At 45.7% G+C, this 115,343-nt stretch carries 110 protein-coding genes and 1 pseudogene (2 of these 111 running past the window's edge); 62 read left to right on the top strand and 49 right to left on the bottom strand.

The window, feature by feature from the left end; all coding sequences use genetic code 11:
• Together MTR11_RS16705 and MTR11_RS16700 are read right to left on the bottom strand one after the other, a co-directional pair.
• Positions 1-238: the 5' portion of a PTS sugar transporter subunit IIB gene (locus tag MTR11_RS16705; protein ID WP_104970272.1), read on the bottom strand. The gene continues 50 nt to the left of window position 1, outside the view; 238 of the gene's 288 nt are visible here — the first part of the coding sequence; its start codon is at positions 236-238; its stop codon lies beyond the left edge, outside the window.
• Positions 239-305: 67 nt separating this feature from the next.
• Positions 306-749, bottom strand: a complete 444-nt coding sequence (locus MTR11_RS16700) for a PTS sugar transporter subunit IIA (protein WP_005463973.1) — start codon at positions 747-749, stop codon at positions 306-308.
• 249 nt (positions 750-998) lie between these two features.
• Between MTR11_RS16700 and MTR11_RS16695 the strand changes: the two genes are divergently transcribed.
• On the top strand, positions 999-2,027 hold the full coding sequence (locus MTR11_RS16695) for a LacI family DNA-binding transcriptional regulator (RefSeq protein WP_025501411.1): 1,029 nt from the start codon (positions 999-1,001) through the stop codon (positions 2,025-2,027).
• Between the two features lie 76 nt (positions 2,028-2,103).
• Here MTR11_RS16695 and phnX read toward each other — a convergent pair whose 3' ends face one another.
• From phnX to phnW, 3 genes are all read right to left on the bottom strand, one after another.
• Positions 2,104-2,919, bottom strand: a complete 816-nt coding sequence (gene phnX, locus MTR11_RS16690; RefSeq protein WP_047007994.1) for a phosphonoacetaldehyde hydrolase — start codon at positions 2,917-2,919, stop codon at positions 2,104-2,106.
• Positions 2,920-3,008: 89 nt separating this feature from the next.
• Positions 3,009-4,388 (bottom strand): aspartate aminotransferase family protein, encoded by a 1,380-nt coding sequence (locus MTR11_RS16685; protein ID WP_243328078.1) that lies wholly within the window; start codon positions 4,386-4,388, stop codon positions 3,009-3,011.
• 26 nt (positions 4,389-4,414) lie between these two features.
• Positions 4,415-5,518: a 2-aminoethylphosphonate--pyruvate transaminase gene (gene phnW, locus MTR11_RS16680; RefSeq protein ID WP_033006696.1), complete on the bottom strand. Its 1,104-nt coding sequence runs from the start codon at positions 5,516-5,518 to the stop codon at positions 4,415-4,417.
• A 266-nt stretch (positions 5,519-5,784) separates the two neighbouring features.
• Here phnW and MTR11_RS16675 point away from each other — a divergent pair, with 266 nt between their 5' ends.
• The 5 genes from MTR11_RS16675 (at position 5,785) to MTR11_RS16655 (ending at position 11,648) form a co-directional block, all read left to right on the top strand.
• Complete coding sequence (locus MTR11_RS16675; RefSeq protein ID WP_005384363.1) at positions 5,785-6,795, top strand: putative 2-aminoethylphosphonate ABC transporter substrate-binding protein; 1,011 nt, start codon at positions 5,785-5,787, stop codon at positions 6,793-6,795.
• A 324-nt stretch (positions 6,796-7,119) separates the two neighbouring features.
• On the top strand, positions 7,120-8,226 hold the full coding sequence (locus MTR11_RS16670) for a putative 2-aminoethylphosphonate ABC transporter ATP-binding protein (RefSeq protein ID WP_005395343.1): 1,107 nt from the start codon (positions 7,120-7,122) through the stop codon (positions 8,224-8,226).
• A gap of 8 nt (positions 8,227-8,234) precedes the next feature.
• Positions 8,235-9,959 (top strand): putative 2-aminoethylphosphonate ABC transporter permease subunit, encoded by a 1,725-nt coding sequence (locus tag MTR11_RS16665; protein WP_243328077.1) that lies wholly within the window; start codon positions 8,235-8,237, stop codon positions 9,957-9,959.
• A 9-nt stretch (positions 9,960-9,968) separates the two neighbouring features.
• On the top strand, positions 9,969-10,673 hold the full coding sequence (gene phnR / locus MTR11_RS16660) for a phosphonate utilization transcriptional regulator PhnR (RefSeq protein ID WP_243328076.1): 705 nt from the start codon (positions 9,969-9,971) through the stop codon (positions 10,671-10,673).
• A gap of 66 nt (positions 10,674-10,739) precedes the next feature.
• Positions 10,740-11,648 carry an EamA family transporter gene (locus MTR11_RS16655; RefSeq protein WP_243328075.1) on the top strand — a complete coding sequence of 303 codons (909 nt, stop codon included), beginning with the start codon at positions 10,740-10,742 and terminating at the stop codon, positions 11,646-11,648.
• 47 nt (positions 11,649-11,695) lie between these two features.
• Here MTR11_RS16655 and MTR11_RS16650 read toward each other — a convergent pair whose 3' ends face one another.
• Both MTR11_RS16650 and MTR11_RS16645 read right to left on the bottom strand, forming a co-directional pair.
• Positions 11,696-12,247, bottom strand: coding sequence for an outer membrane beta-barrel protein (locus tag MTR11_RS16650; protein WP_243328074.1), 552 nt, complete (start codon positions 12,245-12,247; stop codon positions 11,696-11,698).
• 52 nt (positions 12,248-12,299) lie between these two features.
• On the bottom strand, positions 12,300-13,208 hold the full coding sequence (locus tag MTR11_RS16645) for a VirK/YbjX family protein (protein WP_243328073.1): 909 nt from the start codon (positions 13,206-13,208) through the stop codon (positions 12,300-12,302).
• A gap of 424 nt (positions 13,209-13,632) precedes the next feature.
• Here MTR11_RS16645 and MTR11_RS16640 point away from each other — a divergent pair, with 424 nt between their 5' ends.
• From MTR11_RS16640 to MTR11_RS16615, 6 genes are all read left to right on the top strand, one after another.
• Positions 13,633-13,992, top strand: a complete 360-nt coding sequence (locus MTR11_RS16640; RefSeq protein WP_005395335.1) for a DUF3316 domain-containing protein — start codon at positions 13,633-13,635, stop codon at positions 13,990-13,992.
• 216 nt (positions 13,993-14,208) lie between these two features.
• Positions 14,209-15,609: an FAD-dependent oxidoreductase gene (locus MTR11_RS16635; protein ID WP_243328072.1), complete on the top strand. Its 1,401-nt coding sequence runs from the start codon at positions 14,209-14,211 to the stop codon at positions 15,607-15,609.
• 113 nt (positions 15,610-15,722) lie between these two features.
• The gene (locus tag MTR11_RS16630) at positions 15,723-16,847 is read left to right on the top strand and encodes a M14-type cytosolic carboxypeptidase (RefSeq protein WP_243328071.1); all 1,125 of its coding nucleotides are present in this window, start codon (positions 15,723-15,725) and stop codon (positions 16,845-16,847) included.
• A gap of 457 nt (positions 16,848-17,304) precedes the next feature.
• The gene (locus MTR11_RS16625; protein ID WP_005395330.1) at positions 17,305-18,285 is read left to right on the top strand and encodes an OmpA family protein; all 981 of its coding nucleotides are present in this window, start codon (positions 17,305-17,307) and stop codon (positions 18,283-18,285) included.
• A 136-nt stretch (positions 18,286-18,421) separates the two neighbouring features.
• Positions 18,422-19,291 carry a LysR substrate-binding domain-containing protein gene (locus MTR11_RS16620; RefSeq protein WP_047008003.1) on the top strand — a complete coding sequence of 290 codons (870 nt, stop codon included), beginning with the start codon at positions 18,422-18,424 and terminating at the stop codon, positions 19,289-19,291.
• Positions 19,292-19,452: 161 nt separating this feature from the next.
• The gene (locus MTR11_RS16615; RefSeq protein ID WP_047008004.1) at positions 19,453-20,226 is read left to right on the top strand and encodes a phosphotransferase enzyme family protein; all 774 of its coding nucleotides are present in this window, start codon (positions 19,453-19,455) and stop codon (positions 20,224-20,226) included.
• Here MTR11_RS16615 and MTR11_RS16610 read toward each other — a convergent pair.
• Positions 20,223-21,098 carry a LysR family transcriptional regulator gene (locus MTR11_RS16610; protein WP_047008005.1) on the bottom strand — a complete coding sequence of 292 codons (876 nt, stop codon included), beginning with the start codon at positions 21,096-21,098 and terminating at the stop codon, positions 20,223-20,225. The two genes, MTR11_RS16615 and MTR11_RS16610, sit on opposite strands and share 4 nt — an antisense overlap.
• A 256-nt stretch (positions 21,099-21,354) precedes the next feature.
• Between MTR11_RS16610 and MTR11_RS16605 the strand changes: the two genes are divergently transcribed.
• Positions 21,355-21,591 (top strand): hypothetical protein, encoded by a 237-nt coding sequence (locus MTR11_RS16605; RefSeq protein WP_005395322.1) that lies wholly within the window; start codon positions 21,355-21,357, stop codon positions 21,589-21,591.
• A 77-nt stretch (positions 21,592-21,668) separates the two neighbouring features.
• On the opposite strand, the gene MTR11_RS16600 is transcribed toward MTR11_RS16605, so the two are convergent.
• Together MTR11_RS16600 and MTR11_RS16595 are read right to left on the bottom strand one after the other, a co-directional pair.
• Positions 21,669-23,165, bottom strand: a complete 1,497-nt coding sequence (locus MTR11_RS16600) for a peptide MFS transporter (protein WP_243328070.1) — start codon at positions 23,163-23,165, stop codon at positions 21,669-21,671.
• Positions 23,166-23,497: 332 nt separating this feature from the next.
• Positions 23,498-24,868, bottom strand: coding sequence for an L-serine ammonia-lyase (locus MTR11_RS16595; RefSeq protein WP_005395319.1), 1,371 nt, complete (start codon positions 24,866-24,868; stop codon positions 23,498-23,500).
• Between the two features lie 131 nt (positions 24,869-24,999).
• Between MTR11_RS16595 and MTR11_RS16590 the strand changes: the two genes are divergently transcribed.
• Positions 25,000-25,842, top strand: coding sequence for a YdcF family protein (locus MTR11_RS16590; protein WP_243328069.1), 843 nt, complete (start codon positions 25,000-25,002; stop codon positions 25,840-25,842).
• Here the strand turns inward: MTR11_RS16590 and MTR11_RS16585 are convergent.
• A complete protein-coding gene (locus MTR11_RS16585; protein WP_048624711.1) occupies positions 25,832-26,488 on the bottom strand; it encodes a hypothetical protein in 657 nt (218 codons plus the stop codon). The two genes, MTR11_RS16590 and MTR11_RS16585, sit on opposite strands and share 11 nt — an antisense overlap.
• Positions 26,489-26,737: 249 nt before the next feature.
• Positions 26,738-27,004 (bottom strand): DUF333 domain-containing protein, encoded by a 267-nt coding sequence (locus MTR11_RS16580; RefSeq protein ID WP_005395313.1) that lies wholly within the window; start codon positions 27,002-27,004, stop codon positions 26,738-26,740.
• A gap of 278 nt (positions 27,005-27,282) precedes the next feature.
• On the opposite strand from MTR11_RS16580, the gene MTR11_RS16575 reads away from it, so the two are divergent.
• Positions 27,283-27,801, top strand: a complete 519-nt coding sequence (locus MTR11_RS16575; protein WP_005395311.1) for an NUDIX hydrolase — start codon at positions 27,283-27,285, stop codon at positions 27,799-27,801.
• A 436-nt stretch (positions 27,802-28,237) separates the two neighbouring features.
• Here the strand turns inward: MTR11_RS16575 and MTR11_RS16570 are convergent, their stop codons facing one another.
• The 4 genes from MTR11_RS16570 to flgA all read right to left on the bottom strand — a co-directional run bounded on the left by MTR11_RS16570 (position 28,238) and on the right by flgA (position 30,639).
• A complete protein-coding gene (locus MTR11_RS16570) occupies positions 28,238-28,987 on the bottom strand; it encodes a lytic transglycosylase domain-containing protein (protein WP_203342709.1) in 750 nt (249 codons plus the stop codon).
• On the bottom strand, positions 28,968-29,405 hold the full coding sequence (gene flgN, locus MTR11_RS16565; protein WP_006741304.1) for a flagellar export chaperone FlgN: 438 nt from the start codon (positions 29,403-29,405) through the stop codon (positions 28,968-28,970). Before flgN ends, MTR11_RS16570 begins: the two co-directional genes overlap by 20 nt.
• Before the next feature lie 20 nt (positions 29,406-29,425).
• Entirely contained in the window at positions 29,426-29,707 is a 282-nt protein-coding gene (gene flgM / locus MTR11_RS16560) for a flagellar biosynthesis anti-sigma factor FlgM (RefSeq protein ID WP_167427239.1), read from the bottom strand.
• Between the two features lie 134 nt (positions 29,708-29,841).
• Positions 29,842-30,639, bottom strand: coding sequence for a flagellar basal body P-ring formation chaperone FlgA (gene flgA, locus MTR11_RS16555; RefSeq protein WP_006741306.1), 798 nt, complete (start codon positions 30,637-30,639; stop codon positions 29,842-29,844).
• Positions 30,640-30,716: 77 nt separating this feature from the next.
• On the opposite strand from flgA, the gene flgB reads away from it, so the two are divergent.
• From flgB to MTR11_RS16495, 12 genes are read left to right on the top strand one after another with little or no spacing between them, the layout of a single operon-like run.
• Positions 30,717-31,079, top strand: coding sequence for a flagellar basal body rod protein FlgB (gene flgB / locus MTR11_RS16550; protein ID WP_005395306.1), 363 nt, complete (start codon positions 30,717-30,719; stop codon positions 31,077-31,079).
• Between the two features lie 2 nt (positions 31,080-31,081).
• Entirely contained in the window at positions 31,082-31,516 is a 435-nt protein-coding gene (gene flgC / locus MTR11_RS16545) for a flagellar basal body rod protein FlgC (protein WP_005395305.1), read from the top strand.
• On the top strand, positions 31,516-32,199 hold the full coding sequence (gene flgD, locus MTR11_RS16540) for a flagellar hook assembly protein FlgD (protein WP_005395303.1): 684 nt from the start codon (positions 31,516-31,518) through the stop codon (positions 32,197-32,199). The genes flgC and flgD overlap by 1 nt, the downstream gene beginning before the upstream one ends.
• Before the next feature lie 27 nt (positions 32,200-32,226).
• Entirely contained in the window at positions 32,227-33,423 is a 1,197-nt protein-coding gene (gene flgE, locus MTR11_RS16535; protein ID WP_046873843.1) for a flagellar hook protein FlgE, read from the top strand.
• A 12-nt stretch (positions 33,424-33,435) separates the two neighbouring features.
• Positions 33,436-34,167: a flagellar basal-body rod protein FlgF gene (gene flgF, locus MTR11_RS16530; RefSeq protein WP_006741308.1), complete on the top strand. Its 732-nt coding sequence runs from the start codon at positions 33,436-33,438 to the stop codon at positions 34,165-34,167.
• A gap of 27 nt (positions 34,168-34,194) precedes the next feature.
• Positions 34,195-34,980: a flagellar basal-body rod protein FlgG gene (gene flgG, locus MTR11_RS16525; protein WP_005395297.1), complete on the top strand. Its 786-nt coding sequence runs from the start codon at positions 34,195-34,197 to the stop codon at positions 34,978-34,980.
• A 32-nt stretch (positions 34,981-35,012) separates the two neighbouring features.
• On the top strand, positions 35,013-35,684 hold the full coding sequence (flgH, locus tag MTR11_RS16520) for a flagellar basal body L-ring protein FlgH (protein WP_005395295.1): 672 nt from the start codon (positions 35,013-35,015) through the stop codon (positions 35,682-35,684).
• Positions 35,684-36,805 carry a flagellar basal body P-ring protein FlgI gene (locus MTR11_RS16515; protein ID WP_031780462.1) on the top strand — a complete coding sequence of 374 codons (1,122 nt, stop codon included), beginning with the start codon at positions 35,684-35,686 and terminating at the stop codon, positions 36,803-36,805. Before flgH ends, MTR11_RS16515 begins: the two co-directional genes overlap by 1 nt.
• A 10-nt stretch (positions 36,806-36,815) precedes the next feature.
• Entirely contained in the window at positions 36,816-37,364 is a 549-nt protein-coding gene (locus MTR11_RS16510; RefSeq protein WP_005395292.1) for a rod-binding protein, read from the top strand.
• Positions 37,365-38,738 carry a flagellar hook-associated protein FlgK gene (gene flgK / locus MTR11_RS16505; protein ID WP_005395291.1) on the top strand — a complete coding sequence of 458 codons (1,374 nt, stop codon included), beginning with the start codon at positions 37,365-37,367 and terminating at the stop codon, positions 38,736-38,738. It begins immediately after the preceding gene.
• Positions 38,739-38,749: 11 nt separating this feature from the next.
• Positions 38,750-39,649: a flagellar hook-associated protein FlgL gene (gene flgL, locus MTR11_RS16500; RefSeq protein ID WP_005395290.1), complete on the top strand. Its 900-nt coding sequence runs from the start codon at positions 38,750-38,752 to the stop codon at positions 39,647-39,649.
• A gap of 17 nt (positions 39,650-39,666) precedes the next feature.
• The gene (locus MTR11_RS16495; RefSeq protein ID WP_012842382.1) at positions 39,667-40,707 is read left to right on the top strand and encodes a hypothetical protein; all 1,041 of its coding nucleotides are present in this window, start codon (positions 39,667-39,669) and stop codon (positions 40,705-40,707) included.
• An 88-nt stretch (positions 40,708-40,795) separates the two neighbouring features.
• Here MTR11_RS16495 and MTR11_RS16490 read toward each other — a convergent pair whose 3' ends face one another.
• The gene (locus MTR11_RS16490; protein WP_413777599.1) at positions 40,796-43,426 is read right to left on the bottom strand and encodes a DUF2339 domain-containing protein; all 2,631 of its coding nucleotides are present in this window, start codon (positions 43,424-43,426) and stop codon (positions 40,796-40,798) included.
• A gap of 448 nt (positions 43,427-43,874) precedes the next feature.
• Between MTR11_RS16490 and MTR11_RS16485 the strand changes: the two genes are divergently transcribed.
• The 4 genes from MTR11_RS16485 (at position 43,875) to MTR11_RS16470 (ending at position 48,068) form a co-directional block, all read left to right on the top strand.
• Positions 43,875-45,674 (top strand): cation:proton antiporter, encoded by a 1,800-nt coding sequence (locus MTR11_RS16485; RefSeq protein ID WP_243328067.1) that lies wholly within the window; start codon positions 43,875-43,877, stop codon positions 45,672-45,674.
• Between the two features lie 239 nt (positions 45,675-45,913).
• A complete protein-coding gene (gene fni, locus MTR11_RS16480; RefSeq protein ID WP_006741316.1) occupies positions 45,914-46,933 on the top strand; it encodes a type 2 isopentenyl-diphosphate Delta-isomerase in 1,020 nt (339 codons plus the stop codon).
• Positions 46,934-47,125: 192 nt separating this feature from the next.
• Entirely contained in the window at positions 47,126-47,389 is a 264-nt protein-coding gene (locus MTR11_RS16475) for a DUF3012 domain-containing protein (protein WP_005395285.1), read from the top strand.
• A 280-nt stretch (positions 47,390-47,669) separates the two neighbouring features.
• Positions 47,670-48,068 carry a GFA family protein gene (locus MTR11_RS16470; RefSeq protein WP_005395284.1) on the top strand — a complete coding sequence of 133 codons (399 nt, stop codon included), beginning with the start codon at positions 47,670-47,672 and terminating at the stop codon, positions 48,066-48,068.
• Between the two features lie 96 nt (positions 48,069-48,164).
• Here MTR11_RS16470 and MTR11_RS16465 read toward each other — a convergent pair whose 3' ends face one another.
• Entirely contained in the window at positions 48,165-48,515 is a 351-nt protein-coding gene (locus MTR11_RS16465; protein WP_182034404.1) for a rhodanese-like domain-containing protein, read from the bottom strand.
• A gap of 270 nt (positions 48,516-48,785) precedes the next feature.
• Here MTR11_RS16465 and MTR11_RS16460 point away from each other — a divergent pair, with 270 nt between their 5' ends.
• The 6 genes and pseudogenes from MTR11_RS16460 to MTR11_RS16435 all read left to right on the top strand — a co-directional run bounded on the left by MTR11_RS16460 (position 48,786) and on the right by MTR11_RS16435 (position 53,045).
• A complete protein-coding gene (locus MTR11_RS16460) occupies positions 48,786-49,076 on the top strand; it encodes a co-chaperone GroES (RefSeq protein WP_005373989.1) in 291 nt (96 codons plus the stop codon).
• A 33-nt stretch (positions 49,077-49,109) separates the two neighbouring features.
• Positions 49,110-50,708, top strand: a complete 1,599-nt coding sequence (gene groL, locus MTR11_RS16455; RefSeq protein WP_005395280.1) for a chaperonin GroEL — start codon at positions 49,110-49,112, stop codon at positions 50,706-50,708.
• Positions 50,709-50,813: 105 nt separating this feature from the next.
• On the top strand, positions 50,814-51,023 hold the full coding sequence (locus MTR11_RS16450) for a hypothetical protein (protein WP_005395278.1): 210 nt from the start codon (positions 50,814-50,816) through the stop codon (positions 51,021-51,023).
• Positions 51,024-51,177: 154 nt separating this feature from the next.
• Positions 51,178-52,149: a leukocidin/hemolysin toxin family protein gene (locus MTR11_RS16445; RefSeq protein WP_243328066.1), complete on the top strand. Its 972-nt coding sequence runs from the start codon at positions 51,178-51,180 to the stop codon at positions 52,147-52,149.
• 135 nt (positions 52,150-52,284) lie between these two features.
• Positions 52,285-52,614: pseudogene (locus MTR11_RS16440) on the top strand (LysR family transcriptional regulator); the annotation flags it as partial.
• A gap of 59 nt (positions 52,615-52,673) precedes the next feature.
• Entirely contained in the window at positions 52,674-53,045 is a 372-nt protein-coding gene (locus MTR11_RS16435; RefSeq protein WP_139060793.1) for a VOC family protein, read from the top strand.
• A 101-nt stretch (positions 53,046-53,146) separates the two neighbouring features.
• Here the strand turns inward: MTR11_RS16435 and MTR11_RS16430 are convergent, their stop codons facing one another.
• Positions 53,147-53,368, bottom strand: coding sequence for a hypothetical protein (locus MTR11_RS16430; protein WP_185090669.1), 222 nt, complete (start codon positions 53,366-53,368; stop codon positions 53,147-53,149).
• A 123-nt stretch (positions 53,369-53,491) separates the two neighbouring features.
• Here MTR11_RS16430 and MTR11_RS16425 point away from each other — a divergent pair, with 123 nt between their 5' ends.
• Positions 53,492-54,019, top strand: a complete 528-nt coding sequence (locus MTR11_RS16425; RefSeq protein ID WP_047008018.1) for a TetR/AcrR family transcriptional regulator — start codon at positions 53,492-53,494, stop codon at positions 54,017-54,019.
• 44 nt (positions 54,020-54,063) lie between these two features.
• Here MTR11_RS16425 and MTR11_RS16420 read toward each other — a convergent pair whose 3' ends face one another.
• A complete protein-coding gene (locus tag MTR11_RS16420) occupies positions 54,064-55,014 on the bottom strand; it encodes a helix-turn-helix domain-containing protein (protein ID WP_243328065.1) in 951 nt (316 codons plus the stop codon).
• A 184-nt stretch (positions 55,015-55,198) separates the two neighbouring features.
• Here MTR11_RS16420 and MTR11_RS16415 point away from each other — a divergent pair, with 184 nt between their 5' ends.
• From MTR11_RS16415 to MTR11_RS16400, 4 genes are all read left to right on the top strand, one after another.
• On the top strand, positions 55,199-56,611 hold the full coding sequence (locus MTR11_RS16415) for an ethanolamine ammonia-lyase subunit EutB (RefSeq protein WP_139060796.1): 1,413 nt from the start codon (positions 55,199-55,201) through the stop codon (positions 56,609-56,611).
• The gene (gene eutC, locus MTR11_RS16410; protein ID WP_243328064.1) at positions 56,604-57,488 is read left to right on the top strand and encodes an ethanolamine ammonia-lyase subunit EutC; all 885 of its coding nucleotides are present in this window, start codon (positions 56,604-56,606) and stop codon (positions 57,486-57,488) included. The genes MTR11_RS16415 and eutC overlap by 8 nt, the downstream gene beginning before the upstream one ends.
• A gap of 11 nt (positions 57,489-57,499) precedes the next feature.
• Entirely contained in the window at positions 57,500-58,903 is a 1,404-nt protein-coding gene (gene eat, locus MTR11_RS16405) for an ethanolamine permease (protein ID WP_006741326.1), read from the top strand.
• Positions 58,904-59,090: 187 nt separating this feature from the next.
• A complete protein-coding gene (locus tag MTR11_RS16400; RefSeq protein ID WP_243328063.1) occupies positions 59,091-60,161 on the top strand; it encodes an NAD(P)H-dependent flavin oxidoreductase in 1,071 nt (356 codons plus the stop codon).
• 31 nt (positions 60,162-60,192) lie between these two features.
• Here the strand turns inward: MTR11_RS16400 and MTR11_RS16395 are convergent, their stop codons facing one another.
• The 8 genes from MTR11_RS16395 to MTR11_RS16360 form a co-directional block, all read right to left on the bottom strand.
• Positions 60,193-62,673: a GH92 family glycosyl hydrolase gene (locus tag MTR11_RS16395; protein ID WP_243328062.1), complete on the bottom strand. Its 2,481-nt coding sequence runs from the start codon at positions 62,671-62,673 to the stop codon at positions 60,193-60,195.
• Between the two features lie 89 nt (positions 62,674-62,762).
• A complete protein-coding gene (locus tag MTR11_RS16390) occupies positions 62,763-65,219 on the bottom strand; it encodes a GH92 family glycosyl hydrolase (RefSeq protein WP_243328061.1) in 2,457 nt (818 codons plus the stop codon).
• A gap of 71 nt (positions 65,220-65,290) precedes the next feature.
• The gene (locus MTR11_RS16385; protein WP_243328060.1) at positions 65,291-67,996 is read right to left on the bottom strand and encodes a GH92 family glycosyl hydrolase; all 2,706 of its coding nucleotides are present in this window, start codon (positions 67,994-67,996) and stop codon (positions 65,291-65,293) included.
• 47 nt (positions 67,997-68,043) lie between these two features.
• Positions 68,044-70,464: a GH92 family glycosyl hydrolase gene (locus MTR11_RS16380; RefSeq protein WP_243328059.1), complete on the bottom strand. Its 2,421-nt coding sequence runs from the start codon at positions 70,462-70,464 to the stop codon at positions 68,044-68,046.
• 120 nt (positions 70,465-70,584) lie between these two features.
• On the bottom strand, positions 70,585-73,416 hold the full coding sequence (locus MTR11_RS16375; RefSeq protein WP_243328058.1) for a GH92 family glycosyl hydrolase: 2,832 nt from the start codon (positions 73,414-73,416) through the stop codon (positions 70,585-70,587).
• A gap of 120 nt (positions 73,417-73,536) precedes the next feature.
• On the bottom strand, positions 73,537-74,937 hold the full coding sequence (locus tag MTR11_RS16370; RefSeq protein WP_243328057.1) for a fructose-specific PTS transporter subunit EIIC: 1,401 nt from the start codon (positions 74,935-74,937) through the stop codon (positions 73,537-73,539).
• Between the two features lie 11 nt (positions 74,938-74,948).
• Positions 74,949-75,389: a PTS sugar transporter subunit IIA gene (locus MTR11_RS16365; RefSeq protein ID WP_005436338.1), complete on the bottom strand. Its 441-nt coding sequence runs from the start codon at positions 75,387-75,389 to the stop codon at positions 74,949-74,951.
• 451 nt (positions 75,390-75,840) lie between these two features.
• Entirely contained in the window at positions 75,841-76,320 is a 480-nt protein-coding gene (locus MTR11_RS16360; protein ID WP_243328056.1) for a peptide-methionine (S)-S-oxide reductase, read from the bottom strand.
• 193 nt (positions 76,321-76,513) lie between these two features.
• Between MTR11_RS16360 and MTR11_RS16355 the strand changes: the two genes are divergently transcribed.
• Complete coding sequence (locus MTR11_RS16355) at positions 76,514-76,903, top strand: VOC family protein (RefSeq protein WP_005429448.1); 390 nt, start codon at positions 76,514-76,516, stop codon at positions 76,901-76,903.
• 91 nt (positions 76,904-76,994) lie between these two features.
• Positions 76,995-77,735 carry a DNA-binding transcriptional regulator YciT gene (locus MTR11_RS16350; RefSeq protein ID WP_053808097.1) on the top strand — a complete coding sequence of 247 codons (741 nt, stop codon included), beginning with the start codon at positions 76,995-76,997 and terminating at the stop codon, positions 77,733-77,735.
• 3 nt (positions 77,736-77,738) lie between these two features.
• On the opposite strand, the gene MTR11_RS16345 is transcribed toward MTR11_RS16350, so the two are convergent.
• From MTR11_RS16345 to MTR11_RS16335, 3 genes are read right to left on the bottom strand one after another with little or no spacing between them, the layout of a single operon-like run.
• On the bottom strand, positions 77,739-78,095 hold the full coding sequence (locus MTR11_RS16345) for a VOC family protein (RefSeq protein ID WP_048624733.1): 357 nt from the start codon (positions 78,093-78,095) through the stop codon (positions 77,739-77,741).
• Positions 78,096-78,124: 29 nt separating this feature from the next.
• Positions 78,125-78,778: an isochorismatase family protein gene (locus tag MTR11_RS16340; RefSeq protein WP_243328055.1), complete on the bottom strand. Its 654-nt coding sequence runs from the start codon at positions 78,776-78,778 to the stop codon at positions 78,125-78,127.
• A 32-nt stretch (positions 78,779-78,810) separates the two neighbouring features.
• Positions 78,811-79,536: an NUDIX domain-containing protein gene (locus tag MTR11_RS16335; protein ID WP_005373953.1), complete on the bottom strand. Its 726-nt coding sequence runs from the start codon at positions 79,534-79,536 to the stop codon at positions 78,811-78,813.
• A 299-nt stretch (positions 79,537-79,835) separates the two neighbouring features.
• Here MTR11_RS16335 and pncB point away from each other — a divergent pair, with 299 nt between their 5' ends.
• From pncB to MTR11_RS16315, 4 genes are all read left to right on the top strand, one after another.
• The gene (pncB, locus tag MTR11_RS16330) at positions 79,836-81,146 is read left to right on the top strand and encodes a nicotinate phosphoribosyltransferase (protein WP_150917086.1); all 1,311 of its coding nucleotides are present in this window, start codon (positions 79,836-79,838) and stop codon (positions 81,144-81,146) included.
• Between the two features lie 334 nt (positions 81,147-81,480).
• A complete protein-coding gene (locus tag MTR11_RS16325) occupies positions 81,481-81,840 on the top strand; it encodes a hypothetical protein (protein WP_006741341.1) in 360 nt (119 codons plus the stop codon).
• A 214-nt stretch (positions 81,841-82,054) separates the two neighbouring features.
• Positions 82,055-82,573, top strand: a complete 519-nt coding sequence (locus tag MTR11_RS16320; RefSeq protein ID WP_005392659.1) for a glycine zipper 2TM domain-containing protein — start codon at positions 82,055-82,057, stop codon at positions 82,571-82,573.
• A 170-nt stretch (positions 82,574-82,743) separates the two neighbouring features.
• The gene (locus MTR11_RS16315) at positions 82,744-83,523 is read left to right on the top strand and encodes a methyltransferase domain-containing protein (RefSeq protein ID WP_114323442.1); all 780 of its coding nucleotides are present in this window, start codon (positions 82,744-82,746) and stop codon (positions 83,521-83,523) included.
• A 62-nt stretch (positions 83,524-83,585) separates the two neighbouring features.
• Here MTR11_RS16315 and MTR11_RS16310 read toward each other — a convergent pair whose 3' ends face one another.
• The gene (locus MTR11_RS16310; RefSeq protein ID WP_005392661.1) at positions 83,586-84,482 is read right to left on the bottom strand and encodes a DMT family transporter; all 897 of its coding nucleotides are present in this window, start codon (positions 84,480-84,482) and stop codon (positions 83,586-83,588) included.
• A gap of 94 nt (positions 84,483-84,576) precedes the next feature.
• On the opposite strand from MTR11_RS16310, the gene MTR11_RS16305 reads away from it, so the two are divergent.
• The 3 genes from MTR11_RS16305 to MTR11_RS16295 all read left to right on the top strand — a co-directional run bounded on the left by MTR11_RS16305 (position 84,577) and on the right by MTR11_RS16295 (position 88,083).
• Positions 84,577-85,461, top strand: coding sequence for a LysR family transcriptional regulator (locus MTR11_RS16305; RefSeq protein WP_005392662.1), 885 nt, complete (start codon positions 84,577-84,579; stop codon positions 85,459-85,461).
• 180 nt (positions 85,462-85,641) lie between these two features.
• Positions 85,642-86,256 (top strand): outer membrane beta-barrel protein, encoded by a 615-nt coding sequence (locus MTR11_RS16300; RefSeq protein WP_005373936.1) that lies wholly within the window; start codon positions 85,642-85,644, stop codon positions 86,254-86,256.
• Positions 86,257-86,415: 159 nt separating this feature from the next.
• Complete coding sequence (locus tag MTR11_RS16295) at positions 86,416-88,083, top strand: ABC transporter substrate-binding protein (protein ID WP_243328054.1); 1,668 nt, start codon at positions 86,416-86,418, stop codon at positions 88,081-88,083.
• A 75-nt stretch (positions 88,084-88,158) separates the two neighbouring features.
• Here MTR11_RS16295 and ompV read toward each other — a convergent pair whose 3' ends face one another.
• From ompV to MTR11_RS16275, 4 genes are all read right to left on the bottom strand, one after another.
• The gene (gene ompV / locus MTR11_RS16290) at positions 88,159-88,935 is read right to left on the bottom strand and encodes an outer membrane protein OmpV (RefSeq protein WP_005392665.1); all 777 of its coding nucleotides are present in this window, start codon (positions 88,933-88,935) and stop codon (positions 88,159-88,161) included.
• A 218-nt stretch (positions 88,936-89,153) separates the two neighbouring features.
• Positions 89,154-89,690, bottom strand: a complete 537-nt coding sequence (locus MTR11_RS16285) for a copper resistance protein NlpE (RefSeq protein WP_046873821.1) — start codon at positions 89,688-89,690, stop codon at positions 89,154-89,156.
• Between the two features lie 256 nt (positions 89,691-89,946).
• On the bottom strand, positions 89,947-91,176 hold the full coding sequence (locus tag MTR11_RS16280) for a quaternary amine ABC transporter ATP-binding protein (RefSeq protein WP_243328053.1): 1,230 nt from the start codon (positions 91,174-91,176) through the stop codon (positions 89,947-89,949).
• Complete coding sequence (locus MTR11_RS16275; RefSeq protein WP_046873819.1) at positions 91,169-92,068, bottom strand: ABC transporter permease; 900 nt, start codon at positions 92,066-92,068, stop codon at positions 91,169-91,171. Before MTR11_RS16275 ends, MTR11_RS16280 begins: the two co-directional genes overlap by 8 nt.
• A 502-nt stretch (positions 92,069-92,570) precedes the next feature.
• On the opposite strand from MTR11_RS16275, the gene MTR11_RS16270 reads away from it, so the two are divergent.
• From MTR11_RS16270 to nqrM, 3 genes are read left to right on the top strand one after another with little or no spacing between them, the layout of a single operon-like run.
• Complete coding sequence (locus MTR11_RS16270; protein ID WP_243328123.1) at positions 92,571-92,861, top strand: DUF134 domain-containing protein; 291 nt, start codon at positions 92,571-92,573, stop codon at positions 92,859-92,861.
• Entirely contained in the window at positions 92,858-93,373 is a 516-nt protein-coding gene (locus MTR11_RS16265; protein WP_048624742.1) for a NifB/NifX family molybdenum-iron cluster-binding protein, read from the top strand. The genes MTR11_RS16270 and MTR11_RS16265 overlap by 4 nt, the downstream gene beginning before the upstream one ends.
• Before the next feature lies 1 nt (position 93,374).
• Positions 93,375-93,584, top strand: a complete 210-nt coding sequence (gene nqrM, locus MTR11_RS16260; protein WP_005392671.1) for a (Na+)-NQR maturation NqrM — start codon at positions 93,375-93,377, stop codon at positions 93,582-93,584.
• Here the strand turns inward: nqrM and MTR11_RS16255 are convergent.
• A complete protein-coding gene (locus MTR11_RS16255) occupies positions 93,562-94,356 on the bottom strand; it encodes a phosphotransferase (RefSeq protein WP_243328052.1) in 795 nt (264 codons plus the stop codon). The two genes, nqrM and MTR11_RS16255, sit on opposite strands and share 23 nt — an antisense overlap.
• Positions 94,357-94,566: 210 nt before the next feature.
• Between MTR11_RS16255 and MTR11_RS16250 the strand changes: the two genes are divergently transcribed.
• Entirely contained in the window at positions 94,567-94,761 is a 195-nt protein-coding gene (locus MTR11_RS16250; protein ID WP_005392673.1) for a hypothetical protein, read from the top strand.
• A 71-nt stretch (positions 94,762-94,832) separates the two neighbouring features.
• Here the strand turns inward: MTR11_RS16250 and fusA are convergent, their stop codons facing one another.
• The 5 genes from fusA to MTR11_RS16225 form a co-directional block, all read right to left on the bottom strand.
• A complete protein-coding gene (gene fusA / locus MTR11_RS16245; protein WP_006741352.1) occupies positions 94,833-96,857 on the bottom strand; it encodes an elongation factor G in 2,025 nt (674 codons plus the stop codon).
• 293 nt (positions 96,858-97,150) lie between these two features.
• Positions 97,151-98,143: an N-acetyl-D-Glu racemase DgcA gene (dgcA, locus tag MTR11_RS16240; RefSeq protein ID WP_243328051.1), complete on the bottom strand. Its 993-nt coding sequence runs from the start codon at positions 98,141-98,143 to the stop codon at positions 97,151-97,153.
• Positions 98,144-98,193: 50 nt separating this feature from the next.
• Positions 98,194-99,198 carry an N-acetyltransferase DgcN gene (dgcN, locus tag MTR11_RS16235; protein WP_243328122.1) on the bottom strand — a complete coding sequence of 335 codons (1,005 nt, stop codon included), beginning with the start codon at positions 99,196-99,198 and terminating at the stop codon, positions 98,194-98,196.
• Positions 99,199-99,299: 101 nt separating this feature from the next.
• The gene (locus MTR11_RS16230; RefSeq protein WP_243328050.1) at positions 99,300-100,181 is read right to left on the bottom strand and encodes a LysR family transcriptional regulator; all 882 of its coding nucleotides are present in this window, start codon (positions 100,179-100,181) and stop codon (positions 99,300-99,302) included.
• A 140-nt stretch (positions 100,182-100,321) separates the two neighbouring features.
• Positions 100,322-101,530, bottom strand: coding sequence for an MFS transporter (locus MTR11_RS16225; protein WP_243328049.1), 1,209 nt, complete (start codon positions 101,528-101,530; stop codon positions 100,322-100,324).
• 201 nt (positions 101,531-101,731) lie between these two features.
• On the opposite strand from MTR11_RS16225, the gene soxR reads away from it, so the two are divergent.
• Positions 101,732-102,163, top strand: a complete 432-nt coding sequence (gene soxR / locus MTR11_RS16220) for a redox-sensitive transcriptional activator SoxR (RefSeq protein ID WP_005392679.1) — start codon at positions 101,732-101,734, stop codon at positions 102,161-102,163.
• 9 nt (positions 102,164-102,172) lie between these two features.
• Here soxR and MTR11_RS16215 read toward each other — a convergent pair whose 3' ends face one another.
• Both MTR11_RS16215 and MTR11_RS16210 read right to left on the bottom strand, forming a co-directional pair.
• Positions 102,173-102,568, bottom strand: coding sequence for a DUF2391 family protein (locus MTR11_RS16215; protein WP_031780282.1), 396 nt, complete (start codon positions 102,566-102,568; stop codon positions 102,173-102,175).
• A 13-nt stretch (positions 102,569-102,581) separates the two neighbouring features.
• Positions 102,582-103,427, bottom strand: coding sequence for a tetratricopeptide repeat protein (locus MTR11_RS16210; RefSeq protein ID WP_005392681.1), 846 nt, complete (start codon positions 103,425-103,427; stop codon positions 102,582-102,584).
• Positions 103,428-103,627: 200 nt separating this feature from the next.
• Here MTR11_RS16210 and MTR11_RS16205 point away from each other — a divergent pair, with 200 nt between their 5' ends.
• Positions 103,628-104,098, top strand: coding sequence for an ASCH domain-containing protein (locus MTR11_RS16205; protein WP_243328048.1), 471 nt, complete (start codon positions 103,628-103,630; stop codon positions 104,096-104,098).
• A 50-nt stretch (positions 104,099-104,148) separates the two neighbouring features.
• Here the strand turns inward: MTR11_RS16205 and MTR11_RS16200 are convergent, their stop codons facing one another.
• Positions 104,149-104,736, bottom strand: coding sequence for a class I SAM-dependent methyltransferase (locus tag MTR11_RS16200; protein WP_065646372.1), 588 nt, complete (start codon positions 104,734-104,736; stop codon positions 104,149-104,151).
• Positions 104,737-104,825: 89 nt separating this feature from the next.
• Positions 104,826-106,343, bottom strand: a complete 1,518-nt coding sequence (locus MTR11_RS16195) for a phospholipase D family protein (RefSeq protein WP_243328047.1) — start codon at positions 106,341-106,343, stop codon at positions 104,826-104,828.
• A gap of 518 nt (positions 106,344-106,861) precedes the next feature.
• Between MTR11_RS16195 and MTR11_RS16190 the strand changes: the two genes are divergently transcribed.
• The 5 genes from MTR11_RS16190 (at position 106,862) to MTR11_RS16170 (ending at position 113,018) form a co-directional block, all read left to right on the top strand.
• A complete protein-coding gene (locus MTR11_RS16190; RefSeq protein WP_243328046.1) occupies positions 106,862-108,019 on the top strand; it encodes an efflux RND transporter periplasmic adaptor subunit in 1,158 nt (385 codons plus the stop codon).
• A gap of 13 nt (positions 108,020-108,032) precedes the next feature.
• Positions 108,033-111,185: an efflux RND transporter permease subunit gene (locus MTR11_RS16185; protein ID WP_243328045.1), complete on the top strand. Its 3,153-nt coding sequence runs from the start codon at positions 108,033-108,035 to the stop codon at positions 111,183-111,185.
• A gap of 342 nt (positions 111,186-111,527) precedes the next feature.
• Positions 111,528-111,794, top strand: a complete 267-nt coding sequence (locus tag MTR11_RS16180; protein WP_226420376.1) for a hypothetical protein — start codon at positions 111,528-111,530, stop codon at positions 111,792-111,794.
• Positions 111,795-112,183: 389 nt separating this feature from the next.
• A complete protein-coding gene (locus MTR11_RS16175) occupies positions 112,184-112,453 on the top strand; it encodes an Mg-dependent DNase (RefSeq protein ID WP_243328044.1) in 270 nt (89 codons plus the stop codon).
• Positions 112,454-112,607: 154 nt separating this feature from the next.
• The gene (locus tag MTR11_RS16170) at positions 112,608-113,018 is read left to right on the top strand and encodes a hypothetical protein (protein ID WP_243328043.1); all 411 of its coding nucleotides are present in this window, start codon (positions 112,608-112,610) and stop codon (positions 113,016-113,018) included.
• A gap of 533 nt (positions 113,019-113,551) precedes the next feature.
• Here MTR11_RS16170 and MTR11_RS16165 read toward each other — a convergent pair.
• The 3 genes in view from MTR11_RS16165 to MTR11_RS16155 are tightly spaced (at most 2 nt apart) and all read right to left on the bottom strand, a layout consistent with a single transcriptional unit that may run on beyond the window.
• Positions 113,552-114,211 carry an HAD family hydrolase gene (locus tag MTR11_RS16165; RefSeq protein ID WP_243328042.1) on the bottom strand — a complete coding sequence of 220 codons (660 nt, stop codon included), beginning with the start codon at positions 114,209-114,211 and terminating at the stop codon, positions 113,552-113,554.
• A 2-nt stretch (positions 114,212-114,213) separates the two neighbouring features.
• Entirely contained in the window at positions 114,214-115,233 is a 1,020-nt protein-coding gene (locus MTR11_RS16160; protein WP_243328041.1) for an ABC transporter ATP-binding protein, read from the bottom strand.
• Positions 115,230-115,343, bottom strand: the 3' end of a protein-coding gene (locus MTR11_RS16155) for an ABC transporter permease (protein ID WP_074189833.1). The gene runs 675 nt beyond the window's last position; 114 of the gene's 789 nt are visible here — the last part of the coding sequence; its start codon lies beyond the right edge, outside the window; the stop codon is at positions 115,230-115,232. Before MTR11_RS16155 ends, MTR11_RS16160 begins: the two co-directional genes overlap by 4 nt.

The following is a 115,343-nucleotide window of genomic DNA, read 5'->3' as shown; positions in this document are numbered from 1 at the left end:
CGACTTTGTCGACCATGTTATCAAGCGCTACGATACGTTGTTCAACGCCAAGTGCTTCCAACTGTTCTGCAATATCTTTTGTGGCGATGAAAATGTCGCAACTTGTGCCTTTTGCTGAGCCAAGATCGATGTGATCCACAGCGGCATCGACGTTCAATTCTTTTACGATGCTTTTGATGCTCATTTCCATCATTAGGCTAGTACCAAGACCGTGACCGCAAACAACCATAATTTTCATAATTCAGACCTTTTCTTTTTTATAGGGGGTATACCCATTTGTGAATGGGGTATGTCAGGAGTAAAACTTAGTATTTGTCGATGATCGCAAGAACATCTTCTTTGCTTTGAGCGTTGCAGATGGCCTCTACATGCTCTTCATTCATAAACAATTCCGCCAGTTTCGAAATCGCATCAACGTGGCTATTACTGTCCGTTGCCGCTAGCGTGACCAGCATTTTTACTGGGTCATTTTCTTCAGAGTTAAAGTTGACGCCGTTTTGGATCACCGTGATCGCCAATGACAAGCGGTTAACGCCATCTTCAGGGCGAGCGTGTGGCATCGCCATGCCCGGACCTACCACGTAGTAAGGACCAAGCTCTTCGTGCGAGCGGTAAATTGCCTCAACGTAACTTGGTTCTATCGCGCCATTTTCAATCAAAGCTTCACAAGATTTGCTGATCGCATCTTTCCAGTCGGTTGCGTCAGAATGGATGCGAATGACATCAGAGGTAATCAGTTCACGTAGCATTGGAATGTTTCCGATTTGTTGTTTTGTTGCTGCGTACTTTATCGATCAATTTGCCAGAAAAACCTGAGAGTGATCACAAATGGTAGCGCTATCTGATAGCGCTACCATTAATTGTGATAGCGCTATCATTTTTATCAGGCATCGAAGTTTCATGTGCTGGTGTTCGAGTTCTAATGCGCTAATATCAAAACCATTAAAGCGCTGTGATAAGATGTCGCAGCTGAAATTAGAGAACATTAAATAAAAACAATGAGCGAACCTCGCAAACGAAGAAGTACCGGCAATGTCACTTTGGCTGATGTCGCCAAACAAGCAGGCGTAGGCACTATGACGGTGTCGCGAGCATTACGAACGCCAGAGCTGGTATCCGATAAGCTGAGAGAAAAAATTCAACAAGTGGTTGATGAGCTCGGCTATATCCCGAACAAAGCCGCAGGGGCACTCGCATCTGCAGAAAGTTATTCCATCGCTCTAATCATTCCGTCACTGTTTGAAAAGGCATGCGCGCATTTCTTACCAAGCTTCCAACAGGCGTTAAACAAAGCGGGTTATCAATTATTACTGGGTTACAGCGACTACTCGATTGAGCAAGAAGAAAAGTTGCTTTCGACTTTTTTAGAGAGCCGTCCTGCGGGCGTGGTACTGTTTGGAAGTGAGCATAGTCAGCGAACGCATCAACTGTTAGAGGCATCAAATACGCCAGTGTTAGAGATTACCGAACTGAGCTCAAAGGCCAGTTATCTCAACATTGGCGTGGATCACTTCGAAGTGGGTAAGGCCTGTACCAGACACCTGATTGAACAAGGTTTTAAGAACGTTGGTTTTATTGGGGCGCGCGGGAATCACTCAACGTTGCAACGGCAGTTACACGGTTGGCAAAGTGCGATGATTGAAAACTATCTCACCCCAGATCATTTTCTAACGACTCATGAAGCGCCATCTTCACAATTGGGTGCGGAAGGATTGGCGAAGTTATTGCTGCGCGATTCAAGCTTGAATGCTTTGGTGTGTAGCCATGAGGAGATAGCAATTGGTGCGCTCTTTGAGTGCCATCGCCGCGTGCTCAAAGTCCCGACCGACATTGCCATTATTTGCCTTGAAGGCTCTTCTATGGGGGAGCATGCTTACCCAAGTTTGACATCGGCAGAATTTGATTACGAGCGCATGGGCACCAAGGCGGCAGAAAAACTGTTGCATGCCATCAAAGGTGAGCCAGAAGAAAGACCAACCAGTATGGGCTTTAAGCTAAAGCGTCGAGCAAGTACTGCGATTAACTGACACTTCCTCTTTCCATAAATGTAAAAAGCCTCTCAATATGGAGAGGCTTTTTACATTCTGGATTCGCGAGCGAAAACTACGGACGTTCGCCCGCGGCTAGGCGTTGTTCGATATCTACGATCACCTCTGGCAGATCGGAGATGGTGTCGATTAAGTAGTGAGGTGCACTCTTGATAAACTTCGCGCGTGCTTTTTCACGAGCTTTCTCTAAGGTTGCTTCGTCTGCAGCTTGGTATTCTTCAAATGTCAGACCCGCTTCGTTACCAGAAAGCAGCAGACCTACCGTCCACATGCCCGCATTGTGACCTTCAAAGATGCCTGGTGCTGAGTCGTCCACTTTGACGCATGCTTTAACGTCGGTTACACCAAGCTCAATCACGTTTTTCAGTGCCATAAACGGCGCAGGGCGACCACCTTGTGGCAGATCGTCTGTCGCGACAACGTAATCTGGTTGGTAGCCGTAATCCGCTGCAACTGGAATCAGTACATCCATTACTTCGCGAGGGTAACCCGAACAAGAACCGATCTTGATGCCTTTGTCTTTCAGACCGTTTACCACTTCAACTGCGTTGAGGATTGGTTCTGCGTGGTCAGCCACTTTTGCTTTTTGCAGAGGCATAAATGCCGCATAGATAGCGTCGATGTCTTCGCTGGTCATTGAGCGCCCAAACTTCTCGTTCCAACGCTTATCAACCGCAGGAATGCGACCCACAGCTTGAATGTGGTCCCACTTACCAAGCCCCATTGGTTCACGCGCCTCTTCAAGGTCGATATCGAAATCAAAGCCTTGCTTGAACGCTTCCACAAAGATGCTGGTTGGCGCGAAAGAGCCGAAATCGACGATAGTGCCAGCCCAGTCAAAGATCACTGCTTGAATTGGTGAGTTGCTCATGTTCAATCCTTTTTCTTGCTTGCTAGAGCGCTTGCCTACACGTTGGAATCGCGCTCTGGATAAATTGGTTTTGTTGAGGTCTATTGACCCTAAAAGTAGTTAAAGTCTTTACACACTTTGGCGATGGCTTCTTCGAAGATCGCCAACGCTTCTGTCAGTTGTTTGCGAGTGATGATTAGCGGTGGGCTGAGTTGAATCACGTTACCTTGCGATACCTTGAAGCTCATACCGTTATTTAGGCATTGGTACAGCACAGCTTCCGCTTCGTCATACGCGCGTGTTTTGCTTTCGTGGTCAGTGACCAGTTCAATGCCCCATAACATGCCGATGCCGCGCACATCGCCAATCACTGGGTATTTGGCTTTCATCTCTAGCAGCTTTTCACGCATGAACTGGCTGTCGGCTTTGGCTTTATCTAGCAAGCCGTCTTGCTCAATAGCTTCCATGGTTGCCAGTGCCGCAGCACAACCGACAGGGCTTTTCTCATGAGTGTAATGACCCATTGAGATTTGCTCGGCGGTGTTGTATTTGTCTTTGGTTACCATGGCTGCGATAGGCACTAAGCCACCACCCAAACCTTTACCGATGCAGAGCATATCTGGCTCGATGTCGTAGGCTTGGTAGGTAAACCATTCACCGCTGCGACCCATGCCGTTAGGGATGTCGTCGATGATCAGCATGACATTGTGCTTGTCACAGATTTCACGAATGCGGTTCCAGTAGGCTTTGCTCGGCACTTGTACGTCGGTATTGCGAACCGCTTCTGCGATAAACGCGCCCACTCCACCTTCTTTCTCAATCACGTATTCAAGGTAATCGGCGTAATGCACATCACTGCCGTCCGCGACAGGAAAAGCGCCACGGTAAGACACCGCTGGTGGAATGCGCTCAACACCTGCCATTAATGGTCCCATGCCTTGACGGAAACACGCTTCACCACCCACTGAGATGGCATCTAGCGATGCGCCGTGGAAGGAATCCCACAGCGACACCACCTTGTAGTTACCCGTGATATGGCGCGCTAGTTTAAGTGCCATGCCTACCGCTGATGTGCCGCCCGGAGCAAAAAGCACGCGATTCAATTCGCCGCCACAGATTTGCGTGAGTTTTTCGGCACATTCAATCGCGGTCTCGTTGGTAAAACGACGTGGTGAAAACGGCAGTTTGGCAATTTGCTCTTGCACACGGTTAATCACATGCGGATGACCGTAGCCCAGCTGATGGACGTTATTGCCATGGAAGTCCATGTACTTTTTGCCCGTGGCATCTTGGATGTAGATGCCTTCTGCTGCTTCTAAGGTATCTAAGCAAGGCGTCGACATAGCTTGATGAAGAAAGACCTCCGAATCGCGCTTCAATAATGCTTGCGTGCGTTCGTCGTCCATCGACGCATTCCAAGCTTGGCGCGCCGGTGTCGTGTTGACATCACCTTCGCTGCGGAAATGGGTCGGTTTGATGTTCTGAGTCATAACGCTCTCTTAATCAGAAGGCTGCTTTACGCAACTTGCCAATACATTGCTTTTTCAATCGCACCGATTAAGCGCTCGATATCTGCTGGGTAAACTTCACCAATGTTGCCGATACGGAAGCAATCTGCGTTCGATACCTTACCCGGATAAATCACAAAACCTTGCTCTTTCAAACGTGTGTAGAACGCTTTGAACTGGTAATCACTGTGCGTTGGAGAGTAGAAAGAAGTGATGATTGGCGAGTGAAGATCATCACTTAGTAGTGGCTCGAAACCTAGAGAACGCATACCTGCAACCAGTGTTTTCTGGTTAGTTTGGTAACGGTTATGACGCGCTTCAATGCCGCCTTCTTGTTCGAGTTCTAACAATGCTTGGTAGAAAGCGCGAACCGTGTGCGTAGGGGACGTGAAACGCCATTTGCCGTGGTTCACTTCCATGCAGTGCCACTGGTCGTAAAGATCAAGGCTCAAAGAACGTGCCTGACCTTGGCACTTTTCGAGCTCAGTTTGTTTCGCAATCACAAAGCCAAAGCCCGGCACGCCTTGGATACATTTGTTTGCAGAGCTGATCATAAAATCGATGCCTAGCTCTGCGATATCGATAGGAATGCCACCAAAGCTCGACATGGCATCGAGAATCACCACTTTACCGTGTGCTTTTGCCGCAGAAGCAAATGCCTCAATTGGGTTAAGCATGCCAGTGGTTGTCTCACAGTGAACAATTGCCACGTGTGTGATTGTAGGATCCGATGCCAATGCAGTTTCCACCTCGTTCAAGTGTGGCTGTGATGTTTCGCCTGGGGAAACTACATGGCATGGAATATTTAGATAATCAGCGATCTGAGCGATACGCGCACCGTAAGCACCGTTGTCGACAACCAACAATTTTCCATCTTTGCCAATGGCACTGCCAATCGTCGCTTCTACTGATGCGGTGCCGCTACCTTGCATTAGTACGCTGGTGTAGCCGTCTTGCTCCGTCGCCAGTTTTACAAGCTTAGTGCGGATCACTTCTACAATGTCTTTGTTGTATTCATCATCCCAAGTACACCAGTCTTTTAGCATGGCTTCACGTACTGTTTCAGAAGTAGATAGAGGACCTGGAGTCAGTAGTAGGTATTCGTTTTTCATCTCGATTTCCATCAGAATAGGCTAATTGGTCTACACCAAATTTCGAGTTAACTCTAGCGAGGAAGAAAAGGGCAGTAAATAGGCGAATGTCCAATTTCATAAAACTTTAATATCCAGAAAATTGCGGATCAATTGAACGATTATTCATCGCAAATTTTCGTAAAACTGCCATTTAATGGTCATGATTTCGTCACAAAGGCTCAGTAGGGTGTATATCGTCAACTGGTACAGACCAAATGAAAACTTGGCCAAATTAACTGGAGAAAATGATGAAAAACCGTTTGATGAAAGGATCGCTGGCTGCACTTGTCTCTCTGCTAGCTACGAATGCAATGGCAGCACAGGAAGTCACGGTTTACACCGCTTTCGAAACTGACATTCTTGCTAAATACAAGTCTGCGTTTGAGAAAGACAACCCAGATATCAAGATTAAGTGGGTTCGTGATTCAACCGGTATCATGACGGCGAAATTGCTGGCAGAAAAGAATAACCCTCAAGCAGAAGTGGTTTGGGGTCTGGCTGGCTCGTCAATGGCACTGCTTAAAGATGAAGGTCTTCTTAAGCCTTACACACCAAAAGGTTTGGAAGAGCTGCACGCGAACCTAAACGACCCTCAATCAAACCAAGCTTGGTTCGGTAACGATGCGTTCTTTAACGCAGTTTGTTTTAACGAAGCGGTAGCGAAACAACTTAATCTGCCTAAACCAACGTCTTGGGAAGACCTAACAAAGCCGGTTTACAAAGGTCACATAGCAATGCCTAACCCAGCTTCTTCAGGCACTGGCTACATGCAAGTTTCTGCTTGGCTACAAAACATGGGTGAAGATCAGGCATGGAACTACATGCGTGACTTAGACAAGAACATTGCACACTACACGCACTCGGGCTCTAAACCATGTGTTCAAGCGGGCATGGGTGAAGTGGCTATCGGTATTTCGATGGCAAGCCGCGGCGCGAAGCTGAAAACACAAGGCGCGCCACTAGCGGTGATCACACCAAAAGGCATCGGTTGGGAATCAGAAGCCGTTGGTCTAGTAAAAGAGTCGGATGCAGCGAAACGTGTTGTCGACTGGTCAATCTCTAAAGCGGCAAACGAGCTTTACGTAGAAATGTACCCAGTGGTTGCACATAAAGAAGTGAAAGCTACTGTGTCTAACTTCCCTAATGTTCAAGAGAACATGGCGAAGATGGACTTTGCGCAAATGGGCAGCAAGCGTGCAGAGATTCTAGCGGCTTGGTCTGAGAAGTTTGACGCGAAATCAGAGCCAAAATCTTAATTGAATTTGCTTTGAGTTGAATACTGAAATCCACCTCGGTTGAGGTGGATTTTTTGTTTTCTCTGTTATGTCAGAGTTTGCTGCAAGTAGATTCCTAGTCTCACCTAGGTTCGCTGGAATGACGGACTTAAAAAGTTGGGAGCTTCTATCCGTATTCACAACGTCATTCCCGAGAGCGACGGAGGAGTGAGTCGGGAATCTCTAATTACCACTTAAACAAACCTCATCGCCCTTCATCTATTTGTCATCTTCTGGCTATAAATTTGTCATTGGAACGTAACACTCCAAAACTAAAGTTGGTATATACCATTTGGAGCGTGTGTTATGTCAACTAACCAACATTACCTAAATATTGAAAATGTAGTGAAGCAATTCGGACAGTTCACTGCATTAAAGAAAATCTCGCTAGCGATTGAAAAGGGCGAGTTCGTTTGTTTTCTTGGCCCTTCTGGCTGCGGTAAAACCACTCTATTACGTGCTATTGCAGGTTTAGACTTGCCAACGTCTGGTGCGATTTTTCAAAACGGTCAAGAGACCACATTCCTGCCACCAGAGAAGCGCGATTTCGGCATCGTATTCCAATCTTACGCGCTGTTTCCGAACCTTACCGTGCAAGAGAACATTGCGGTGGGTTTGAAGAACCAAGGCATGTCGACCAAAGAAGCGTTAGAGAAGGTGGATTACTGGCTAGAAACCATTGGTCTTCCAACCTCTGGCGAGAAATTCCCTAACCAACTTTCTGGTGGTCAACAACAACGTGTTGCTTTGGCTCGTGCATTAGCTTTGTCTCCGGGTCTACTGCTGCTTGATGAGCCATTATCGGCGCTGGATGCAAAAGTGCGTGTTCACTTACGTGACGAGATTTGTAAGCTACAACGTAAGCTTGGCATCACCACCATCATGGTTACGCACGATCAGGATGAAGCGTTGTCGATGGCGGATCGTATCGTGGTAATGAACCATGGTGTGATTGAGCAAGTCGGCACACCTCAAGAGATCTACCAGCAGCCAGCAACGCGCTTTGTTGCAGAGTTTGTCGGCAGCATGAACTTTATTGAAACCTCAGTCGCAACCGACTCCCAAGTACGAATTGCAGAAACCTTGATGCCAGCGCCAAGCTTGACCAATCGTAAGATTCAACGTGGTGACCGCTTTGACCTTGCGGTGCGTCCTGAAAGCATCAAGTTCGTTGAAAACTACAACAACTCTTTACCTGTGCGAGTTACGGCTACCGAGTTTTTGGGGGCGTTTTTCCGCATTGATTGCGTATTGCAAAACGACAGCTCAACGAAAACCATCGTAGTGGATGTGCCTGTGGAAACGGTTCAAAAACTCAATATCAAGGCGGGCGATGTACGTTACATCCAGTTTGCTGAAGAAGGGCTGCATGGTTACGCCGTGCCCTCGGTTGATAAAGCGCTAGCAGCGTAGGTGTAAACATGGATGCGAAGACAATGACGATGAATAGCCTGACCACACAAGACAAAGCAAAATCCCTACTCGGACGTGTCAGCCGCGATAACCTAGTGTTGTTTGGTTTGCTCGCTGGTTTGTCGACCATGATGGTGCTGTTCATTTTAATGCCGCTTTGGGCAATGTTGACCAAGAGTGTGCAAAATGCCAATGGCGAATTTGTCGGATTGGCAAACTTTGCGACGTACTTTTCCTCTTCAAGCTTGTGGGTGTCGGTGGGAAACACCTTCACTTTGGGCGTGATTGTGACCTCAGTAGTGGGTGTGCTTGCGTTTGGCTATGCCTACGCGCTGACGCGTTCATGCATGCCGTTTAAAGGTTTGTTCCAAATCCTAGGTACTGCGCCGATTCTCGCGCCTTCGTTGTTGCCGGCGATCAGTTTGATCTTCCTTTTCGGTAATCAAGGCATTGCTAAAGAGATGCTGTTAGGAAACTCGATTTACGGCGTGATTGGTATCTCGATGGGTTTGATTTTCTGGACCTTCCCTCATGCATTGATGATTTTGACCACTTCGCTGCGCACTTCAGATGCCCGCTTGTATGAAGCAGCCCGCGCACTCAAAACCTCACCCATCAAAACCTTCTTTATGGTGACGTTACCTGCGGCGAAATACGGTTTGATCAGTACGCTTATTGTCGTCTTTACGCTGGTTATCACGGACTTTGGTGTGCCGAAAGTGATTGGTGGCAGCTACAACGTTCTGGCGACTGACATCTTCAAGCAAGTCGTGGGACAGCAAAACTTTGCCATGGGGGCGGTGACCAGCATTATGCTGCTATTCCCTGCGGTAATGGCGTTCGGTGCAGACCGCTGGGTTCAGAAAAAACAAAAGAGCTTATTCGACGCACGTTCAGTGCCTTATCAGCCAGAGCCTAACAAAGCGCGCGACAGCATTTGTTTGGTTTACTGCAGCATCATTTCTATCGCAGTGCTGGCAGTGCTTGGTATGGCGGTGTATGGCTCGTTAGTGACGTTCTGGCCTTGGAACAAAGCACTGACGCTAAACAACTACAACTTTGCTGAAATGAGCACTTACGGTTGGAGTCCATTCTTCAACTCGTTAACGCTGGCAGGTTGGACGGCAGTTATTGGTACAGCCATCATCTTTGTCGGTGCTTACTGCATTGAGAAAGGGCGTGCGTTCGGTCCAATTCGCCAGGTGATGCAAATGCTTAGCGTGGTGCCAATGGCGGTTCCGGGTATGGTGCTTGGCTTGGGTTACATCTTTTACTTCAATGATGCGAACAATCCTCTGAATGTGCTTTATGGCACCATGGCATTCTTGGTGATTAACACGGTAGTGCATTACTACACCGTGGGGCACATGACTGCACTGACAGCGCTAAAGCAGTTGCCATCGGAGATTGAAGCCACAGCAGCATCGGTGAAGCTTCCTCAATACAAGTTGTTCTTTAAAGTGACATTACCTGTGTGTTTACCTGCGATTTCGGACATTGCGACTTACTTGTTTGTTAATGCATTGACCACCACTTCTGCGGTAGTATTCCTTTACTCAACCGATACGATTCCGGCTTCGGTCTCGATTCTGAATATGGACGATGCCGGTCAAACCGGCGCTGCAGCGGCAATGGCTGTCATGATCATGATTGCTGCTGCAATTGCGAAGATTGTTCAGATGACTTTGGGTAAATTGTTAGAGAATCGCACACAAGCTTGGCGCAAAAGATAAGGACACTTCGTGCAATACGTAAAAATTAAAGATTCGATTGTTGAACAGATTGAAGCGGGCATGCTATCGCCGCGTCAAAAACTGCCAGCAGAGCGTAAGTTGGCGGAATCGTTCGATACTACACGCGTCACTTTGCGTGAAGCTTTATCACTGCTCGAAGCAGAAGGTCGAATCTATCGCGAAGACCGCCGAGGTTGGTTTATCTCACCTGAGCCATTGCGTTACGACCCAACCCAAACGTTGAACTTCCCAAACATGGCAAAAGCGCAAAATCGCGTGCCAAAAACAGAAGTGATAGCCGCAAAAGGCTCCTTGGCTAATAAATTGGCCGCTCGTTTGTTGGACTTGCAACCTTTCTCGGACGTGTATCGAGTCGACCGTGTGCGATACCTTGAAGATAGACCTGTGGTGTTCGTAACAAACTACATTCGCCCAGAGCTGTTTCCGAACCTGCTGGATTATGATTTATCAAACTCGTTAACCGACATTTATCGTGAACACTACGGTGTGACGTATCAAAAAATTCGTTACCGAATTTCGACTAGTACTTTGTTGGGTGAGGTGGCACAGGCATTGCGCGCGACGTCTGGTACGCCTGCAATGGTGGTTGAACGTATCAACTACAACCAACATGGCGAGTTGATTGACTGTGACATCGAATACTGGCGACACGATGCCATCAGCATTGAATCTCTGGCGGAACTCAATCGTTAAGTGGATTTTCTCATTATGTAAGGCTCCATCTAGGGGCCTTTATTTTATTCAGACAGGAACGTTGAAATGGATTTGTTGGCGATTGGTCTCGTCGTTTTTTCTGCTGTTCTCCATGCGGGCTGGAATATCCTTGGTAAAAGCAACTCTGGTTCTGGACTTGCGTTTACGATGGCGGCAAGTTTATCTGCTTGCCTTCTGCTCACGCCTTATCTTATTTGGTATCTCTTTAACATTGGCTGGGCGACGTTGCCCAACGTGTTTTGGGGAATGCTGTTTATCAGTGGTTTATCTCAAATCGTCTATTTGATTGGTTTGATCGTGGCCTACAAGCACGCTGATGTGGGAGTGATTTATCCGATTGCGAGAGCACTCCCTGTAATGATGGTGGGCGCACTCACCGTCGCCTTAGGTTATGAGTTGAATGCTCAGCAGTGGTTGGGTTTCCTGCTTATTACTTTAGGTTGTGTCCTAGTTCCAGTGACCAGTTTTCGTCAAATTACTCTTGGGGAGTACCTGAATGTTGGTGTGTTTTGGGCCTTGATTGCGGCGTTTGGCACGACGGGTTACTCCGTTGTGGACAAGCAAGCACTGAATCTGCTAACTCAACAAACATCGACCATTCTTAACGACCACTATAGCGCGATTTTTTATCTAGGCGTGCAGTTTTGGGTTATGGGAGTACCGGTTTTATTGTGGTGTATTGTTTCGGGGAGTCAGCAAGAACTACAAACCGCTTGGATGATTCGCAAAAGTGCGAGCATGGCTGGCATCATGATGGCATCCACCTACGGCTTGGTGCTGTTTGCGATGACTATGACTGATAACGTCAGCCTTGTTGTGGCTTTGCGACAAATCAGCATTGTATTTGGTTTATTAATGGGCGTGTGGTTGTTGGCTGAAAAATGGTATTTCACGCGAGGCGTCGGGGTGCTGTTGATCCTGAGCGGAATCATTATGTCATTGAGCTCTGCTTGAGGTATAAGGCACCGATGTCGATTCGGTGCCTTGGCACAGCTAAATTTTTAAAATCGCAATTGTGCACCAAACATCACACCGCCAGAATCAAAATCGCTATTCTTGGCGTAGTTGTACTCTAAGTTCAAACCAAAGTGTTTATAGGCCCAAGCGACACCAGCGGCGGCCTCGCCTCCAAGGCTGGACTCATCATATTCTTTGCTCTGACCATTATTTTTAAATGTATAACTTAACGTGTAGTAAGTGACACCGCCTTTCCCGTAAAGCTCAAAGCCAGCTCCCAGAGGGTAACTTGCGTAACCGCTGAGTCGAGGTCCGCCATAACTGACATCGGTGATTTCTGTTAAGGGACTGATAAGTACGGAGCCAATGCCGTTAAATGCGCCCTTATAGCCGGCTTCCATACCAAAGTTGTGATCGAACATGTAACGGTAATATACATCACCAAGGAACATGTCACCTTCATCATGGCTATTGTTCACATCGTAACTAACATTACCGTAGCCTAAATTTGCTCCAACAACATGTTGGGTTGGTTGTGCATGAGCCGTTAAGGAAAGTGCGGACAGTAAGCATGCAACGGCGTACTTGTAAGACATAAAAACTCCGAATCATAAAATGAAAAAACAAAACGTCATGTGCTGCGTTGGGTTAACGTAGCCTTGTTATGAACTCCGCTTTGGTATTGTCTAACCATTCGTAACGACGTCGATACATCGAACGCTTAGAACGCGACATGCCTTCGATATCACGACGCGGGGCATTCACATCGAGTGAGTAGAAATGACGGTTGTATTCGGTGCCGCCCAACTCTTGCCAGAGTGCATCGTAATCCGTTTTGATTCGTCCTTTACTGTAGCGTCGTGCAGCATAAGTATGGGATTGTGTTTTTACCGCTAGAATCGTATTCACTTCCCAAATTTGCGCGAGTAAAGTGAGCAAACTCACCATCAAGCTTTTTGGTCTTTGCCCGTAAAGCTTACGAGTTAACTTTTTAATTTTCGCGTTGTTCTCTTCACTGCTGCGTGGCCCTTGCAAGCCGCCAATCATAATGCTACGTCCAGATTCTATGTGGCCGAGAGTAAATGAGAGCGTATAGAAGTTGCCATCCTCCGCGCTGTGTAGCACTAGGCTCATGTCGCCTTCTTTTTGGTAACGCGCTTCGTACACCAATCGCACAGAGTACAATGTCTCGTCGATTTCAAATGATGTTAATGTTAAGCCAGTTGAATCGGTATAGATCTCTTCAATGGTCTGTTTAGAAAACAGCTCTGAAATGGTTTTGTAGTGATCAACCACTAGGTTTGAACGATCGAACGCTGAGTTATTTTTGATGATGTAGGGACGAAACGGTTTTTCTAAAAATCGGTGCGTACGTGCACAAAGCATCTCTAGCAATGACGATTCAATATTATCTGACAGGTGCTTAAACGCTCGTTTGTAGTAAAGTGCGCGCAACATGAACTTAGCTCTGTAGGTCCAAATTGGCTTATAGACATCAGCATAATCATCTGAGTAAATTGATTTGCTATGGTAAAAAATGGATTTGTTCGCGGTCATTTTCACTCCAGATTAACGTGTGCTCAACAGCCACAATTAAGAACCGACGGACGAGCAGCGAAGAACCCGAAAAAGGGGGAAATGCAAAGCACTACTAAAAGGGGAGGTTTTGCTGTGCCCGACGTTTATATAAGGTTTTGAACACTGTTCTTTTGTTGGGATTCTAAGAGAAAATTGACCTTAGGTATTGTATGGGTTGGTAAGGAAATGTCAGTTTGGAAGCCACTTTGAACGTTGTGATTACGAGGTGGAAAAATGCTCGTGTTGGCAGAGTATGATGCCGTGTTGCTAAGTTAAAGTGAAATGAGTTGAACAAGAATTGAACGTTATTTGAAATTATTTTGACGTGTTTCTGGTCTTTATACGTACCTTATAAATATCGAGCCAATTTAGGTCCGATATAAAGGTAAGTAAGGAGAGGTTTATGAAACGCTTAATGACTTTAGCAAGTATGATTGCTCTGACTGCTGCACCTTCTGTTGTTTTTGCTGGTGGCTATCAGTGGACAAACGATACCGAAACGATCCATGGTGATGTTATGGATAGCAAACAAGCGGCTTATGAAATGGGTCGTGACATGATTCAGAACTATCAAAGCAAATCACCAGGCCAGCTTCGTGACGAGTTTACAAGCCTTACAGAGTATGTTGATCGCCAGTCGTTTTCTATCACTGACTCAAAAGTCATGGTGAATGAGTTCTTGCAAAGTGACGGGCAAGTTGTATACCAGCCTATTCTCAATGTTCAATACGAGTACCGCATGCGTGAAACCGGTAAATACTAACCAGTAAGACGGTCTCGATTTTCCGATAATTTATATCCTTGCTGTTTGTTTTGGGGAGCGCTGCTCCCCATTTTTGTATTCATTGATAGCGGAAACTTCCACTCTCTCAGCGCAACATTTGCTATCGCTCAGCGTTAGATATTCTTGCTCGTTGATTGTGCTCATCGTTTGTAAAGTGTTTACAGAAACGATTCAACGCACTAACAAGGATATCCGATGACACATAGTTCATACTGGTTCAAACAGGCCATTGAAGCTGAACAGCCAGAAACGCCGCAACCATTACATCAAAATATTGATACCGATGTTGCTATTGTCGGTGGTGGCTACACCGGACTTTGGACAGCGATTATGATTAAGCAGCAATCTCCTGAAAAACAGGTGGTTGTTATCGAAAAGGGGTTGTGTGGCAGTGGGGCATCTGGCGCGAATGGCGGCTGTATGCTGACATGGTCGACAAAGTTTCCGACGTTGAAACGGTTATTCGGTGAAGAACATGCTGTTTGGTTGGTAAAAGAGTCGGAACAAGCGGTGTTGGAGATTGACGACTTTTGTCAGCAATACAATATCGATGCGCAATTATCTTTAAAAGGGGTTTATTACACCGCAACCAATCAGGCTCAGAAAGGTGGAATGCAGCCAGTTGTCGACGAGTTACAACGGCTAGATGTGAACAGTTGGCGTCGTTGCTCGGTGAAGGAACTGCGTGCCAATGCGGGTTCACCTCGCCATGTTGAAGGCTATCACTCTCCGGTTGCTGCTAACGTACAACCCGCCTTACTCGCGCGAGGGTTAAGCCGTGTTGCTATTGATCTGGGTGTAGAAGTTTATGAGAACACGCCAATGACGCGTCTAGATTATGGAAAACCTGCCACCGTCTGTACACCTAAAGGAAACATTCAAGCACAGCAGGTGGTGCTGGCATTGAACGCATGGATGGTTGAGCAATTTAAGCAGTTCAAAAACAGTATTGTTGTGGTGTCTTCGGATATGGTTATTACCAAACCGCTTGGTGATACTTTGTCTCAATCTGGTTGGCAAGCGGGTTCGAGTGTCTTGGACTCACGCATCTTCGTACATTATTACCGAGATACGCCAGATGGCCGTTTGATGCTAGGTAAAGGCGGTAATCAGTTCTCTTTCAACAACCAAGTTGATGCGATGTTTAACAAGCCGACGCGTTATCAAACGCTACTAAAAAAATCATTCGACAACCTTTTTCCTCGCTTAAAAGGGACTGAATTTGAGTACTCTTGGACTGGCGGTTCGGATCGTTCCGCAACTGGGTTTCCTTTTTTTGGCCAATTGGATGAGCAAAGTAATGTCTTTTACGGGTTTGGTTATTCAGGTAACGGCGTTGCCCAAACTCGAATGGGTGGAAAGATTTTATCGTCGTTGGTGTTAGGGCTAGATAACGAATGGACGCGAAGTGGTTTAGCACAAGGACCGCTTGGGTATTTTCCACCAGAACCAATACGTTGGCTGGGAGCAATGATGGTACGAAATGCTGTTCGCCGAAAAGAGGAAGCGGAAGACAATGAGAAACATCCGTTTGTTTGGGATAAATGGCTAGCGAAACTCGCAGGACCAGCAGGCAAAGCGGATAAGCTCGACTAAACTGAAGACTTTAGCCACAAACGAGACAGTTTGCAGTGAAAGTCATTGGGGGGCGATGTAGCCTTGTGTTAGCCTCTGTCTTTCAAGCTCAGATTTAAAAGGTGAGTAATATAATGAAAGTATTCAGCAACTTCGATAGCGGCAGCATTCACGTAGTGAAAGCGGACGACAAAAATGACATCCAACTTAAAATCCCTAATGACAATATGTCGGAATTCTACCAGTGGTTCCATTTCCGTCTAGAAACCGAAGCCGAGCAGTCGCACACGATCAAACTGCTTGATTTGGCTAAGTCGGCTTATCCAGAAGGGTGGCAAGGTTACGATGTCGCGGCGTCTTACGACCGTGAAGAATGGTTCCGTATACCAGCAGAGTTCGATGGCGACACGCTGACTTTCACTGTTATCCCTGAGCGTAGCTCAATTTACTTCGCGTACTTTGCGCCTTACACATACGATCGTCATTTAGATTTGTTACACATGGCACAAAGCGCGCACCACTGCCAACTAGAAACACTAGGCCACACATTAGACGGCAATGACATGAGCTTGCTAACGTTTGGTGAGCCAGAAGAAGGCAAAAAGAAAATCTGGATGATTGCACGCCAACATCCGGGTGAAACCATGGCTGAATGGTTCATGGAAGGCATGATCCAACGTCTACTGGACGAAAATGACACGGTTGCGCGTGCATTACTGGAAAAAGCAGTGCTTTACGTGGTACCAAACATGAACCCAGACGGTGGTATTCGCGGCCACTTGCGTACGAACGCGGTAGGCGTGAACTTGAACCGTGAATGGCAAACTCCGTCTATGGAGAAAAGTCCAGAAGTCTACCTTGTGCGTCAACGTATGCTGGAAACGGGTGTTGACATGTTTTTAGATATCCATGGTGATGAAGCAATTCCTTACAACTTCGTCGCTGGCTCAGAAGGTATTCCTTCTTACGATGAAAATCTTGCCGCTTTAGAGGCATCATTTAAGCAAGCGTTACTGACTATTACACCTGAGTTCCAAGATGAGATTGGTTATGATAAAGATGAGCCGGGTAAAGCGAATTTGACGGTAGGCTCAAACTGGGTCGCGGAGCAGTTCAAATGCCTGTCGTACACGATCGAGATGCCATTTAAAGACAACAACAATCACCCAGATCCGCTTTATGGTTGGTCACCAGAACGCAGTGTATTATTTGGGCAAGATGTCTTAGCTGCAACGCTTACCGTGGCGGATAAAATCTAGTTCGATAAGTTCACGTCTGTTCATTATTTCGAAAACAGCTCATTTTAAATGAGCTGTTTTTTTATGCCTTCGATATCCATTCTCTCCTGTAAAAATTTGTTGCCATTCACAGGCTTAAATGTCGATTCTTAAATTTGAGAAAATGGGTTTTTATGGTGATTTGCGTCACAGAAAACTGGATATTTTGTGATATTCTCCGCAACGAATTGACTATGGCTAAACCAACGCAACGAGACTTTATTTTTCGGTTGGGTATGCGGATGAAGCTCATGAATAGATGGTCTTGAGGTTATCTTTCTCCGTTTTACGTCATTGGCGTTTGAATATCATTTTTTGATTCTTTCCTACGCTATTTAGCTATTTCTGTTCGAAGAAAAGAGAAAGTTACGGCTTCATATTTTACGGCAGTATGCTGCCTCGATGTGTTGCTTTGTGTACAAGAAAAAGGAAAAGAATAATGAAAAAAATCGCTATAGCAGTGGCTACTGTACTTGCTGGTGGTGTGATCTCAAACGTTGCACTTGCTGACACTTACATGGGCGGTAAAGTAGGTTACAACTCTCTAAATGATGCGTGTTACCTAAACGAACCTTGTGACGACGACAGTTTTGCAGCATCTATGCACCTGGGCTACAGCTTCAACGAGTACGTTGCAGCAGAGTACGGTGTTGATTACCTTGGTGACTTCACTGCAAACTTCAAAAAGCCGGGCCTAAACACCGTTGACGGTGATCTTTGGGCGTTGACTCTTGCTCCTAAATTCAACCTACCGCTAACGGATTCTTGGAATCTATTCGCGAAAGTTGGTGCTGCATACATGATGGCGGGTGACGAAAAAGATTTCGTACCAACAGGCTCTCTAGGTGCTGAGTACAAAATCAACTACAACTGGAGCCTACGTGCTGAATACCAACGTTACCAAGATATGTCTGATGACGTGATTGAAGATATGGATTCAGATTTCTTCGGTATTGGTTTTAACTACAAGTTCGGCTCTGAGCCAGTAGTTCAAGAAGAAGTGGTTGAGGAAGTAGTAGAAACACGCCCTGCAACACGTATTGTTGAGCATGTTTACCCTGCTCAAACAACAGCGACAGTACAATTCGACCTAGAAAGTGCAGAAGTGAAAGATGCATCGACCCTTTCTGGTACCGTTGATCTGATGAACACTTACCCACAAGCTCAAGTTGAGATCACGGGTTACAGTGATACGACGGGTTCTGCTGCGTACAACCAGCAACTTACAGAAAAACGCGCTAAAGCCGTTGCTGACGAGTTCCAAGCAAAAGGTATTGCGGCTGAGCGTATGACAGTGAAAGGCATGGGTGAAGCTAACCCAGTAGCAAGCAACGAAACACGTCAAGGTCGTCAAATGAACCGTCGTGTTGAAGTAGTTGTCCCTGCGTTTGAATACCAAACCACTGAGAAAGCAGAATAATTCCTGCTTAAGAGACAGTTGCAAAAGCCAGCGTGTATCACGCTGGCTTTTTTGATCCCGCTTAACAAACTCAGCACTTTCATCAATTTGTCATCACCAGTTCATACCATGGCTACTGAGTATTTGGGAGAGTGTTATGCAAAGTTTACCGCCGCTTAATTTGCTCCGAGCGTTTGAAGCCACGGCGCGATTACAGAGCTTCACTAAAGCCGCAGAGGAGCTAAATGTGACCCGTGCGGCCGTCAGTCAGCAGGTGAAATCGCTAGAACTGCAGTTAAATGCAACATTATTCGAGCGCAAGGGTACGCACCTTACGCTGACCAGCTCAGCAAAAGAATACTGGCCGGTGGTTAACCATGTGCTTCAAACCTTATCAACCTCGACCCATCATTTATTTACTCGCCCACAGAACAAGCAAATTACCTTACATGTCGCCCACAGTTTTTGCTCGCAATGGCTAATGCCAAGGCTGGCCGATTTTCAGCGTCAATTTCCAGATGTTTCCTTTAAGATCTCGACAACCGCGAATACGGTTCCAAACGCCAGTGCGATAGCAGATATAGAAATTATTAACGGAGATGGCGATTGGCAAGAACAACAAGCTATTCAGCTTACCCAAGAAAACTGGATCGTTGTAGCAAGCCCCGGCTTTATTCAGTTAAATCCGATTGATGACCTCACGAAGTTGTCTCAAACACCTAAAATTTGCACCGGGGGTTATCATGAATCTTGGCAGGTATGGTTTGCGTACCAAGGTTATCAAGGCAAGGTGAGCAAAGTGATAGCCGAATTTGAACATTCATTGCTTGCTATTGAAGCTGCAACCAATCAACTTGGTGTCTTGCTGGTGAGAGACTTTCTTGTTGAGGATGAGTTGCAACAAGGGATATTAGTACAAATCGGAGATTGGCGTATGCCCAGCTCCGGCGCACACTATATGATGGTTAGAGCATCAGAAAAGTCACACGTAAACACCTTTGCCCAATGGTTAATACAAAGCCTTTGATGTTTTACGGTCTATTTTTACAGCGGTACTTATTCTTGCGATTTACCTAACAAAATGCGCGGTTTCTTATAGGGTCAGTCAACCTTCTCTAAAAGCTTTGAGTGTATGATGATCTAACTTTACGTTATCTGATGCGCGCTTAATCCACACAGGATACTGTTATGGAAACAATGCAAGGCGGTAGAGAAAATGCCATCTATCGAAAAGGGAATTTGATATCTCGTCCTGCCAGTTATTGGACGATGACTATCCATCAGCTACTTACCTATCTTCATTCACGAGGCTTTACGGCATGCCCTAAAGCGGTTGGTATTGAAAAAGGAAAAGAGTGGGTTAGCTATGTCGAAGGAGAGACTTACAACTATCCATTGATTGGCAACATTGCTTCTGTTTCCGCGCTCCAATCTGCGGCAAAAATGTTACGCGATATGCACGATGCATCTGAGGGTTTCCTTAAGCAATATCAAAATGAAACGCTGCACTGGATGCTGCCACCACGAACACCACAAGAGGTTATTTGTCATGGTGATTTCATGCCATATAACGTGGCACTCCGTGGAGAGTTTGTCGTTGGTGTGTTTGATTTTGATACTGCGCATCCGGCGCCAAGAGTTTGGGACGTCGCTTTTTCGGTCTATGGTTGGGCACCATTTAAAACCGATGAGCACGATAAAATGGGCTGTTTGGAGCAACAAATTCAGCGCGCAAAACTTTTCTGTGACGCTTATGGCTGTTCGAGATTGGAACGGGAAGAGCTGGTGGAGGTGATGACACATCGACTCTCCGCGTTAGTTAATTATATGAGAGGGGTCGCCGCTCAAGGTGATGATAGGTTTCAAGCGAACCTAGAAGATTACCATCATACCGCTTACCTCAACGATATCGAGTACCTAAGAAAACATAGACAAGTCATCACCCTAGGACTTTTAGGTTAGGGCTGGGTGATATCTTTAATGACATTGAATAACCACTGGTTTATCGGGGCTTGCTGTTGTGAGCGACGACAGCTCATCACGTAGCGAACATCAAGCTCTAACCCGCCAGGAAGCGCGATACTTCGGCAGCCCTTAGGCACATGTCCACTCATGGTTATACCAAAATGATCCGTTTGTAGGAGCACTTTTTGAATCATCGCAGGGTGTTCAATTTCTACCTTAGGTGTGGTTCTGAACCCCATATGGTTGAGCCTTTCCAACAACGGGTATCGGTAGTCGTTCCATCCCGGCGTTTTGAAAAGTAAAAAGGGGTAGTTTTCTAGTTCTTGGAAATGTTGAGCGGGATGCTCATCTCGAACAAAAAATACGGCTTTTCCTCGACCTAGTTCGTTTTGAATAATTGACTGCGGAAGATCCTCATCAAAATAATGAATCGCAATAGCGTTTTCACCCTCAGTTAATCGCTTTTTCGCGTCGCTCCCCCAACGTAAACAAGAGAACTTTGCTTTTGGGGCGTGTTTTAGTAATTCTAAGTAAAACTTGTCACCAAAGTAATCCCAAAACAATGTGTTCGCATAAATAGTGATCGAGCCGTCAAAATGAGCGGGTGAAAAACTCTGTGGTTTGATGGAATCAATACTGGTGAGGATTTGTTCAAAATGTGGCATGTTCGCTTCGACAAAAGCGGTCGGTTCAAAGCCATTTTTAGTCTGAATGAACAAAGGATCATCGAGCTGCGCTTTCATTTTTGTCAGGTTTTTGCTGATTGATCCGGATGTCTTTCCGAGTGAATCTGCCACCAATCGGACGCTACGTAACTCATACATCCGTTTTAGTACCAATACGTTTTGAATGTCCAGATTAATGCTCATACATCGTCTCATTTATCTTCTGCCGAGAAATCATATTTCTGAATTTCTGAATAAAAGACAACGTTCGGTCAATTTAAGCATGCTGTCGTATCTTATGGTTTATTGAAGGCGACGGTGGACAGCAAATAGGCTTGGTCATATCAATTTAGTGGTTTGGGTTTCCATTTGGTAAATGATGACTTTCCTCGTATGAACATGTTTCTGTTGTTACAGTTTTTTCATCGAAAGAAAGTAAGAACAAAAACAGAGGTGACGTATGAAAAAATTAATCGCACTTGGTTTGATGGTTTGCTCAACAAACATAGCATTAGCTGGCGATGGGTCATACACGGGCACGATTGATATGACGATGGCTACGAAAAATCAGGTCGACGTCGAGCGCGCAGATTCTCAACTGACGCTGAAAGGTCGAAATGAAACGGCTTATGGCGGGGTAATCATCCAAACGGATGCTGCTACACAAAAAATTGAACTTCGTGGTCGACGTGATTAATCGAACATGTTGTTGTTAAGAAAATGCCGCGAATATCGCGGCATTTTTTATATTTTGAGATAGGTAAATCATCAAACTCAGCTTTGAACTTCAACCCCAGCTTCGATCTCGACTGGTTGCGCTTGAGTATCGCTTTCTTTCGCCGCATCAAGCATCTTGCGAATAATGAGTGACGCTGCCATTGCGATAGCGACCATCACGACAGCAAGGACAGTGAGTAATTGGAAATAATCACCATATACGTTTTGTACAATGTCTTGTGTGATGGTCTGTCCTTTCTCTAACGCGATAGAGGTTGAAAATGCAGCACCAATAATACCGCTCAATGCGATTGCCACAGAAAATAGGCTAACAGAGAAGTTTTCGATGTGCTTCGGCGCGACGGAAAGAATAAACGCTACGACCATCGAACCCACGATGACTTCTGCAATCGCCTGGAAGAAGTGAATAGCGAGAAAGATTTCTGGCATGATCACGACATCTTCACCCACGGTAGTCACGGCAAACGTCAAGATACCAAACGCTATCGCGGTCAGTACAAATGCCAAGGCGATTTTTGTCGCGGTAGAGAGGTAGATATCGCGCTTTTCCAACAACCCAAAAAAGCCAGCTACGATAGGACCACCAACCATACACCAAAGCGGGTTCATTGCCATTGCTGCTTCTGGTTCGAGCGGAATAAAACCAAATAGAGAGCCTTTTAATGTGTTGATAGCAACCATGTTCATCGAGGTCATCATTTGTCCGTAGTAAACAAAGAAACAGGTTGTCAGCAAGGTCACAATTAAGATGGTCCCCATCTTCAAAGACTCAGCTTTGCTTGCTTTAAGCATCAGAGATATGAAGTATGCGATCGCCGCCCCTCCGATGGCGTATACGATATTTTGGCCAATATCCATGTTTGAAAACATGAAAAATACCAACGCGATCATTGCCAATGAAATCAATGCAAAAAGTACCCAGTTTTTTAAACTTACGGTTTTTTGATCAATCTCAGAGGCTACGCCAACAAGATCTTTGCGGAATACCAATAGCATGATCAATGCCGCTGCTGCCATAACAGCAGAGATGGTAAAACCGCCATTAAAGCCGATCACAAGGACAATCATTGGGAACAAATATTGACCTAAAAAGGCGCCAACATTATTCACTGAATAATTGATTGGGTATCCTTTTTCAAAATCTTCTTGTGATTTGAACGTTCGTTTATAGAGGCTAGGGTAAGAGGGTGACATCAGGCCGCGGCCATAACTGGCGAGCGCAATACCACACATTGAAAGTGGAACGTTAGAAGCAGAAGCCCCCAACACGAGTAATACGTAACCGGATGCAAAAGCGAAATATGCGATAGAAAGTGAGCGATAAGCGCCTAAAAACTTATCTGCAATAAAGCCGCCCGCGATCGCGAAAAGTGGCCCGATCGCCGAAAAAGCACCAACGATCATCATCGTATCGGCTTCGTTGTAATTTAGATCCTCTAGAAAAAATCGAGTTAGACTTACTAATACACCGTAAAATGATAAGCCAAACATCATTTGGCAGAACATCATGGATTTATTGAGTTTATTCCACATAATTTTGTACTCACATTAGCGGAGAAAGGTAGGTATTGTTATTTCTATTAAATAGTAATGAAACGAAAGATTGAGTATTGAAATAATTGTCGCATAACGTGGAAATGCTGCACTATATTTTCTAATGCTTAGGTGGCTAAATGCTAATGTGTTGTTCTAGATCAATTTGAATAAAGCAGTGCTTAATTCTATTTTTGTTTAATTTTATTGTATTTGTTACTGATTGGAGCTAATGGGGTTTTATAGGATTACGGCAAATAAAAAGAGGTCTTGCGAGAAAGGAAATTGCTGACGAAGTGCATCGCCAGCAATGATATAGCGGGCTTATTTGATTATTCGCATGGCGGTGCCATATGAATGACGGCCAAGCCACCTAAGGAAGTTTCACGGTATTTTTTGTTCATATCTTTACCAGTTTGATACATGGTTTCGATAACTTTATCTAATGAAATAAGGCATTTGCTCGTGCGCTTTAATGCCATACGTGAGGCATTAATGGCTTTCATTGCGCCCATGGCATTTCTTTCAATGCAAGGCACTTGAACCAAGCCGCCGATCGGGTCACAAGTCATTCCTAATGAATGCTCCATCGCAATTTCCGCAGCAATACAAATCTGCTCGTTACTGCCGCCTCTGAGTGCCGTTAAACCAGCGGCTGCCATGGATGAAGAAACCCCGACCTCTCCCTGACAACCCACTTCGGCGCCGGAAATTGACGCGTTAGTTTTGTATAAGATGCCGATAGCGCCAGCGACTGCAAGAAAGTCTTTCAGCTGTTTAATATCAAGCTCTTTGATGAAGCGATGGTAGTACATCAATACCGCCGGAATAACCCCTGCGGCGCCATTAGTTGGAGAAGTAACGACTTGTCCTCCAGCTGCATTTTCTTCGCTAACCGCAAAGGCAAAGAGGTTAATCCAATCCATGATCTCCATTGGATCATTCTCAACTGCAGCGTTAGCTTCGAGCTTCTTCAAAAGATTTGGTGCACGACGAGTGACATTGAGACCACCTTCTAAAATCCCTTCCGTATCGAAACCACGTTGCATGCAGAGCGACATCACTTTCCAAATTTGTTCTGCTCTTTGGCTAATTTCTTCATCTGAGCGGAATGCCAGTTCGTTTTGTAGAATCATGCCTCCCAAACTAAAACCGTTAGTCTCGGCTTTTTCCAGCATCTCATCCGCTGATGTGAAAGGAAATGGTACCGCGACTTCATCTTGTTGCGTGCCGTTTTCTAGTTCGTCAGCGGTGGCGATGAACCCACCTCCGATGGAATAATAAATTTCAAACGCCACTTGGTCTCCCGCAGCGTCTAGTGCGGTAATCGTCATTCCGTTTTCATGCAGGGGAAGGTTGTCACTATGAAAGACGATGTCATGGTCGTAGCTAAACTCAATCTGGTGCGTACCAGCGAGCAGCAGCGTGTTGTTGTCTATAGTATTTTGTAGCGCACTTTTAGCGCTACTCATTTTAATGGTATCGGGTTTATTTCCCATTAAACCAAGGACAGTGGCTCGGTCTGTGTGGTGCCCTCTACCAGTGAGCGATAATGAGCCATAAAGGTCCACTTGCACCCGATGCACTTTCGCCATAGAGTCGCTAACTAGTTGAGTGAAATGGAATCCGGCAAGCATAGGACCATTAGTGTGGGAGCTAGAAGGCCCGACACCAATCTTAAATATATCGAAAATCGACAGCATAATTGACTTCCTTTAGCAGTGAACCTTTATAAAGGTCTCTAGAACAGTGTTGTTAACTAGATGTTAAAGCCTGTAGGCCGGGAGTGAAAGAAGATTTTTGTAACACTGCCAACTAAGCGCGAGATTTTGAAATGAAGTTAGACAATGTGGTCATCGTTTTAGGTAAACGCCTCGTCAATAGCAGATTGACCGTTGAGGGGGTAACAAGAGTCGAAGCCTTATCTAATGCGATTGCGTCATTGCCGACAGAGCGAACGGCGATTATTTTTTGTGGTGGATTAACGCAAGGTCAACGCATTTCTGAAGCAGATGCAATGTACAGTTATTTTAAATCTCTAAATGCGGTCGCTGTGCATCCGTTCCCTGAACATCAAGTACTTTTAGAAAATCGCTCTTTGAATACGTTTCAGAACATGCGTTACGCTTCTCGCATTTTGTGTGATAGTGGTTTGTTCCAGTTATGGTCAGCGCGCCCGGTTGAGGTCACCTTGTTGTCGAATGACTACCACCTTGAGCGAATCATAGAAATCCAAACCTTGATGGATGAGCAGGGATTATTACGAGTACTAAAATCTGAGTGCGCCTCCATGGGCGTTACTCTCAACTTACCCTTGGATATCAACAAACATATCAGCGTACCATACCCACATAAAGGGCCTGTGGCGGCGGCATTTTTATTACTGGATGAACTCACGACTTACCGAGTTTATTTAGAAGGGGTCAAGCTGGGAGCATTTTTACGAGACTTATCGGTTGTCCGAAAGAAGCCGCTTATGATCGCGAGACATGCCATTCAGCAATTACTCGCTTTACCACTCGATAAAGATAGTTTGCAACAGATTGAAGACATGAAAAAGGCCATCGAAATGACGGCCTTGGATGAATCTGTAGGAGCTGCGGAACAAGCGTTAAGGATCGTTCATCCGATATTAACTGCATTGAACCGCCGCTTGGATCCTGAGTCTATTCATTAAGTTCGCGTTTTGTGCGGACTGCGCTCAATGCGATCAAACAGTAGCAAAGGAGTTCCATGCCTTCTTCCGAAATATTTTTAACATCACGGATGTAGTTCTCGTCCATCACTTGTTGCCAAAAACTGCCCATGCCATATAAGCGAGAGAAGACCAACAATAGCATCACGGCACCAATTAACAGTTTCATGTGGGGCACCGTTAAGATGGTCGCCATTTCGTTCATGGTACCTTTACCACCTTGGTAAGCTTTGGCGCAAGCCAGTGCGGTTACAGCGAGCGCAGGGAAAACCCAAGAACCATGACGAATCATGTCTGTCCAATAGTCTGTTTCACGAATAATGAGCACCGCGAAAAAGCCGGCAATCAAAATGGCCGCATGCTTTAGCTGAGGCTGTTGTTTAGATAGGCTGAAAAATGACCATGACGCAATCGCGAGCATCACAAGCTGGAGTGTTTCTGTTATGGAAAGCTCACCAAGGCTTGAACCCAACACGACATAATCAAGGCGAAGACTGAGGTTAACGAGAATACTGATAGCGACAATCATCAATGCACTTAAACTCGATTTATAAATGATGCGCTTTGACTCTTCAGTAACAACGTTGCTTGGGGCTGACTCGGCTTCTTTTACTATTTGTGTTTTCATCTTGCTCACCTGTTCCAGAAAATGTGGAAGAAATGTGAATTAGTGTGATCTGTGTTTGGGATTTTATTGTCCAAGTGGAAAGTTATGTCAGAGGAATGTCAAGAATAGAACACTGTTCGATATAGTATCGATGTGCGGTAAAGTCAGAGTTATGTAAAAATGAAGTGAGAAAGTTTTGATAAATCAAATAAAAAAGGAGCCTAAAGGCTCCTAAGTGATAGAGGGAATCTGACGTGTCGACAAAAAAATTTAGTAGTCGCCACTCTCACTTTCTTTATGATTGTCGCGATAGTATTCCCATTGCTCGACACGGTTATCGTCAGACAGCACGCAGTAAGTCACACGTTCGCCATTTTCCGAAACGGTATCCAACTCACCACCTTGCTGAACACAGTAAACGGCTGCAGGATTTGCGACGGAGGTATACTCAGTCGAGCGAGTGGCACCTTCGTAAGTTGAACAACCAGCCAGTACCAACGTTGCAGCCATAGCCATCATTAAATTTGTCTTTTTCATTCTTTATCTCCGCATGGGGTGGGCGAGTATTGTATTGATTATAGGCAACTTTCAGAGATTATTGTCTTATCGATGTTAAAAGTAAGAGGGACGTATAAGAATTTAGATATTCTCATCTTTTACTGGTTATCACGTCACACTTCTATTTGTTGCGGATTGTTACGAAGGTTAGAACCGTTGCGTTCAAACCAATGTCTTGAACGCATTTGGACCGACAACGATGATTTAAAGCGTGAAGTTCGGTAATATGCGCGCAAAACATGACAGTGGTATTTTCGATGAGACACTTAAAATCGACCGTTCATCCGGACATTGAGCACTTGGACGACAAAATTATTTTCCAGCGCAATGCGGCACGCGCCATCGTACTAGATGGTGAAGATGTGTTGTTGCTCTATACAGAGCGTTACCATGACTACACTTTGCCTGGTGGTGGTATTGATGATGGTGAAGATGTGATTGCTGGACTAGTTCGTGAACTAGAAGAGGAAACCGGCGCGCAGAATATCCATGGTATTAAGCCTTTCGGAATCTTTGAGGAATTTCGTCCTTGGTACAAAGACGACGCTGACGTAATGCACATGGTGTCGTATTGCTATACATGTAAAATTGATCGTGAGCTAGGCGAAACGGCTTATGAAGACTATGAAGTTAAAAATGGAATGCGTCCAGTATGGATGAACATTCACGAAGCGATAGCGCACAATGAAAAGACCATGGCAGAAAGCCCGAAAAAAGGCATGAGCATCGAGCGCGAAACGTTTTTGCTTCAGTTGATTTCTAAAGAATTACTATAAATAACTTAGCTTGCCTCATAGTGACTTACCTACTCGTTGTTCTGTTAATAGGTCAGCTTTTAAATCGATAAAAAAAGTCCGGACTCCCCCCCGGAACCCGGACTTATTCCAGACGCGCAAGCGAAGCGTCATCTTGATATTTTAAATTTGTTTCGAACTATGAAAACAATAGCTGTTTTACATTTAGTGTGTAAATAATTATTAGGTCCAACTATTGGTTTTCATGTTTTTTGCAAACGCAATGTGACGCATATCTACCCAATTGGCAAGCGCAATTTGGGTACCTTTTAATAAACCACTACTCTTTCTTATCTTTGAGATACCTTACCTCAACTTTTTTGCACACGTTTGCATAGAGATCACGAGTTTTCAAATTGGCCGAACACGATCTTGTAATTTTACGTTTTTCTGACATTGGATTTTGTCGTGATTTTTATCACAAATTGACCAACGGAGGTAGTGGACTAAAGTCGATCAGCGGTTGCGAAACCATCGGAGCATCTGAAGCAAATAAGAGTAAAGGTTGAAATGATGAGGATTGTAACTGACCGATATCTATCAACTTTTCCAGTGCGAAGAATCGACTAACGTATTGGCGAGTCTCTTTAGGTAGTGTGAGCTTCTGAAAGTCGTTACTGCCTGCTCGCTGAATAGCGCGTGCGACACGCCCTTCGCCTGCATTGTAGGCCGCTAATGTCAGCGCCATGTTTTGATCGAATTTGTTGTATAAAAACGTCAGATACTTGAGTGCTGCAGCTGTGCTTGCTTCTGTATCAAAACGATCGTCTTGTTTTGTATCTACAGTCAACCCGAATCGTTGAGCTGTTGCTGGTATCAGTTGCCAAAGTCCGGCGGCGTTGGCATGAGAAACGGCTTTGGGGTTGTAAGAGGATTCCAACATTGGCACTAAGGCTAGACTCTTTGGTAAAGAGTGGCTTTGCAGTTGTTTGAAAATGTGATGAATTACCAGGCTGGATGAATCGAGACGTTTGGTAATTTGTGGCTTGTATGGGGCTAAAACTTGATATTGCGTTTGAATATCAGCTGGGCTTGGTTTCGCCTGACTGGTGATTGAAAGGCAGGATGATAGTAAGGCGATAAAAATAAAAAGGCCTACAGTACTCAGCCGAGATGGCGACTGAATCTGTAGGCAAGACGAACATCGTTTAGAACGATTTATCTTCATAAGTGTGTTGCACAGGTTGTTTGAGTTGACTGACCAACTCATGGAACGCCGCAGAGCTGTGGCCATTGCTCTGATTGTATTGTTGGCACTGACTTACCAACGTTTCCAATAGCGCCCATTGTTTTCTAGCTTGCATACCTATTTGGGCAGGCAAAGCATTGAAAATTCGTTTTACGCTGGCGTCATTACACGCTAACCCCAGCTCTCGCATACACTGGCTTCTATCACTGGCTGAGCGGCTAAGTTTATTGAGTATTGGCATTTGTTTCTGAACATTGTTGCTCAGTGCCTCACCATCAAACTTTAAGTACAACGTTTTTTGCTGTTGAAGCAAAGGGATAAGTTGTTGATAGAGCTTGATATCCTCAGGTATTGAGCGAATAAATTGTTGAATTCGCTGCGATACTGCGCTTGCCATGATCTCTTCCTAGTGTGTTATTACTCGTGACCTGTATGGAATTGCATGATCGCCTTTGATAGTGCTTTGGTATCTAGGCTAAGTTCGCCACGCGCTAATGCGTTACGTACTTGTTCTACTTTTTCCATATCAACATCAGGTAGTGATGCCATTTCAGCTTGAGCGCGATCTATCGCTACGGTATTCGCTTGAAATGTAGGCTCGTGTACCTTGCTCTGTTCGACGACGTCGACAGGCTGTTTGCTTGCTTGCTGTAATTTTGTTTGTGGGACATGACCGCCCGCGACTTTGTCGATTTTCATGCTGTGGTCCTCATCATCATGTTCTAAATTAAGTAGGCGGTTAGGATGTGATAAACATTAAATATTTTTTTGTACTCGAAATTCAGCGTTACTGACGAGAGCCAAAATTAAAAAATGTTACTCTGAGTCCAAAATCAAAATTGAGTATGAACCTGGTTTAACCCGGTTACGACAGCTCTAATGACCTTGCCAGAACTTAGGTTTTCTACTTCAATTTGTTGCCCTTTCGCACCATCTTCTAAGGCGACTCCTTTCGTGCTGGCGCTAAATCCATTTTTGCTCGCAATCACTATGACTTCATTGCCTTTTTCGATTAAAGGTGGAGCCGATAAATTGGATGGGTTGACCACTTGCCCTGCACGTAAACGGCGAGAGGTTTCTAAGCCTATTGCTTGTCCTGGGCGAGTATAAAAATCGTCTTGTCGCGAGATGGTGCGCGTTTCCAGTTTAACGTGCTTGGCAGTCACAACTTCATTTCGACCGACCGTGGTTGTGGCAACCAAGACAGGCAGTGTCAGAGAAGATTTTATCGTGACGTTAATTCGCCAGGGTGAAGCGATGTCATCGCAACTTACTGAGCGCTTAAGGTTTCCAACTGGCAACGCTTGATTGTCGCGACCAGTGATGACCAGAGGCGACTCACACTCAGGTAGGTGATTCGCCGAGCCTGGCACCCACATGTCGAAATCCAGTTGGTATTCTCCCCACTGGTTAGAGTGAGCATTTTGGGCCACTTCTTGTTTGAAATGCTCTGCTACAACAGATTTTATCTCCTCAACGCTTAGGGTTCTGCCAGAGGTGTTGGCGAAAGTTTGTCCTGGTATTAGAGCAAGCAGAGTTAGCATTAATGTTGAGGAAGTAAGCACTTTCCCCTTGCTTTTAATGCTTTCCGTGAGCCGGAAGTTTGGCTTCCATCCTTGTTTGTAAATCATTGATATGTATAACTATTTTTTATGGCACGCATCTTGTTTGTATGTTGGCGTATTCGAGCCAACTGTAAGGAAGATGCATGGCGATCACATTTGAAAATGCTTTAGGTGTACATCCAGAGGCACTTAATTTTCGCGTTCAGCGTACCAAAGTCCTTGCCAGTAACCTAGCAAATGTTGACACCCCTGGGTATTTGGCGAAAGACCTAAGTTTCACCACCGTAATGAACCAGGTGGCTGCAGGCGGTGTGAACAAACCAGTGCCTAAGTTTCAGGTTCAGGCCCAATACTCGGTGCCTTACCAGAACAGCAAAGATGGCAACACTGTAGAACTGGGTGTTGAACAAGCGAAATTCACGCAAAACAACATGGACTTTCAAACTAGCCTGACGTTTCTCAACATGAAATTTAATGGCTTAACGAAAGCGATTGAGGGACGTTAATTATGTCATTCACTGATATTTACTCGATCACTGGATCCGCGATGACGGCACAAACTGTGCGTCTTAACACGGTCGCCAGTAACTTAGCTAACGCGGACGCGGTGTCTGCAAATCCAGATGACGCTTATAAAGCGCTGAAGCCTGTATTCGCGACTGTGTACCAAAAAGCGCAGCTGACAACGGAAAACGGGGTTTATCCCAATGCTGAAGTTCGCATTGTTGACGTTGTGAAAAATGCGGGAGAAGCCGAGAAACGCTTTGAGCCAAACAACCCGTTGGCCAATGGTGAAGGTTATGTGTATTACCCAGATATCGATGTCGTGGCTGAAATGGCAGACATGATGTCAGCGACACGTAGCTTCGAAACCAATGTTGAAGTGTTATCAAATGTGAAAAGTATGCAGCAAGGTCTGCTTAGATTAGGGCAGGGCAGTTAATGAGTCTCGCACAATATACACCTTTATCGTCTGATGCTCCTGTGAGCACTAAAGCAAAAGAGAACAATGGCATTGCACCAAATCCTAAAGATATGAACAGTGCTTCTTCATTAGAGAACGAATTCATTTCTTTGATGGTGGCGCAGATCCAAAACCAAGATCCACTTAACCCACTTGATGGCACGGAATACGTTGGTCAGTTGGCTCAATTCTCTCAAGTTCAAAGTACCGAGAATATGTCCAAGACAATGCAACAGAGCATGATTCTCCTCGACAACATGCAAGTGCTATCGACAGCGGGGCTCGTCGGACAAACTGTTTACGTCAACTCCAAAGAATTTGAGCTTGGTGAAGGCGTACAGAATGGAAAAATCGAACTCGCTCATAGCTCAAACCAAGTGACGTTAGTTGTGAAAGATGAGTTTGGTCAATCTACTAAAGTGCCATTAGGTGCTCACGGCAAAGGTGACGTCGACTTTTCAATTAATCCTGAAGAACTTGGTCTTAAACCAGGCAAATACTCAGTGGCAGTAGAAGTGCAAGAAGGGCAAGCAAGTCCAAATGTGCTCATGGCTGGCACTGTTGAGCAAGTGCGTATTCCAAATACTGGCGGCGCAGCATTAGTCAATGTCCATGGCGTTGGCAACGTTCCTTTCTATCAAATCACTCAGTTTGGTGCTTAACCAAATAGGGAAATCAGAGGTCTTTTTATGAGTTTTAACATCGCACTAAGTGGTCTGGACGCGACCAACACAGAGCTAAACACAATCAGTCACAACATTGCCAACGCATCAACGTATGGTTTTAAAGGTGGCCGCACAGAATTCTCCGCAGTATACAACGGCATGCAACCTGGTGGTGTAGAAGTCGCGTCAATTTCACAGAACTTCGACAAAGACGGCAGTATCTCAGGAACTGGCCGTGCGATGGACTTGGCGATCAACGGTGGCGGATTCTTTGTCACTAAAGACAACATGGGTCAAACGCTATACACGCGTTCAGGTGTATTCGCGACAGATAAAGATAACTTTGTTACAGCTAACAGTGGCGCAAAACTGCAAGGTTACAGTGTGGATAGCAACAACAACCTGATGACAGGCTCTGTGGGCAATATCCAAGTATCTACGTCATCACTGAATGCAAAAGCGACAGACGGTCTTGATTTTGTTGCAAACTTTGATGCAAGTGCGTCTGCCATTGATAAAACGGTAACGCCGTTTAATCCGGACGATCCAAACTCATTCAATTCGTCTTACACCACAAAAGTCTATGACTCGCTGGGTAACTCGCACACGGTAACCCAGTACTTTACTAAGACCGCTTCTAACTCTTGGGAAGTGAATGTTCAAGTGGATGGTGGCGCAACACCAGTGACAACGGTACCAGTAACGTTTGACAAAGACGGTTCGCTTTCTTCACCGACGGCTCCGTTTAATGTTTCATTCCCTGCGGCAGGCGCAAACGCGATGAGTGTCGACATTAACTTGAAGGGCAGCACGCAGTTTGGTGCGAAATTCGGCGTAAGTACTAACAGCCCGAACGGCTACACATCCGGTGAGCTTGCAGGTGTACGCGTTGAAGGTAATGGCATGGTTTACGCGACCTACACTAACGGCCAATCACAGCTGCAAGGTCAAGTTGTACTTGCAGACTTCGCCAACACACAAGGTTTAGCAAAAGTGAGTGGTACGGCATGGACTCAAAGCTTTAGCTCTGGTGCGCCAATCATGGGTGTCCCTGGTTCAGGTACGTTGGGTGATTTAACCCCAGGTGCGCTAGAAGGTTCTAACGTTGACTTAACCAGTGAGCTTGTGGCGCTTATGACCGCACAGCGTAACTACCAAGCAAACGCGAAAACCATCTCTACCAGCGACAAGCTAACTCAAGCTTTGTTTAACGCGGTGTAATGGGAGTTTTGCATGGATAGCTTGTTATTTACTGCAACGTCAGGTGCGAGTCGAGTTCTTAAGGCTCAGCACGTGCGTTCAAACAACTTATCAAACGCTGATACTGCTGGCTTTCGAGCGGATATGGAGCGCGTGCGCAGTGTAGAAATGCAAGGCCCAGGTTTTGATGGTCGCACTATGGTTGTGACCAACTCTGCCTCAACGCGTTTTGATTCTGGCGACATTATGAAAACGGGACGCCCGTTGGATGTCGCCATCATGGGTGAGGGTTATCTTGCTGTTGAAACCCCTGCGGGTAACGAAGCGTACACGCGAGCGGGCAATATCCAAGTCGACACTTTTGGTGCTATGACCATCAACGGTTTTCCTGTTCTTGGTGAAAATGGGCCTTTGGTTGTGCCTGATTATCAAAAGATTGAAATCAGCGAGCGTGGTCAAGTATCCGTGATTCCGCCAGGTGGTGGCGCAGAAATCGTCGCGGGAACGTTGAAGTTGGTTAAACCAGAAATGAACCAACTTCAAAAAGAGAGTGACAGCCTACTGCACAGTGTAGATGGCGTGCCATTCGCTGCCGATGAAACCGTGCAACTTTCTCCTGAGCACATCGAGGGCAGTAACGTATCTGCCATTGATGAGTTGATTAGCGTGATGTCGTTAACGCGTAACTTCGAGATGCAAGTTCGCATGATGAAAACGGCCGAGACGTTGGCACAAGCTGGTAATAAATTAATGGCGGCGAGATAAGTCTCGCCCCGCAAGGAGTAATAAAAAATGCATTCAGCATTATGGGTAAGTAAAACAGGCATGGCAGCGCAGGACACGAAGATGACTGCCATTTCTAACAACCTAGCGAACGTAAATACAGTTGGCTTTAAGCGTGACCGAGTTGTATTCGAAGACCTTTTCTACAGCATTCAGCGTCAACCTGGTGCTCAAGTAGACCAAGTTAACGAGTTGCCAAGTGGTATTCAGCTAGGTAGCGGTGTTCGCGTAGTTGGCACGCAAAAAGTGTTTACGCAAGGTAACACTCAAAATACAACACAAGAGTTGGACCTTGCCGTTATGGGACAGGGTTTCTTTCAAATCGAAAACTCGGATGGACAGATCATGTACACACGTAATGGTCAGTTCCATGTCAACTCTGAAGGCTTGATGGTTAACAGCCAAGGCTTGCCGTTAGAGCCACAAATTCAGATCCCAGATAATGCCTCTTCATTCTCTGTTGGTGTTGATGGCACGGTAACAACAACGACGGCGGACGATCCAACGCCACAGCAGCTTGGTCAAATCACACTCGCAAAATTCATTAACCCAGCAGGCTTAGAGGCCGTGGGTGGTAACTTGTTCCGTGAAACGGAAGCCAGCGGCCCGGCAGATGAACTGATTGCTGGTGAAGATGGCGCAGGCCTCATCAAGCAAGGTGCATTGGAAGGTTCAAACGTACAAGTAGTGGAAGAGATGGTCGACATGATCACGACTCAACGTGCGTATGAGATGAATGCGAAAGTGGTCTCTGCTGCAGATGACATGCTGAAGTTTGTTTCGCAATCAATGTAAGTATGAAATTGGTGATGATGAAGGAAAAAGCAATGAAATGGCTTTCTAAGAGTTGGGCAGTAGCCGCCGTGTTGCTGGTGGGATGTGCCGGCCGTCAGGAATTTATTCCGCCTGAGCCAAATGCCGAGGAATACGCACCACCAACGCTCGATTACACGTTGCCGGAAACCCAGTCTGGTAGCCTTTATCGTCACCAATACACGATGACCCTGTTTCAGGATCGTCGTGCTTACCGAGTTGGCGATGTGTTAACGGTTCAACTATCAGAAGAAACCTCATCGAGCAAAAAAGCGGGTACGAAGTTTGGCAAAAGCTCAGCGGTTAATTTCGCGGCGCCGACCATAGGAACGAAAACGTTCGATGAGTTAGGGGTTAGTGTCGATGGCAGCCGCAACTTTGATGGCAGCGCTTCAAGCTCACAGGGCAACAAGCTGCAAGGTGCTATCACCGTAACGGTACACGAGGTGTTACCTAATGGTGTATTGCGTATCAGTGGCGAAAAATGGCTGCGCCTAAACCAGGGAGATGAGTTTATTCGTCTCACTGGCATTGTTCGTGTGGATGATATTAATCGCAGCAACCAAGTTTCTTCTCAACGAATTGCTGATGCACGAATTACTTACGCAGGTCGCGGAGCTCTGGCTGACAGCAACGCAGCCGGATGGCTGACTCAATTCTTCAACAGCCCATGGGTACCTTTCTAATGAAGACAATGCAATCTTTCTTTACGTCTTTCCTATTGGTGTTGACCTTGGGATTACCAACCACTTCACATGCTGAAGTGGAAATTCCGATCATGGACTTGGTCGATGTGCGCGGCATTCGAGAAAACCAATTGGTCGGTTATGGCTTGGTGGTTGGCTTAGCTGGCCAGGGTGACCGAAACCAAGTGAAATTTACTTCTCAATCTATCACCAACATGCTCCGTCAGTTTGGGGTTCAAATTGATGACAGTATGAACCCTAAGCTACGAAATGTGGCTTCTGTGAGCGTGACAGCAACCGTTGATCCAATGGCGGGCCCCGGACAAACTTTGGACGTGGTCGTGTCTTCTATTGGTGACGCGAAAAGCCTCCGTGGCGGTACGCTATTGTTGACGCCTTTACGCGGTATTGATGGTGAAGTGTATGCCATTGCACAAGGAAACGTCGTGGTGGGCGGTTTATCTGCAGAAGGGCGAAGTGGCTCCAAAGTCGAAGTTAATACGCCAACGGCAGGTCGCGTCCCGAATGGTGCGACGTTAGAGAGAGAAATCAAAACTGATTTCAACCAGCGTGATGAAGTCACCTTAAACCTGCGTAAACCAAGCTTCACGACGGCGAAAAATATCGCGCGTGAAATCAACAACACTTTTGGGCCTAACGTTGCTGTTGCGATCAATAAAGCGCGCATTGATATGCGTGCACCAAAAGATACCCAACAGCGCGTAGTGATGATGTCGATGCTTGAAGAAATGAGCGTAGTGGAAGGCCGCAAGCCGGCTCGAATTGTCTTTAACTCTCGTACGGGAACGGTCGTGATCGGTAAGAGTGTCAAAGTGAGTGAGGCAGCAGTGAGCCATGGCAACTTAACCGTGCGAATTTCTGAATCACAACAAGTCAGTCAGCCAAATGCGTTTGCAAATGGCGATACGAAAGTCGTTAACCAAACGGATCTTGATGTGAACGAAGATTTAGCTCAAATGGTGATTTGGCCTCCAGGCACGGAGCTCAACACTATTGTGACTGCGGTAAACAGCTTAGGTGCCACACCTACTGACTTAATGTCTATCCTGCAAGCACTGAGCGAAGCGGGTGCATTGAACGCTGAATTGGTCGTGATTTAAGGAGTTAAGGATGAAACTAGACAGTACCAATGAACAAACTCAACTGAATTCGATGCTGTATCACGACAACAGCGCACTTGCCAACATCAAGCAGAGTCGAGATCAGGAAGGCGCGCTTGAAGTAGTGGCGGGTCAATTTGAGGCGATGTTTTTACAAATGGTGCTGCGTCAAATGCGCAGCAGCAGCGATGTTCTAGCGGATAAAGACAGCCCGTTTGCAAGCCAGCAGCAAGGTGTTTTCCGCGATATGTACGATGGGCAACTGGCAATGGAACTGGCAAAAAAGCAGAGCTCCGGCATTGCCAATATGCTCATCCAGCAACTTAGCCCCTCTATGCGCGAAGTCGCCTTTGATGCTGCGCGTAACATCTCATCTGCAAACGATGGTAAAGGTGCGAATTCTGAATCTATCTCACAGCTTGATGCTAACGAGATTGAGGGGAACTCAAGCTTATTTAATACCGCCTCTCAAGCCGTCGCCTCTGTAAAACAGGTGCTCGGTGAGGCCGGTATGACTACCGCGTTTTCTCAGCCGTTGATCAGGAAAATGGAGCTGTAAATGAACCTAGTTAATATTGCCCTTTCAGGTTTAGGCGCGAACCGCGTGGCCTTAGACGTAACGGCACAAAACGTGGCGAACGTGAATACTGTGGGCTACAGTCGTCAACAAGCGTTGATGGCATCAGTTGATGACGGAAAAGCCAACCGCTTAAGCCCTGGTTTAGGGGTAGAGGTCACCAGCATTCGCCGCGTTACAGACCAATTTCTGATTAAGCAAACGTGGTCCACTAACAGTATGGCGGCGTACGCTTCTGGTTACACCAGCAACATGAGCCAATTGGAAAATACGCTAGGGGCCGATGGCTTCAGTATTTCTGCTGGTTTGGACTCTCTAAACGCTGCGCTTAACGATGCTACGGTTAAGCCTGAGTCGATCCCTTACCGTCAACAAATCATCAACGAATCTGAAGCGTTGGCGCGCCGCTTTAATACGCTTACCGAGTCTTTGCACAACCAACATAAAGATATGAGCGACCAGCGTAATGCGGCACTCAACCACGCGAATAGCCTCATGGAAAACATCGCGAAGGTAAACAAGCAGCTGGTTGAAATGCAAGGAACAGGTGGCAACCCATCGCAACTTATGGATGAACGAGATAAATTGATCGGCGAGTTATCTCAAACCATCGAAATCAGAACAACAGAACAGCCTGACGGCAGTGTTCAGGTGACGTTGACCTCTGGTCAGCCACTTGTGATGGGCACGGACCATGGCAAACTCGCAGCCGTTCCAGACCCTAGCGACCCTTACGTAGCAGACTTACACGTAACATTCTCAAGCCAAAGTTTTGCGATTGGTGACTCTCTTGGTGGCAAATTAGGTGCGATTAACGATTATCAAACCGATGTATTAAAACCAAACCAATTGGCTTTGAATGACATGGCGAAAGCATTAGCGGATGAATACAACGCTGTGCTCGCTACTGGACAAGATTTAAATGGTAACCCAGGTAAACCATTGTTCAGTTACGACCCTGCCAACCCAGCGGCAAGTTTGGATATCACTGAGTTGACTCCAGGTGAGCTTGCGTTTTCAAGTGATGGTACGCCAGGTAATGCGGATGTATTGCAGTCGTTGATTAATTTAAGCAACAAGCCTGTTTCTGTGACTGGCTATGGCTCAGTGAGTTTGAATGACGCATTCAGTTCTATGGTGGGTCAAACCGCGATTAAAGCACGCCAAGCAGACGCCGATTACCAAGCTAAGTTAGCCATGAACAAGCAAGCACATGCGGCTCGTGACAATGTAAGTGCCGTTAACAGTGATGAAGAAGCGGCTAACTTAATGACGTTTGCTAATGCACACAATGCCAACATGAAAGTGATCAGCACAGCGAATCAGCTGTTCGATTCTGTATTGCAGTTATTCTAAAGGAAACCCAGATGCGAATCAGTGACAATCAATTTAGCCAAATGATGCTGCAAAGCCTGCAAGGTAACAATGCAGGTCTGGGGCACGTGCTACAACAAATGACGACAGGTGAGCGTCTAACTAAACTATCTGACGATCCAATGGCATCGATTAAGCTGCTTAATTTGGATCGTGAAAACAGCGCCATCGCCCAATATCAAAACAATATCGCAAACGTCAAAACCACGCTTTCGAGTCAAGAAACACATTTAGACTCAGTGAAAGAGAGCCTAATGAGCATGCGTGATATTGCATTATGGGGCGCGAATGGCTCACTGACTGATCAAGACCGTACCGGTATGATCACGGAGCTAAAGAGCTATCGTGATTCAATTGAATCGTCTTTCAATGCTCAGGATGAAGAAGGACATTACCTATTTTCAGGCACCAAAACTGACACCCCTGCTATAAATAGCGCAAGCGGTAGTTATGTCATCGAAGGCAACAGCGATAAACGTGTCGTGACGATTGCGAAAGGCGTAACGATGGATTCCAACATGACGGCAAAGGATATTTTGGACCTTGGTGGCGGCAAAAACGTACTGGATCAAATTAATAATCTAATTACAGAATTTGAGAACCCGAGTCCGAATTTCCAAGCTGAAGTGGACGCAAGCCTGAGTGCCATTGATGATACGTTGGCAAGCGTACTTGGCACGATGACGGAGATTGGTGGTCGACACAATAACCTAGATTTGGTTGGTGGTGCTCATGGTGAGAATAAACTGTTCGTCGACAAAGTATCAGGTGACCTCTCAGCTCTGGATTACGGTGAAGCATCGGTACGCTTGAGCAATTACATGGCGGCTTTGCAAGCAACGCAAGCAAGCTATGTAAAGATCAATGATCTATCGTTGTTTGACCGTCTATAAGGTTAGGAAGTTCTTTTATGGTAATGAGTACAGTAGAGGTCAGACCCCATAGCATACGCTTGGGTGGGCAAGAACAAGCCTCTATCATGCCGACCCGTTCTGCAGACTCAAGTACTGCAATTAAACCGCGCCCGGCGCAAGTTCAGGCTGACACTGCGTCAGCCTACTCTGTCTCTGGGATTCAACTGACCCAGGGTCAGCAGCAAGCGACGGCAGTGCAGATCGCATCGAAATCGTTGCAGGTGATTGGCAAAGAGCTGACTCAAATTAAACGTGGCTTGACGCAAGCGGTGAATCAAGGCGTACAAAATGTACCTGGCTTGCAGGATACATTGGTTCGTTCTAAAGCCACCATTCAGAACGTTGTGGAGCATGCTCGTTTCGACGGCCAGAAAGTGCTCAACAACGAACTGCATTTAAAGCTAGATAAAGCAGACATTCGTCGCTTTTCTATTCCTGGCTTGAACGTGCATCGCTTAAGTGACAAGGCTGAGCAAATTCGTTTGGATTTCCCTCAGGGTCAAGCGGTAATGATTCAGTTCGATGGACAAGCCGATGGTGCTCGAACTGTCAAAATGCTTGACCGAAGCTTGATTGCTTTAGGGATGCGTGCCTCATTAGCTGACGATGGCAGCATTTTATTTGAAGCCAGAGACAACGCTTATCAGCAAATGCAGCAGAAAGTGATGGTCACGGGCGAAGGGCACCGTTTTCCTGCGGGCCAGCCGAACGTTCTAAATCTAAAGTCAGAGCCAGATGGTATTGCAGAACTTGGGTTTGATTTGGCATCACGCGATGGTATGAAACAGACGATTGCCAAAGTGAACCAGCACCTAAGACAAGTGCAAACGAGCTTGCAGGAAGCGAAAGCATTTCATGGAGAGTTGAATACTCAAATGCGCTCAATTCAAAATAAAACCGCGCAGCTTTCTGTGGATGATGTGAATGCAAAACTGGATGGTTTTGTGCAGAAGTCTGGTGAGTTTACCTCGACTTTTCAAGCGTTGAATGCACAAGCAAACGTGCGTCGTCATACGGTTGTTGCGTTGCTAAAATAACGAACACTCCAATGATTCCCGGCTTTGCATCGCTATCGCCCCCCAATAACGAGAACGGTGCATTGTCGGGAATCTCTCTTTAATTCGTTTATGGTTCGAGTGCTTTTGCCACCGAGCGATTCAATTTCTGGAATAACCACCCAAGCGCGATTAAAGATGCTCCTAAACCTAAGAAGCTGATTGCTCTCCAGAACCCATCCAGAGAACTAACATCCCATAAGAATACTTTTAGTGCGACAAAAGCTAAAACCACTAGACCCACGCGCTGCATCATCAACCCTCTGTGTGTCACACCGCGCCAAGTAAGCAATCCACCTACGAGCAAACCTGCTACTGAATAACTGAACAGTTCTGCCATGCTAGTCGGTTGGTACAGCATCATGGATGTGGTTTGCCAGAATTGACGGATAGACATACCTAACCAAATAGCAGCAAGTGCAAAGCCTAGGCTAGCAACCGCAAATCGATGAACCTGTAACGTATTCCAGCCTCTAAATGTTGCGATAAGTAGGATACAAGCTGGCAGCAACCAGCCGACGCTTAGCATATTAATAACGGGAAGAGCTTGGGCTGAGACGTTGTCAGTCACCAATGGCGACTCTGCCGTATTAAGCAAAATTATCAGCAATGCGAAGGCACACCAAAGCAGGTAGCTGTAGGCTTCATAGATGCGGCTTAAGCGTTGTGCAAATTGGCTACGGTAGCTGTACACCATACCCATAACCAACGCTTGGTTAGCAAAAACGATGGCGCTTGCGAAATCAATGTGTCCCAAATAGCCGTACTGCCCAGTTAACCAGTAGTTGGTTTGAGTGAATAGCGCCATTAAGAATACATGCAAAAATGCGCCTTCAAACCAGTTGGTCAGTTCGAGGTCCACTTGCTTTAGCGTTGCTCGAGCATAGAGCAGGATGATGAGAGACGGTAGGTAACTCACAATAACCCAAGCCCAATGTCCTGCTTCTACGGGTTGCCATTCAGGGATGAAGGGTAAAAGTGTGAGGCGGATGACCAGTATCCCCATCGCCACTTTGATCGCCCAACTTGCGGGGCGAAATAACCCTGATTGCGTCTGTAGCGCCATTACCGCAACTTGTATCGAGATTGTTGTCGTCAACCAGGTATCGCTTAACCAAACAAAGGCGACGCCTACGATTAAAGCGTGCATGACGGCAGAACATTCCAATGCTAGCGAATGTAAGCGTTGACCAAGTACAACGTAATAAACGGTCACCAATGCGCAGAATGCAGTCCAGTGCCACAGGTAGCCTTGCATAAATTCGTCGACATAAAACAGCGTAATCAAACTCATTGCTGGAGCCAGTACTAACAGAAGTACGCCGCTAAGTTGCGATCGGTCACTGAGTGACTGGAAATAAGTTCGACAGCAGATCAGTGCAATACTGGTGGCCAATGCGAGTAAGATACTGGCACCATGTTCTGGCATATACAAAGCGTCAAACGCGACAGTGAGGACAACAATTGCGGTCGCAGAGACCAATATGGAAGGCAAAAATACGCGCAATGACCAACCTGTGCGAACCGCTGGGAGCCATACTGTCGCAACGAGTAGCGCATAACAGTACACCATGTGCAGTGTGTCCAATTCTGGCATTCTGGTGACAGCCGAAAAGGTCAATAACGCAATCGCGAGAGAGGTAGCGGTCGGCGGATTTGTCCACTTATTCTGGCAGTGATGAGAACGAGGATTGAGTGTCCAACCCAGTCTTGGAACGGCGAAAATAAGATAGAGCGTAATGGAGAGATAAATAGCCAGCCAAGAAAAAAGCGTCTCAAGCGGCATGCTTTCAATGAGCAACAGCATCCAAACAACATGTGGAAGCGCGATGCTTGGAGAAATCCATGCACTGCGCACTTTTTGCATTAGCAATGTTGCCGCGACCGAGATCGCGCTGATATACCCAGCTAATAAGAAGTAATTAGGCTCGCTTCCACCAATCCATAACGGTGCGGTATATCCACCAATAAGACCAAGCACCGCCATCAACGGCCCTTGCTGTAAAGATAGAGCCAAGCTACAAAATGCAGCAGCGGCTAAGATGATCAGCGAGACACTAGGCGTCAGCATTTGATAAACAACAAACGCAAAGATAACCGTGCAGTAAATGCCAGTTAGCCCGGTTCCGGTAACGGCGGCAGGCACATAAGTAAAGCCTTGGGCTCGTGTTGCTCGTTGAGGATTTTGTTGTTCTTTGCGGTGGAACCATTCGCCAACAAGCACCATAAGTAACGAGAGTACAAACGCAAAGGACACACGCATAAGTGGCGAAAACTCAATGTGACTACCAATAACCTGTACGAGATACCCCCCACCAATTAGCATTGCCAGCGCGCCCACCCAAACCAACCAGTTTTCTTGAATGTTGCTAAACAGACTCTGCACTCTACTTGGCAATATAGACTCTTGTTCTTGACTAAAAACGTCCAGTTGAACTTCGCTTGTCTGGTATTGAGCTTGATGTGTTGTGTTTGGATAAGATGCTCGGTCGGTAATCGGGTCATGCTCCTTAGAGGATGAGGAGTTTGCCTCTTTTGTTACCTCTTCAACGCTGGATTGTTGACGCGTTGGTTGGTTCGAGTCCTTATTTAGACTGACTCGCAGTGATGTTACCTCTTCACGAAGTTTGGTTAGCTCTTTTTCTAAAAGTGCTGCTCGGTTGGCGGCTTTCACTCCGATGAGGATGGCGAGCAATGCCATGAATAGTGCTAGTATTACGTACAATCCATTTCTCCTTGCGTACGTCGCGTGACACACGATTCTTAACTTTGAGCACGTACGCTAAAGCTTAGTCCAAGCGCTTTGCCTTAGCTTCATATAGTGCTAGGTTCCGCGCTTTCTTTAAGAATCATTCTACATAATGAAACTCAATGCATAATGATGAATTCGACGAAGCGACATACTTGTGTGTCACTTTAAGATCTGATGAACAGAAATGAGTCGTTAAGTCATTGGGGTTCAACTATATTCATAATTCTGATGCGATACCCAAGTGACCTCAAAAATGTGCATTTCAGAGGCATGCTGTCGAAGAGTCGAAGGTAAGCCGTTTAGTCTGCATGCCAAGTCATGCTTATTGAACCGCACGCCCGAGGTTATTTGGGTATAGCGCATTCACGCGAAAAAAGACAAAACAGGTAAATGATTAATGCAAGTGGGTAATGAAGCGCTGGTTTTATCAGCGGTTGGGGTCATTGGTTTAGGTTGTCAGTGGTTGGCATGGCGATTGCGCTTACCAGCGATTTTATTTTTGCTGCTAGCCGGGTTGATTGTCGGGCCATTTATGCAGTGGTTAAATCCCGATGAGATTTTAGGGAATTTGCTCTTTCCGTTGGTTTCATTGGCGGTTGCGGTGATTCTTTTCGAAGGCAGCTTGACCCTAAACTTCAAAGAAATTCGCGGTGTGAGTGGCTCAGTCTGGAGTATCGTTTCCATCGGGGCCATCATTTCGTGGGCAGCAACCAGTATTGCGACGCACTATTTCCTCGGTTTTACTTGGGAGCTCGCCATGTTGTTCGGCAGCTTAACCGTGGTAACAGGTCCGACGGTGATAGTGCCACTTCTTCGGACGGTAAGGCCTAACAGTACGCTTGCTAATATTTTGCGTTGGGAGGGGATCTTGATTGATCCACTCGGTGCGCTTTTTGTTGTGATGGTTTATGAGTTCATCGTATCGCACAGCGCGATAAATAGCGTCGAAGTGTTCGGGACGCTCATTGCCGTGGGCGTCATTCTTGGTGCGGCCTCTGGCGCAGCAGTCGCAACGATTATGCGCCGTGCGTGGCTACCGGAATACTTGCAGCCATTTGCGGTTTTGATGATCGTGCTCGGCGTATTTTCCGTCTCCAACCATATTGAGTCTGAAGCTGGGTTACTAACCGTCACCGTAATGGGTATGTGGCTCGCAAACGCTAAAGACATCAATATTCAGCAAATTCTGCACTTTAAAGAGCATTTAACCATTTTACTGATCACCGGATTGTTCATCTTCCTTGCGGCTCGAATCAGTCTGGATGATTTTGCTGCGCTGGGTAGTGGCGCGTTATTGCTGTTTGTATTTATGCAGTTGGTGTCGCGTCCGTTGTCGATTTTCCTCTCAACCATCCGCAGTAACTTGAGACTTAAAGATAAACTGTTCCTGTCTTGGGTTGCACCGCGCGGTATTGTCGCTGCCTCTATTTCGTCTCTTTTCGCGATCAAATTGACCGAATACGGTATTGATGAAGCGATTTTACTGGTTCCTATGACCTTCATGGTGATCATCGGAACGGTTGTTTTACAAAGTGCAACGGCACGTCCTGTCGCATTGATGCTGGGCGTCGCGGAGCCAGCGCCACGCGGCTTCTTGTTGATTGGTGCTAACCGAGTAGCCAGAGAAATTGGTCAAGCGTTGGCACGTTATGACCGCCGCATATTGATGACCGATTCTAACTGGGAGTACATCAGTCAAGTTCGTATGTTGGGGCTGGATTACTACTACGGGAATCCGATTTCTAGTCACGCAGATGACAATTTGAACCTGATAGGGGTGGGACAAGTCGTTGCATTAACGCCTGACCAGCATTTCAACATTATGGCTTGCATGCAATTTGTCGACGAGTTTGGTGAAGATAAAGTTCACTGCTTGCAAAAAGTGAAAACCAACGGCAATGGTAGCGAGAAGCACTCCGTGGCTCAGGAGTACCACGGTAAATTGCTGATGGGCGGTAACGTAAGCTATACACAGCTGGCCAGTTTGTTGAGCCGCGGTGCAGAGATAAAACACACGAAGTTGAGCGACAACTTTACGTATCAAGACTATTTAGCGCATCACAAAGGGAACTCGGTAGTGCCGTTGTTCCACGTTGAAGAAAAAGGAAAAATTCAATTCTGTGATGACCCTGAGCAGTTTGCTCCAACCACCACAAGTACCGTTGTGTCTCTGATTCTGTCAGAAAGCGCAAAGTAAATTAGAGAAGTATGCGGCTCATTTTTATCGTGGTGTCTCGCACGCTGATTACTTCAACTTGGTGAAACACTCGCCTGCTTGTTTAAAACAGAAGGCGAGTTTCTCTTCCTATAATGTCAGAGTAAGTCGTGATTCATTACTGGTTTCGGAAAAGTAATCTCGTGAATTCAGAAAATTCGCATTGACGTTACTGATAAGGATCGCAATACTGCGCGACTGTTTTACTTTAGGGTGGCATTATGGCTCCGCAAACTAACCGAAAAGATTTACATCTAGACGCTGTTTTACATCATGACATGAGCATGAAGCATAAAACAGCGGGCTTTGAGTCTGTCGAGTTTGAACACTGCGCGCTGCCAGAATGTGACTTTCAGGCGATCGACCTGTCGACAGAGTTTCTTGGCCACCGACTGGCGCTGCCGTTTTTGATTAGCTCGATGACAGGTGGAGCGAAAGACGCTGAAGTGATCAATTGTCGTTTGGCTGAAGCTGCCAGTGAATTAGGCATTGCGATGGGCGTGGGGTCGCAGCGTATTAGCTTAGAAGAGCGCCAACACGCAGGTCTAGGTAAAACCATTCGTGATTTAGCCAAAGATGTGCCGCTTTATTCCAACCTTGGAGCCGCTCAGTTGCGCGACAAAGGTAAACTTGATAATGCGCAGCGTGCGGTTGAATCCATTCAAGCGGATGCGTTGTTTGTACACGTAAACCCAATGCAGGAAGCGTTTCAGAAAAATGGCGACCATAATTGGATTGGGGTCTTACACGCTATCGAGCAGCTTAAATCTCGCGTGAATGTTCCGATCATTATTAAAGAAGTCGGTTTTGGTATTAGTGGTCACGTTGCGCAGCGATTGGTTGACGCCGGTGTGGATGCCATTGACGTAGCGGGCGCGGGTGGCACAAGTTGGAGCGCGGTTGAAGGCTATTGCCAAGATAATCCGAAAATGCAGCGTGCAGCCGAACTTTTCCGCGATTGGGGCATCCCAACGGCAAAATGTTTGACTCAAATACGAGCACAGCATCCTACATTACCTTTGATCGCCTCAGGTGGTGTGCATAACGGACTTGAAGCGGCGAAAGCCATACATTTGGGCGCCAATCTCGTTGGGCAAGCGGGCGCAGTCTTGAAAGCGGCTACCATAAGCACTCAAGCGGTGGTCGAGCACTTTGAGCAAATGGCGTTAGAGTTACGTTTATCATGTTTTGGTACGGGGTCTTCTAAGATCAGCGCATTAACGCAAGCGCGCTGCCTATAGGTGTTTATGGTGTCATTTACGCAGCTTGGCTCAATAATTTTTCGGTGTCTTAACACGTAGACTGATAATTTCGTTATAGTTGATACAAAAGTCACTTCAACAAGTGACTGCTTAGTTCAGACAGTTGAATGGGCATTTGTTGAAGCGATTGAGTTTTATTTTAATATTGTTTGCAACTGGAACCTTAAATTTATGAAAAAACTAGTCATGCTGATGTTGGCGGCTTCTGCTTTAACCGCTTGTAGTGATGAAGTGGGCACTGAAGGCTGGTGTAACGACATGCGCGATAAGCCAAAAACAGAATGGACAGCAGACAACGCAGTAGACTTTGCGAAGCACTGTGTTCTTCAAGATGGTGTGGGCAGCGAGCAATGGTGTGAGAACTTGAAAGATAAGCCAAAAGGTGACTGGAGTGCAAACGAAGCTACCAGCTTTACTAAGCACTGCATTTTCTAAGCACTACACTTTCTCAACACGGCGTCTCTCATTATGAGCGATGACTGTGTTAGGCAAAATATTAAGAAAACACCAAGCGTCTTGCTTGGTGTTTTTGTATCGACAATAGCTTGGGCTCTCACGTGCTGAGCACACCTATCTTTCCTCTGAGTAGAGTGTTTTACATTTTCGTTTCATTTTTGAAAACCTGTATTACCTGCCTTTAATTTTTCGCATTGCAGTGGCATGGTGTCGGTGTATTCGTCTAATTCAATTAGATTCATAACAAAAAGGGACTCAAATGGAAGTACTCAAAGGCTCATGTCTGTGTGGTAAGGTGAAATTGGAAGTGGCAGATGAATTCAAGTACATGGGAAATTGCCATTGCTCGGAATGTCGAAAATTTACTGGCTCTGACTATTCATCTGCGGGCGGTATTGCTCTAGATAAGTTGCTCATTATCCAAGGAAAAGAGGATATTCAAACTTATCAGAAAAGCGAAAATACCATGTTATGTTTTTGTCGCCATTGCGGGTCGAGCCTGTATTCGAAAAAGAACAATGGGATTGTCAATATTCGCCTAGGTGTCTTGGATGATGCTCCATCCCACAAGCCAAATTTCCATATTTTTGTCGCGTCCAAAGCGCCGTGGCTTGAGATATCGGATAACCTGACTCAGTTTGAGGCCGGGCCCAAATAGAGTAGTAGCGGAAGAGAATTATTTAGTAACAGAGGGCGTTGCAATAAGTCTGCAACGCCCTCTGCACTTTTATTTTTGAAATTAGAACAGAGATGATTATTTGGCGTCTTGCAGTTCTTCTAAGCCACCTGCATTGTGCAGATTCGTGAACCCTTGCGATTGCAAATATTGATACGCTTTACCAGAGCGATTACCACTGCGGCAGTACAATACGATCGCTTGATCTTTATCGACGTCTTGGAAATGTTTATCAAGCTCAGATAGAGGGAAATTGACCGCATTGTCTAAATGCCCCTCAGAGAACTCTTGCGGCGTGCGTACATCGACAATCATTGCGCCTTTCTCAATCAGTTGCCACCCTTGTTCAGCACGCTCAGAAGCCGCCACGTTGGGAGAAAGCAAGCCAACGCACAATGTTGCAAGAAACAGAGATACGACCTTTTTCATTGTTTGATTATCCTTTTTAAGAGTATGTAACCACTCTAGATTTGATTGAACACATTTTCCATAATAAAGATGGTTTTAAGTGGTCGTAAATGTCAAAAGTTTCGATAGAAGATTTTATTCAATTCAATAAAAAATTTTTATGAAATCCACCTCTTGAACTCCAATTTTTCGACCTTATTATTCTCATCGAAAGTGAGCGGTCGACTCGCAAATCCATCTTGATGTTTATTCTGTCTTTTATTTTTGGTTCCAAGTAGGAGGCACTTAAAAATGAAAATTCGTCCTTTAAATGACAAGCTAATTGTTGAAAGACAAGAGGTGGAAAATAAATCTGAAGGGGGAATCGTTTTAACTTCTCAGTCGGTGAAAAAATCAAACCGCGGGAAAGTCATTGCTGTTGGTTTAGGTAAACGCCTTGAAAATGGCGAACGCGCTGCGATGGAAGTCAAAGTGGGCGACCAAATCATTTTCAATGACGGTTACGGCGTGAAAACCGAGAAAATTGACGGCGCAGAATACTTGATTCTGTCCGAATCTGATGTGTTAGCAATCGTTGAGTAATTATTTTTGTAGTAGTTTTTTGAGGAGATAATTATGGCTGCAAAAGACGTATTATTTGCTAATGACGCACGTCAAAAAATGCTGAAAGGTGTGAACTTACTGGCGGACGCAGTAAAAGTGACACTAGGCCCTAAAGGCCGCAACGTTGTGCTTGATAAATCTTACGGCGCGCCAACGATCACTAAAGATGGCGTGTCTGTAGCGAAAGAAATCGAACTGAAAGACAAGTTCGAAAACATGGGCGCACAAATGGTGAAACAAGTGGCGTCCAAAGCTAATGATGAAGCAGGTGACGGTACAACGACCGCTACTGTACTGGCGCAATCTTTCATCAATGAAGGTCTTAAAGCGGTAGCGTCTGGCATGAACCCAATGGACCTAAAACGTGGTATCGACAAAGCTACTGAAGCGGCGGTTGAGAAACTACGTGAAATGTCTAAGCCATGCAGCGACAAAGAATCCATTACCCAAGTGGGTAGCATTTCTGCAAACAGCGATCGCGCGATCGGTGAAATCATTGCAGAAGCGATGGAAAAAGTGGGTCGCAATGGCGTGATTACGGTTGAAGAAGGCCAAGGTCTAGACAACGAATTGTCTGTGGTTGAAGGTATGCAATTCGACCGCGGTTACTTGTCGCCATACTTCATCACTAACCAAGAAAATGGCAGTGTAGAGCTAGACAACCCTTACATCCTATTGGTGGACAAAAAAGTCAGCAGCATCCGCGAGCTATTGCCAGTGCTAGAAGAAGTGGCGAAATCTTCTCGCTCGCTATTGATCATTGCTGAAGACATCGAAGGTGAAGCGCTAGCGACATTGGTTGTGAACAACATGCGCGGCATCGTGCGTGCGACGGCGGTGAAAGCACCTGGTTTTGGTGACAACCGTAAAGCGATGATGGAAGACATTGCGGTACTAACCGCAGGTACGGTCATCTCTGAAGAAATCGGCCTAGAACTCGAAAAAGCAACGCTAGAGCAACTAGGTAGCGCGAAGAAAGTGACCATCACCAAAGACACAACAACTATTGTGGGTGGCGCAGCAGAAGCAAGCGCGATTGCTGATCGTGTGGCTTCGATTGAAAAACAAATCGAAACAACCACTTCTCAATACGACAAAGACAAGCTTCAACAACGTGTTGCGAAGCTTTCTGGCGGCGTAGCGGTGATCAAGATCGGCGCTGCAACTGAAGTTGAGATGAAAGAGAAGAAAGACCGCGTGGACGATGCGCTACACGCTACTCGCGCAGCGGTTGAAGAAGGTATTGTTGCTGGTGGTGGTGTTGCCCTAACTAAGATCGCGAAAGAATTGGCGGATCTAAAAGGTGACAACGATGACCAAAACGTGGGTATCCGAGTTGCGCTACGTGCGATGGAAGAGCCTCTCCGTCAAATCGCAACCAACGCAGGTGACGAAGCTTCAGTCGTAGCGAATGCTGTCAAAGCGGGTGATGCCGATTACGGTTACAACGCTGCAACAGGTGAATACGGCAGCATGATCGAAATGGGTATCTTGGACCCTGCGAAAGTAACACGTTCAGCGCTTCAATTCGCGGCGTCTGTTGCTGGCTTGATGATCACGACTGAAGCGATGATCACCAACCACGTTGAAGACAAAGAACTTGATATCTAACGTTATCAATCGTTAGTGATTAAGTAAGCGTTAAAACAACAATAACATTGCAAAACCTAAGCGGGCTCGCTTGAGCCCGCGAATCAGTCATTTGAGGTAAGTGTTATGACCCGTTTACCTGCGTTTTCTTTCTCAATATCTGAGCCGAGCGGTAATGAAGCTTCGTCAACGTGGCCGACGGCTATTCACTTCCCCCTCGTTCCAGCTGGGCCAGAGTTTTCGATCGAAAATGCTCTGCCTAAACGTCCGACAGTGACGATATTCACTATCGATCTGTCTCAGTTATTTAAAGGGGACGCTCGGGTCATCCATTAACTGTATCGAAACAGCCAGCGTAAGTTGGCTGTTTTTTTTTATTTCTGGGTGTAGGTCAAATTATTGATAATGTGAATCGTTTTCGTTTGGTTGTTGCTACTTGTTCAATGTGTTAGCTTAAATTGGGACTGTTCCCAAGTGAGGTGATAAAATAATGAATAAGAAAATACTGCTTCCCTTAATGTTAGGGATTTCCGCTACTGCCGCTGCTTCTGATAACAAGGTTGTAGAAAGTGTCTTGATTGATGACATCGCGCTAGAAGGTTACGTGAAAAAAAGCTATGAGGTCGTGATGCAAAGCGAGCCTGAGCTTTTCCCGTATGCGTTTCGTGGTAGCCGTGTGCAAATGAAGTTACTGGTTGAGTTATTCCATAATTCAAAGAACGACAAAAAAGCGGCTCGCGTGATCACTCTAGGGAATGGTTATGTACCAGGTAATCCGGGTGTAAAACACACTTACGATGCTGCGATTGTGGACCGTTTTACTCAAAACTACCCAGTCGCGTTCGACTACAGTATCTATCAAGCTGGTGGCACGCCGGTATTTAGTGAGGATTACTCACCGCAAAACGAAGCTAATGATGTTTCAGTATCGACAACCACGGTTGCATCGTCTATCGGCTTAACCGCGACTGCAACACCGGGCTCGGCACCAAGTTTTTCTGGCTCGTTGACGACCGACCTGGGTGTGGCTTATACGTCTCGCTACTCAAGTAAGGATTACGTCACCGCAGCCAAACCAAAGGCTTCCATGGAACGCGGTATGGGTGTTAAGTGGACCACCTCTCTTAGCCAAATTTACACCAACGATTACCAGTACTACGGTAAATGGGCGGGCGTTTACCACTACACAGGTTGTTCAAACGAGAACCTATTACCAGAAGAGAACTTGCCGCGTTTGATCTACGGTTTCAAACCGAAATTCCAGTACGTGTTCACACCAGAATTTGAGCGCGGAGAAGAGCCCAAAACGGAGATGATCGCACGAGCTGGCATGAAAGAAGTTGAAGAAGGTTTCTCTCGCAATGCGTGTAACTGGTACGATCAAGGTACAACGAGCCACTACACTGAGGCACAAATTCGCTTCACGATTGATTGGGATACGCTCACCGTTATCACTCAATAAACGTTTCACTTATCAGACCGAAGGTTTGTAGATTGTAATGCGGCTCTAGTAGCCGCATTTTTTATGGTCGAAATCTGATCGCAAGCGCATTAAGTCTTTAAGCCCAGCATCGCGCCGAAAATGACCAATCCCGACCCACATGCTTGGGCGGATTGGCAGCAATCAACACGTTGTAAAACCTTCAACGGCAACACTCAGCAATCATTTGCGCATTTTTATTTTTGCATACAAGCCGAGGTGGATGGCTTAGGCGCGGCGATGGGATCGTATCCTTTTGTTATGGACGATATTAAGCGCGATAATTTGGTCGCGCCATTTGGTTTTGTGCTATCAGGTTGCAATTATGTTTTATTGAGCCAAGATAAAAAGCGTACAGAACTCGAACATAAATTCATCACGTGGTTACAAACGCAAATGGTAGAGTGTGTACCACTACCATCGCAGCAAAATACGCAAGGCGAATAGAAGGCGTAGAGCGTGATTACGTCAGTCAGTTTGATGGATAAGGGCTTAGGAAATTGGAAATGGACAACCTCAATATTGTTGAAATCAAATCATTTGTTCCGGCGAAAGATTACGCGCTATCAAAACGCTTTTATGAGGCGATAGGCTTTGATATGGCGTCAGACTTCGGTGATGTGGCGTACTTCTCTCAAGGCAGCTGCGCGTTTCTTTTACAGAATTTTTATGAGCCAGAACACGGCAACAACTTCATGATGCACTTGCTCGTAGAAGACGCAGAAAGCTGGCATCAGCACTTATCCAAAGTGGGCCATGAGGAATTTGGTTCGCGTTTAACTGAGCTGGTCGAGCAACCTTGGGGTATGCGCGAATGTTGTTTGTTTGACCCTAGTGGCGTTTTATGGCGAATCGGTCAGAACATGAATACTGACTAACGCCAGTCCTCTTTTCAGAACATCTATATCGCGCAGGTATTGATATCTCGATACCTGCGCGTTTTGTTTTTTGCTTAACCTTGCCAACGTTTCTCGCGCACTCACGCCTTTTTCGAGGTGGTGTGCGATGGACTGAACCCAAAAAGCTCCTCAAGCAGCATGGCTTTGAGTTCCGCCCGGACTTCTGTCCCTCCGATTAACGCCAAAAGTGCGAGTCCACCTGGGATGAGAATCACCATCAATATTGGTCTTAAAATATAAGAAAAGCAGAATATGGTCGGCAAGAAAATCAATCCTTGGCCTAGTTTGTTTAATACGTACATGAGCGAATCCTTTTGTTTTTATATAAAATTGAGCGTGCTCATTTTTATAATTGAGCGCGCTCAATTTGTCAATGTCAGCCGCTCAAGGTATGATCCTTTCAGGCTCATTAAGCAGATACATCAATGACGAAGCGACAACAAACCAGAGACAAAATCCTAAAAGCCGCGTGGGCATCTTTTGCTCAGAATGGCTATGACATGACGACCACAAGGCAGATTGCGAGAGAAGCAGGAGTCGCCGATGGTACGGTATTCAGCCACTTCCCGACCAAACTGTCGATTTTGCGCGAAGGGATGCTGACGCAACTGCAACAGATCAGCCAAGAGACGCTAGTCAGTGTGGAAGGTAAGACAGCTATCGACATTGGTTTGGCGCTGACGGAGAAATACTATCGCTACTATTTTGCGAACGTCGAGTTGAGCCGAGCCTTGTTGAAAGAGGTGATTTGGGATTTGGATTATTACCAGTCGTTTAACCAAGCTTTGTTTCAATCTGCGAGCGTAAGTTCTGTTCTTGAAGACAAAATGCCGTTGATTTTTGACTGCTACTTCATGACGCTAATCGCACATTTAAGCCGAGCAGAACCGGATGTTGAAGCCGCGCTTACAGATCTTCATGCTAAGTTTCAGCAAATCATTGCGACTACATAAAATGGCCCCAACGCAGAATCTGAAAGAATATACTGCCTGTCATTTTATTTGCTGGACTCCCATTTTCTCGTTTCAGTTGGCGTCTCACCAAATAGCCGCTTGTAGCTTTGGCTGAACTGCCCGAGATGAAAAAAACCAAAGTCAAAAGCGATTTCTGCAATTGTTCGATTATCTTCAGGGCTTTGTAGCACTCTACGTACTTGATTCAGCCGCATTCGGTGTATGAATTGCTTTGGCGAAGTATTACAGCAATGTTCAAAGGTGTACTGCAGTGTGCGGCGACTGACGTGCACAGCGTCACACAGTTCACTGACGGTGATCGGAGTTCTGTAATCTAAGTCGTGTAGCTGTTGCTTTATGCGGCGCATCACATGCTGACGATGAGAGATTGATATCGGGTGGCTTGCGCTTGGTGAACTGATTGAGAACAGTTCGAGAACGATGTCTTTTAAAACCACCTGATGTGTGCTGTCAGACCATCGCGATTCAGTGGGACCGAGTAAAGTACCCAAGTAGAATTTAAGTTGTTGAATGTGCTTTTCTGTTAGTCCCGCTAAGTGCGGTGTGTTGCAGCCGATACCGTCTAACTCGAGCTGTTTTTCTATGATTTGAACCAGTTTTCTGTCGAGTACTATCCCATAGATAGAAAACTGTTCAGGTGTCATTAACTCAAAATCTGCACCACCTTGTCTAAGCAAAAGCTGGCTTGCATTAAACTTGCTGTGATTTAGGTGTAGCGGCTTATTTTCCGCACTCAAGCCCAACCAAATTCCTCCCTCTTCAACCCTGCATTGCTGTCTTAGTGAGCGGTTACTGTCTTCACGAAATACATGGAAATTGGGAAATCGTCGTTCTCGAATTTGACCTAAAAATCGGCCATCGCTGAGTTGATCGTATTCCTGTTGCCAGTTTATTAGGCTTGCAGCTTGTTGGTTTGCATCCTTTGTGTGATGGATGCACAGCATTGGTGCGGTTTGGGGTGTTTGGTCACTCATCCTTGTGATGCTCATTCCTTTTTTGTGAGTCATGTTGGAGCAGTTTTTATGTAACTCATTGTTTATTAGTGTTTTATAAATGTTGCCAGTTTTTGATAACGCTACGGAACACATTTGGCAATACTTTCTTAAAGCTTATTGATAGTTCAGCAAAAAGCGAACCAAATAGTGAAGAGGAAGAGCAATGACGGCAACTTATCGTCGGCAACAAGGAAGTAAAGTCTATACCTTTAAGTCATTAGCTGACTTGATGGCGAAAGCGACACCGGAGCGATCAGGCGATGCGTTAGCCGGGGTTTGTGCTCAGTCAGCGGCAGAACGTGTAGTCGCACAAATGGCGCTGTCTGAGTTACCACTTAAAACGTTTCTTAACGAGGCGGTTATTCCATACGAAAGCGACGATATCACTCGCCTAATTATCGATACGCATGACCTTGAAGCCTTTAAACCGATTGAGCACTTGACGGTCGGAGATTTTCGAAATTGGCTGCTGAGTGAAGAAGCCGATGGTGAAACGTTGGCTAAAATTCGTCAAGGTTTAACACCAGAAATGGTGGCCGCAGTCAGTAAGATTATGCGCAACCAGGATTTGATTCTCGTTGCTAAAAAATGCCAAGTTGTCACGGCTTTTCGGAATACGATTGGTTTGCCGAGTCGCCTGTCTACTCGCTTACAGCCGAATCACCCCACTGATTCTCTCAACGGTATCGCAGCGACCATTTTTGATGGTCTGATGTACGGAAATGGCGATGCGGTTATCGGTATCAATCCGGCAACAGATAATGTGCCTCAAGCTATCAAGTTAATGAACTTAATGGATGAGGTGATTCAACACTATCAAATACCGACTCAGTCTTGTGTGTTAACTCATGTAACGAACACGATCGAAGCCATTGAAATGGGTGCACCAGTCGATCTCGTTTTTCAGTCGATAGGCGGCACGCAAGGGACGAATGATACCTTCGGAATCGACTTGTCGATTTTGAAAGAGGCCCATGAAGCCGCGTTGTCTTTGAATCGAGGTAGCGTAGGAAACAATGTGATGTATTTTGAAACCGGACAAGGTACAGCGCTGTCTGCGAATGCATTTCATGGGGTCGATCAACAGACTTGTGAAGCCCGTGCTTATGCTGTTGCGAAACAGTTTGATCCTTTGTTGGTTAATACAGTCGTTGGGTTCATTGGCCCTGAGTATCTGTTTGATGGTAAACAGATCATTCGTGCCGGGCTTGAAGATCATTTTTGTGGGAAGCTGCTTGGTTTACCCATGGGTTGCGACATCTGTTACACCAATCATGCCTATGCCGATCAGAATGACATGGATAATTTGCTGACACTGTTAGGCGTGGCCGAGTGCTCTTTCATCATGGGTATTCCAGGGTCTGATGACATTATGCTCAACTATCAAACTACCTCATTTCACGATGCCCTTTACGCAAGAAAAGTACTCGGTCTGAAGCCAGCTCCAGAGTTTGAACAATGGTTAATGGAGATGCAGATTTTCGAGAGCGTGCAAGACGTTCGGTTAAGTGAGCAAGTCTCTCGCTCGTTTTCGGGAGCAATTAACCAACTGAATAAGGGGTATTCTCATGGGTAAAGTGATCACCATTGCTCAGTCCACACAAGATGAGTCTGAAGTTGTCACACACAACCCTTGGGGCAAGTTACGCGACTTCACCTCTGCTCGGATCGCTCTGGGTCGCAGCGGGAACAGTGTACCAACCAACGAGTTACTCTCATTTCAGCTGGATCACGCCCAAGCTATGGATGCAGTGCATTGCAGTTTGAATGTTGACTCTCTTGTTGCTGGTTTATCTGACTCTTACTCGATTCTTGAAAATACCTTAGAGCCTCCTGTCGTAGTGAGCAGTCAAGTGAGTAATCGGCTTATGTACTTGCAAAGGCCCGATTTAGGACGGCAGCTCGATGAATCTTCTTGGCAAACGCTCAACTCGATAGCAAATGAGCATAACACTGACATTGATCTTGCGATTGTTATTGCTGATGGACTTTCTTCCGTCGCAATTCAAAACCATGCCGTGCCTGTTGTTACTCGATTGATTTCTCTTTTAAGCGCTGATGATGAACATCAATGGAAATTCGCACCTATCACAATCGTAAAGCAAGGAAGAGTGGCGGTAGGGGATGATGTTGGTGAATGTTTTAACGCCAAGGCCGTGCTGGTTTTAATTGGAGAGAGGCCAGGTCTGACTTCTCCGGATAGCATGGGTATGTATCTCACTTGGGGGGCTAAACGAGGCTCTAAAGACTCCCAGAGAAACTGTATTTCCAATGTGCGCCCTCAGGGGCTCAATTATGACGATGCCTGTGAACGTGCATTTTACTTGCTTAAGGAGGCTCGAAAATTACAACTGTCAGGAGTGAACCTGAAAGATCGCTCCGACATCAATGAGCCAGGTGGCGCAAGCGTTGAAGATAAACACAGCGACAACTTTTTAATTTCATCAAAGTAGAAGGATTTACTATGTCTAAACATCAGGAGTACTTGGCCAAAAGGCAGCTAAAAAGAGGCACCGCAGGTTGGATTTTACTTGCTGGCTTAGGTGTCTCGTATGTTATATCTGGTGACTTCGCCGGTTGGAACTTTGGCATCGCTCAAGCAGGATGGGGAGGCTTTCTTATTGCTGCTATCGCGATGGCAGTAATGTATTTCACGCTAGTATTGTCTTTAGCTGAAATGTCTGCGGCTATTCCGGCTGCGGGTGGTGGTTACAGCTTCGCAAGACAGGCGATGGGGCCGACAGGTGGCTTTTTCACTGGCTTATCAGTTTTGATTGAATATGCGCTCGCGCCTGCTGCGATAGTAATTTTTATTGGCTCAGCAGTGAATGAATTGGTTGGTATCGATGGCCCTGTTGTTTACGCACTTTTCTACGCCGTCTTTATTGCTATTCACATGGCAGGTGTTGGCGAAGCTCTCAAAGTAATGATGGTCATCAGCGGTTTGGCTGTGCTAGCTATTCTAATCACTGCTGCTGTGCTTATTGGTCACTTTGATGTTAATAACTTATTCGATATTGCTCCAGCGACGGCTCAGGCAACAGAAATCTTGCCGTTTGGGTGGTATGGCGTATGGGCTGCGTTGCCATTTGCAATGTGGTTGTTTCTTGCGGTTGAAGGTGTGCCTTTAGCGGCAGAGGAGGCAAAAAATCCGGCGAAAGATGTTCCAAAAGGCATCATTGGTGCGATGTTGTTTTTATTACTAACCGCAACTCTGGTGGTCGTTCTTTTGGCTGGTGCGGTTGGTTCAAAGGTCATAGGCGATAGCGCTGTGCCATTAGTTGACGCACTGAAGCTTACGGGCAACTCAACGATAGCAATGGCCGTGAACTTACTCGGGTTAGCTGGTCTTATCGCTTCTTTCTTTTCTATCATTTATGGTTACAGTCGCTTGGTGTTTGCGCTTTCCCGCGCGGGTTATTTGCCGCAAACTTTGTCATTAACCAGCGACAAAAAAGTGCCTTCTCGTGCGCTTTTGGTTCCGGGAGTTTTTGGGTTCTTGGTTTCTCTTACGGGGGAGGGGGACTTAATCTTGGCGATGGCTGTTGTCGGTGCGACTGTATCGTACGCATTAATGTCCTTGAGCCATATTTTATTGCGAATTAAACAGCCGGAGTTAGCTCGCCCATATAAAACGCCTGGCGGGGTAATCACTTCGAGTATTTCTCTGGTGCTTTCTTTGATCGCAATGACAGGTGTTTATGCTTTTGATCCCTCTGCCTTTTTCATGACAATGGGATTGTTTCTTATCGGTGGTGTTTATTATGGTTTATACAGCCGCAACAAACTGGTGGCAGCAACCGCCGAAGAAGAGTTTGCCATGCTTTCTGTTGCAGAATTAGAGCTTGAATCAGATGTAGCACGATAGCCATTTCAATTCTTGTTCGCCACTACATCAAGGGAGCCATGTGCTCCCTTTGTCATTTCTATCAAAAGTGCATAGCGCACAAATGCATCACTTTAACTTTATAAGTGGTTAATCATGTGAAAGTCTAGTCTGGATAACTATGGAGCAGAGCCACCACTGGTATAGGTTAAGTTTTCAAGGAAGGATCATGAAAAACAACGCATTTAATACACTTTTTGGAACAGAGTTACCGATTATTCAAGCACCAATGGCCGGCGTGCAAGATAGCCAAATGACCATAGCTGTCAGTAATGTTGGCGGGCTTGGCTCGTTACCTTGTGGAATGCTGAATAAAGACGCCATCGTTAAAGAACTTCAACTTATTCAACAGGCGACCAATCGACCGTTCAACCTCAACTTCTTTTGCCATGAAATGCCGGAATACGACGCCAACAAGCACGAAGAGTGGCAAAAAACGCTGCAACCGTATTTTTCTGAAGTTGGTGCAACCGTACAGGCTCAGCCAAACGCTCCGACAAGGATGCCTTTCAATCATGATATTGCTGACGCGATTGAATCATTTGCACCGCCAGTGATCAGTTTCCACTTTGGTTTGCCTGCCGATGACTTGTTAGCGCGAATTAGAGGCTGGGGAGGGAAGATCCTTTCGACAGCGACCACAGTGGATGAAGCACTGTGGCTGGAAGCAAAAGGCGTTGACGGCATTATCGCTCAAGGCTTGGAGGCTGGTGGACACCGAGGCATGTTTTTATCGGATGATTTATCTACTCAATTAGGCTTGATGGCGTTGTTACCGCAAATCGTCAAGCGCGTGAATTTACCTGTTATTGCAGCAGGAGGAATTGCCGATAAAAGCGGTGTTGAAGCCGCGCTGAAGTTAGGAGCAAGTGCCGTGCAGGTTGGCAGCGCCTATTTGTTGTGTGATGAGGCAAAAACATCGTCTTTACATCGATATGCCATTGCCAGTGAGCGCGCGCAGCATACGGCGGTGACCAATGTTTTCTCGGGCCGACCAGCACGAGGCATTGTGAATCGCGCGATGTCGGAGCTAGGCTACATCTGTGAGTCTGCGCCGAAATTCCCATATGCTTCCATTGAAATGACTCAGTTAAGAGCGCTTATGGAGAAGCAAAACCGAGATGAATTTACGCCGTTGTGGTGCGGACAAAATTCGTCGGGTTGCAAAGAAGTTTCAGCGGCAGAAATGACACTATCATTAGTGGAAGGGATTGATTTGAGCTTATGTCCCTCAGACTAATTTGGCCTGAGGAACACATTTCAAGTGAAGGTTATTGAGGCGCTTTCATCGCTTCTGATTGATCGTCCGTCATCACGAAGTGCAACTCGCCACCCGGTTTGAACTCGGAATGGTCGAAGAAGAAGCCGTTATCCAAAGCTTTGCCATTGATGGTGACAGACTTAATGTACATGTTGTCATCGGCGTTGTTCTCTGTGGTGATGGTGAACGTGCCGCCTTTCACCGGAATCACTGCTTTGTCGAATAGCGGACGACCCACAGTGTAGATAGGCTCTGCCGCGTTCACTTGGTAGAAGCCTAGTGCAGACATCACATACCAAGCAGACATCGCGCCTACGTCTTCGTTACCAATGACGCCTTCTGGCGCTGCAAAGTACATGTTATCAAGAATGTGGTCGACGACTTGTTGCGTCTTCCATGGTTCTGCGGTCCAGTTGAATAGGTAAGGAATGTGGTGTGAAGGCTCGTTACCAAACGCAACTTGACCAATCAAACCAGACATATCCGGTGTTTCTGTGCCTTGGCTTTCTGCTGTGAAGGTTGCTTCTAGGTTCTTCTGGAACTCAGCATCGCCACCCATGATGGTTTTTAAGCCTGCGATGTCATGCGGCACAAACCAAGTCCACTGCCACGCGTTACCTTCGGTGTAGTTGCCCGTCTCGTGTTCCGTACCGTATGGGTCGAATGGCGTCATGAAGGTTTCATCAATCATCACTGGGCGCATAAAGCCTGTCACGCCATGTTCTGCGTATTCCGTCGGGTTGTAATCGAAGTACTTTTTGTAGCCTTTTGAGCGTTCAAGGTATTGCTCTTCCGCTTGAGTATCACCGGCTGCTTTGGCGATTTGCGCGATAGCCCAATCGTAGAACGCGTTTTCCAGACCGTAAGAAACAGACTCAACCGTGTAGTCTTCAAATACTGGCTCACCATCGACACGTTGGATGGCAGGCGTGAAGCCGTTTTTCTCAATGTAGTCGATGTGCTTGGTTAAAGTGCGATCCAATACGCCCTGATCCCAATCGGCTTGCAATGCAGGGTAGTTCTCGTAAGTCGAAGAGTTGATCGCGGCTTTCAGCGCCAGCTCTTTCTCTTGTTGAGTAAACTCTTCTGGGAATTTGGTGATCGCATCCGCAATCACTGCTACTGCTGGGTAACCGACCATGGTGCCTGTCTCGTCGCCTAAGTGCTCCCATTTCGGTAGCAAGCCGCTTTCAGTGTACTTCTGAACTAGGTTCTTCGCGTATTGCACCGCGCGAGTTGGCTCTGTGATGGTTTTCAGTGGGTGTAATGCACGTTGGGTATCCCATAGAGAGTAAACCGAGAAGTTTGGCTGTTCTTCCGTTGCTTGACCGTAAGCGATGGAGTATTCCCCTTCGCCTTCACGAATTGAGCCTTTGCCCATGCCTCGGAATCGACCATCTACGTCTTGATGCACCATCGGCGCAATCTTGGTGTGGTAAAGCGCAGTGTAGAAGATCTCTTTCTGATCTTCCGTGCCCCCTTCGATAGAGAAGTTGAGCGCTTTTGCCCATTTCTCGCGTGCGTTGCTGCGCGCAGTATCGAAAGAGACATTGGCTTCGGCATCGTAGTTGTTTTCTGCACCTTGTGGGTCAACCGCAGATAACGCCACTTGAGCATTCAACTCTTGTGAGCCTTCATCTTCAAATTCGATGTAGGCAGTGACGTCCGCTTTGACACGCTTAACTGGATTACCTTGGTCATCGTATATCAATTCAGAAACGTGTTCTGCCGTTAGGCCGTCAACAGGTTCGCCATTGGCAAGGATGTAGACGTCTTTGATCTTCTTATCAAAAGTCGCATAGAAGAAGATTTTTTGGTTTTTCGCCCAGCCAGAGAAGTGCGCTGCATCGCGCTCGCCTGTGATGGTATGACCGTCTTCGCTCACCGTCAGTTTGTTGCGCAGAGAGGTCGAACCCCAGTCACTGTTAAGGATGGAGTTGAGGTCTATCTTCAGACGTTGTGGTTGACCTTGCGGGTAGGTGTAACGATGGAAGCCGACCCGTTCAGAAGCTGTAAGCTCAGCTTTGATACCGTTCTCTGCAATCTTCACAGAGTAGTAACCCGCTTCTGCCACTTCTGAGGTTTTGTCCATCTTGACCGAAATCGCTTCGCGGTAGTCGTCGCTGTCTTCGATGTATTTAGCTTTATCTTCGGTAAACGGCAGGAATAGAATGTCACCTAAGCCGCCCATACCCGTGCCGGATAGGTGAGTGTGGGAGAAGCCAAACAGGGTCTTTTTATCGAAGTGGTAACCTGATGAAGAATGCCAGCCGATCAGCTCGGTATCTGGAGAAAGTTGCACCATGCCTTCTGGCACAACAGGACCCGGGAAGGTGTGCCCATTAAAGCCGGTACCAATGAATGGATCGACGTATTTTAGGTTGGAAGTATCGACGCTTGGTGAGGTGTTATCGTCGTTATCGTTGCAGCCAGCCAAACCAATAACACTTGCAATCACTGCGGTGGCGATAGCGGTTTTCGTAAAGTTCATAATCTTGATTCCTTAGGCAGGAAGCGCGTCACTTCCTGCCACTGAGTTAATCTATCTACTTATTCTTTAAACACGAATTACATAAAACGTTATTGAGCTTGAAGCGCTTCTTGCTTGTCACCCGTCATGACGAAGTGAAGCTCGCCACCCGCTTTGATTTCGCTGTGCTTGAAGGTGAAGTTGGCATCCAGCGGTTTGCCGTTGATGGTTACGGACTTCACGTACTTGTTGTGTGGGCTGTTGTTGTCCGCGGTGACTGTGAACTCGCCGCCTTCCACTGGAATGGTGATTTCATCAAACATAGGACGACCGATGGTGTAGACCGGGTCTGCAGGCGTCACTTGATAGAAGCCCATTGCCGACATCAAGTACCAAGAGCTCATCTGACCCACGTCTTCGTTACCAATCAAACCAGTTGGTTCGCTGGTGTACATCTCTGACATGATGCGGTCTAGGTACTCTTGCGCTTTCCATGGCTCATCCGTTAGCGCGTATAGGTAAGGAATGTGGTGCGATGGTTCGTTACCGTGCATGTACTGACCGATGTAACCCGTTAGGTCTGGCAGCTCTTCACCTGTGTTTGAAGAACGCGCGTTGAATAGCTCGTCCAAGTCTTCACGGAAGGCTTTCTCTGGCGTGGTGTCTTTGCCTTGCGCCAAGTCTGCTTGGTAGATTTCTTGTTTCAGGCGGTTGAAATCGTGCATTGGTTGGAACTTCCATTGCCACGCGTTCCCTTCGGTGTAGGCAAACTCGTCCACGTAGTAAGGGTCAAACGGTAGCAGCGGGCATTTCTCTTTCATCACACCTGAGCCTTCTGGCCACTCAACCATTTCACACTCATCCAAACGCTCTTCATCAATTGGTTGGTTGAACTCCAAAGGTGGTTTGTTTGGTGATGAGCTTAGCGGGTGGTTTTTCGGACGTAAGAAGCCTGTCTCTGCATCCCAATGGTTAAGCCAGTTGTCGGCACGAGTCATAAACTCTTCTTGCAGTTTTACATCGCCAGCCATGCGCGCGATTTCTGCCATTGCCCAGTCGCCGTAAGCAAACTCAAGCGTGTAAGACGCACTGTTCCAGTAACCGTGGTGAACAAAGCCGTTTTCTTCGTACACTTTCACTTGCACAACGTTTGCTGCGCCGATGTTGTTGTCTTCCGTCCAATCTGGGAATTCAGATGCCTCGTGGTAGCGCACCGTAAACTCAGCCGCTTCTTTGGCCAGTTGCGGGTCGATGTCTAAACCTTTCGCCATCGCATCAGCAATGATAGAAACCGCAGGGAAGCCGATCATAGTGCCCGTGTAATGACTGTGCAGTTCCCATTTCGGCAAGATGCCACCGTCTTCGTATTTACGAATCAGGTCATTGGCAAACTCTTCGGCACGTTCCGGATCGATAATGGTTTTCAGTGGATGCGCTGCACGGAAGGTATCCCACATGGAGTACACAGAGTAGTTTGGTGTGTCGCCCGCGTCTTTTTGAATGCGAGTACGCATCGCAGGGTATTGGCCGTCGACATCTTGGAAAATCATTGGCGCGATAGAAGCGTGGTAAAGCGCGGTGTAGAAGATTTCTTTTTGATCTTCTGTGCCGCCAGATACCATCATGCGGCTAAGCTCTTGGTGCCATGCGTCGTTGGCTTGAGCGCGCGCAGTATCAAATGACACGTCTTTCGCTTCTGCTTCTAGGTTTTTCTCCGCACCTTCTGTGCCTGTTGGTGACAAGCCTACTTGGATTTCTAGCGGTGTTGATGATGGTGCGAATTCTAGGTAAGCGATGGTTTTCACTGCGTCGATGTTGTCGTTGTTTACATCGATTTCCGTTTCTGCGCTATCAACCAAAGCAAAGGCTTTGACGATAGGTTGGTTGAAGGTGGCGTAGAAGTAGACGTGCTGGTTGTTCGCCCAGCCATTCGAGCTACGTAAACCGCGAATGGTGTAAGCGTCGATAAACTCCAAATCGCCCTTCATGGTGCGGTTGTTGAAGTGACCTTTATTGAGAGTGTGGTCTAAATCGAACTTGATGTGTGGCGTAGTGCCTTCTTTGAAGGTGTAGCGGTGGAAGCCAACACGTTGCGTGGTGGTTAGCTCGGCTTTGATTTCACCTTTGTTCAGTTCAACCGCATAGTAGCCCGCTTCTGCAGTTTCGTTGTCTTTATCGAAGGTGTTGAAAACGGCGTTTTCTTTCTTGGTGAAAGGCAGAACTAAGATATCACCAAGGTCGGTAATGCCTGTGCCAGAAAGGTGAGTGTGGGAAAAACCATACACTGGGATTTCAGTCAGCTTGCCGTGGTCGAAGTAACCTGCAGCAGAGCCCCAGCCTTCCATTTCGGTATCAGGAGATAGTTGTACCAAACCGTAAGGCACAACCGCCCCCGGGAAGGTGTGACCATCTGCGCCTGTACCAATCAATGGGTTGACGTATTGGGTTAGCGTGGTGTCGAGGAATGGTGTACCAGATTTGCTGTTGTCGTCATCACTGTTACAACCAGCAAGACCAAACATGGCAGCGAGAATAGCGGTAGAGATAAGGGTTCTTTTTAGTTTCATTTTTTTGGTTCCACTGAAGTGAAGTTTTTAGGGGGCTAGATGCCCCCTTTCGTTATTTGGATGGGTATCGGTTACTGCGCTTTCATCGCTTCAGATTTGTCTGAAGTCATGACGAAATGCAGCTCACCACCGTCTTTCAAATCGCTGTGCGCGAAGCTGAAGTTGTCACTCAATTGTTTGCCGTTGATGGTCACCGACTTAACGTAGATGCTCTCTTGGCTGTTATTTTCTGAGGTGATGGTGAATTTACCGTCCGCGACTGGAATCACGGCTTTGTCGAACAGAGGACGACCGATGGTGTAACTTGCTTCGCCCGGTGTGACTTGGTAGAAGCCCAATGCAGACATCACATACCACGCCGACATCTGACCGACGTCTTCGTTACCAATCAGACCTTCATGGGTTGGGTGGTAGAACTCGTTCATCGCTTGGTCGATGATTTCTTGTGTCTTCCAAGGCTCTGCCGTCCAGTTGTATAGGTAAGGCACGTGATGATCTGGCTCGTTACCCATCACGAACTGACCGATGTAGCCAGACATGTCGTGTGATTGGCTCGTATCGGCGTTGGAGTCCGCATTAAACAGCGCATTCAAGTTAGCGAGGAATGCCGCTTTGCCTTGTTCGGTTATGTCTTCAGGAAGAGAGAAGTCAGTGCGGTCGATGTGCTCGCCGCCCATCACGTTAGCCAGACCGTTCAAGTTGTGCGGTGCAAACCATGTCCATTGCCATGTGTTGCCTTCGGTAAAGTCTTCGCCTCGGTGCTCAGCGCGGTAAGGCCAGAACACGTCACTTTCGTTGAGTGCTTTGCGGTCTTTACACGCGTTGTAGTCCATACCGTCTGGGATAGACAGCGCCATGTTCTCGTCCAAACATTCGGCTTTCAGGTTGTTTGCCCAAACCTTGCTGCCGCTGTTCATGTAAGCCGGACGCATAAAGCCCGTTGCACCCAATGCGTTGCCTTTGGTGTCTTGCAGTTTGCCGTATTGCTCTGGGTTGTAATCGAAGTAGTTCTTGAACGATTCAGAACGTGCCATGTAGCGGTCGTACTGCTGGTCGTTGCCCGCAAGTTTAGCGATCTGGGCGATACACCAGTCGTAGTAAGCATCCTCAAGACCGTAAGACACAGACTCGTTGACGAGCTCGTCGTACTTATCGACTTTCAAGCCTTCCACGTAACCCGGTTTGTCACCAGAATCCGGCGCCCATTTGGTGTTGGCTGGAATAAAGCCGACGTCTTCTTGGTAGTCATTGTGACGTGTCATGACTGTGAAGCGTTTGTCACCGTTCCAAGCATCTTGGTAAGGCACCCAGCTTTCGGTTTTATCAAGGTTGAAGTTGACCGTTTCGTCAGCCGCTTTCAGTGCCAAATCAAACTCGGCAGCAGTAAAGGCTTCTGGGTGTTTAACCATGATATCGGCGATAACCGAAACCGCAGGATGACCGACCATTTCACCGGTGTAATCCGAGTGCAGTTCCCATTTTGGTAGTACGCCGCCCGTTTGGTATTTGTTCAATAGATCGCGTGCGTGTTCAATCGCGCGCTCTTTATCGATGATGGTTTTCAGTGGGTGTGCCGCGCGAAAGGTATCCCACATTGAGTACACTGAGTAGTTCACTAAGCCATCTTCTGCTTGGTGCACTTTGCCATCCATGCCACGGTATTTGCCATCCACGTCTTGGTATAGGAATGGAGCAACAAACGTACGGTAGAGCGAGGTGTAGAACATGGTCTTGTCGGCTTTGTTGCCGCCTTCCAGTTCAAACTCGCCAAGGATGTTTTCCCAAGCCACGCGGTTTTGTTGTACGACGTTGTCGAAATCCCAACCGTTGGTGTCTGCTTCTAGGTTTTTCAGTGCGCCGTCAACGCCAGTGCCAGAAATCGCTACCTTGACCACTAATGACTCATCGCTTTTACCAAAGTTCAAATGCGTCAGGACATCGTTTGCGCGTTTTGCCAAACGTTCTGGCTCAGGTTCTGGTTCGCCCGGCATTGGTTTGTGCTCAGCGTAGCCACGGTAATCTTCCAAGCCGACTTCAGTAGCGTCAGTTGGAGTCAGTTTGCTTTCAGAAGCCAACTTGGTGTACAGGTTCTCTTCAATGATTGGATCAGAGAATTCTGCCGCGAAGAACACGGTTTGCCATTGACCCCATTCGTTTGAAGTACGCGCGCCTACGACTTTGGTGTCGTTAACGCGTTTGTAGTAGATGCTGCGAGAGTGGTTGCCGTATTGCTCCAACAGTTCGTGTTGCAGGTCGATACGTACTTTGCGGTCTTCACCCGGCTTGAAGGTGTAACGTTGGAACGCCACGCGGTCGGTTGCAGACAGTTCAGCTTTTACGCCGGTTTCTACAAGGTCAACCGAGTAGTAACCAACCTCTGCCACTTCCGAGCTTTTATCCATGGTCACGGCATCAGTATTGAAACCTGTGTATGGCAAGAAAGCGAAGTCGTTTAGGTCGCCTTTACCTGCGCCAGAAATGTGGGTCATTGAGAAGCCAGAAAGCAAGCTGTGTACTGGGTCGTATTCGACAGGCGAGCCTTTGCCATTCCAACCGTTTGGATCGAAGTTATCTGGTGACGGTTGAATCATACCTTCTGGCATCACTGGCGATGGGTTGACGTTGCCAAGACCTTTAGTGCCGATCAAGGTATCAACGAATTCCAAAGTAGGGGTAGAAATAACCGGAGTTTCTGGATCAGAGTCGCTGCCACAACCAGCAAGACCAAGCATGGCGGTTAAAACTGCGGTAGAGAGTAGGGTTCTTTTTAGTTTCATTGTTTTTATTCCACGAGAAAAGGGGACACAAGGTCCCCTCAAAATCATTATTCGCCTAGGTTGGCTTGCATTGCTTCAGACTTGTCAGCCGTCATCACGAAGTGCAGTTCGCCGCCTGCTTTGAATTCGCTGTGCTGGAAGGTGTTGTACACATCCAGAGGCTTACCGTTGATGGTCACTTCTTTGATGTACATGTTGTCTGGACCGTTGTTCTCAGCCGTTACCGTGAAGGTGCCAGAGCCAATGTCTACCGTCGCTTTGTCGAATATTGGACGACCGATGCTGTAGGTTGGATCGGTTGGCGAGATTTGGTAGAAGCCCAGTGCTGACATCAAGTACCACGCTGACATTTGACCCACGTCTTCGTTACCGATGATGCCGTCTGGCGTCGGCTTGTAGAACTGGTCGTAAACTTGGTCTAGGTATTCCTGCGCCTTGTAAGACTCTTCAGTATGGTTGTACAAGTAGATGACGTGGTGCGAAGGCTCGTTACCGTGAATGTACTGACCGATGTAGCCTGTCATGTCTTGGTGCGCTTCGCCGCCATTTGGATCGGCAGTAAATAGGTTGTTCAGCTTGTCGTTCAGACCTTGCGTGCCGCCCATGATTTCAGTCAGCTTGTCTAAGTCTTGCATGAACGCCCATTGCCATTGCCACGCGTTACCTTCTGTGTAGTAGAACGCGTCAGACTTGTAAGGGTCGAAGTCAGTTGAAGCGTATTTCAGTGCACATGGGTCGCCTTCTTTCAGTTCTGTCGGTACAAAGAAGCCCGTGCCGTCTGCGTTACCTGCTTCTGCATCCCAGTGTTTCAAAGAGTTGTAAGAACGAGCTTTGAACTCTTCATACGCGTCTATATCGCCAGCAGCTTTCGCCATTTCTGCGATCGTCCAATCGTAGAATGAGAATTCCAACGAGTACGATACTGAGTTCCAGTTCGGGTAACGAACACACTGTTCTTTCTCGTGGTAGTTCAACTGACCTGCCATGAGTGAGCTTAGGATGTCGTCATGAATCTGTGGGTACTCATGCGGTGTGTATCGAGCTGATTTCACTGATGCGGTGTAAGCTTGCTCTGCATCAATCAAGCCTTTGGTTACCGCATCGCCAAGAATCGCTGCCGATGGGTAGCCGATCATGGTGCCAGTTTCTGAGCCGTGACCTTCCCATTTCGGCAATAGACCAAACTCGTCGTTGGATTTACGAATCAAGTCTTTCACGTATAGCGTTGCTTGGTCTGGGTCGATGATGGTCCACATTGGATGAACCGCGCGGAACGTATCCCACGTTGAGTAAATCGAGTAGTTTGGTGTGTCGCCATCTTTCAGTGTGCGCACCGTGCCAAGCATATCCACGTATTGACCATCCACATCGTAGAATTCGATTGGTGCGATCATCATGTGGTACATGCCAGTGTAGAAGTTGGTTTTCTCTGCGTCAGTGCCGCCTTCAACTTTGATTTTCGCTAGCTTCTCAGCCCACGCGTATTCCGCGTCTTCTTTCACTTGTGCTAGGTCGAAACTTGGTGCTTCCGCTTCTAAGTTTTTCTGTGCGCCTTGCCAGTTAACAGGAGAGATACCCACGCGGATTTCAATTGGTTCTTCGCCTGTGCCGAAGTTTAGGTAAGCCGTCAGATCATCGCCTGAGTAAACCGCGCCATTGCGCATTTCGCGAGTTGGTTCTAGATCTTGTTCGCCCAACAGTGCCTTGGCGATTGGTTGGTTGAATTTAGCGTAGAAGAAGATGTCTTGACCTTGGTGGTCTTGCCCTTGGAACCAGCCAGTTGAGGTTTTACGACCGCGAATGGTGTATTCGTCCACCACTTCTACTTTGTTCTTCAAAGACTTGCCGTTGTTGTTCATTAGGGTATGACCCAAATCGAACTTCACGTTGCGGTCTGCGCCATCAGCAAAGGTGTATTTGTGCAAACCAACGCGTTTGGTTGCGCTTAGTTCTACTTCGATTTGACCTTGGTTCAGCTTGGTTTTGTAGTAGCCCGCGCTTGCTTCTTCATTGGCTTTGTCGAAAGAGTTCAGTTGTGTGTTCGCCATGTCTGAGTATGGCAGAACCAAGATGTCGCCTAAGTCCGTTGCGCCTGTACCTGAAAGGTGAGTATGGGAGAAGCCGTACAGCGGAACGTCAGTGTTAACCACTTCGCCAGTTTCGTAGTTGGATGAATCCCAGTAGCCAGATGCCGAGTGCCAAGGGTTAAGCCCAGATTCATGATCTGTGTTAGAACCGATGAAAGTATCTGGAGACAGTTGAATCATACCTGCCGGTACCGTCGCGCCCGGGAATGTATGACCAGAAGCTGCTGTGCCGATCATAGGATCGACGTATTTCAATACCGCAAGATCAACAATTGGATCACCCGGCAGTGAAGAGGAAGAATCGTTGTCGCTGTTACAGCCAGCCAAGCCACCCGTCAGACCAACCAGGATAGCCAAAGAGATAAGATTACGTTTAAACATGTGCATACCGTTTTGTCGTTATTCGTATATAAAAAAGTGTTTATAAGAGACTGCTTATAAAATTTGCTTGTAGGGATAGCCGGGAGATGCGCTCCCCCGGCTGAGTTGTCACTATTGGGATTAACGAGAACCTGCTGGCATCTCGTCTTCATGCAAGAACTCACCGATGCCTTGTGCTGGTGGAAGATCTTGCTCTAAAGAGCCCCAACGTTGATTTGGTTTGTCGCCCATCACGAACTCCAACTCACCGCCGTACATGATTTCGTCATGAGTCAGGTAAGTGCGGTTGAAGTCTTTGCCGTTGTAGCGAGCCGATTGAATGAAGATGTTTTCGCGGCTAACGTTTTTCGCGGTAACCGTGAACTTCTGGTTGTTGCCGACATCGATAGACGCGCTTTCAAACAGCGGAGTACCGATTTCGTAGATGCCAGAAGAAGCGTTCACAGGGTAGAAACCAAGCGCACGGAACACGAACCACGCAGAGAGCGTACCGAAGTCGTCGTTACCACAAATGCCGTCAGCGGTGTTCTTGTAGCAAATGTTGGTTGCTGCGGCGATGGCTGCCTGACCTTTCCAAGGCTGACCGACGTAGTTGTACAAGTAAGGAACGTGGATATCTGGTTCGTTACCTTGAACGTGCTGACCAACGTTACCTGTGTTGAACACTGGGAATTGGTTGTCGCCTGCGTTGCGGTCTGGGTAGGTTGACCAGTACTCATCCAAGCGCGCTGCGAACAAGTCACCGCGTTCTGCTTCAGGGTTTTGTGTCTTGTCGAAGCGTGTCATCAGGTCAATCAAGCCGTGAATGTCGTGTTGAACGCTGAACGAGTATTGCCAGCCGTTCGATTCAGAGAATGACCAGTTGAACATGTCTGGACGCCAGTCTTTACCAACCGCGCGACCGGTGATTGGGTCTACCCAACCTGCATCGATAAACTCGCCATCGTAGTCACGGGCTTTAAACCAACCTTGGTATTGCTTACCGCCGAAGTCGAACTGCGCTTGCCAGTTTTTAGAACGGTTAGCGAACTCGGTGTAGCGTGGATCTTCTTCACCAAATACTTCTTTGATCGATTGCGCGATTGCCCAGTCGTTCATTGAGTATTCAAGCGAGTAAGATGCTGTCCAAGAGTCTTTAAATGGTGAGTGACCGCCGTAAGAATCTGGTGGAGTGTCGTGCAATTGCGCTGGCACGTAACCTTGTTCTTCGTACTCTTTGATCCATGCTACACCTTGGCTCGTTGCGGCGCGCGCGTCTGTGATCATCGCTTCAACTAAACGTTCTTTAACGTCTGTGCGCTCTGCTTCTGTGAAGCCAAGATCAATCATGCGTTTTTCTAGTGAGCCTTTCGACAACACATCATGAATCACAGGCGTTGAGTGCATGCCCATCATCATGCCCGTTTCGTTGCCTTTGAATGTCCACTCAGGCAGGCGACCTTTGCGCACGTTGCCTTTGTCATCCACCCATTCTTCTTCGGCGTAAGACAGCATAGACAGCACCACGTCTGCTAAGCGGTCAGGTTCAAGAATCGAAGATAGTGGTTGAACTGCGCGGTACGTATCCCACAAAGAGAAAGTGTCGTAGCGCGTGAAGTCTGCTTTGCCATCTTTGTTGGCATCGGCAGTACGGATCGACTCTTTCAGCGTATCGATCTTGTCGCCCCAAGGTGTGTTGCCATCTGGGTATGCGTTGCGACCTTGGTGAACTTGGCGGTAGCGACCATCTAAGTCAGAGTGAATAGTTTGACCTAGGTACGAGTGGTACATCGCGGTGTAGAACGTCTGTTTGTAATCTTCGTCGCCAGAGACTTGGATCTTGCCGAGTTCGTCTTCCCATTTCTTCGTTGCTGCTTCGCGTACTTGGTCGAAGTTCATGCCCGCAACTTCGGTCATGTTAAGAGAAGCACCTGATTTACCGTTCTCGCCAATCTCAACGTTTGATAGCGCCAATTTTGCTTCAACCGTTAAGCCGTCTTTGGATGTGTCGAACTCTACGTAAGCGCGTGCGTATTGATACTTGCCACGTGTTTCGTTACCGATTTCAGTGATGCCTTCTGGCACGTCCATGTAACGACCTTGCTCTTTATCGTAGTAAGCAAAGCGAACGTTTTTGATTGGTTGGTCGAATTCCATCACGAAGAATTCTTTTTGGCTTGGTGCCCAACCATCAGAGAAACGGTGACCTTCTAGACGGTTATTGTCTTTGTCCCATTTCAAGTAAGAATCTGAGGTGTAGTCCCAGTTAATTTTGAAGCCAGTGTTCACGATGATTTCTGATTTCTCATCACGAGGGAAGGTGTAACGGTGTACACCAACGCGATCAGACGCCGTTAACTCTGCTTTGATGTCGTAATCCAATAGATCGACTTTGTAGTAGCCCGCTGTCGCTTGCTCGTCACGATGTTGGAAGCGAGACGCTTCTAGGTTTAGCGTTGCCGAACCTTCATCAATCATGTAATCCGAACGCGAGTTGATTGGCATGACGAGAATGTCGTTCAAGTCGCCAGCACCTGCTCCGGAAAGGTGGGTATGAGAGAAACCGGAAGTACGTGCGTCGTGGTAGTAGTAGCCTGAAATGTATTCCCAGCCGTTAGAACCGTTGTTTGGAGAAAGCTGCACCATGCCGTGTGGTGTGGTTGCACCAGGGTAGGTGTTGCCTAGGTTACCTGTGCCGATGAATGGGTTGACGTAGCGTGTTACGTCCATATCGGCGAAATCTACCGGGATATGAACACCCATGTCGATTTCAGGTGTTTCTGGGTTTGGCTTGTCATCACAGTCGCCATCGCTAACTGGATGACATACTGGCTTGCCGCCGTCAGGAATATCCGGCAGTGCAGGGTTGGTGTCACCGCCTTCATAAATGTTGGTTGTGTCGTCGTTACAGCCTGTCAGACCGACTAGACCACTGAGAACTGCGCAAGCGAGTAGGGAAGGTTTGAATTTCATTTTTAAAGCCTTGTAAGTTGTAGGTTTATGTAGTTGTTGAAAGCAGAGGTATTACTAAAACTTAAAAACTTGAAATAGAGCCCTTTGGGGGAAGGGCTCTTAGGGGGAGGAGCTTAAGGTTTAAGATTTCACAAGAGTCGCTGCGTTACGCATCGCTTCTTTCGTTGAACACTCAACAACGTTTGCTTTTGCAAAGCGGTGAGCGTCTTTTACTTGGATATCGTGAGCTAGAATAACCAGCTTCGCGTTTGCTACATCTAGGTCAGTGATGCGGTTCTGGATACCGTTTTGACCTTGAGTTTCTACTTTGATTTTCAGACCCGCTGCCGCACCTGCTTTCTCTAGTGCTTTTGCTGCCATGAATGTGTGTGCTACGCCAGATGGGCAGCATGTTACTGCTACGATGTCGTACTCGCCTTCGCCTGCTGCTGGAGCCGCTTGAGCTTGTGCAGGTGCTGCTTCAACGATTTCGTCTTCTGCTTCTTCTTCAGCAACTGGTTTCCAGAAGCCAACGATAACTGCTGTTGTTAGTGAGCCTAGTGCGATACCCACAACGTACATTGGGATGTTGCTTGATACAGGTGCCGTGATTAGACCGCCCCATGGTGCGTGTAGTAGTACGTTTGTTAGGAAGCCGAACACACAGCCAACGATACCACCAGCAACGATTGAAGGAAGAACGCGTACAGGGTCGTTTGCTGCGAATGGGATAGCACCTTCAGAGATACCGATAGAGCCCATGATTGCTGCTGCTTTACCTGCTTCTTGCTCTTGCTTAGTGAACTTCTTCTTGAATAGGAATGTTGCTAGTGCCATACCTAGAGGAGGCGTACAGATTGCGATACCAACACCACCCATTAGCCATGGTTGAGTATCAACTTGAGTTTGAGCGAATAACGTTGCTACTTTGTTGATTGGACCGCCCATATCGAATGCAGTCATACCACCAAGAATCGTACCTAGAACCACTTTAGAAGCGCCAGCCATAGAAGCTAGGAATTCGTTCATAGACGCCATGAAGATCTTGATTGGCTCACCGATACCCCATAGAACGATACCTGCAGAGATAAGCGTACCAACAAGTGGGTAGATGAAGTAAGCGCCCAACGCAGTCATGTTAGCAGAAAGAGGGATCTTCTTAAGTTGTAGAACTACACCACCAGCGATAAAACCAGCGACGATACAACCTAGGAAGCCGCCGCCCATGTCAGCCATGATGCCAGAAGAGATCATCGCTGGCGCTAGTGCTGGTTTGTCTGCAATTGAGTAACCGATGAAGCCACCAAGAATAATTGGGAACAACACCAGACCTTTAATACCGATATTAGAAATATCAGCCAATAACCCGTCTGCAGGAACCGCACCTTTACCGGATGCCATTACCGCCAGCGCCAGTAGTACACCACCCGCAACGATAAATGGAAGCATGTGAGAAGTACCGAATAAAAGGTGACCTTTCATGGTACTTAGGAGTTTTTTGAAATCGCTATTATTGCTAGCTTGAGCTGTGATTGTACTCATAATTTCACGCCTTATGAATTAATTAAAATATTTAGTATTTGGTTTTCGTCTTTTGCGTTATGAATATCTTCAATAAACTCTTCGCTAAATTTTCCGAATAATTCTTGAAGAACATAAATATGGTGGTCGGCACCGTTATCTGGTGAGGCAATCATGAAGAATACGGTCGGTTTGACTCCCTCTTCGTCGCCATACTCGATGCCTTCGCGCTTTACGCCAACGGCGATTGCAGGCTCTGTAACCGCTTTACTTTTTGCGTGTGGGTAAGCGATGCCGTCCATTGAAGTCACGCTTAATGCTTCACGCGCTTCGATGTCGGTTAAAAAAGCCTCTTTGCTGCTGATTCGATTATTTTCGAATAGCATTTGCGCTAGCTCTTCAAAGACTTCTTTTTTATTATTTGCTTGAAGGTTGCCTTTAATTAAATTGACGTTTGTTAGTTCTGTAATCATTTTTTGACTCATTGGTACTGAAGTAATGAGGCAAATTTAATTAATGTTATGGTTTTCTGAAATAGTAAAAAAAATCCAATAACTATATTTTTGTATCACTGAGAGCTAAGTGTGATAGAAGTCATTAATATCAATGAGCTAGAAGGTAATTAGTATCGTGACTTATATTCCATTTATTTTGAAATTAATAATGAAGCTTGAAAATAAACGAGAAGGGAATCAAATATGGTTCAATTTTGCTATAAAAAAGAGGCTTTGTGCTAAAGGCACTCTAATAACCCTTTTAATAGCTTCATTTTCTATCTCTATGAGAAAAGACATAAAGCGAGCAGGAGAGCGGATAGTGGACTGAGCTAGTTCCTCCCCTTGATACGCATTGGCCAATGTAAGCTCCGAATCTGGAGCCAAGGGGAGGTTAGGAGGGGGTGGTACGCTGGATTTGGCTAATCCATTAAGACGGATTCTTGTACTTGTGCAGCAAATCTAACGGGATATGGCAGTAGTCATTGGGAAAGCGTGTGAGTCTGTCTTGGTGCTCATCATCACTTGGCACATAGTTTGTGAGTGGCAGCACTTCTACGGCGATTTTATCGGCATCTGGTCTTGCTGCGATAAATGCTTTGGCAATCGCTAGGTGTTGTTCGTTTTGGCTATAGACACCAGTACGATACTTCTCACCTACGTCTTCACCTTGCTTGTTTACACTGTGCGGGTCGATGATCTCAAACAGATATCCCATTAAAGTTTCAACCGAAACCTGCTTAGGGTCGAACTGAGTTTTCACGCATTCTGCGTAGCCATCGTATTCGGATTGAGTGTTATCCGTCGTGCCATTTGCTCGTCCTGCTTCGGTGCCAATTACGCCCGGAAGGTGGCGCATAAATTCTTGAACGCCCCAAAGGCAGCCGCCTGCGAAGTAAATCTCTTCCATCATTTTATCCTGTAAAACTTTGCGCCATTATGGACATCACTTTCGCTCAAACACAACTCCAACCATAGATTTAATGACTCATCGATGAGCAGTTCGGACATAAAACAGGAACAACTCGGTGATGATTTGCTCTCTTTTTTGTGCTGCTTTTCCTCGTTAGATTGAGCGCAGTTAAGAGCTAAGGGGAACCCTAATGAAAATTGAACATATCGCGATTTGGACAGAACGTTTGGAAGAGTTAAAAGCCTTCTATGAGAAATATTTTAACGCGGTGTCTAACGATAAATACCACAACCCAACTAAGCAGTTTTCATCTTACTTTCTTTCGTTTGAAAGTGGAGCGCGATTGGAGTTAATGTCGATGGAAGGTGTGACCGCTTGTGAAAAATCTCATGCGATGCAGGTAACAGGATTAGCACACTTTGCCTTCGCTTTAGGATCAGAGCAGGCGGTGGATCAATTAACCAAAACCTTAGTAGATGATGGCTACCAATGGATCGACGGTCCGAGACAAACGGGTGATGGTTACTACGAAAGCTGCGTATTAGATCCGGATGGCAACCGTCTAGAGCTTACGGTGTAACGCGACTTAGCTTATTTCTATCGTTCACAGGCTGCTTTCATATGAAAGTGTTCGGGCGTATACTGCAAGCTCATTAATAAGGAGTGAGCCTGTGAACCCAAGACAAAATGAAATCCTGCAATTAGTGAATGATCGTAAACGCGTTCAAGTAACGGAGCTTTCTGACATTATCGGCGTGTCGGGCGTGACCATCAGGCAGGATTTGAATTTTCTGGAGCAACAGGGCTATCTAAAGCGCGTACACGGCGCAGCTACCGCATTGCAAAGTGATGATATTGATACCCGATTAGAAGTCCGTTTCGATATTAAACAATCACTTGCAAATAAAGCGGCGGACTTGGTATCACCAAACGAAACCGTATTGATCGAGGGCGGCAGTGCTAATGCGCTCTTGGCTCGCACTTTAGCTGAACGCGGCGATGTGACCATCATTACCCCATCGGCGTACATCGCCCATCTCATCCGTAACACCTCTGCCAACATCATCTTGCTTGGTGGTGTGTATCAGCATCAAGGTGAGAGCCTCGTTGGCCCGCTCACCAAACTCTGTATTGAGAACATTCACTTCAGCACGGCTTTCTTGGGTATCGACGGATTTCACCAAGACACTGGTTTTACTAGCCGAGACATGATGCGTGCCGACATCGCAGAGGCCATTCTGGCAAAGAATAGACGTAACATCGTACTGACGGACTCCAGTAAGTTTGGACAGATTTATCCTTCTTCAATTGGAAATACCAACGAAATATCGGTGTTGTTAACCGACAAAGCCGCTCCGAAAAGCGACCTTGAGCAAATCAAAAAGCTAGGTGTGGAAGTGGTGTTGGGGTAAGTACTAATGGCTCTCCGACCATACTGCGAATTCATTTCCACTTGGTTCGGTGAAGTGGAATCGGCAGCCGCCGGGAAATTCGAAAATAGGGCGGATAATTTTTCCACCATGCTGCTCAACTTTTATCTGTGTGGCCTGAATATCTGAGCTATAAAACACTAAAAGTGCGCCACCATTTGCGGTTTGGTTTACAAACTCAGATTTGAAGAATCCGCCATCTAACCCTTGTCCTGAAAATGCAGAGTATTCAGGACCATAATCGATAAAAGTCCAGTCAAAGGTACGCTCAAAAAATTGTTTTGTAGCGTTAATATTGGTGGAACCAAATTCGACGTAATTCAATTTTTCATGTTGATGCATAGTGAAATCCTTCTCGGTTACTATCGTCTCTAGGCGAATTTTTCTACGATGATGTCATCCGCTTTTTCGACAAATAATGAGCCTTGATCCTTGAGCTCTGTCAGCACATTTTCAACATTATCAGGCAGTACTGCGCGAGTTGAAGCAAGGTTGACCACCACATTGTAGCCAAGATCCAGTGCTTGCATGACGGATTTCTTCACACAAAAATCTAGCGCGAGACCACCGATCACTAGGGTATCAATCCCGTTGAATTTTAGAAATTCATGTGCGCCTGTCGTTTTAGTATCGGCAATATCATGGAAGAAAATACCGTAAGGATGCGCATCAGGATCCATGCCTTTATTAACTTGAAAATCATAGTCCAAAACAGGTGGTAAACCGTCTAGCAGTTCAGAACCTGTTGTGCCAAGCACACAATGGCGGTTCCATTTTATATCCACATTGGGTAGACCGACGGGTTCAAGCATGTTAGCTGGTGTTTCTGCATCCCATTTTGCTTTCGGTGGGTGCAAGTCACGGCTCACCAGTTTTAATCGGCCTTTGGCATGATTACTCAGCAACTCCGGTACGATTTCCAACGCACCTGCAACGGGCAGTTCATTTGGACATAACTCACTAAAGCCCTTCTCTGGATCAACGTCGATCACCGCCGTGGTTTGATAGTTTACTCGAACAGTCATGGCAGACTCCTTGTCTGTCTGATTGCCTGCGTTTATCCACGCAAACAGTTTTGAAAAAAGGTTACTTCGTCGCTGGTCAGCGTATATACCATTGCGGGTTTTCCACCTTTGCCTTTGTTGGTAGAAGCGACTTTATTGGTGGGTTTTAGTACGCCTGAATCTATCAAGCGGCGCTTAATCGTCATTCGGCTAATATCAATACCAAACTCTTGATAAGCAGAAATGATGTCGGCAACCAAAAACTCCTTGTCTAATGCAAACAAAAGAACCGATGTGTATTCAATGGATGCACGAAGCTTCTGCCACGCTTTTTCAATGGTTTTTTGATGATCAAACGCGAGGGTCTCTTCTCCATTGAGTATAGCTTGTAGCGAAAACCATTTTAGTTGGCACTCTGGTACACCAGCATTGTTGATTTGCTCTACATTGTTACGATCGACCAAGGCGTAGTGCGTAATGTTTAAGCTCCAGTCTTCTGGATCACGCTTGGGATCGCCGTCGATAAAAGCTTCACTAAAGTGACGAGGGTAAGTATGGATTTTCTCGCGGCAAATTCGGCGGCGCGCCGCCTCAAAGTTTTCATCGGCCGGACGTCCTCCTTCACTGGTTAAGTCTTTATCAAAGACAAATCCGCCCGGTAGTGCCCAGACTCCATGGTATGGCCGATTTGGATTTGAACGTTTAATCAACAACACTTCCAATCCTTTATCGGCACAGCCTGATAGCCTGAATGGAATAATGTCGACAGATACGATCATGGTTGGGTCCTAATATTGATTTGTAAGTAATCTAGCGCATAACAAGTGGTCAATCAATGGGTAAGTAACGAGTTGTGCGAAACGTTTTCGGTAGTGCTTCATAGTACGCCTTGAGTATAAATCTACGAATGAATCTGACTTATTCACAATCTGTGTGCGAATTCTAGACAGAAAAACCTTATAAAAATGAGTGGTTAGTAACAAAAGTTGACAAACTATAGATGGGTGTTTATTGTTTACGCAAATTAGTTAGTAACAAAAAGTTATATACCCAGGAAGGGCGTGTAGAAGGGCACCTAATGACCACCAAACTATTTTCTTCCCGCATCATTCAAAGCGCTTTGGATTTTGATGTCTACAAAGTCAATATGATGAGCGCAGTAACAGCGCTTTACCCTGATGCGATGGTGTCATACAAATTTATTGTGCGTAGCGAGGAAGATCTCTCTGAACTGCTACCAGAGGTAAAAGCAGAAGTTCTTAAACTGCAAGATATTCAATTTACGCAAGAAGAAATCGAATACATCAAGCGTGTCGCGCCTTACCTGAATCCTGACTTTGTTGATGCACTGCGCCATTTCCGTTTCAATCCACAAAGTGATGTCTCTTTCCACAATAAAGCCATGGCTGATGGCTCAAGCCAGTTACGCATTACTATCAATGGTTTGTGGCGAGATACTATTTTGTACGAAACGATCATAATGAGTATCGTGTCTGAAGTTCGTAGCCGTCAGCGTTGGTCAGATATCCCTGTAGCGCAATTTACCACCGTCTTAGAAGAGAAAATTCGGTACCTAAAATCCGAGCTAAAACGTCGTAACATCACTAACTTTAAGTTTTCTGATATGTCGACGCGTCGACGTTTTTCCTTTCAAGCTCAGCGCACCATGTTGGAATATTTGTGCCAGGAAGTGCCGGAATGTTTGACAGGAACAAGCAACTACCACTTAGCAAAAGAACTGAATTTAACGCCTATCGGTACCGTTGCTCATGAATGGTTTATGGGCCATCAAGCTCTGGTGAATGTGCGAGATTCGCAAAAAGTGGCTTTGCAACGTTGGCAAAAAATGTTTAACGGTGCACTAGGTATTGCACTTACCGACACGATTGGTATCGATGCCTTCCTTAAAGACTTTGATGAAGAGCTAAGTAACGCGTATTTCGGTGTACGTCACGATAGTGGTTGCCCTTATAGCTGGGGTGAAAAAATGATTGCACACTATCAGTCGCTTAATATAGACCCGTTAACAAAAACGCTGGTGTTTACAGACGGACTTAACTTCGAACAAGCGTTAGATATTTGCGAGTACTTCCAAGGACGTATTCAGGTGAGTTTTGGTATCGGTACTTTTCTTGCGAATGATATGGGTGATTATGTCAATAAAGCGGGTGAAGCCTACCAGCCACTTTCTATCGTGATCAAAATGGTCACGTGCAATGGTTCACCAGTCGCAAAAATCAGTGACGAACCTGAGAAAGCCATGTGTGAAGATATCTTCTTTTTGATGAACCTCAAGCGCCGCTTCGAGCAACCTCTTGATTTAAATGAGTGTCGTAAACTGATTGATCGTCTAGAAACTGAAGGTCAAAACTATCTCATCGACGCGTAGGCGTTATCCCTCCTTCTTGATAAGCACCCTCTATCGTTACGACAAATTTATATAGACAAACGTAGAGGGTGATTTCGTTATAGTAATACGCAGAAGTAACCAGATACAGCGTAGGAAAGCACTCGAAAATGAGGTTGTTTTTTTGATGTGCTATGTGCCTATGATTGGTGTAAATCGATACGTTACAGCATCGTGGAAGGTGTATTTTCATCGGACACTAAACTCAGTCTAATCACGTAGTTTATTCCCATGTACCATGAGGTCACTCGGGTATAGACGTCTATCTGCTTTTATGACTTTGGGCTTCGCGTAATTGCTTGAATCAGGAGTCAAAATGAACCTAGTAGTACATTTGCAAAAGAAAGCGATCCGAAAATATGGCTATGAGATGGCCACTCGTCAAGCATGGAAATGTGGCATCAAGGCAAATCTTGTTAAGCGCGTGATCGGCCTTTTTAAAGGACAAATTGTTTGTGTGATTGAAGGTTGTCGCGCAGAGTTTTCTTCTCCTCTTAATAACCCCCTTCACGAAGATGACAAGCAAGGGCGATATGTGTTTGTTGGTGGTGTATGCTGGGAACCAAACAACATTATTGCTCCTGGCTTTCCTGATTTTATGTTTATGCACGTGCGTAACCTGAGTCACCGTCATAAGTATTTAACCGACGACGAACTGTTTTTAAGCTTGGCTTAAAAATAAGCCTCATAGGTTAATCAAGCCTAATCATAATCAGTAATGATACGGTTTTAGCTCAGTTGACATTCTGTTGAGTGTTTCTTGACGTACCTTTTATAAAACAGTGTTTCTTTACTCGTTAATGACAGAGGGTTTGTTTTCGCCTGATGTGATTTCCTAATTGCGATTTACTATACCGCTCATCAAAGCAAACCATACTGGGATGTAAATCATGAATATGAAATCTATCGCAATTGCAACGGCAGTTGTTGCTGTACTAGCAGGCTGTAAAGACAAAACGCCACCAGCTCCAACCCAAGCAAACATTACTTTGGTTGAAGCGGTGACTGAAACGGTGAAAAATCCACACCAAGTATGTAAAGACGTGGTAGTAACGGAGCAAGTTGCTCCTACGGATGATAATAAAATAATTGGTACGGTCGGCGGCGCAGCAGCTGGCGCGGCATTGGGTAACCAAATCGGTGGCGGCTCAGGTAAAGTGATTGCAACTGCAGCTGGTACGATCGCTGGTGCATTAACGGGTCGTAAGATTCAGGAGAACGTGCAACAAGGCGATGTAGTGACAACGACGAAAAAGCAGTGCCACACAGAATACACAACATCTGAAAAAGTAGTGGGTTACGATGTCACTTACGAAGTTTCAGGTGCGCCAACGACGGTTCGCTTAGCGAGCAAGCCAGCGACAAAAACGTTCCCAATTCAAGATGGCAAAGTTGTTCTTCCGCAATAACTAGCTCCTCAACCGAAGTAATTAACAAGCCCTTTTATCTTTGAGATGAAAGGGCTTTTTCACATAAGCGGTGTTTTCATCTATTTTCCCGCGGGAATGTGCAGCCAGAATTACCAGCTAATTTCAGCGTTCGATACAATCACTTTTCGAAAAGTACGAACGGAAAAAACATGGAAGATTTTTACCTGACCGATCGCGGTTTAGCTGGTTATTTCGAAGCGCAATGGTTCGACAAGTTCATCGAAGATAAGCAGATTGAGACGATAACCAGTCGCTCAAAACAAGTCCCACTCTCTTTTTTGTCATCACCACATTGTTCCCAAGTCGCTGACTTTATTGCGCAGACGGCACTCGAGAGCGGCGTTCAGCCGTGTTCCCTACTTGAGGTTGGGGCGGCGCTTGGAAGAAACTATTATGAGTTAGTGCAACGCTTATCTAGCCTTAAAGAAGCGACGCTGGTTGAGCCTTCAAATAGGTTAATAGATGGCTTTAAGCAGCTTTTAATAGAAGAACAACGGGTCGAGTTAACTTATCTGCACGATGTGAACACCATAAACACGTTAGAAGTAGAGAATAGAGATATCGTGCAAAAATGTGCTCATGTTGATTTGACGCTGATTAACCAACCTTTTGAGCACGATACTCTCCAGTCTAGCTTTGATTTAGTCGTATGTTTGAACGTGGTTGATCAATGTGAGTCGCCACTTAGCGTGATCAACGCTCTAAAAGAAGCCACCAAGGTTGGCGGGCTGATGGTTGTCTCTTGCACTTATCAGTGGAACGCGAAACACATCAAAAATGAAGACGAAGCGGTCGATGATATCAAAGAGTACTTTGCTGAAGGTTGGCGTTTAGTATCGGAAGCCGATCATGAATATCGCATCCGGTTTAATGATCGTTTTGCAAGGCAGTTTTTATCTCATGTGGTCGCTTACATCAGAATGGATTAGAGCTACATAAAAAACCGAGCACTTACGACTCGGTTTTTTAGTCTTTGAGATAGAGCGCGATTTTAAGTAACGTGCGCCTCTTGTTGCTCTCGCTCTTGTTGAGCTTGCAGCTTTTTCTTGCGACGTTCTCGTTTAGAAAGCCAAACCAGCGGCACAACAATCATTATTGTTCCTATAGCCATAAATATGTCTGGCACTTCTCCAAACCAGATTAATCCCACAAACACGGCACCAATTAAGCCACTGTATTCAGCGCTGGCAATTTTGTTGCTATCAATCGAGCGGTAAGCGATCACACATGTTGCCGCATAAATCATGATGAACAAACTTGAGCCAGCAGCGACAGGGAAAGCACTCCAGTCCCAAGGTTCCGCTTCGATCAGAACAAGTAAGAAAGCCACGGGAATACCTGCCAAGTTTGTCATTAATAGCGTTTGCATCACAGACTGATTTTTTGGCAGTTTTCGAATGAGCAAGTTATTGATTGCTAAAGTAATTGCAACAACTAAAGCTGAAATCGCTGCCCAATCGATTTGGTCTGGACGAATGATGACCAATACACCGGCAAAGCCCATTATCGCAGCGGCGACCGATTGCTTAGATAACTGTTCTCCAAAAAAGATTGCTGCAAGCGGCAACATGATCAATGGCGCGGCGTAGAAGATTGCGTTCGCAGTTGCGAGCGGTAAAGATGAAATCGCCAAAACCATAAATATAGCACCAAGCAACCACACGTGAGCGCGGACAGCATGCCATTTAAATCCTTCAAGAAAATGAGTCTTTTTTGTCAGCAAGCAGACAGGCAGTAGGAAAAGCACTGCGGAAATTTGTCGGAAAAAGACAAACTGAAAAATAGGCACTTCATTTCCGACACTTTTAATTAAAGAGTCCGAAAGCACCGCAATGAGATTCCCAACAATTAATAGCAGCATAGCTGCGCCGACCGATGTAACTTTCACTTATTTCCTCTCCTCTTTCTTTGCCAAAGAGTAGGTGATGTCATAGGATGAAGTGAAGTGATATTTATTAGTTTAAGTATGAGATTTTTAGATAATGAAATTGCCACCACTCAGAGCGGTTCACTGTTTTGAATCTGTCGCTCGAAACTCTAGCTTTTCGCTTGCGGCTGAAGAGCTCAATGTGACGCAAAGTGCCGTTAGTCATCAGATACGATTATTGGAAGATTATTTGGGCGAGTCATTATTTATTCGTCAAGGAAGAAAGCTCTCTTTATCGGATACTGGTGCTCGTTATTTAGAGGATATTAGCCCGGCAATTAGCTCTATTGCGATGGCCAGCCAAAAGGTGAGAGAAGGGGACAAAGGCAGCATACGTTTAGCGATTTATAGCTCGCTTGCCGTAAAGTGGCTTATTCCGCGTTTGTCTGATTTTAAGCGGTTACATCCGGAAATCGATCTGACACTCAATATGGTTGTTGGTGATCCTGAGCAGACAGATAGCGTTGGTGATTGCTTTATCACGGTAGAGAAGCCAAAGCGCAACTATATGTCGGTGAAGTTATACGCGGAAACGCTGTATCCGGTATGCAGCCATAAAATTTGGAAAGAGTTACAAGATCAACCCATTCCAGAAGCGCTTTGGCGATATCCTATTTTGTCAACAGACTCTATTTATCGTGAGAGAGGAAAAGACTGGGCAGAGTGGTGCAGAGCGGGTGGTTACACTTTGCCGAAAGATGTCGATGTTCAACATTTTAGTCATATGTTGCTGGCAATTGAGGCTGCACGTTATGACCAAGGCATCGCATTTGCGAATGATTTTATGCTCAATGAAAGAGATAAAGCGCATGATTTGGTGTATATCCCTTCTCATGGATTAGAGACGGGGGACAGCTTTTATTTTATTCATAAAAAGAGCCGAGCCAAGCAGGCGGAAATCATCAAACTCACCAATTGGTTGAAGCAACAGTGCTTGTAAAATGACTAAATTGTCATAATTAAGAAATAAAGTGGCAAAGTTGTGTTTAAATATTTCATGTTTTATTGAGTTTTTATTCATTAACATCAACTTGGTTTTGAAACCGAGTGAAATGGATAGCATGACGTGCTTAAGGATGGGCAAAACACAACCTCAATAATTAACAGGCAGTGAAATACAATGTTTAAAAAAACATGGCTAATGACAGCCCTTCTAGCAACATGTTCTGTTGCAAACGCAGCTCCTTACGTTGGCGCATCGGTAGGTCAAGCATCGTTTGGTGATGTTAATGGCTCTATCAATGGTGGTGGTACCAACGCTAGCACTAAGCTTAAACTTGAAGATGACTCAAGCCTTTCAGGTAAAGTATTTGGTGGTTACAAATTCAACGAATACATTTCTCTAGAAGCAGCCATTGGTGGCTACGACGCTTTAGACGGCAAAGTTGTTACTGTTGGTGATATGAAGTATCTATCGATTCAACCAAAGGCGACTCTACCTATTGGTGATCGTTTCAACCTTTTTGCTAAAGCTGGTCTTTCTTACTTCAATGCTGAATTCAAAATTAGCAACTCTGTGATTGACGGTAGCGCAGGCCATACCACCATTTCTGACAGCACTGTGACAGGCATGTACGGTTTAGGCGCAGAGTTCGCTATTACAGAAAACTTTGCTCTGCAAGTTGAATGGGAATACATGATGCCTGAGCTAGACATTGCGAAATTTGGTAATGAAAAAGTAACGGTTGATGCTGACATCAACGTGTTCTCTGTAGGTATGAGTTACCGTTTCTAAGAATACTTATTCAAGTTACCTCTTGGCTTAGTACACGCTTTTGACTTCTGTTGGTCGAGCTGAGTCCAAGCTTTGAATATGTTTAGATATAGCACAGGAAGTTTAGTTGCTAAGCGTCCTGTGCTATTTTTTGCTTTGGAATAACTCTTAGGAATCTTTGTGAACGATGTCAATCTTAGGTATCTGGATCTACTGTTAAAGCATTTTGAACCTCATCAATATCACTTCGTTACGCTGTCTGAGCTTGAAGTGGTAATTTGTACTTCAAGGCGCAATGTTTCTATTGTGATGAAAAAGCTTGCCACTTACGGTTGGGTAGATTGGAAACCTGCAATTGGCAGAAGTAACGCCAGCCGTCTGAATATTACTATTTCCCTTCAACAAGCGATGACCGAATTTTTGGTTGAGGAGCTTGGTCGGGGAAGAATGAACTCGATAACAAAACTTATCGATTGGTTCGGCCAAAGTGCTGTCAGGGCGTTGACGATTGCCTCTGAAAAAGTGAACCAGTTGAATGAGTCAAATAATGCTATTTTGATCTCCTCTTACCCTTGGGTGTCTAAGGTCGATCCTGCGAATACTTATCGTCATACTGAACTGCATGTGGCGAAAAGTGTTTATGATGTTTTGCTGACTCAAAATTCCAATGGTGGCATTGAGCCTTCGCTAGCACATGAGTGGAAAATGGAAGGCAATGTGATGACGTTATGGTTGAGACCTGGAATATATCGTCACGATGGCGAACTTCTCAGCATACAAGATGTTGTTTGGAGCATAGAAAGACTTAAGGAAATAAAAGGACCAGTACACGAGCTCTGGCAATGTATTGACAGTGTGATTACCGAAACATCGAGCTGCTTAAAAATTACATTGAAACATCCGAACATGTTTTTTCCATATATGCTAGCCACTCCTCACGCTTCTATTCTTTGTCGAGATGTTGTTTCTTTCGGTTCTGGTTATTCTTACCACATAGGCACCGGACCATTTAAAATCAGTGGTTGGAACCAAGAGAGTATGCTTCTTCAAGCACACAAAGAATATTTTTCAGCGCGCGCATTGTTAGACCAAATTACGCTGTCTCATGGTGATGTTAAAACCCTGAATATGTTGAGTTTTAACCAAACCTCTGATCACGTTGAAGTGGAAAAAATCAGCGCATTTTCATATTTGACCTATCGTGAACGCGCGGACTCTAATCTCGCAAAAGAAGATTGGCATCAACTCGCCGATTACATCAATGCGCAAAAGAGAATCTATGAGGCGCAAAGTGCCGTTGACAGCATTCAGTTAGCGACTCAAGAGCAAGATTTACTAATCGCAGAGGCTGTTGTGACGCCTAAGCTACAGGGTAAAGTAGCGCTAGCCGAGCCAATCTGGACGATACCAAGTTTAATTCGTCACTCTGAGTGGTTGCACCGTGTGATTCGGGCGACGGGATTAGAGCTAGAGATCGTCATTATTGATGACATTAGTTTTCCTGAAGTCGTATCACATCGAGCGGACTTGCTCCTAATTGAAGAAGTCATGGAAGCGCCGTTTGAGTATGGCGTATTTGAGTGGCTATCGATAGCAACAGGTTTGCGTTTTAGTTTTGATCAAAGCCAGATGTTGCTCCATCGAGAAAACCTTCGCGAAGCCATGACAAATGCTCAATCTTTACAATCTCTTTTAGGCGTAGAAAAAGCGTTACGAGAGCAGTATCTTTATTTGCCTTTATTTGTTGGCTATGAAGAGGTGACAAAAACACAGCAAGTGCGCGGTGTTCAGGTGAAAAATACGGGTTATAGCGATTTGCATCGTCTCTGGATCGCTCACTCTAACTAGCATATTTCGATACGGTGAGCATAGAGTATGAATACATAAAGCCATCGCAGTGATGGCTTTATGTGGAATGTAGAGTTAGAAGTTGTACGACACACTCGCACCAACAACCCATTGGTTTGCACTATCAACAATTGAGGAATCGCTGATACCGCTGCCTAGGCGAGTGTATTGTGTCATTTGGCTCACTTGCCAGTTATCGTTGATTGGCATGACTAGCTTGTAGCCTAAACCATAGCTTACTGTTGAATCACCTTTGTACGCTTTGCGGTTTGCATTTGCTTCGCGTTGTTTTACGCCAAAGTAGTAATCTACGTAGTCTTCACTTTGATAAGTTAGGTTAGCAAAAGGAACAAAATCAACACTACCGAAGTTCATAATGTGGAAGTAAGTTGCGCCCGCTAAGTAACCTTTGTAAGCACCACTGATATCATGTTGAAGGTATGTTGAAATCACATTGTGTTGATCTAACGTAAAGTCAGTGTTCAAACCTAAATCGACAGCAAAGCGACGTTTATCCGTGCCTTTCAGGCTTTTTGCAATATCACCGTCACGCATGACACCACTACCAACAAGGTAGGCACTCATGTTGATTAATTCATTGGTGTTACCGAAGAAACGGTAGTTAATGCCACTTAGATCGGCGTTAAAGTCGTCACCATGGTAACCGCCATTTAGAATTGGAGCTGTATTGTATTTTTGATCTTTGAAAAGATCGCTGCCATGAGCCACTCCGACTTCCGCGTTCCAGCCACCTTCATTGTTGTAGATGTTACCGTTACGAATATAAGTATCACCAGCAACCGCTGAACCAGCAGCAGTCAGAGTTAGTAGTGCAATTAATGTCTTTTTCATCATTTTCCGAGTTGTTCTGATTTGTTTTGAACACTGTACAAAATGAAGTTGTAAGCCTCTATCAGCAAAGCGTATGGAAATGTAATGAACCATCAGGATAAGAAGCGGAATGTAAGATCAGAGGAGGAAGATAAGAAAGGCAACCGCCGTCGATGGAAAGAAAAAATCCGAGTTGGGGTAGCTCGGATTTAGATTATTTATCAGGTATCGATACGAACTTATTGTTGTTTCGTTAAGTTGTATAACGGTGCTAGGTCACCTGTTACTTTTTCGCCATTCATGTCTAGCTTCATAAGTACATTTTCACCAACAAAGTATTGGTTTGGCGCATCTTCGTTTGTCAACGTTACGATGCTGCCGTTTGCATCCCAAGTGAATTGGCCTTCAGACTTTGACTGACCGTCTTCTTTGTCTTGGTAGCTTTCTTCAAGTACGTAAGTGCCATCTTGATTTAGTGTGATGGTCATGTCGATACCTGAACAATCCGCACATGGAAGCGTACCTTTGTATGTGCCGTTCCAGTCTAGGGCATTTTGTGCGTTATGCTCAGAGTCTACAAATGTTTCTTCAGTGATGACTTGTTCTTCTGCTACTGGCAGCGTGTCAATTGTCTCTGTAGTAACTTCTGCACTAGTGGTGACTTCAGTTTCCGTCGCTTGAGGTACTTCAACTGCGCTTGTTTCGGCAGGTTTCTCATCTTGACAGCCTGCAAGAATGATTACCGCGCCTGTTAGTGCCAACATTGTTTTTTTCATTTTATCCCTCTTTAAATCAAGATTTTGTATGAGAGTAATAGTAGACATTTATCAGGTATTTGCGTCATCAAAAAGCAATAGAATGATCTGTCTATGTCAATAAAACCGAATATGAGCATGAAATTGTCAGGAAAATCAGAACAATGTAAATGTTGATTGGGATATCAAGCTTGAGTCTACAAATAAATATCTAGAGGGGTGGGGGCAGAGATAGTGAAAACAGCCCACATTGCTGTGAGCTGTTTTATTAAATCAGTTAAGAGGCCTTATAGATGTTTGAACGTGAGGTGCTTCGTTTTGTGCTGTCTTCATAAGCGAATAGATCAGCAACAGTACGACGCTCTAGTTCACCTTTCAAATGACCATGCTCATCGACAACGGGCAGTGAGTATTCGCACGACATGGTTTCAGTCAATATTTGCTCAATGGCTGAATGGGGAGAGATGATAGGCACTTCTTCATAGATATCATCATCCCAGCTTGGGGTTTGAGCTAACTTAGTCGCGTCTAGTAACCCTTGTTGCGTTATCACGCCTTGATAGCCTGCATCGGTCACATGATAAGCATAATTACGTTTAACACGTTTCATCTCACTGAGCGCTTCTTCAATGGTTTTAGCGGCAATGCGATATGAAGGTGGCTGCATCACAGTCTCAACCGTCAATGCTCGCGCTCTATTGACGTCTTTTACAAAGGCTTCAACGTACTCATCGGCAGGATGCAGCAATATTTCGTCTGGTGAACCTTGTTGCACAAGCTCACCGTCTTTAAGGATCGCAATGCGATCGCCAAGGCGCAGTGCTTCATCTAAATCATGAGTAATGAAAATAATGGTTTTGTGCAGCTTCTGTTGCAGCTCTACCAGCTGATCCTGCATTTCGCTCCGAATCAGTGGGTCCAACGCTGAGAATGCCTCGTCCATTAACAGTATTTCGGCGTTGGTTGCCAATGCTCGCGCGAGGCCTACGCGTTGCTGCTGACCACCTGATAGCTGAGCTGGGTATTGGTTCTCATAACCCGTTAATCCAACGGTATCCAACCATTCGTTTGCTTTTGATAAGCGCGCTTCTTTACTTATTCCTTGAATTTCCAAACCGTAAGCGATGTTGTCGATAACAGTGCGATGGGGCAATAAGCCAAAACGTTGAAACACCATCGACATCTTATGACGACGAAACTGCTCTAACTCCTTGTTAGAAAGCTGCATGACATCTACCCCTTCCACCAAAATCTGTCCCATGGTTGGATCGATTAGGCGATTGAAGTGGCGAATCATGGTGGACTTTCCTGAACCGGATAAACCCATGATGACGAAAATCTCGCCCTTTTTAATTTGGAGGTTGATGTCTTTTAGCCCGACCGTGTGGCCCGTTTCCGCCAACACGTGTTCTTTACTATGTCCCAACTTGACGCGCTCAATCACGCTGTTGGGTTTGGGGCCGAAGATTTTATACAGACCGCTGATTTCGATAAGTGGACTAGTCATGCTTTAAATCTCCTAGATGGGCTTGAGTGCGTTTCGCATACGCTTGTGAAGCGCGGTCGAAAAGAATCGCTAGAGCGACAATGGCTAGACCATTTAAAAGACCAAGAGTGAAATATTGATTGGTAATCGACTTAAGAACGGGCTGGCCCAAACCTTTTACCCCAATCATCGATGCGATGACGACCATCGACAGTGCCATCATGATCGTTTGGTTGATTCCTGCCATGATGGTTGGCATTGCGAGCGGAAGTTGGACCCCAAAAAGTCGCTGTTTACTGCTGGCTCCAAATGCAGTTGCTGCTTCCAACACTTCTTTATCCACCAAACGAATACCCAAATTAGTTAAACGAATAACAGGTGGAATCGCGTAGATCACTACTGCGATGAGGCCAGGAATTTTCCCGATCCCGAGTAACATCACAACTGGGATGAGGTACACAAATGCCGGCATGGTCTGCATGACGTCGAGTAATGGTGTCACAACTGACTGAATACGATTAGAGCGCGCCATAGCGATGCCGATAGGGATCCCGAGTGTGATTGCCAGCATGGTACACACCGTGATAATACTGAGCGTGCGCATTGTGTCTTCCCACATGCCGAAGTAGCCAATCAGGATAAGTGAGCCAAAACATGCGATGGCCAGTTTCCAAGAGCGACTAGCGGCATAAACGAGGGCGGTGCAGACGCCTAAAACAACGACCCAAGGTGTTGAAATAAGCAGTTTTTCAAACCAGACAAGAAATGAAAGGAGCGGATCAAAGAGAGACTCGATAAGTTCACCATATTCACGAGAGAAATCTCGGTAGGCGCCATCGAGTGTTTTGCGAATCGCTCTAAGATCAGAGCGATCCATTTCTGGGAATTCGCTGAGCCAATTCGAGTCAGACATATTTACTTCCTTTTCTGATATATCTAGGTGCCCTCAAGAGACGTGATTCAGCAAGAATGGCTGGGATCGTAGACCAAGTAATGATTGGTGGTTCGATAGGTCCTCCACCTATTGTTTTACGCTTTAGGCTCATTTCAATGTGGTCGACCTGCACTTTATAGTTACTTAGGTAGACACCCTTTTAATAAAATAATCATTAGTGTTCAAATGAATGATTTGATCGGATTATAGTTTTTCTTCTCCAATAAAATGAATACATTAGCGCGTATTTGTATGAAAAGTCTGCGCAAACTAACGTTTTTATTATCTAGATAATTAGAATTGATCTTTTTGCTCGTTTGTCACCAAAGTTTGTCAATTCTTAGATGTCTAATTAATCCTGATGTCTTACGTATTTATCGTGTCGATTTTTGCAAACTTAGTTTATTGGCATATGCTAAAAATGTTATTGGCATATGCCAGTTTAAGGCGTAATTTGACCCTGTGTTTTCGAGGGATAATGATGGCAAGACCAAAGATAGAAAGACGAATATGCGGACGTGCTGCACACCATTGTTTCAAACCCAATGGCGTGCCATTTCATCAGTTGGAGCAAGTCGCCATATTACCAGAAGAGCTAGAAGCACTGCGTTTGGCCGATTTAGAGGGTCTTAGCCAGCAGCAAGCTGCTGAACAGATGGGCATCTCTAGACAAACTTTTGGTAACACAGTAAAAAGTGCAAGATTGAAAGTCGCAAAAAGTTTAGTTGAAGGTCATGCATTAGTTTTTCCGGATGAGGAGTCAAACTTATGATTTATGCTATTCCTAATGATGGTGAGCGGGTGGCAAACCACTTTGTTAAAGCACCATATATTGCTATTTATTCTGATACTGACGGTATGCTAAAAAACTTAGCGAACATTGCTTCGATGCCACAAGCAGGTTGCAATGCGAAGTCTCAGTTAATTCAGTCTCTGCAAGAGTACAATGTGGATGCTGTACTTGTACGAAATATCGGTGAACGCGCATTAGCCAAATTACTTCGTAGTGGCACGCAAGTATTCAGGCTTTCTACCCGTAGCTCATTGGAAGATGTACTTGCGGTTCCAAGAGAGCCTCTCATTGAGCCGTCTCAAGGTCGTCCCTCAAACAATCATAAGAAAAATGCTCACAAGCCAAAAGGCGGTTGCGGTTCCTGTGGTTGTGGTGGCAAAAAATCCAAACCCTCCTTGCTGGCAAGACCGAAAGCACCAGCAGGGCTACTTAAAGTGACATCTCGCCCTGCTATACTTAGGCTAAAGACGATGGCTAATAAGGCAGGTTAATATGGTTTGGTTATTTACCTTTCTTGGTTTTCTCGCAATCATTTTGTTGATGTCGCTTGGCGTCATTTTCCACAACAAGCGTATTCAAGGGAGTTGTGGCGGATTGAATAATGTCGGTGTTGATAAGGTGTGCAATTGTGAAACCTCTTGTGCCGAGCCTGAAAGACGTTTGTATCAAATATCCGAACCTAACTCGTCATCTGAGCGCTAAGATCTTTTGCCCATTTCGGTAAGGTTTGTTTAAACCAGTCAATGTATTTACTGGTCTGAGGGTTCTGTCTCGAGACCAGTATGTTCACCACTTCTACCACCATCCACGTTTTAGCTATTGCAATCGTTCTTGCTAAATTACTCACATCGCCTTGCTTTGCCGTCTTGGTATAGGTATGCGCCACACCAAGATAATCTTCGAGTGTGCCCATGCCTTTGACTAGTGGCGCTAAATCTATCGCGATATGCCCTGTCGAAAAACGTTCCCAGTCGAACAGCACCAAATCGCCATTATCTCGTCGCCCCCAGTTCCCGGCATTGGTGTCTCCAGAGATCAAATTTTTGGCGTTGAAAAGCGGGCCGGATTGCTCTTGTAGCTGATAAAAGAACCGCTCTGTTTTTGCGTCTAGTTTGAGCGTGCTTAAAGCTTGGGAAGTGGCTGGTTGTGTCCACTGATGAGGATGATAAACACCATTTGATGTCGGAGATAGTCTGTGTATTTTAGCTAGTTGTTCTATCACGCGCGGCTCTTCAAGCAGGAATTCTTGATTGACAGAGTGCGGGATATACTCGATTCGTAACGTATTTTGTTGGTGATCGTAATCAATGAGCTCAGGTACAAGAATGCCAAGTTCATTGAATGGTTTAGCCTGGTGTTGATAAAAAGCGACCTCAACCTGTTCTACCTGTTGCTTTTCAATGAATGAAATGCCGTGTTTTTCTACCAGATAAACTTTGGCACTGCCCATCTGGTTAAGCTCTTGCCTTGACATGAGACATCCTGTCTTTTGATGGTGGAACCTTCACTTACCTTAAACGCGAAAGGTGTGTGCTCCAAGAATACTTAAAGAGAACATTGAAACAAAATAATGCAATGGTTTGAGTATAAAATTGTCGCTAGTGTCTAAATTTTACACAGTGGCTTTTACGCATCGTTAACCACGTTCTACGCTTAATATTCGATTTAAACAAGGAGAACCAATATGGCTGTAATAAAGCAGGATATTCCAAATCGTGTAACGGTTTATCATGACAATGTCGATCAAGAACAAGAGCTGAAAAATGCGATGCTGCCAGAGAAACCGCGCTACTTTAACGGTGCTCCGACTTACAAAGCGAACAGCATCGAAGAGTTTGAAAATAAAATCAGTCAGATCGGTTTGTCTCTCGATAAATAAATTTTAATTTACCTAAAAGCGCCCTCATTTTGAGGGCGCTTTTTTATTTGATTGATTTGAATCGTAGGGAATTAACCTTGTTGAGCACTGCCTTGGCAGACTTGTTTTTGCACTGCTGGTGGCGCGGGCTCGTAATGGCTTAAAGTCATACTAAAACTGCCTTCACCACCCGTGATAGCTCGCAATCGACGAGCGTAATCTTGCAACTCGTTTACTGGCGATTTGGCTTTCAACAACGTGAATTGGCTATCAATCGGTTCGGTGCCTTCTATTAATCCTCGATTACCTGACAAATCCCCAGACACGTCACCGACGTTTGTGGTTGGGACGTGTAACTCCATTTGGACAATGGGCTCCAGCACAATAGGATCAGCGTTGTTGATCGCATCTAAAAAGGCTTTCTTACCTGCGATGACAAACGCAATTTCTTTCGAATCGACGGAGTGATATTTACCGTCATAAACCGTGACCTCCACATCCTTAATTGGGTTGCCAGAAATCGCACCTTCCTCTAACGCTTGCAAAATACCTTTTTCAACAGCAGGAATGAGCGCGGTTGGAATTGCGCCACCCACCACTTTGTTGATGAACTTAAATCCGGCGCCACGCTCGAGTGGGCGAACCTTCAATTGCACTTCACCAAACTGGCCTGCACCGCCACTTTGTTTTTTGTGTCGATAATGCCCTTCGGCAGGTTTAGTGATGGTTTCAAAGTATTCGACGCTTGGTTGGCAGGTTTCGACGTCCAGCTTGTACACGTTCGCCATCTTTTCTAATGCGACTTTGAGGTGAAACTCCCCTTGGCCGCTGATGATGGTTTCGTTGGTGCGAGCGCGATGTTCGATGCGCAGCGAAGGATCTTCGCTGGCGATTTTATTCAGTACATCGCCTAATTTTTGCTCATCTCCACGCTTAAGAGGCTTCAAGCACAAAGAATACATGGAGTCAGGAAGGTCCAATGTCTTGAGTTGAACACCATCTTCTTCGTGAGAGTCATGAACGATTGAATCGAATTCGAGATCATCCACTTTGGCTAAAACGCAGAAGTCGCCGGCAAGCGCGCGAGGGATCTCGGTTCTATCTTTGCCCTGCAGTTGATATAAGTGCCCAACTTTAAATGCCTTGTTGCTTTCGCCAATATAAAGCTGGCTGCCCGCATTGATTTCACCCTGATACACACGTAAGTAGGCAAGTTTTCCCATATATGGGTCGACGCTGACTTTGTACACGTGTGCGACGGTGTGCTCTAGGGTTTCGCAATTTACTTTGATTTTTTTGCCGTTCTTTTCCAATAGAGGAGGGTTACCTTCGTTTGGCATGGGCATGATCTCCGCCAAGGTGCGCAGCAGAAGCTCGACGCCCGCGCCGGTTTGTGCTGAGACAAAACAGACCGGAATCACATGTCCAGTTCTCAGTGCTTCTTCAAACGGATCATGCAGTTGCTCTGCGGTGAGTTCGGAACCTTGTTCCAGATACAGTTCCATCAGTTCTTCATCGACTTCGATAACTTGATCAATCAAGGTCTCATGAGCTTCATCTACCGTCGCAAGTAAGGTTTCTCGTCCCAATTCTGGTTCGAAATAGCAGTCAACTACAGATTCTCCGTCAGCCGAAGGTAAGTTGATCGGCAAGCAGTGGTCCCCAAAATGCTCAACGATGTTCTCCATCAATCTTTCTAACTGACTACCGTGGTTATCGAGCTTATTGATGATGATCATCTGACATTTTTGCTGCTCTTTAGCAAAGGTGAATAAGCGATCGGAAGTTTGGTTTAGTGGGGTTTGAGGGTCGATGACAAGGGCGGATGTTTCAACGGCAGGAAAAACGCTGATCGTGCGGCCAAGTAACTCGTTTTGTCCCGGAGTGTCGATGATATTGAGCCGGTGTTTATTCCAGCGCAGTGCGACTGGCGTTGCTTCAATACTGTGTTGATATTGGATGGATTGAGGGTCGAAGTCGGTAACGGTATCGCCTTTTTCTACGCTGCCTAAATGGTGCGTGGCATCGCAGGTGAAGAGCAGTTTTTCTATCAGCGTGGTTTTACCGGTCCCGGTTTGGCCGACGAAAGCGATATTGCGTATTTTGTTTATAGGCATAGAGCCTCCTTGCAAGATGGCGTGAAAAACCTACGAATTGCTAGGAAGTGGGTTGTTAGAGAAACCCACGCACTGCATTGGAGTAGGGCGGGATTACCGCCTATTCGTCTTCCATGTCATTTTCCGGATGACTCGATGCATAAGACCACCTTCTTGGACTACTGTAATCTTAGCATGCCGTAATAACCGTATAATTTATGTGACTTATTTCATGATGGGGCTGATTGTTTTTTAATCGAGATCATAAACTCAGAGGTTCTGACTTTTCGATCAAAACCTCGGGATTATTTAGGCTATTTGGAAAGAACTATTTCGCCGTCGCGATAAACTAAGCTCGGCGTTACATCTTGTCCGAGCAACACCGGGCCATCAAGATCGACAACGCTCGCCTGAGCAGCAATGGGTAACGCAGCACGCATCGCCAGCGACGTCCCCAACATACAACCGGACATGAGGCTAAAACCGAGTTTTTTTGCATCGTCGGCCAGCAATAATGCTTCACTGAGCCCGCCCGTTTTATCTAGCTTAATGTTCACCATTTCATATTTGCCAAGCAGTTGATGCAATTGCTCTCTGGTGTGACAGCTTTCATCGGCGCAAAGTGGAATGGGGTGCGGAATGCTGGCGAGTACGTCATCACGGTCTTGTGGCAGCGGTTGCTCGATCATGATGATATTAAACGGTTCGAGTTGATCAAATACCGTCGCGAGGTCGAGGTTTTGCCACGCTTCATTCGCATCTAAGACAATTTGTACGTGCGGCGCGGCATCGCGTACTGCTGCAACGCGCTCAATCACGTTTTCACCATCCAGCTTTACCTTAAGCAGTTTTGCGCCTTGGCTAAGGTAAGCTTGCGCCTGTTTTGCCATCGCTTGCGGCGTGTCGATAGAAACCGTCATCGCCGTCACAATCGCCTCGGGTAACGTAAAGAGGTCGTGAACTTGTTGCTTGTGGCTCAAAAGCGCAAGAAGATGCCAAAGCGCGCAATCCAATGCATTTCTTGCCGCCCCTGCGGGCAATAACGATTGAAGCTGGCTTTTGAGAGCCATCACATCAGCATCACCTTTGGCATACAAACTTTGCAGTTCATGCGCGGCGTGAGAAATCGCCTTAATCACCGATTCAACCGATTCACCATAACGTGGGTATGGTGTGCATTCTCCTTGGGCGATCATGCCTAGATGTTCAATTGTCACGCGGACTACGTGGCACTCTGTCCGACTGCCGCGAGAGATGCGAAATGGTGTCGCCATAGCAATCGTGACGGGTTCTACATGAATTTTCATCTCACTAGTTTTCCCTAAACCGCAGTTATTTTCTAAACCGTAAATGTTTCCTAAATCGTAAGAAGCCTGTCTGCAACCGCATCAACGCCAAAACGCACAGGGTCGGTGACGGGCACCTGATATTTGTCGCTCCAATCCTGGCATAACTGGGCAGCATCTTCTTCGCTGATCGCCGAAGTATTTAAGCAAATACCCACTAATTGAGCTTTTGGATTTGTTAGGCGAGCCGCGGCCAGATTCGCTTCTATCGTTTGTTCAATGGTTGGCAAGCTCGCATGTGGTAAGTTGCGGATGTGCGGGCGACCAATCTCATGGCACAGTACCAGAGCGTCCGCTTGTGCGCCGTGAAGTAAGCCCAAACTTACGCCAGCAAACGAAGGGTTAAATAACGAACCTTGCCCTTCGATGATGTCCCAATCGTGGTCAGTGAAGTCGGGGCTGATCGCTTCTACTGCGCCGGAGATAAAATCGGCAACTACAGCATCAATCGAAATGCCACAGCCTGCGATGAGAATTCCGGTTTGACCTGTTGCTTTGAACTCTGCGCGACAGTTTTTACGCTTTAATGTGTGTTCAATGGCGAGGGCAGAGTACATTTTGCCAACGGAGCAATCTGTTCCTACAGTAAGTACTCGCTTGCCTGCGCGAGCTTTGCCATTGCCGACCTTGAGCGGGGCATCATAATGGCGAACATCATACAGTTTGGTTAATCCGCGTTGTTCTAGATCGGCAAGAGGAGCAAATTCCGCCAAACGTTGGTGCATGCCCGATGCAATTTCAAATCCCATTTCTGCCGCTTCAAGTAAGGTAGCTTGCCAAGCTTCGGGAATGACTCCCCCCGGGTTTGCCGTGCCGAGCACCAGCGTTTTTGCTCCTTGCTGCTGCGCTTGTTGTAGTGTCATGTCGGTTAAACCAAGCGATACGGTTTCTGGCGTCAGGCGGATTTGGCCAAGACAAATCTCAGGTCGCCATTGATATATGCCACGCGCGGTTTTTGCTGCGAGTGGATCGGTTACATCGCCAAGAAAGAGTAGGTAAGGTTGAGCAATTTGCATGATGGTTCCCTTCGTCATCGTTATTGCTCATTAATGTAGCCAGACTGATTTAGGAAACCGAATGCTTATTTGTTAGGCAGGTATAACTTCAGGTTATACCTTTACACCATCTGTTGTTTTAGGGCGGTGATAAATTGCTTTGTCGCAATGGATTGAGGCGTGTGCTCTGCGAATAAAATAGAGACAGAGAAGGACATATTTGGCTCCAAAGCATGCACGGAAACGGCATTATCTTGGCGATATTGTTTTGCAGTCCAAGGGTCTACAATGGCGAATCCTGCTTCGTTTTTCACCAGTTCAGCCGCCGCGGAGTGGCTGCGCACGGTAATGGCATGTTGATAATGCTCGTCACGCGCCGATAAGGTTTGATGCAGCAATAAGCCCAGAGGATCTCGGCTATCTAAACCGATAATGGGTAAATCGTGACTGATGAGTTCTTCTAAAATGACGGTTTTTTCTTCGGGTATCGCTGCGCTTTTAGGGGCGATTAGCGCCAAGTTTTCTTTTAATAACATGTGTCCCATGATCGCTGGTGGCGTTTCTTCACCGAACGCAATGGCGACATCCAGTTCATGTTTCAGCAATCCTGAGCACAGCTCATCGCGATTGGCCGTTAAGAGCTCAAAGGAGATGCCGTGTTCTTTCGACAACAAGGCGACAGTCGGTGCTAACAAGTGCGCGGCCAAAACAGGCGGAGCACCAACTCGTAAATGTTGAGTTCCCTGTTTGACTTTGTTGGTCAGAGAGCGAAATTGTCCGAGTTGTTGATAGACTTTTTCAGCCTCTGGCAATAAGGTTTTGGCTTCTTGAGTTGGAACGAGACGCCCCTTTACACGCTCAAATAAAGTGAAGCTCAGTTGTTGTTCTGTATGGGCGAGAACTCGAGTGACATTGGGCTGGGAAACGTGCAGTAAGCGAGCAGCACCAGACACCGTTCCTGCTTGCATAATGGCGTAAAAGACTTCCAATTGTCTTAAGTTCACTGCGAATTCCTTCTTCTCATGTTGGTCGCCTCAGAATACCCAACCTTGCTGATGAGCGATAGAGGAAAAAAGTGCTGGTGTAGAAAATTAGGAAGACGATGTTGGTCGTCTTCCTTTTCGTCATATCTATTTATACCGCTTTACTTTGCAGCCGCATGAAGGGGCAGATCGTTAAACGGCTCGACGTCTCGGCTGAGTAATCCCATCAATACCACTGCTAACACCATGACAACAGCTGCTATTGCAAAACCGTATTGTGTTAGCTCGTAATGACTCAACATCGCGATTAATACATAACTGAGAGATTGAATGGTAGTGGAAAACATGCTGATGCCGCCATCAACACGACCACGTTGATGAACCGCTACGGTGTGATGCATCCAGTTGACTCTCGCAATGCGATTCAGCGCGTTAAATACGCCAAACAGTGCCGTAAACAACAAGATGATGAGGGGACTCATTGAAAAACTCATCCCGATTAACGTCAGAGATACCATAACCATCGAAGCAAACATAATGTGGCTATGGGAGGCGCGACTCAGCACTTTGGTGACAATGAAACCAGTTAGCAACGAGCCGAGACCAAAACTGATGTTGAACCCTGCAAACCAATCGCCAGAGATGCCTTGTTCAGAAAACCAAATCGGCACCAATTTGCTCAAATACGTCAATGCAGGATAAGAGAGACAAGAGAGCAGAATAAAGCCATAAAAGCGGGGTTCGAGACGGAATATTTGTTGGCTCTCTTTGAGTTGTGCGATGAAAGCGACAGATTTTGATGCCCTTAATTGTTGGGTATACGGCGTCAGAATATAAAACATCGCCGCTAAAGCGGATGCGCTGGCTGCAAACAAAGCAAACTCTTTCATTCCCCACATTTCAAGCAAAACAATACCCAACGCACCAGCTCCTAGGGTCGTGGATTGCATTACAATTTCTTGCTGACCCGAAATTTTTGCGTATTCGTGATGCTGATAATTTTCTTGAGTGAAGGCGTTGTTGGTCGTCCATGCAAAGTTACTCGAAACCCAATACACCAATTGCGCAAAAGCCAGCAGCCAGTGGGACTCAAACCCTAACCAATAAGCAATGAACACCACCAAAGCCATTCCCGATTGAATCCATTGATTGAGTACGAGGAGTGCTTTGCGTGAGTGTCGGTCAACTAAAGTGGAAAAGAAAGGCGTTGCCAGAAAAGAAATCGCGGTGCAGCTCAGAGAAACTAAAGCGACGAATGTGCCCATTTTGGGCTCGGAAAGCATGACCCATGGCAGTGCCATCATGAACAAGCCAGATGAGATACTGTCAAAGAAGCGGCCAGCTAAGTACGGCTGAGTTTTATTTTTCATTATGTTTGCCTCAAGTTCCCTTTGGATTTCAAAACGTTGACTTATAACGGTGCTGTGTTTGTCGACCAACTTGTTCATTTCGAACGCATTATTTCGAGACCATCTGGGTTTAGCGTTAATTAAGATGGTGCAACTTTAAAACCTCAAGTAAACTTGAGGTAAAGCATTTTTTTAACAAAATTGATACACAGGGAGTCAAGGATGGAAATCAGCGTAGGAGAAGTGGCAAAACGTTCTGGAGTGAAAGTATCTGCCCTACATTTTTACGAGCAAAAAGGACTGATTTCGAGCTGGAGAAATCAAGGTAATCAGCGCCGCTACCACCGCAGCGTTTTGCGCCGTGTTGCGGTGATTAAAGCGGCGCAGCAAGTGGGGTTGTCGTTAGAAGAGATCAAACATGCGCTAGATGAGCTGCCGAAACATCAAGCGCCAAACAAACAGCAATGGGAAGTCATGGCGAGCCATTGGCATGAACAGTTGGAGCAAAAAATTCAAAAGCTCAAAGCCCTGCAAAACGATTTGGGCGGATGCATTGGCTGCGGGTGTTTGTCGTTAGAAACCTGCGCACTGCGAAACCCAGAAGATGTGTTAGGCAAAGACCACTCGGGTTCTAACTTAACGTTAGAAGAGTAGGTGTTATTCCTATTCTTTGTCGAAACTGTCCACCACAATTGCACCCATTGACGCCGGCATTGTGATGACGATAACGCGTTTTATCGCAACCAGAGGGTCAGACAGTAGCGGTAATTTATCGAGGCAGAATAGCACCAGCGCTACTACGATAGCGGCGATAGAATAGGCGATAACCACACGAAAAATAAAAATGGATACGCGATTTTTTATGTGGCTTTGGAACACGCTTTGATAGGCGAAAAAACTGAGGAAAATGACAGAAAGGCTTAACAGCATGAGCAGGTTTGCCATTGGCAAGCTTTCACCTAGTCGCCACGCCTCTTCAGAAAAAGAGATGGGGACGGCTAGGGCAAAAGCGCCAACCAACACTTGGCTGGCGTCTTCTAAATTAAAGTGGCTACTCATGCTGCTCATTCCATTATTCGTTTGCTAGGTGTAAGAGCTTTTCAAAGCGCTCGTTACCATGCAGCAATTCGAGGTCTCGCTCTTCGGCAAGCAAGTCACGAATAGATGGGCTGTATTCAATAGCGCGTTCCAAGTCTTCAATGGCTTGCTCTTCAATGCCAAGACGAGAGTATGCACAAGCACGTTGATACAGTGCCGGACCATTGGTGTAATCGACTTCAAGTACGCGGTTACAGATGCTCAGTGCCCAGTGGTATTCGTTGATTTCCATCGCGGCGTCTGCTTTGTAAGTCAACGCTTCTAAATCACCTGGGCGAATCAGCAAGATCTCATCATAGATTTCAATACGTTGCTCTGGTGTTTGTGAGCTTTGCGCACGCAACCATAAGTTATGGATCTCGTTGATTTTCTCAATTTCTTTATTGTTTTCACTGATAATACGAGTTTTGCGTTTTAAATCTCGCTCCAGTGCTACAAATTTCTTCTCGTATTCTTGGGCGATCTTTTCTAATCGTTTATCCGCCATCTCTTTGGTGTTGTGTTTAAACTCACGCAGAGATTGCCAGCCTACAAAGGCAATCAGCGATGCGACACCTGCGATGATGTAGAAGAAGTAGGTTACGGTCACGTTGGCATAGTTCAACGATTTATCCGCAACCGTCAGCTCGCGGTCGGTGATCTCTGTGATCATTCGTTTTTCCAGGCTCTGATAGTCCTGACGCAGTGCTTTTAGCTCATCTAAAATATAGCGTTCCATTAATGGTCTATCTAACAGATCCGATTCTGAATACTTTTCGTCCGATGCCATCGTCGGCAAGGCAAGTATCAGCGAGAAAAAAATACCAATAAATAAGCGCATATAACGTCCTTTCACGAGAAGAGTACAGATAGACCATGCAACAATAGCAAATAGCACAAACGTTTAGCAAAGTTATTACAAAAGAAATAATTGTCGTCTACGTAAAAGTCATATTCTTGTTGCTTTTCAGTTTGTTCCTTGTGGTTATTTGCCGTGATATCTTTTATCCTCCTTGCGAATTTATGATTAATGGAGTGAGCATGGACGCGCGAGCTAAGGATTACTTAGAGCAGTATCTAAAATTATTATCACCAGAACAAAGAGCTGCCGTACCATCAGTTAGCGCTGACTATTATTGTGCCGATGAATACAACGCCAACGTATGCGCCGATTTGGTTCGAATTGGACAGAAAACCGCCTCTTGCAGCATGGAGCTTTGGTATCGAGAGCATGGCGAAACCATGCCACAAGTCGGCCATTTACAAGTCGTCACGAATTGGAACGGGGACCCCGTTTGTGTAATACGAATTACTGATGTCAGCACATGCAAATATGAGGATGTAACCGCAGAGTTTGCCTACGCAGAAGGCGAAGGTGATAGAACCTTAAACTGGTGGCGTGACGCGCATACTGCATTTTTTAAAGCTGAATGCGATGAGTTGAACATAGATTGGCATGAGAAACGTACGCTAGTTTTGGAACGTTTTGAAGTGGTGTATCCAGTCAATTAATCGCTGATAGCAGCACTGATTTGAAGTGCTGCTTTCTTGAGAGACCGCTTTTAGCGCTTGCGAGCGGTCACACTAAACATGTGCCAGTGTTTTGGGCTTCCGACTACTGTGGTTCCGTCTTCATCTCTTTCATTCAATGAAATGAGTTCGTAATCCGCGAATAAACTTTCCACTTCCTTTTTCGTTAATGCGGTAATGTTCGGATGCATTTCTGATGCAACCCAGGAATCTTTTACTCCTAAGAAATCACCGCAAAAGATACCGCCAGGTTGTAAGGCTCTGTCTATTTTGGTCCAAACTTGCTCAAAGCCTTCGTCCGGGCAAAAGAACAAACTGGCATTCGCGATAACCAGGCTGCATTGAGGGTAGTCAAACTCAGTAAAACAGCACTGTGAAATTGAGAAACGCTTCTGGCCTTCAAAGCGTGTTAAACAAGTTTTTACTGCATCTTCATGGCTATCAAATGCGTGAACGTTAAACCCCTGTTCGAGGAGGAAATGACTGTCTCGACCTATTCCGCAGCCAATATCAAGAGCGACTTTGCTTTCGAGTTTCAATAGGTTTACGGCATTTTCTACGTTTGGGCGGTGAGGTTGGTTTAAAATTTTCTGATAGTACTCGTTCCATTGTGCTGACATTGAACTTCCTTGTATTTATTGTGTTTCCCCAAATCTAGTGTCCATTCTTGTCTTGCTTTATCGGGGAGGTTTTGAAACATTGACAATTGTTATAGCTGATCTTCAATTGGCAATATGCCGGAGAACCAAGCGCCCATTTTTCGCCATACTCCGGCCTCTGGTTCAGAATCATATTCTTTGCCTGTTTTTATGTCAGTCCAGACAATGTCTCCGTCGTGTAGAGTTAAGGCATAGGCGTTATTCGACAATTGATTCGGCAGTTGTTCTAGAAACATTTGCACATATTCTGGCTGTTCGATAACAACGGCCATTTCGGTATTCAAAGAGGCTGAACGTGGGTCCCAGTTCATCGAGCCAACAAACAGCGTTTTGTCATCAATCGTCATTGCTTTTGCGTGTAAACTTGCTCTGCTGCTCCCCGTGAGGCTCCACTTGCTTTTGAGTTTCGCGCTCGCTTTTACTTCCCATAGCTTGACCCCAGCTTCGAGTAGGTCTGTTCGATATTTTGCGTACCAACCATGCACGGCAAACACGTCGTTAGAGGCGAGACTATTGGTCACAATCGTGATATCAACGCCTCGCTTGGCCGCGTTACTCAATGCTTGTGTGCCGACTTCGGTTGGGACGAAATAGGGGGAGATAAGAACAAATGAATGTTCAACACTTTTAACCAGCTCCGTTAAATTATCAATAAGTTGGCTCTCTCGGGTCGCAACTTTATCGGGTAAGTCAAACCATACTTTTGCTTCTCCCCAGTAGAGCTTGAGATTGCCTTGTTTGAGAGCTTGGTACATATCCAGTTTAGTGAAGTCATAACGGCCGGTTGAGAACTTTTCCTCTAGCTGGAGTTTGTCGACCTGCTTTTGAATCGCCAGGTCGGTAATTTGCTGTGAGTCCGGTGTTATCCATTCCATTGGTATCGCATAGGCGCTATTCCAATAGAGGTCGAACTGATCTGCAGTTTGTTGTACCGCCTCACCATAGAGCAGTAGATCAAAATCACCAAATTCGACTTGTGATTCAAAAGAAAAGTACTCATTGCCGATATTCCTACCCCCGACAATGGCAGAAACACTGTCTGCAATCAGAGATTTATTGTGCATACGGCGATTAAGACGTTCAAAGTCACTGGCAAGTGCGAACCAGCGGGAGTCGCGATACTGATGCGGATTGAATAAGCGGATTTCGATATTAGGATGTGCATTGAGGGCAGCCATCACGTCATCGTTTCGCTTTTGCATATCGTCAAGCAACAGCCTTACTCGGACTCCACGCTTTGCAGCTTCATACAAGCGCCACGTTATTAGCTGACTCGTTTCGTCACCACGGTAAATATAGTATTGAAGATCAAGGCTTTTTTGTGCGGACTCGATTAGAGAGGTGCGAGCAAGAAGGGCATCGTGTCCTTGATTTAAAGGAGAAAAGCCAGTGATTGACTTTGGGTCTTTCCCGTAAGCTTCAAAGTACTGTGCAAGCACAGAGTCACCTTGATACCCAAGTTGGAAGCTAGTGGATTTTTCACTGGGATCGTTCAATGACACGGATGAACATGCCGATAAAATTGTGAATAAAGAAGGGAAGAGCAGCTTAGCGAGTGTATGTAACAAAGTACATTTCCTTGTCTTACAGAGTGTTACTTATCAGAAATTATAGACCTAAGTTGCCGCAGCGTGCATCCAACAAGGTTGGATAACGGGCTATTAATCAATGAATTGTCATGTTCTCGGGATTAAGTTCACCTTTTTGAACGCAGATAATCATTTATTTTAATTATGATTGTGTCTGAATTGGTCATAATCACTAATATCTGGTGATTATGACCAATAGCACACTGGTTAAAATAGTTGAGTAATAATAACTATTTGAATTTTAATAAATAAATGCCTGGCACGTCCCTTGCTATTTAAAAGAAGAGTTAAGTCAGGGCAACTTGCGAAGTTGGTTAATTTTTTGTTAATTTTATTAACTTTGAATTGGCAATAACTCTGTAGTTAGCAACCGAAAAAGCAAGGTACGCGCTGCTTTGACGTCTATTCAAATGTAATTCCCTCACCATCATGCTTACAGGGAGTCAAAGATTTAATAAAAGCATGGTGATGAAAACAACAATAAAAAAGGATTTTCGATGTTAGCAAAACCCGTATTACGTTGGCTTTTACCTTTCGTCGTCGTTGGTGGATCTTATGCAGGATATGCTGCAATCGCCGCGACAGCTCCGGAAAAAGAGTCAACCAAAGATGCCATTACAGAGCCTACCGTTCAGGCCTCTTCTCTTTTTCCTACCGATCATAAAGTGGTGATAACCAGCCATGGTGAGTTAGTCCCTTTTGAAAAAACACATCTTTCCGCGCAAGTCAGTGGTGAAGTGATAAGTTGGCACCCTAATTTTGTAACGGGTGGGATCGTGAAACGAGGAGAAGTACTGTTCACGATTGAAAGTGACAACTACGAAGCGTCGGTTTTGCAAGCCGAGGCCAATTTAGCTAGCGCACGTGCGAGCTTGATTGAGGAGCAAGCCAAAGCGGAAGTGGCAAAACGTCAGGCCAAGAGACTGAGCGATAAGCAAGTGACAGACCTGTATTTACGTAAGCCTCACGTTTTGAGCGCGCAAGCGCAAGTGAAGTCGGCTCAAGCGGCACTCAAACGAGCAAAAAGAGATTTAGAAAATTGCAAAGTCGTTGCACCTTACGATGCGCTGGTTGTTGAGCGTGATATTGGTGTTGGTCAATTTGTCACATCTGGCTCTCGAGTTGCCACGCTAAACAACATTGAAGTGGCGGAGGTGCATGTACCAATTGCCGGTTTTGATAGTGCATTTTTACCCGAATCCATTGGTGATCTCACTGCGACAGTAACGCAGCAAGGTGTGTTTTCTACCATTAGAGAAGGTCGAGTGGTTCGTGATTTAGGCATGATTGATAGCGCTACCCGAATGATTAACATGGTCATTCAAATCGCGGACCCATATGGTATTGATAATCAGCAGCCTCCAATTAAATTTGGCTCCTACGTTGAAGTGAGCTTCACAGGTAAGGAGCTAAAGCATATCTATCGCCTGCCACAGGAATTAGTCAAAAATCGCACAGTATGGGTAGTGAATGGTGAGAATCAACTTCAACCTCGGACGGTAACGGTCTTGAGAGCAGAAGGTGAATTTTTACTTGTGGGGGAAGGCTTAGAGCAAAGTGACAAGTTGGTACTTACCTTGCCGGAGTACCCTCAAAAAGGCATGGCGGTACAAATCGCAAAAAAGAGTGACGACTCCGAAACCGTCGTACAGTAAGTAGGAGTTTGTCATGGAAGATACTAAACAAAAGGGCTTAATTGCTTATTTTGCGAATAACCCCGTCGCTGCCAACCTTTTGATGGTGTTCATCATCATCATGGGTGTGGTGAGTTTTCTCTTTATTCAAAGGCAGATGTTTCCGAACATTGAGGTGAACTACATTGATGTTCGTGCGACTTATCCTGGCGCTTCTCCTCAAGAAATTGAAGAAAGCATTCTCGTTAAGGTTGAGGAATCGATTAAAGATGTCACCGGGATTAAAAAAACGGTCTCAACGGCCTCTAGAGGTAGCGCGTATGTCTCTATCGAGGTAGACGTTAATGCTGATATCAAGCGTGTCTTGGATGATGTAAATCAACGCATTGATACTTTATCCAACTTACCTGCCGGTATGGAGCCGATCAATGTCTACCAAGTTGAGTGGCGTCAAGATGTGATAGAAATGGGGTTAGTTGGGGACCGACCGCTTGAAGAGCTCAAACCCATTGCTAAGCAAGTCGAGGATGAATTACTTCAACTCAAAAATGTCATGTTGGTGTATTTGAGTGCACCAGAGGAAGAGATAGCGATTGAAATTGATCCACTTGTTCTTCGTAAATACGACTTGACGTTGAGCGATATCAGCAGCGCGATCAGTCGTTATTCTGCCAACTTTTCTGCGGGCGAAGTCAAAACAAACTCAGGGATGATCGCAGTAAGGATTGAAAATCAGTACTACCGTGGTGATGAGTTTAGGAATATTCCTGTAAAGCTTGGCGCAAATGGTGCGAAGGTTTTACTGCAAGATATCGCCACGATCAAAGATGGCTTTACGGAAGAAGAGCGCTACTTTGAGTACTCAGGGCAAAATGCGATCTACATGTCTGTTGAAGCGACTCGTGATCAGAACATTATCCCTGTTGCCGAGTCTGTTCGTAATTATATCGAAGCAAAAAATAAGACATTACCGCAGGACGTTAAGCTCAAAGTCTTAGTGGATACGACCTATTATTTAAATGGTCGTCTCGACATGATGTTGAAAAACTTGCTGCAAGGCGCAGCTCTAGTGGCGATTATGCTGACCATTTTCTTGCGCTTTCGCTTGGCAATGTGGGTAATGATTGGGCTGCCAGTGTGTTTTCTTGGCGCGGTGATGATGATGCCTGCATTAGGGATCACGGTAAACATCGTATCTCTTTTTGCCTTCATTATGGTGCTCGGTATTGTGGTCGATGACGCCATCGTGATGGGAGAGAGCGCCTACAGCGAAATTGAAGAAAAAGGCGGTGGCGTCGAAAATGTGGTTCGCGGTGTCAAACGTGTTGCCACGCCAGCTACTTTTGGTGTTTTGACCACAATTGCCGTGTTTGCCCCTTTCTTGTTGTCTAGCGGTATTGACAGTGCTTTCTTCTATGGTATCGCGGGTGTTGTGATTCTTTGTTTGATCTTCAGTTTGATTGAATCAAAGTTAATCCTTCCTGCTCACCTCGCACATACCCACTTTAAGCCAGTTAAACCTGGTGGCTGGCGTGACCGATTTAACCAACGCTTTTTTGGCTTTGTAAACGGCACTTATCGTAATTTTGTCACGACATGTACGCATTGGCGCTGGACAGTGTTTGCTGTGTTTTGCGGTTTACTGCTGATCAGTGCGGCTTTGGTCAACGCGAATTATGTTCGGGTGATCCCTAACCCTAAAGTGCCTACTGATTATCCTGCGATCACTATTGAAATGAACGATACCGTTTCAAGTGAGCAAACAATCAGCGCTCTTAAGACCATCGAACGTGTGATGCAAAAAATTGAATCAGAGACCATCGCAGAACATGGTCAAGGCATGATTCGTGATGTGCTTTCGTACAACCGAAGCCGTACCGAAGGCCGTGTTTTAGTGCCATTGGTTGATGAGGAATTACGCCCGTTCAATACATTTGAACTTGCTCGACGTTGGCGTGAAGCTATGCCAGTTATTCCTGGAATGAAGAGCATCAAAATCCGCGAGCAGAGCGCGGGTGGCGGTGACAGAGATGAGTTTGGTTACTTGCTGTTTGGTTCTAATATTAATGAATTGAACGAGGCCGGGCGTTACTTGATAGAGCGTTTACAGCAGGAAGAAGGGCTATACGATATTTCATCTTCTATTGATTCAGGAAGCAAAGAAGTGCTCCTTTCTCTTGCGCCTGTAGCGTACGATCTCGGACTGGATCTCACCATGATCGCAGAGCAAGTGGGTGGCAGCTTCTACGGTGGTGAAGCACAGCGTCTTATTCGTGATGGTGAAGAAATCAAAGTTATGGTGCGTTACCCGCAACTGACACGTGAAGCATTTTCATCATTACGTTACGCTGTGATTACCACGCCAGCAGGTAAGAAGGTCATGCTGGGTGATGTGGTGAAGATTAACGAGCAGCCGGGCGTGAGTAGCATTCGACGTGAAGGTGGGTATCAAACCGTTTATGTCTATGGTTCGATAGACGAAGAGTTGGTTGAACCTCAAGAAATCGTGAAGGTCATCGACGACAATATCTTACCGGACATGAAGCAAGCCTTCCCGAGTGTGAAAACGGAATTAGGTGGTGATATTGAAGAGCAGGCAGCGCAGCGTAATGAACAGATTTTGTTCTTTATTGCAGGCATGATCATCGTCTACATCTTGTTAGCCGTACCGTTAAAAAGTTATACCCAACCTTTGATTGTAATGTCAGTCATTCCATTTAGTCTGACGGGGGCGATTTGGGGCCACTTCTGGCTAGGTTTGGATATCAGTATGATGTCGACATTTGGTTTGATCGCCGCTGCTGGCGTGGTTATCAACGACTCTCTGGTTATGACAGATTACGTAAACCAAGTGAGAGAAAAGGGTATGAACATCAAACAAGCGGTGGTTGAAGCGGGCTGTGCACGCTTTCGAGCGATCACGCTCACCTCAATAACGACGTTTGCGGGTGTATTGCCGATTATGTTTGAAACGAGCTTGCAGGCGCGTTTTGTCATACCAATGGCTGTAGCTTTGGGCTTTGCGGTGTTGTACGCAACGGTTCTGACTTTAGTGCTGGTGCCTTGTTTGTATTTAATGCTTGAAGATATTAAAAATATTTTCAGATCGATTAAGGGGTTTGTTCATCGCTTTATCAATCGTTTCAGAAAGTCGCCAGTGACGTCGAGCGTTGAAGTAAATATATAGAGTTAACAAGCTTGATGTTAACGATTAGGAGCAGCCTTCGGGCTGCTTTTTTATTTCTGTATTTTGATTCAAAGCAGTTCTAGAGTGGGTTGTAACGTAATTTATTCGATGAAAGAACAGCGAGAAAATCTCCTGATAAGTTATTCTTTTTATGAATACCTTTTGTGCGTTTGATTTTCTTGGTTAATTTAACACTTGGTTAGCGAAATTTACCAGATGGAGATAATGATGAATATATGGGCTTGGTTAAGTTATTGAAAAATAACAAAATAAAAGTTGGCATCGTATGTGCAATATATAAATTGTAACTAAAACGAACTGCTAATCCTCAAGGAGCTTATTATGAAAAGCGTATTTCTATCTACTCTAAGTCTTATTGTTGTAATGTCATCATCAATCGCTGCTGCTAACACTTTAGACAAAGAGGAGTGGAGCTCAGATTTACGTCAGGACTTTTCTGAAATGAAGCATGAAGCTGTAGCAGATATTCAGCAAATGAATATGGATGCCATCCACGCACGCGATGAGCGTATCGTGAAAAACATTAAAGATGAGCAAGAACAGTTAGTAAAGGTAACGTGCCACAAAGAGAAAGCAAGCAAGTCATAACCGCCGATAAAGAGACTAACAGACGAAAATGAATCCAATACGAGTTCAGTGCTAGTTAGCTGTAAGCACTGACCTTGTTGCTCTACTTGCCAGCCTTTTAAGGCTGGCTTTTTTGTTTCTCATTTTATAGGTGGTCTCAGAGCCTCAAGCTTATTATCAATCGTTGGCGTGTTTGATGAGCTATCGCTGGAGCGGATGTAACTTTTAAAAGTGTAGATTTCAGTAAACTGGAGGCGATGTTAGATATTTTAAATTTAGAAAAGAGCCGTTCTCCTTTTTGACCTTCATCATACCTTAGTATGTGCCTTACCTTTACTTGAATTAGAACTCATATTGCAGGCTCTCGTTTAAAGGTATTGATGCATATTTAAAGAACAAGAGTTAGAAATATGGGCCTTATTGAAATTTGTAAAGATGGCTTTCGAGGAAAACCAGATTTTTCAAACTTGCTACATAATGTATTCCAGATAGATGACTTAGTATTGTCATTTGAGTGTCCGAACAATATATATGAAGGGCATGTATACCAAGATCTTGTGGAGTTAAAACAATTCGATGTTGACTCAAAAGAAGAACGGCATGAAAAGTTAATAAAATTGGCTTCTATTTATTTCTCATTTCAAAAAAAAAATATTAAACCCTCTATTACCTATAAATAAACAAGGTGGTTTATATATTAGACTAAGGATCAAGTCTGCCAATGAGAATATTAGATCTGTCAATCAATTATCTTCATTCATAGAAAAAGAGTATGTGGAGTTTTATCATGCTCTAGAGTCTCCTGAAGGATCTAAGAAAGGAGATCATACAGAGATGATGAATGATGCTAACGATTACGCAAATCATCGCTGGGGATTAGAGCCGATAAACGAAGAAAAAAAGAGAGCGAAAGAAGAGTTTCTCGTAGGAGAGTTTCTTCGCGGCTACCCCCCAATTAAATGCCAGGCTATTGATGTTGGAGAGAAAACGTACTCAAAATACGTAGAAGGTAACTTGGAGTATAAGAAGGACTATCGAAGAGTCTACAATTTGCATATCAAAAATGAGTTTTACTTTAGTATCGAGTTTTTATACGAAATCGAGCCTATGTTTGCTCAAAAAAAGTTTTTAGATTGGGTGAGAAGTGCTGATGAAACCTTTGAGAAAAAGGTGTTAGAGTTACTAGAATTGTCTCCGCTTGTTGATTCGTATACTACCTCCAAGGTAGAGAGATTGACCAAATAAAATTGATCCTGTGCGCTCTGACTTTCAACTTAAAGAAAAAAGCCCGCAAAGAATTTCCTCTGCGGGCGTAATAAAGGGCACCAAATTGGGTGTCTATTCATTTTGGAGGTGGTCGAACGTCCATATAAAACTGACAATAGGCTTGGTGAGAGGCTTACCACCAGCGCGACCAACGGAGCTAAAGTTAACATTGTTGCAATGATTGTTAAAATGTTAATTCTTCAATCAATGTTTTCATTATCGTTAGTCTGGATTGTGAATATGTTGTTCTATTGTTCCTGGAATGCTTGACTGTCGAATTTGAATACATCATGAGATATAGATGGCCCTTTCTTTATCCATTTTGGTTATATAAATCTTGTCATATCACACTGCTAAATCTTCATTATTTTTAATAATTCGACATGGCTTATGCCATTTTGTTACTGGTGTGTTTGTTTTTCGATGGTCTCAAATTTGAGTTCACGTATAACCAGGCAATTAAAGGAAAAGAGCAGCAGTTCGCTGCCCTTTATTGCTATAAAGACCGAAGGCTAATTCCAACGTAATAGCGTCCAATGTGATCGATTCGCGTGTTCTTTGAGGCGTGGGCATGGATTTACCAGGTAGGTGTAATCTGCATATTCACATAAAGGCAAATCGTTGATTGAATCGGTATAGAAATGGATTTCAGAATAAGGCTCAGGCTGATTTTCTAGCCACTGTTTTAAGCGCGTGACTTTACCTTCACGATAACTAGGGACACCGTCGATTTCAGCGGTATAACAGTTGTCTTTCTCAATTAAATCAATTCCGAGTACGGTTGGAATATTAAGACGGCGACCAACGGCTTCCACCAAAAAAGTGACGCTGGCAGAGATGATAACCATATCTATACCATCACGAGACAGTTGCTCAATCAGAGTTTTGGCTTGAGGAAACTGTTTAGCCAGAATATGGCTTTCAACACATTCTTCAACCAAGGCGTTTACTTCTTCAATTGGCATGTTTTCTAGTGGCTTCATGGAGAACGCTAGGTAATCTTCCATGTCCATTTTGCCTTCAGAGTACAAGGCCATTAGACGCTGATCTTCCTTAATAAATAAAGGATCAGTCGCGATGCCTCTCTCAACCATAAACTCGTTCCAAATCATTGCGCAGTCAGCGTTTATTAGGGTTTCATCCATATCAAAAACATACAAAGGTTTGGACATGTTTAGGCTCTCACTGGTTGTATTTCGTTTAGGTTAAAGAGTAGCTCTAGTTGGCTGCCATTCGCTAGTAAGCGTTCTGAAGAGCGGTTAAGTAAGTCAACAGTGAGCTCACACTCTTCAACGTTCACTTGATAGCGAATAATATTACCTAGAAGCTGGTGGTTGGTGATCGTACCTACTTGTGGCGCTGAGATGTGGCTATCATATTGACGACCTTGCTCTTTTACATATATAGACTCTGGGCGAATCGCTACTTTCCATTCGGTATCAATATTGAAGAGTTGCTTGGCTTTATTGGCCTCTACAAGGTTGTAGTGCCCCATGAAACCGGCCACAAACTCGTTAGCAGGATGAGTATAAATTTCTTCAGGTGTTCCTGCTTGAACAATTTCCCCTTTACTCATTAGGAAGATACGATCAGACATAATCATCGCCTCTTCTTGGTCATGAGTTACGAAGATAGTGGTGAGATTCATCTCTTTCTGAATATCTCGGATTTGCTGACGAAGATGTTTGCGGATTTTGGCATCAAGCGCAGAAAGTGGCTCATCAAGCAATAATATGCGAGGTTTAACCACCAACGCTCGGGCGAGTGCGACACGCTGGCGCTGACCGCCAGAAAGTTGATGCGGATAGTGTCTTTCTTTACCTGCCAGATCCACCAGTTTGATGACTTTAGCTACTTCACGTCGAATATCATCATTCGCAAGCTTTTTCATTTTTAAGCCAAATGCAATGTTGCCTTCAACGGTCATATTGGGAAACAGCGCATACGATTGAAAGACCATCCCAATACCACGCTCTTGCGGGACTTGATGCGTGATATCTTCTCCGTTTACCCAAATCTCGCCGCCATCGACAGGGTTAAGCCCTGCAAGGCTGCGAAGTAGCGTCGATTTACCACAACCGCTAGGGCCCAAAAGCGTAATGAATTCACCTTGCTCGATGTTAAAGTGAATGTCCTCAAATACGGTGTTATCACCAAAACGTTTAGTCAGATTTTTCGCAGTGACGTAGCTCATTGTTTGACTCCTCGGCTAAAACGACTTGCCAACCAAGTCAGGAAAAAAATAAATAGGAAGTAGGTCATCACTAAGGCAGACGTGAAGTGGCCGCTTGTCTGACGCATGTT

It is taken from the genome of Vibrio sp. CCB-PB317 (assembly GCF_022808245.1).
GTDB lineage: Bacteria > Pseudomonadota > Gammaproteobacteria > Enterobacterales > Vibrionaceae > Vibrio > Vibrio diabolicus.
This window is presented reverse-complemented; position numbering and strand designations above follow the sequence as displayed.

Bases quoted from the DNA above. Each gene is read 5' to 3' on its own strand.
- MTR11_RS16585 (WP_048624711.1), bottom strand. From the start codon at position 26,488: ATGAAAACACAAATAGTAAAAGAAGCCGAGTCAGCCCCAAGCAACGTT.
- MTR11_RS16435 (WP_139060793.1), top strand. From the start codon at position 52,674: ATGGACAACCTCAATATTGTTGAAATCAAATCATTTGTTCCGGCGAAA.
- MTR11_RS16685 (WP_243328078.1), bottom strand. From the start codon at position 4,388: ATGACTCAGAACATCAAACCGACCCATTTCCGCAGCGAAGGTGATGTC.
- flgK (WP_005395291.1), top strand. From the start codon at position 37,365: ATGAACCTAGTTAATATTGCCCTTTCAGGTTTAGGCGCGAACCGCGTG.
- MTR11_RS16175 (WP_243328044.1), top strand. From the start codon at position 112,184: ATGGGCCTTATTGAAATTTGTAAAGATGGCTTTCGAGGAAAACCAGAT.
- MTR11_RS16580 (WP_005395313.1), bottom strand. From the start codon at position 27,004: ATGAAAAAGACAAATTTAATGATGGCTATGGCTGCAACGTTGGTACTG.
- MTR11_RS16615 (WP_047008004.1), top strand. From the start codon at position 19,453: ATGGAAACAATGCAAGGCGGTAGAGAAAATGCCATCTATCGAAAAGGG.
- MTR11_RS16470 (WP_005395284.1), top strand. From the start codon at position 47,670: ATGGAAGTACTCAAAGGCTCATGTCTGTGTGGTAAGGTGAAATTGGAA.
- flgN (WP_006741304.1), bottom strand. From the start codon at position 29,405: ATGGCAAGCGCAGTATCGCAGCGAATTCAACAATTTATTCGCTCAATA.
- MTR11_RS16465 (WP_182034404.1), bottom strand. From the start codon at position 48,515: ATGAAAAAGGTCGTATCTCTGTTTCTTGCAACATTGTGCGTTGGCTTG.
- MTR11_RS16305 (WP_005392662.1), top strand. From the start codon at position 84,577: ATGAAATTGCCACCACTCAGAGCGGTTCACTGTTTTGAATCTGTCGCT.
- MTR11_RS16255 (WP_243328052.1), bottom strand. From the start codon at position 94,356: ATGTCAAGGCAAGAGCTTAACCAGATGGGCAGTGCCAAAGTTTATCTG.
- nqrM (WP_005392671.1), top strand. From the start codon at position 93,375: ATGGTTTGGTTATTTACCTTTCTTGGTTTTCTCGCAATCATTTTGTTG.
- phnX (WP_047007994.1), bottom strand. From the start codon at position 2,919: ATGAGCAACTCACCAATTCAAGCAGTGATCTTTGACTGGGCTGGCACT.
- flgE (WP_046873843.1), top strand. From the start codon at position 32,227: ATGAGTTTTAACATCGCACTAAGTGGTCTGGACGCGACCAACACAGAG.
- MTR11_RS16610 (WP_047008005.1), bottom strand. From the start codon at position 21,098: ATGAGCATTAATCTGGACATTCAAAACGTATTGGTACTAAAACGGATG.
- MTR11_RS16655 (WP_243328075.1), top strand. From the start codon at position 10,740: ATGGATTTGTTGGCGATTGGTCTCGTCGTTTTTTCTGCTGTTCTCCAT.
- dgcN (WP_243328122.1), bottom strand. From the start codon at position 99,198: ATGCAAATTGCTCAACCTTACCTACTCTTTCTTGGCGATGTAACCGAT.
- MTR11_RS16645 (WP_243328073.1), bottom strand. From the start codon at position 13,208: ATGACCGCGAACAAATCCATTTTTTACCATAGCAAATCAATTTACTCA.
- MTR11_RS16600 (WP_243328070.1), bottom strand. From the start codon at position 23,165: ATGTGGAATAAACTCAATAAATCCATGATGTTCTGCCAAATGATGTTT.
- eutC (WP_243328064.1), top strand. From the start codon at position 56,604: ATGGGTAAAGTGATCACCATTGCTCAGTCCACACAAGATGAGTCTGAA.
- MTR11_RS16485 (WP_243328067.1), top strand. From the start codon at position 43,875: ATGCAAGTGGGTAATGAAGCGCTGGTTTTATCAGCGGTTGGGGTCATT.
- MTR11_RS16445 (WP_243328066.1), top strand. From the start codon at position 51,178: ATGAATAAGAAAATACTGCTTCCCTTAATGTTAGGGATTTCCGCTACT.
- MTR11_RS16575 (WP_005395311.1), top strand. From the start codon at position 27,283: ATGAGACACTTAAAATCGACCGTTCATCCGGACATTGAGCACTTGGAC.
- MTR11_RS16360 (WP_243328056.1), bottom strand. From the start codon at position 76,320: ATGGAAGAGATTTACTTCGCAGGCGGCTGCCTTTGGGGCGTTCAAGAA.
- MTR11_RS16325 (WP_006741341.1), top strand. From the start codon at position 81,481: ATGAACCTAGTAGTACATTTGCAAAAGAAAGCGATCCGAAAATATGGC.
- MTR11_RS16665 (WP_243328077.1), top strand. From the start codon at position 8,235: ATGGATGCGAAGACAATGACGATGAATAGCCTGACCACACAAGACAAA.
- groL (WP_005395280.1), top strand. From the start codon at position 49,110: ATGGCTGCAAAAGACGTATTATTTGCTAATGACGCACGTCAAAAAATG.
- ompV (WP_005392665.1), bottom strand. From the start codon at position 88,935: ATGAAAAAGACATTAATTGCACTACTAACTCTGACTGCTGCTGGTTCA.
- flgA (WP_006741306.1), bottom strand. From the start codon at position 30,639: ATGATTTACAAACAAGGATGGAAGCCAAACTTCCGGCTCACGGAAAGC.
- MTR11_RS16205 (WP_243328048.1), top strand. From the start codon at position 103,628: ATGGACGCGCGAGCTAAGGATTACTTAGAGCAGTATCTAAAATTATTA.
- flgH (WP_005395295.1), top strand. From the start codon at position 35,013: ATGAAATGGCTTTCTAAGAGTTGGGCAGTAGCCGCCGTGTTGCTGGTG.
- MTR11_RS16375 (WP_243328058.1), bottom strand. From the start codon at position 73,416: ATGAAATTCAAACCTTCCCTACTCGCTTGCGCAGTTCTCAGTGGTCTA.
- MTR11_RS16265 (WP_048624742.1), top strand. From the start codon at position 92,858: ATGATTTATGCTATTCCTAATGATGGTGAGCGGGTGGCAAACCACTTT.
- flgG (WP_005395297.1), top strand. From the start codon at position 34,195: ATGCATTCAGCATTATGGGTAAGTAAAACAGGCATGGCAGCGCAGGAC.
- MTR11_RS16225 (WP_243328049.1), bottom strand. From the start codon at position 101,530: ATGAAAAATAAAACTCAGCCGTACTTAGCTGGCCGCTTCTTTGACAGT.
- MTR11_RS16630 (WP_243328071.1), top strand. From the start codon at position 15,723: ATGAAAGTATTCAGCAACTTCGATAGCGGCAGCATTCACGTAGTGAAA.
- MTR11_RS16355 (WP_005429448.1), top strand. From the start codon at position 76,514: ATGAAAATTGAACATATCGCGATTTGGACAGAACGTTTGGAAGAGTTA.
- MTR11_RS16190 (WP_243328046.1), top strand. From the start codon at position 106,862: ATGTTAGCAAAACCCGTATTACGTTGGCTTTTACCTTTCGTCGTCGTT.
- MTR11_RS16275 (WP_046873819.1), bottom strand. From the start codon at position 92,068: ATGTCTGACTCGAATTGGCTCAGCGAATTCCCAGAAATGGATCGCTCT.
- MTR11_RS16390 (WP_243328061.1), bottom strand. From the start codon at position 65,219: ATGAAACTAAAAAGAACCCTTATCTCTACCGCTATTCTCGCTGCCATG.
- fusA (WP_006741352.1), bottom strand. From the start codon at position 96,857: ATGCCTATAAACAAAATACGCAATATCGCTTTCGTCGGCCAAACCGGG.
- MTR11_RS16320 (WP_005392659.1), top strand. From the start codon at position 82,055: ATGAATATGAAATCTATCGCAATTGCAACGGCAGTTGTTGCTGTACTA.
- flgC (WP_005395305.1), top strand. From the start codon at position 31,082: ATGTCATTCACTGATATTTACTCGATCACTGGATCCGCGATGACGGCA.
- MTR11_RS16590 (WP_243328069.1), top strand. From the start codon at position 25,000: ATGAAGTTAGACAATGTGGTCATCGTTTTAGGTAAACGCCTCGTCAAT.
- MTR11_RS16250 (WP_005392673.1), top strand. From the start codon at position 94,567: ATGGCTGTAATAAAGCAGGATATTCCAAATCGTGTAACGGTTTATCAT.
- MTR11_RS16635 (WP_243328072.1), top strand. From the start codon at position 14,209: ATGACACATAGTTCATACTGGTTCAAACAGGCCATTGAAGCTGAACAG.
- MTR11_RS16400 (WP_243328063.1), top strand. From the start codon at position 59,091: ATGAAAAACAACGCATTTAATACACTTTTTGGAACAGAGTTACCGATT.
- fni (WP_006741316.1), top strand. From the start codon at position 45,914: ATGGCTCCGCAAACTAACCGAAAAGATTTACATCTAGACGCTGTTTTA.
- MTR11_RS16640 (WP_005395335.1), top strand. From the start codon at position 13,633: ATGAAACGCTTAATGACTTTAGCAAGTATGATTGCTCTGACTGCTGCA.
- MTR11_RS16425 (WP_047008018.1), top strand. From the start codon at position 53,492: ATGACGAAGCGACAACAAACCAGAGACAAAATCCTAAAAGCCGCGTGG.
- MTR11_RS16185 (WP_243328045.1), top strand. From the start codon at position 108,033: ATGGAAGATACTAAACAAAAGGGCTTAATTGCTTATTTTGCGAATAAC.
- flgB (WP_005395306.1), top strand. From the start codon at position 30,717: ATGGCGATCACATTTGAAAATGCTTTAGGTGTACATCCAGAGGCACTT.
- MTR11_RS16620 (WP_047008003.1), top strand. From the start codon at position 18,422: ATGCAAAGTTTACCGCCGCTTAATTTGCTCCGAGCGTTTGAAGCCACG.
- MTR11_RS16650 (WP_243328074.1), bottom strand. From the start codon at position 12,247: ATGTCTTACAAGTACGCCGTTGCATGCTTACTGTCCGCACTTTCCTTA.
- MTR11_RS16670 (WP_005395343.1), top strand. From the start codon at position 7,120: ATGTCAACTAACCAACATTACCTAAATATTGAAAATGTAGTGAAGCAA.
- dgcA (WP_243328051.1), bottom strand. From the start codon at position 98,143: ATGAAAATTCATGTAGAACCCGTCACGATTGCTATGGCGACACCATTT.
- MTR11_RS16280 (WP_243328053.1), bottom strand. From the start codon at position 91,176: ATGACTAGTCCACTTATCGAAATCAGCGGTCTGTATAAAATCTTCGGC.
- MTR11_RS16170 (WP_243328043.1), top strand. From the start codon at position 112,608: ATGATGAATGATGCTAACGATTACGCAAATCATCGCTGGGGATTAGAG.
- MTR11_RS16395 (WP_243328062.1), bottom strand. From the start codon at position 62,673: ATGAACTTTACGAAAACCGCTATCGCCACCGCAGTGATTGCAAGTGTT.
- MTR11_RS16570 (WP_203342709.1), bottom strand. From the start codon at position 28,987: ATGAAGATAAATCGTTCTAAACGATGTTCGTCTTGCCTACAGATTCAG.
- MTR11_RS16475 (WP_005395285.1), top strand. From the start codon at position 47,126: ATGAAAAAACTAGTCATGCTGATGTTGGCGGCTTCTGCTTTAACCGCT.
- MTR11_RS16695 (WP_025501411.1), top strand. From the start codon at position 999: ATGAGCGAACCTCGCAAACGAAGAAGTACCGGCAATGTCACTTTGGCT.
- MTR11_RS16365 (WP_005436338.1), bottom strand. From the start codon at position 75,389: ATGATTACAGAACTAACAAACGTCAATTTAATTAAAGGCAACCTTCAA.
- MTR11_RS16285 (WP_046873821.1), bottom strand. From the start codon at position 89,690: ATGAAAAAAACAATGTTGGCACTAACAGGCGCGGTAATCATTCTTGCA.
- MTR11_RS16420 (WP_243328065.1), bottom strand. From the start codon at position 55,014: ATGAGTGACCAAACACCCCAAACCGCACCAATGCTGTGCATCCATCAC.
- MTR11_RS16165 (WP_243328042.1), bottom strand. From the start codon at position 114,211: ATGTCCAAACCTTTGTATGTTTTTGATATGGATGAAACCCTAATAAAC.
- MTR11_RS16160 (WP_243328041.1), bottom strand. From the start codon at position 115,233: ATGAGCTACGTCACTGCGAAAAATCTGACTAAACGTTTTGGTGATAAC.
- MTR11_RS16345 (WP_048624733.1), bottom strand. From the start codon at position 78,095: ATGCATCAACATGAAAAATTGAATTACGTCGAATTTGGTTCCACCAAT.
- MTR11_RS16300 (WP_005373936.1), top strand. From the start codon at position 85,642: ATGTTTAAAAAAACATGGCTAATGACAGCCCTTCTAGCAACATGTTCT.
- MTR11_RS16430 (WP_185090669.1), bottom strand. From the start codon at position 53,368: ATGTACGTATTAAACAAACTAGGCCAAGGATTGATTTTCTTGCCGACC.
- MTR11_RS16370 (WP_243328057.1), bottom strand. From the start codon at position 74,937: ATGAGTACAATCACAGCTCAAGCTAGCAATAATAGCGATTTCAAAAAA.
- flgL (WP_005395290.1), top strand. From the start codon at position 38,750: ATGCGAATCAGTGACAATCAATTTAGCCAAATGATGCTGCAAAGCCTG.
- flgF (WP_006741308.1), top strand. From the start codon at position 33,436: ATGGATAGCTTGTTATTTACTGCAACGTCAGGTGCGAGTCGAGTTCTT.
- flgM (WP_167427239.1), bottom strand. From the start codon at position 29,707: ATGAAAATCGACAAAGTCGCGGGCGGTCATGTCCCACAAACAAAATTA.
- MTR11_RS16700 (WP_005463973.1), bottom strand. From the start codon at position 749: ATGCTACGTGAACTGATTACCTCTGATGTCATTCGCATCCATTCTGAC.
- MTR11_RS16595 (WP_005395319.1), bottom strand. From the start codon at position 24,868: ATGCTGTCGATTTTCGATATATTTAAGATTGGTGTCGGGCCTTCTAGC.
- MTR11_RS16495 (WP_012842382.1), top strand. From the start codon at position 39,667: ATGGTAATGAGTACAGTAGAGGTCAGACCCCATAGCATACGCTTGGGT.
- MTR11_RS16490 (WP_413777599.1), bottom strand. From the start codon at position 43,426: ATGGCATTGCTCGCCATCCTCATCGGAGTGAAAGCCGCCAACCGAGCA.
- MTR11_RS16625 (WP_005395330.1), top strand. From the start codon at position 17,305: ATGAAAAAAATCGCTATAGCAGTGGCTACTGTACTTGCTGGTGGTGTG.
- MTR11_RS16385 (WP_243328060.1), bottom strand. From the start codon at position 67,996: ATGAAACTAAAAAGAACCCTACTCTCTACCGCAGTTTTAACCGCCATG.
- MTR11_RS16210 (WP_005392681.1), bottom strand. From the start codon at position 103,427: ATGCGCTTATTTATTGGTATTTTTTTCTCGCTGATACTTGCCTTGCCG.
- MTR11_RS16605 (WP_005395322.1), top strand. From the start codon at position 21,355: ATGAAAAAATTAATCGCACTTGGTTTGATGGTTTGCTCAACAAACATA.
- MTR11_RS16200 (WP_065646372.1), bottom strand. From the start codon at position 104,736: ATGTCAGCACAATGGAACGAGTACTATCAGAAAATTTTAAACCAACCT.
- flgD (WP_005395303.1), top strand. From the start codon at position 31,516: ATGAGTCTCGCACAATATACACCTTTATCGTCTGATGCTCCTGTGAGC.
- MTR11_RS16675 (WP_005384363.1), top strand. From the start codon at position 5,785: ATGATGAAAAACCGTTTGATGAAAGGATCGCTGGCTGCACTTGTCTCT.
- eat (WP_006741326.1), top strand. From the start codon at position 57,500: ATGTCTAAACATCAGGAGTACTTGGCCAAAAGGCAGCTAAAAAGAGGC.
- pncB (WP_150917086.1), top strand. From the start codon at position 79,836: ATGACCACCAAACTATTTTCTTCCCGCATCATTCAAAGCGCTTTGGAT.
- soxR (WP_005392679.1), top strand. From the start codon at position 101,732: ATGGAAATCAGCGTAGGAGAAGTGGCAAAACGTTCTGGAGTGAAAGTA.
- MTR11_RS16450 (WP_005395278.1), top strand. From the start codon at position 50,814: ATGACCCGTTTACCTGCGTTTTCTTTCTCAATATCTGAGCCGAGCGGT.
- MTR11_RS16270 (WP_243328123.1), top strand. From the start codon at position 92,571: ATGGCAAGACCAAAGATAGAAAGACGAATATGCGGACGTGCTGCACAC.
- MTR11_RS16510 (WP_005395292.1), top strand. From the start codon at position 36,816: ATGAAACTAGACAGTACCAATGAACAAACTCAACTGAATTCGATGCTG.
- MTR11_RS16340 (WP_243328055.1), bottom strand. From the start codon at position 78,778: ATGACTGTTCGAGTAAACTATCAAACCACGGCGGTGATCGACGTTGAT.
- MTR11_RS16415 (WP_139060796.1), top strand. From the start codon at position 55,199: ATGACGGCAACTTATCGTCGGCAACAAGGAAGTAAAGTCTATACCTTT.
- MTR11_RS16315 (WP_114323442.1), top strand. From the start codon at position 82,744: ATGGAAGATTTTTACCTGACCGATCGCGGTTTAGCTGGTTATTTCGAA.
- MTR11_RS16515 (WP_031780462.1), top strand. From the start codon at position 35,684: ATGAAGACAATGCAATCTTTCTTTACGTCTTTCCTATTGGTGTTGACC.
- MTR11_RS16215 (WP_031780282.1), bottom strand. From the start codon at position 102,568: ATGAGTAGCCACTTTAATTTAGAAGACGCCAGCCAAGTGTTGGTTGGC.
- MTR11_RS16460 (WP_005373989.1), top strand. From the start codon at position 48,786: ATGAAAATTCGTCCTTTAAATGACAAGCTAATTGTTGAAAGACAAGAG.
- phnW (WP_033006696.1), bottom strand. From the start codon at position 5,518: ATGAAAAACGAATACCTACTACTGACTCCAGGTCCTCTATCTACTTCT.
- MTR11_RS16335 (WP_005373953.1), bottom strand. From the start codon at position 79,536: ATGATCGTATCTGTCGACATTATTCCATTCAGGCTATCAGGCTGTGCC.
- MTR11_RS16380 (WP_243328059.1), bottom strand. From the start codon at position 70,464: ATGTTTAAACGTAATCTTATCTCTTTGGCTATCCTGGTTGGTCTGACG.
- MTR11_RS16180 (WP_226420376.1), top strand. From the start codon at position 111,528: ATGAAAAGCGTATTTCTATCTACTCTAAGTCTTATTGTTGTAATGTCA.